At 41.7% G+C, this 115,343-nt stretch carries 88 protein-coding genes, 2 tRNA genes and 1 pseudogene (2 of these 91 running past the window's edge); 44 read left to right on the top strand and 47 right to left on the bottom strand.

All coding sequences use genetic code 11. The features are described from left to right. On the bottom strand, positions 1 to 444 hold the 5' portion of the coding sequence (locus GO009_RS01100; protein WP_163624300.1) for a M23 family metallopeptidase. 426 nt of this gene lie to the left of the window's left edge; 444 of the gene's 870 nt are visible here — the first part of the coding sequence; its start codon is at positions 442 to 444; the stop codon falls past the left edge of the window. A gap of 166 nt (positions 445 to 610) precedes the next feature. Between GO009_RS01100 and tatA the strand changes: the two genes are divergently transcribed. The 3 genes from tatA (at position 611) to GO009_RS17495 (ending at position 3,466) form a co-directional block, all read left to right on the top strand. Continuing rightward, a complete protein-coding gene (gene tatA / locus GO009_RS01105; RefSeq protein ID WP_163624301.1) occupies positions 611 to 808 on the top strand; it encodes a twin-arginine translocase TatA/TatE family subunit in 198 nt (65 codons plus the stop codon). A 217-nt stretch (positions 809 to 1,025) separates the two neighbouring features. Then, positions 1,026 to 3,047 (top strand): OmpA family protein, encoded by a 2,022-nt coding sequence (locus tag GO009_RS01110; RefSeq protein WP_163624302.1) that lies wholly within the window; start codon positions 1,026 to 1,028, stop codon positions 3,045 to 3,047. A gap of 248 nt (positions 3,048 to 3,295) precedes the next feature. Further along, the gene (locus tag GO009_RS17495; RefSeq protein ID WP_203532253.1) at positions 3,296 to 3,466 is read left to right on the top strand and encodes a DUF6747 family protein; all 171 of its coding nucleotides are present in this window, start codon (positions 3,296 to 3,298) and stop codon (positions 3,464 to 3,466) included. Between the two features lie 76 nt (positions 3,467 to 3,542). Here GO009_RS17495 and GO009_RS01115 read toward each other — a convergent pair whose 3' ends face one another. From GO009_RS01115 to pgk, 3 genes are all read right to left on the bottom strand, one after another. Beyond that, positions 3,543 to 4,544, bottom strand: coding sequence for a DUF4837 family protein (locus GO009_RS01115; RefSeq protein ID WP_163624303.1), 1,002 nt, complete (start codon positions 4,542 to 4,544; stop codon positions 3,543 to 3,545). Between the two features lie 12 nt (positions 4,545 to 4,556). Beyond that, the gene (locus GO009_RS01120) at positions 4,557 to 6,158 is read right to left on the bottom strand and encodes a LysM peptidoglycan-binding domain-containing protein (protein ID WP_163624304.1); all 1,602 of its coding nucleotides are present in this window, start codon (positions 6,156 to 6,158) and stop codon (positions 4,557 to 4,559) included. 118 nt (positions 6,159 to 6,276) lie between these two features. Continuing rightward, the gene (gene pgk, locus GO009_RS01125) at positions 6,277 to 7,467 is read right to left on the bottom strand and encodes a phosphoglycerate kinase (protein WP_163624305.1); all 1,191 of its coding nucleotides are present in this window, start codon (positions 7,465 to 7,467) and stop codon (positions 6,277 to 6,279) included. Between the two features lie 404 nt (positions 7,468 to 7,871). Between pgk and GO009_RS01130 the strand changes: the two genes are divergently transcribed. The 8 genes from GO009_RS01130 to GO009_RS01165 all read left to right on the top strand — a co-directional run bounded on the left by GO009_RS01130 (position 7,872) and on the right by GO009_RS01165 (position 12,927). Next, on the top strand, positions 7,872 to 8,825 hold the full coding sequence (locus GO009_RS01130) for a DUF4382 domain-containing protein (RefSeq protein ID WP_163624306.1): 954 nt from the start codon (positions 7,872 to 7,874) through the stop codon (positions 8,823 to 8,825). Between the two features lie 210 nt (positions 8,826 to 9,035). Further along, positions 9,036 to 10,187, top strand: coding sequence for an ATP-binding protein (locus GO009_RS01135; protein ID WP_163624307.1), 1,152 nt, complete (start codon positions 9,036 to 9,038; stop codon positions 10,185 to 10,187). A gap of 12 nt (positions 10,188 to 10,199) precedes the next feature. Beyond that, positions 10,200 to 10,595, top strand: coding sequence for a DoxX family protein (locus GO009_RS01140; protein ID WP_163624308.1), 396 nt, complete (start codon positions 10,200 to 10,202; stop codon positions 10,593 to 10,595). Positions 10,596 to 10,607: 12 nt separating this feature from the next. Then, entirely contained in the window at positions 10,608 to 11,063 is a 456-nt protein-coding gene (locus tag GO009_RS01145; RefSeq protein WP_239057359.1) for a hypothetical protein, read from the top strand. Between the two features lie 2 nt (positions 11,064 to 11,065). Next, positions 11,066 to 11,248: a hypothetical protein gene (locus tag GO009_RS01150; protein ID WP_163624309.1), complete on the top strand. Its 183-nt coding sequence runs from the start codon at positions 11,066 to 11,068 to the stop codon at positions 11,246 to 11,248. Between the two features lie 22 nt (positions 11,249 to 11,270). Then, positions 11,271 to 11,846, top strand: coding sequence for a hypothetical protein (locus tag GO009_RS01155; protein WP_163624310.1), 576 nt, complete (start codon positions 11,271 to 11,273; stop codon positions 11,844 to 11,846). Positions 11,847 to 11,858: 12 nt separating this feature from the next. After that, positions 11,859 to 12,425: a Crp/Fnr family transcriptional regulator gene (locus GO009_RS01160; protein ID WP_163624311.1), complete on the top strand. Its 567-nt coding sequence runs from the start codon at positions 11,859 to 11,861 to the stop codon at positions 12,423 to 12,425. A gap of 52 nt (positions 12,426 to 12,477) precedes the next feature. Continuing rightward, on the top strand, positions 12,478 to 12,927 hold the full coding sequence (locus GO009_RS01165) for a hypothetical protein (RefSeq protein ID WP_163624312.1): 450 nt from the start codon (positions 12,478 to 12,480) through the stop codon (positions 12,925 to 12,927). 54 nt (positions 12,928 to 12,981) lie between these two features. Here GO009_RS01165 and GO009_RS01170 read toward each other — a convergent pair whose 3' ends face one another. The 7 genes from GO009_RS01170 to GO009_RS01200 form a co-directional block, all read right to left on the bottom strand. After that, entirely contained in the window at positions 12,982 to 13,488 is a 507-nt protein-coding gene (locus GO009_RS01170) for an OmpH family outer membrane protein (RefSeq protein WP_163624313.1), read from the bottom strand. 257 nt (positions 13,489 to 13,745) lie between these two features. After that, the gene (locus GO009_RS01175; RefSeq protein ID WP_163624314.1) at positions 13,746 to 14,114 is read right to left on the bottom strand and encodes a type II toxin-antitoxin system HigA family antitoxin; all 369 of its coding nucleotides are present in this window, start codon (positions 14,112 to 14,114) and stop codon (positions 13,746 to 13,748) included. Positions 14,115 to 14,125: 11 nt separating this feature from the next. Next, positions 14,126 to 14,422 (bottom strand): type II toxin-antitoxin system HigB family toxin, encoded by a 297-nt coding sequence (locus tag GO009_RS01180; protein WP_163624315.1) that lies wholly within the window; start codon positions 14,420 to 14,422, stop codon positions 14,126 to 14,128. 276 nt (positions 14,423 to 14,698) lie between these two features. Next, positions 14,699 to 15,529, bottom strand: a complete 831-nt coding sequence (locus GO009_RS01185; RefSeq protein WP_163624316.1) for a bifunctional 2-polyprenyl-6-hydroxyphenol methylase/3-demethylubiquinol 3-O-methyltransferase UbiG — start codon at positions 15,527 to 15,529, stop codon at positions 14,699 to 14,701. A gap of 341 nt (positions 15,530 to 15,870) precedes the next feature. Next, positions 15,871 to 17,739 (bottom strand): tRNA uridine-5-carboxymethylaminomethyl(34) synthesis enzyme MnmG, encoded by a 1,869-nt coding sequence (gene mnmG, locus GO009_RS01190; protein ID WP_163624317.1) that lies wholly within the window; start codon positions 17,737 to 17,739, stop codon positions 15,871 to 15,873. Positions 17,740 to 17,741: 2 nt separating this feature from the next. Further along, complete coding sequence (gene ybeY / locus GO009_RS01195; RefSeq protein ID WP_163624318.1) at positions 17,742 to 18,161, bottom strand: rRNA maturation RNase YbeY; 420 nt, start codon at positions 18,159 to 18,161, stop codon at positions 17,742 to 17,744. Beyond that, the gene (locus GO009_RS01200) at positions 18,154 to 21,573 is read right to left on the bottom strand and encodes a hypothetical protein (protein WP_163624319.1); all 3,420 of its coding nucleotides are present in this window, start codon (positions 21,571 to 21,573) and stop codon (positions 18,154 to 18,156) included. The genes ybeY and GO009_RS01200 overlap by 8 nt, the downstream gene beginning before the upstream one ends. A gap of 165 nt (positions 21,574 to 21,738) precedes the next feature. On the opposite strand from GO009_RS01200, the gene gltX reads away from it, so the two are divergent. Both gltX and GO009_RS01210 read left to right on the top strand, forming a co-directional pair. Continuing rightward, complete coding sequence (gene gltX, locus GO009_RS01205; protein WP_163624320.1) at positions 21,739 to 23,235, top strand: glutamate--tRNA ligase; 1,497 nt, start codon at positions 21,739 to 21,741, stop codon at positions 23,233 to 23,235. A 93-nt stretch (positions 23,236 to 23,328) separates the two neighbouring features. Then, positions 23,329 to 24,264: an SPFH domain-containing protein gene (locus GO009_RS01210; protein WP_163624321.1), complete on the top strand. Its 936-nt coding sequence runs from the start codon at positions 23,329 to 23,331 to the stop codon at positions 24,262 to 24,264. A gap of 178 nt (positions 24,265 to 24,442) precedes the next feature. Here the strand turns inward: GO009_RS01210 and GO009_RS01215 are convergent, their stop codons facing one another. The 4 genes from GO009_RS01215 to GO009_RS01230 all read right to left on the bottom strand — a co-directional run bounded on the left by GO009_RS01215 (position 24,443) and on the right by GO009_RS01230 (position 27,340). Then, positions 24,443 to 24,658 carry a DUF6327 family protein gene (locus GO009_RS01215; protein ID WP_163624322.1) on the bottom strand — a complete coding sequence of 72 codons (216 nt, stop codon included), beginning with the start codon at positions 24,656 to 24,658 and terminating at the stop codon, positions 24,443 to 24,445. Further along, a complete protein-coding gene (locus GO009_RS01220; RefSeq protein ID WP_163624323.1) occupies positions 24,655 to 25,005 on the bottom strand; it encodes a hypothetical protein in 351 nt (116 codons plus the stop codon). Before GO009_RS01220 ends, GO009_RS01215 begins: the two co-directional genes overlap by 4 nt. A 3-nt stretch (positions 25,006 to 25,008) precedes the next feature. Continuing rightward, the gene (locus GO009_RS01225; protein WP_163624324.1) at positions 25,009 to 25,338 is read right to left on the bottom strand and encodes a YtxH domain-containing protein; all 330 of its coding nucleotides are present in this window, start codon (positions 25,336 to 25,338) and stop codon (positions 25,009 to 25,011) included. Positions 25,339 to 25,654: 316 nt separating this feature from the next. Continuing rightward, entirely contained in the window at positions 25,655 to 27,340 is a 1,686-nt protein-coding gene (locus GO009_RS01230; protein WP_163624325.1) for a glutamine--tRNA ligase/YqeY domain fusion protein, read from the bottom strand. 264 nt (positions 27,341 to 27,604) lie between these two features. Between GO009_RS01230 and GO009_RS01235 the strand changes: the two genes are divergently transcribed. The 6 genes from GO009_RS01235 (at position 27,605) to GO009_RS01260 (ending at position 47,696) form a co-directional block, all read left to right on the top strand. Then, positions 27,605 to 29,863: a gliding motility-associated C-terminal domain-containing protein gene (locus GO009_RS01235; RefSeq protein ID WP_163624326.1), complete on the top strand. Its 2,259-nt coding sequence runs from the start codon at positions 27,605 to 27,607 to the stop codon at positions 29,861 to 29,863. Between the two features lie 6 nt (positions 29,864 to 29,869). Continuing rightward, the gene (locus GO009_RS01240; protein ID WP_163624327.1) at positions 29,870 to 31,939 is read left to right on the top strand and encodes a PorP/SprF family type IX secretion system membrane protein; all 2,070 of its coding nucleotides are present in this window, start codon (positions 29,870 to 29,872) and stop codon (positions 31,937 to 31,939) included. A 13-nt stretch (positions 31,940 to 31,952) separates the two neighbouring features. Then, positions 31,953 to 46,181 (top strand): T9SS type B sorting domain-containing protein, encoded by a 14,229-nt coding sequence (locus GO009_RS01245; RefSeq protein WP_163624328.1) that lies wholly within the window; start codon positions 31,953 to 31,955, stop codon positions 46,179 to 46,181. 22 nt (positions 46,182 to 46,203) lie between these two features. Continuing rightward, on the top strand, positions 46,204 to 47,163 hold the full coding sequence (locus GO009_RS01250) for a type IX secretion system membrane protein PorP/SprF (protein WP_163624329.1): 960 nt from the start codon (positions 46,204 to 46,206) through the stop codon (positions 47,161 to 47,163). 45 nt (positions 47,164 to 47,208) lie between these two features. After that, positions 47,209 to 47,565, top strand: a complete 357-nt coding sequence (gene folB / locus GO009_RS01255; RefSeq protein ID WP_163624330.1) for a dihydroneopterin aldolase — start codon at positions 47,209 to 47,211, stop codon at positions 47,563 to 47,565. A 60-nt stretch (positions 47,566 to 47,625) separates the two neighbouring features. Next, positions 47,626 to 47,696, top strand: a tRNA-Cys gene (locus GO009_RS01260). Between the two features lie 33 nt (positions 47,697 to 47,729). Here GO009_RS01260 and GO009_RS01265 read toward each other — a convergent pair. Genes GO009_RS01265 through rnr form a run of 3 tightly spaced genes read right to left on the bottom strand, consistent with a single transcriptional unit; the run spans position 47,730 to position 51,312 of the window. Next, entirely contained in the window at positions 47,730 to 48,392 is a 663-nt protein-coding gene (locus tag GO009_RS01265) for a LysE family transporter (protein ID WP_163624331.1), read from the bottom strand. A gap of 3 nt (positions 48,393 to 48,395) precedes the next feature. Then, positions 48,396 to 49,076, bottom strand: coding sequence for a head GIN domain-containing protein (locus GO009_RS01270; protein ID WP_163624332.1), 681 nt, complete (start codon positions 49,074 to 49,076; stop codon positions 48,396 to 48,398). A 52-nt stretch (positions 49,077 to 49,128) separates the two neighbouring features. Next, entirely contained in the window at positions 49,129 to 51,312 is a 2,184-nt protein-coding gene (gene rnr / locus GO009_RS01275; RefSeq protein ID WP_163624333.1) for a ribonuclease R, read from the bottom strand. Between the two features lie 593 nt (positions 51,313 to 51,905). On the opposite strand from rnr, the gene rpiB reads away from it, so the two are divergent. From rpiB to GO009_RS01290, 3 genes are read left to right on the top strand one after another with little or no spacing between them, the layout of a single operon-like run. After that, positions 51,906 to 52,337 carry a ribose 5-phosphate isomerase B gene (gene rpiB, locus GO009_RS01280; RefSeq protein ID WP_014032637.1) on the top strand — a complete coding sequence of 144 codons (432 nt, stop codon included), beginning with the start codon at positions 51,906 to 51,908 and terminating at the stop codon, positions 52,335 to 52,337. Between the two features lie 5 nt (positions 52,338 to 52,342). Beyond that, the gene (locus GO009_RS01285) at positions 52,343 to 53,266 is read left to right on the top strand and encodes a cation diffusion facilitator family transporter (RefSeq protein ID WP_163624334.1); all 924 of its coding nucleotides are present in this window, start codon (positions 52,343 to 52,345) and stop codon (positions 53,264 to 53,266) included. Then, a complete protein-coding gene (locus GO009_RS01290; RefSeq protein ID WP_163624335.1) occupies positions 53,266 to 53,706 on the top strand; it encodes a GNAT family N-acetyltransferase in 441 nt (146 codons plus the stop codon). Before GO009_RS01285 ends, GO009_RS01290 begins: the two co-directional genes overlap by 1 nt. A gap of 81 nt (positions 53,707 to 53,787) precedes the next feature. Here GO009_RS01290 and GO009_RS01295 read toward each other — a convergent pair whose 3' ends face one another. The 11 genes from GO009_RS01295 to GO009_RS01345 form a co-directional block, all read right to left on the bottom strand. Next, on the bottom strand, positions 53,788 to 54,648 hold the full coding sequence (locus GO009_RS01295; RefSeq protein WP_239057360.1) for a hypothetical protein: 861 nt from the start codon (positions 54,646 to 54,648) through the stop codon (positions 53,788 to 53,790). A gap of 47 nt (positions 54,649 to 54,695) precedes the next feature. Continuing rightward, positions 54,696 to 55,304 (bottom strand): hypothetical protein, encoded by a 609-nt coding sequence (locus GO009_RS01300; RefSeq protein ID WP_163624336.1) that lies wholly within the window; start codon positions 55,302 to 55,304, stop codon positions 54,696 to 54,698. Next, positions 55,282 to 56,529 (bottom strand): DNA (cytosine-5-)-methyltransferase, encoded by a 1,248-nt coding sequence (gene dcm, locus GO009_RS01305; RefSeq protein ID WP_163624337.1) that lies wholly within the window; start codon positions 56,527 to 56,529, stop codon positions 55,282 to 55,284. The genes GO009_RS01300 and dcm overlap by 23 nt, the downstream gene beginning before the upstream one ends. 15 nt (positions 56,530 to 56,544) lie before the next feature. Next, complete coding sequence (locus GO009_RS01310; protein WP_163624338.1) at positions 56,545 to 57,033, bottom strand: GDYXXLXY domain-containing protein; 489 nt, start codon at positions 57,031 to 57,033, stop codon at positions 56,545 to 56,547. After that, positions 57,020 to 58,099, bottom strand: coding sequence for a DUF4401 domain-containing protein (locus GO009_RS01315; RefSeq protein ID WP_163624339.1), 1,080 nt, complete (start codon positions 58,097 to 58,099; stop codon positions 57,020 to 57,022). The genes GO009_RS01310 and GO009_RS01315 overlap by 14 nt, the downstream gene beginning before the upstream one ends. Then, positions 58,087 to 59,037 (bottom strand): DUF2157 domain-containing protein, encoded by a 951-nt coding sequence (locus GO009_RS01320; protein WP_163624340.1) that lies wholly within the window; start codon positions 59,035 to 59,037, stop codon positions 58,087 to 58,089. The genes GO009_RS01315 and GO009_RS01320 overlap by 13 nt, the downstream gene beginning before the upstream one ends. Before the next feature lie 150 nt (positions 59,038 to 59,187). Beyond that, entirely contained in the window at positions 59,188 to 60,813 is a 1,626-nt protein-coding gene (locus GO009_RS01325; RefSeq protein WP_163624341.1) for a S41 family peptidase, read from the bottom strand. Next, positions 60,797 to 61,603 carry a ribonuclease P protein component gene (gene rnpA / locus GO009_RS01330; RefSeq protein WP_163624342.1) on the bottom strand — a complete coding sequence of 269 codons (807 nt, stop codon included), beginning with the start codon at positions 61,601 to 61,603 and terminating at the stop codon, positions 60,797 to 60,799. Before rnpA ends, GO009_RS01325 begins: the two co-directional genes overlap by 17 nt. A 127-nt stretch (positions 61,604 to 61,730) precedes the next feature. Next, complete coding sequence (locus tag GO009_RS01335) at positions 61,731 to 63,581, bottom strand: M1 family metallopeptidase (protein ID WP_163624343.1); 1,851 nt, start codon at positions 63,579 to 63,581, stop codon at positions 61,731 to 61,733. Positions 63,582 to 63,584: 3 nt separating this feature from the next. Then, the gene (locus GO009_RS01340; RefSeq protein WP_163624344.1) at positions 63,585 to 65,234 is read right to left on the bottom strand and encodes a S8 family peptidase; all 1,650 of its coding nucleotides are present in this window, start codon (positions 65,232 to 65,234) and stop codon (positions 63,585 to 63,587) included. Between the two features lie 26 nt (positions 65,235 to 65,260). Continuing rightward, positions 65,261 to 66,127: an MBL fold metallo-hydrolase gene (locus tag GO009_RS01345; RefSeq protein ID WP_163624345.1), complete on the bottom strand. Its 867-nt coding sequence runs from the start codon at positions 66,125 to 66,127 to the stop codon at positions 65,261 to 65,263. A 211-nt stretch (positions 66,128 to 66,338) separates the two neighbouring features. On the opposite strand from GO009_RS01345, the gene GO009_RS01350 reads away from it, so the two are divergent. Together GO009_RS01350 and GO009_RS01355 are read left to right on the top strand one after the other, a co-directional pair. Continuing rightward, positions 66,339 to 68,192 (top strand): sodium:proton antiporter, encoded by a 1,854-nt coding sequence (locus tag GO009_RS01350; RefSeq protein ID WP_163624346.1) that lies wholly within the window; start codon positions 66,339 to 66,341, stop codon positions 68,190 to 68,192. A 120-nt stretch (positions 68,193 to 68,312) separates the two neighbouring features. After that, complete coding sequence (locus GO009_RS01355; RefSeq protein WP_163624347.1) at positions 68,313 to 70,079, top strand: SLC13 family permease; 1,767 nt, start codon at positions 68,313 to 68,315, stop codon at positions 70,077 to 70,079. A 94-nt stretch (positions 70,080 to 70,173) separates the two neighbouring features. Here GO009_RS01355 and lepA read toward each other — a convergent pair whose 3' ends face one another. Then, positions 70,174 to 71,970, bottom strand: coding sequence for a translation elongation factor 4 (lepA, locus tag GO009_RS01360; protein WP_163624457.1), 1,797 nt, complete (start codon positions 71,968 to 71,970; stop codon positions 70,174 to 70,176). Between the two features lie 150 nt (positions 71,971 to 72,120). On the opposite strand from lepA, the gene GO009_RS01365 reads away from it, so the two are divergent. Further along, positions 72,121 to 74,541, top strand: a complete 2,421-nt coding sequence (locus GO009_RS01365; protein ID WP_163624348.1) for an outer membrane beta-barrel family protein — start codon at positions 72,121 to 72,123, stop codon at positions 74,539 to 74,541. A gap of 52 nt (positions 74,542 to 74,593) precedes the next feature. Further along, on the top strand, positions 74,594 to 75,586 hold the full coding sequence (gene dusB / locus GO009_RS01370; protein ID WP_163624349.1) for a tRNA dihydrouridine synthase DusB: 993 nt from the start codon (positions 74,594 to 74,596) through the stop codon (positions 75,584 to 75,586). Here the strand turns inward: dusB and GO009_RS01375 are convergent. Continuing rightward, positions 75,583 to 76,788: an ABC transporter permease gene (locus GO009_RS01375; RefSeq protein ID WP_163624350.1), complete on the bottom strand. Its 1,206-nt coding sequence runs from the start codon at positions 76,786 to 76,788 to the stop codon at positions 75,583 to 75,585. The two genes, dusB and GO009_RS01375, sit on opposite strands and share 4 nt — an antisense overlap. Positions 76,789 to 76,790: 2 nt before the next feature. Continuing rightward, positions 76,791 to 77,186 carry a 30S ribosome-binding factor RbfA gene (gene rbfA / locus GO009_RS01380; RefSeq protein WP_163624351.1) on the bottom strand — a complete coding sequence of 132 codons (396 nt, stop codon included), beginning with the start codon at positions 77,184 to 77,186 and terminating at the stop codon, positions 76,791 to 76,793. A gap of 102 nt (positions 77,187 to 77,288) precedes the next feature. Between rbfA and mce the strand changes: the two genes are divergently transcribed. Continuing rightward, positions 77,289 to 77,696, top strand: a complete 408-nt coding sequence (gene mce, locus GO009_RS01385; RefSeq protein WP_163624352.1) for a methylmalonyl-CoA epimerase — start codon at positions 77,289 to 77,291, stop codon at positions 77,694 to 77,696. A gap of 59 nt (positions 77,697 to 77,755) precedes the next feature. Beyond that, positions 77,756 to 77,829 (top strand) — tRNA-Ile (locus GO009_RS01390). 311 nt (positions 77,830 to 78,140) lie between these two features. Here the strand turns inward: GO009_RS01390 and GO009_RS01395 are convergent. The 11 genes and pseudogenes from GO009_RS01395 to GO009_RS01440 all read right to left on the bottom strand — a co-directional run bounded on the left by GO009_RS01395 (position 78,141) and on the right by GO009_RS01440 (position 86,122). Continuing rightward, positions 78,141 to 78,602: a GyrI-like domain-containing protein gene (locus tag GO009_RS01395; protein ID WP_163624353.1), complete on the bottom strand. Its 462-nt coding sequence runs from the start codon at positions 78,600 to 78,602 to the stop codon at positions 78,141 to 78,143. A gap of 83 nt (positions 78,603 to 78,685) precedes the next feature. Further along, complete coding sequence (locus tag GO009_RS01400) at positions 78,686 to 79,579, bottom strand: sugar phosphate isomerase/epimerase (protein WP_203532261.1); 894 nt, start codon at positions 79,577 to 79,579, stop codon at positions 78,686 to 78,688. A 191-nt stretch (positions 79,580 to 79,770) separates the two neighbouring features. Beyond that, the gene (locus GO009_RS01405) at positions 79,771 to 80,505 is read right to left on the bottom strand and encodes a ThuA domain-containing protein (RefSeq protein WP_163624354.1); all 735 of its coding nucleotides are present in this window, start codon (positions 80,503 to 80,505) and stop codon (positions 79,771 to 79,773) included. A gap of 43 nt (positions 80,506 to 80,548) precedes the next feature. After that, the gene (locus GO009_RS17885) at positions 80,549 to 81,403 is read right to left on the bottom strand and encodes a helix-turn-helix domain-containing protein (protein WP_163624355.1); all 855 of its coding nucleotides are present in this window, start codon (positions 81,401 to 81,403) and stop codon (positions 80,549 to 80,551) included. Between the two features lie 32 nt (positions 81,404 to 81,435). Beyond that, a pseudogene (locus GO009_RS17970) lies at positions 81,436 to 81,534 on the bottom strand (DUF6088 family protein); the annotation flags it as partial. A 387-nt stretch (positions 81,535 to 81,921) separates the two neighbouring features. Beyond that, complete coding sequence (locus tag GO009_RS01415) at positions 81,922 to 82,563, bottom strand: collagen-like protein (protein WP_163624356.1); 642 nt, start codon at positions 82,561 to 82,563, stop codon at positions 81,922 to 81,924. A 41-nt stretch (positions 82,564 to 82,604) separates the two neighbouring features. Further along, positions 82,605 to 83,156 carry a hypothetical protein gene (locus GO009_RS01420; RefSeq protein ID WP_163624357.1) on the bottom strand — a complete coding sequence of 184 codons (552 nt, stop codon included), beginning with the start codon at positions 83,154 to 83,156 and terminating at the stop codon, positions 82,605 to 82,607. A 24-nt stretch (positions 83,157 to 83,180) separates the two neighbouring features. Continuing rightward, entirely contained in the window at positions 83,181 to 83,612 is a 432-nt protein-coding gene (locus tag GO009_RS01425) for a hypothetical protein (RefSeq protein WP_163624358.1), read from the bottom strand. A 34-nt stretch (positions 83,613 to 83,646) separates the two neighbouring features. Further along, positions 83,647 to 84,225, bottom strand: a complete 579-nt coding sequence (locus tag GO009_RS01430; RefSeq protein ID WP_163624359.1) for a hypothetical protein — start codon at positions 84,223 to 84,225, stop codon at positions 83,647 to 83,649. A 93-nt stretch (positions 84,226 to 84,318) separates the two neighbouring features. Continuing rightward, the gene (locus tag GO009_RS01435) at positions 84,319 to 85,512 is read right to left on the bottom strand and encodes a hypothetical protein (RefSeq protein WP_203532263.1); all 1,194 of its coding nucleotides are present in this window, start codon (positions 85,510 to 85,512) and stop codon (positions 84,319 to 84,321) included. Between the two features lie 106 nt (positions 85,513 to 85,618). Beyond that, positions 85,619 to 86,122, bottom strand: a complete 504-nt coding sequence (locus GO009_RS01440) for an outer membrane protein (RefSeq protein ID WP_163624360.1) — start codon at positions 86,120 to 86,122, stop codon at positions 85,619 to 85,621. A gap of 352 nt (positions 86,123 to 86,474) precedes the next feature. On the opposite strand from GO009_RS01440, the gene GO009_RS01445 reads away from it, so the two are divergent. Both GO009_RS01445 and GO009_RS01450 read left to right on the top strand, forming a co-directional pair. Continuing rightward, positions 86,475 to 87,026, top strand: a complete 552-nt coding sequence (locus GO009_RS01445) for an RNA polymerase sigma factor (RefSeq protein ID WP_163624361.1) — start codon at positions 86,475 to 86,477, stop codon at positions 87,024 to 87,026. Next, the gene (locus tag GO009_RS01450) at positions 87,013 to 87,723 is read left to right on the top strand and encodes a tol-pal system YbgF family protein (protein ID WP_163624362.1); all 711 of its coding nucleotides are present in this window, start codon (positions 87,013 to 87,015) and stop codon (positions 87,721 to 87,723) included. Before GO009_RS01445 ends, GO009_RS01450 begins: the two co-directional genes overlap by 14 nt. Here GO009_RS01450 and GO009_RS01455 read toward each other — a convergent pair. Beyond that, positions 87,706 to 90,684 carry a CHAT domain-containing protein gene (locus GO009_RS01455; RefSeq protein ID WP_163624459.1) on the bottom strand — a complete coding sequence of 993 codons (2,979 nt, stop codon included), beginning with the start codon at positions 90,682 to 90,684 and terminating at the stop codon, positions 87,706 to 87,708. The genes GO009_RS01450 and GO009_RS01455 overlap by 18 nt on opposite strands. 461 nt (positions 90,685 to 91,145) lie before the next feature. Here GO009_RS01455 and GO009_RS01460 point away from each other — a divergent pair, with 461 nt between their 5' ends. The 6 genes from GO009_RS01460 (at position 91,146) to GO009_RS01485 (ending at position 96,711) form a co-directional block, all read left to right on the top strand. Further along, complete coding sequence (locus GO009_RS01460; RefSeq protein WP_163624363.1) at positions 91,146 to 92,354, top strand: esterase; 1,209 nt, start codon at positions 91,146 to 91,148, stop codon at positions 92,352 to 92,354. Positions 92,355 to 92,512: 158 nt separating this feature from the next. Then, on the top strand, positions 92,513 to 93,604 hold the full coding sequence (locus GO009_RS01465; protein ID WP_163624364.1) for a sensor histidine kinase: 1,092 nt from the start codon (positions 92,513 to 92,515) through the stop codon (positions 93,602 to 93,604). A gap of 5 nt (positions 93,605 to 93,609) precedes the next feature. Further along, a complete protein-coding gene (locus GO009_RS01470) occupies positions 93,610 to 94,932 on the top strand; it encodes a sigma-54 dependent transcriptional regulator (protein WP_163624365.1) in 1,323 nt (440 codons plus the stop codon). 203 nt (positions 94,933 to 95,135) lie between these two features. Further along, positions 95,136 to 95,552 carry a GreA/GreB family elongation factor gene (locus GO009_RS01475; RefSeq protein ID WP_163624366.1) on the top strand — a complete coding sequence of 139 codons (417 nt, stop codon included), beginning with the start codon at positions 95,136 to 95,138 and terminating at the stop codon, positions 95,550 to 95,552. Positions 95,553 to 95,590: 38 nt separating this feature from the next. Beyond that, entirely contained in the window at positions 95,591 to 95,950 is a 360-nt protein-coding gene (locus GO009_RS01480) for a hypothetical protein (protein ID WP_163624367.1), read from the top strand. Between the two features lie 125 nt (positions 95,951 to 96,075). Continuing rightward, positions 96,076 to 96,711, top strand: a complete 636-nt coding sequence (locus GO009_RS01485; RefSeq protein ID WP_163624368.1) for an MCP four helix bundle domain-containing protein — start codon at positions 96,076 to 96,078, stop codon at positions 96,709 to 96,711. 12 nt (positions 96,712 to 96,723) lie between these two features. On the opposite strand, the gene GO009_RS01490 is transcribed toward GO009_RS01485, so the two are convergent. The 3 genes from GO009_RS01490 to GO009_RS01500 are packed head-to-tail and all read right to left on the bottom strand — an operon-like array spanning position 96,724 to position 99,891. After that, complete coding sequence (locus tag GO009_RS01490; RefSeq protein WP_163624369.1) at positions 96,724 to 97,167, bottom strand: 3-oxoacyl-ACP synthase; 444 nt, start codon at positions 97,165 to 97,167, stop codon at positions 96,724 to 96,726. Positions 97,168 to 97,174: 7 nt separating this feature from the next. After that, positions 97,175 to 98,527, bottom strand: a complete 1,353-nt coding sequence (locus tag GO009_RS01495) for a PAS domain-containing sensor histidine kinase (RefSeq protein WP_163624370.1) — start codon at positions 98,525 to 98,527, stop codon at positions 97,175 to 97,177. Further along, complete coding sequence (locus tag GO009_RS01500) at positions 98,527 to 99,891, bottom strand: sigma-54 dependent transcriptional regulator (RefSeq protein WP_163624371.1); 1,365 nt, start codon at positions 99,889 to 99,891, stop codon at positions 98,527 to 98,529. Before GO009_RS01500 ends, GO009_RS01495 begins: the two co-directional genes overlap by 1 nt. A 203-nt stretch (positions 99,892 to 100,094) precedes the next feature. On the opposite strand from GO009_RS01500, the gene GO009_RS01505 reads away from it, so the two are divergent. The 8 genes from GO009_RS01505 to GO009_RS01540 all read left to right on the top strand — a co-directional run. Continuing rightward, positions 100,095 to 101,429, top strand: a complete 1,335-nt coding sequence (locus GO009_RS01505) for a TolC family protein (protein ID WP_163624372.1) — start codon at positions 100,095 to 100,097, stop codon at positions 101,427 to 101,429. A gap of 8 nt (positions 101,430 to 101,437) precedes the next feature. After that, a complete protein-coding gene (locus tag GO009_RS01510) occupies positions 101,438 to 102,688 on the top strand; it encodes an efflux RND transporter periplasmic adaptor subunit (RefSeq protein WP_163624373.1) in 1,251 nt (416 codons plus the stop codon). A 68-nt stretch (positions 102,689 to 102,756) separates the two neighbouring features. Beyond that, positions 102,757 to 103,452 carry an ABC transporter ATP-binding protein gene (locus tag GO009_RS01515; protein ID WP_163624374.1) on the top strand — a complete coding sequence of 232 codons (696 nt, stop codon included), beginning with the start codon at positions 102,757 to 102,759 and terminating at the stop codon, positions 103,450 to 103,452. An 83-nt stretch (positions 103,453 to 103,535) separates the two neighbouring features. After that, on the top strand, positions 103,536 to 105,953 hold the full coding sequence (locus GO009_RS01520; RefSeq protein WP_163624375.1) for an ABC transporter permease: 2,418 nt from the start codon (positions 103,536 to 103,538) through the stop codon (positions 105,951 to 105,953). 20 nt (positions 105,954 to 105,973) lie between these two features. Then, entirely contained in the window at positions 105,974 to 108,373 is a 2,400-nt protein-coding gene (locus GO009_RS01525) for an ABC transporter permease (protein WP_163624376.1), read from the top strand. Between the two features lie 44 nt (positions 108,374 to 108,417). Then, positions 108,418 to 110,850 (top strand): ABC transporter permease, encoded by a 2,433-nt coding sequence (locus GO009_RS01530; protein ID WP_163624377.1) that lies wholly within the window; start codon positions 108,418 to 108,420, stop codon positions 110,848 to 110,850. 37 nt (positions 110,851 to 110,887) lie between these two features. After that, positions 110,888 to 113,302, top strand: coding sequence for an FtsX-like permease family protein (locus tag GO009_RS01535; protein WP_163624378.1), 2,415 nt, complete (start codon positions 110,888 to 110,890; stop codon positions 113,300 to 113,302). A gap of 23 nt (positions 113,303 to 113,325) precedes the next feature. Further along, positions 113,326 to 115,343: the 5' portion of an ABC transporter permease gene (locus GO009_RS01540; protein ID WP_163624379.1), read on the top strand. It continues 409 nt past the right edge of the window; 2,018 of the gene's 2,427 nt are visible here — the first part of the coding sequence; its start codon is at positions 113,326 to 113,328; the stop codon falls past the right edge of the window.

A 115,343-nucleotide genomic window follows, 5' to 3' on the forward strand; every position in this document is an offset into this window, starting at 1 on the left:
TTCCCTCAACAACAAATCTTGTTTGATCGGGGTAAGGTCCACGGAAGTTGGATCTAATTTATATTGTTCAAAAAGTGAGTCGCGATTTACTTGATTATTCTCGATATCTCCCCGCAGCACCTTTCTTACATTGTCTAAATACCGGTTGGTATAATTAAGTACGGTGACTAACGAGTCCGTTTTATAGGTAAGCTCGGTGGCCTGTCGTTTTAACCTTGTGGAAGAATAGCCTGGAATATATTCCCTTAGCGGGGTAAGGGCAATGATCAAGGTGGTGACCCCTATCAAGACAATAATAAACAAAGTTCCAGTAACAAAAACATTAAGCCTGTTGAGCTTAAAGGATATCTTTTCCTCAAAGGTACTTTCGTTAAGAATTACCAAGCGATACTTGTGCAGCAGCTTTCGCTTTATCTCTTTTCTTTTCTTTTTGTCCTTTGCCATGGTGAACAAAGATAGGCTTAGATTTTAATATGCATGTTAAGCTTTTTTAAAAAGCGTAGGGGATAAGTTCCTAAAAATCATTTTCAAATGCTAATTTTCGTTAATCGAATGTGCTCTTCAACATCTTTTTAGTACTTTTACATTTCTAATCAAAGCATTTGAAGATATGATTGCTCAAACTATATTTCTTGGTATGTTAGGTCCCTGGCAGATTGTTTTGATCGTTGCCGTGGTAGTTTTGCTTTTTGGAGGCAGAAAGATTCCAGAACTTATGAAGGGCCTTGGAAGCGGAATCAAAGAATTCAAAAACGCTACCAAGGAAGACGAAAAACTGGAAGGCGAAACAAACGAGTCGAAATCCTAAATTGATTCTTGTGGCCTGAAATGCACTGTGTTTTTAATGGTTTTCAACCATCAACAACATCTTTTCTGCATTCAACGCCGCATATTCCCCCTTTCACAACAAAAAATTATCACCCCACTTACCATATCCTATTTTAGCGGTTGAAAATAAACTGTTAAGCCCTCTATGCTTAACCTCCAAATGAACCCAATCGTTCATTTGTGCAGATGGAGTGGTAATGAAAAGACTTATCTTACTTTTATTCTTCCTATGCTCTTTTGGGGTGTTTTCCCAAGAGATTGCCCTGTCCGAAATTGATGGGTCGTCCTCCTCTTCCAATAGATTTGCCCCTTCAGAAAACAGCGACTCCAATTTAGCAAACCATCAAGGTGGTCTGGGTGATAAAGGAAAGACCGAAAAACTTATTGCCTTAGGCAACGATTACTTTGATAAAATGTGGTACGCCAGAGCAGCTCGCGTTTTCGACATTGTTCTTGAAAAAACAGAGACCGAGCACACCTCAGCTTTGCTGTGGAAAGCAGGTGATTCACATTACTACACAGGAAATCTTGAAAAGGCTTACGAATGGTACCACGAGCTTTATCGACAACATCAAGAGGAAATGCATGAGGATGCTTATTTAAAATATGCCCAAACTTTAAAGGGAACAGGAAAGTATCGTAGGGCTGCAACCCTAACAAAGATCTTGCGGCAAAAAAGGGACGAGCCCTTAAATGAGGTTAATAAAATAGACCCTCGTACATGGGAAGGCGCCTACACCGTTAAAATCAAAAATTTGGGCATTAACTCCCGATATTCTGATTTTTCTCCCATGTTCCACAACGGTTCCGATATTGTTTATGCCTCTGCAAAGGACACCTTGTTTTTGACAAGTCGGCGTTACCGTCGTACCAATCAACCTTTCCTCGACCTTTACGTTGCAAAAAGCAAGAACAAGGAAGGTGACCTTTCCTCCCCGCGAAAATTTTCAAAAAAAATAAATACCAAGTACCATGAGGCCTCCATGGCATTTTCTCCTGACCAAAAAACCATTTATTTTACAAGGAACAACTATGGCAAACGTTTAAAAAGGGGCAAAAACGGTATAAACCACCTAAAAATATATCGTTCTCAATTTACCAATGGTGAATGGGGCAAGGCAGAAGAGCTTCCCTTTAACAGCGAAGATTATTCTACAGGCCACCCGACCATTAGTCCAGATGGAACAAAAATGTATTTTGTTTCCGATAGGCCAGGTGGTTTTGGGGAAACAGATATTTATGTTGTTGATATTATTGAAAACGGGGGCTTTTCTGAGCCAAAAAACCTTGGAAGGACCATCAACACCGAAGACAAGGAAATGTTTCCATACGTTGTGGAAAATGCCCTTTATTTTTCTTCCAACAGACCCATGGGCTTTGGTGGTTTGGATGTGTACAGATCTGATGGGGCAAATGGGGACTTCGGCATAGGGGTCAACCTGGGCAAACCCATCAACAGTAACAAAGATGATTTCTCCTATATTGTTGATGCTACGGGCGAGCGAGGCTATTTTGCCTCCAATCGCAAAGGTGGCAAGGGTGATGACGATATTTACTCCTTTAAATACACACTCAACCTAAATGCCATTGTCGGCACCGTTGAAAACGAGTCAACAGGTGATGCTGTGAACAAAGCCAATATATCCTTGTACAGCTACGAAGGCAAGCTGATAAATGAAACCGTCTCGGACACAACTGGCAACTATTTGTTCAAAAACCTTGATTCAATAACAAACTACACCGTTGTGGCCAAGAAAAAAGGGTTTGTTAGGGACAGTATGACCGTGGAAACCAAGAAAAACGAAAATATTTCGGTAACCCAATACTTAAAGAAACTTGTTGAGGAAAAACCAATAGTTGATCTGTTTGAGCCCAGCGATGTATACTTTGATTTTGATAGTTTTAAAATCACCCCGCGTTCCGCTCAAGAATTGGATAAGCTCGTTGCCTTATTAAAAGAGAACGAAAACCTGTCCTTAAAAATCGCATCCCATACCGATGCCATTGGCCCAGAAGACTACAACAAATATCTATCCGACAAGCGCGCCAAATCTACTCGTGACTACCTAGTTTCTCAAGGAATCGACCCTTCAAGAATTATTAGCACCACAGGTTATGGTGAAGAGCGTTTGTTGAACAATTGTTCCAATGGAACACCCTGTGCTCCGGACCAACACCGTTTAAACAGAAGGTCTGAATTTATTCTGGTTTCTGAATAAACAGCCCAAACCATTTTAATCGGTACGTAGTTTTTCCTTTTTCCGCTTTAAAGTACAGTTTGTCGATATTTCTGTCCGACCAGCCGTTTGTGGCAATATGCAGTTTGTCGATTAAAATACTGCCCTTGCGGATTCTGAGCTCTAGCCCAAGACTTTTAACTTGTTTTTACTGCCTTTTGTCCGTTTGTTTTCGATTCTCTTCCGCTAAATCAAACCTTTGACCTGTCTTTAAACCTTAAATCATACTTATGAAAAAACTACTACTTGTCAAAGAAATTTATGTTGAAGGGTTCCGCAACTTGGGACACTTTTTAATTGAAAAATATTTTAAATTATTCGCCTGGTTTAGTTTTATCCTGTTCTTTATAGTGCTTTATGCCTTTATTTACAGGATATCCACAGGCTTTGCATTTGATTAACCCCCTAAGCTTTAAAGAACAAAAAAGGCCCGAACTTTAAAAGTTCGGGCCTTTTTGCTTTGTTAACTATGTTTTTCTAGTCAGCCGCAGGAGTAGCTGGCTCAAAGTCCACCGTTTTCAATATCGCCTCCAGCTCAAACATATAATCTCTTTTGGCTTCTGAAGGGGCAAAGGTAAACCCCTCGATAATCATTTTTCGATTGTTTTCCTCATCGTTAATAATGTATGTTAAAAATGGGCCTGCCATCGGATATCCATGGATTTCCCAAACCCCTTTTACCTCAGCAGCTTTTTTCCCTCCAATTTCTGCAGGGAACACATAAGGCGCAAAAGCTTTCTCAGTAATCATATAAGTGTTTTCATAAGGCCCAGGAATGTACTTTTCACCTATGGAATCCCTCATTTTCACAATGTCCTCAACAAAAGTGGAATCGTTGCTAAAGTAATCCCATGGCATTTCGTAAGCAATGATATTCATGGTGCCTTTCGGAATCTGAATATCCATCCAAACAAAGTTGTCCTCTCTTTTCCCAACCTTATAAAGTGACGGGACGTCGAGTTGAATTCCAAACTCTTCTTCCAACGCCTTGTCCTTGCTCAAGGAGCGTTCAAAACGCCTTTGCGCTTCGGCAATCTCGTTTGCCTTGAATTCTTTTATGGCCCTATCGGCCAAGGAATCCAAGTTTTTGATCATCACTTCCTCGGTTGGCCCGGTTACCACGGCTACTTTTTGTGGCTTTGCGTATGCATTGTCCTTTATGTGCGCCAAAGAAGTTGAATCTTGCTCTACATATAGAATGGACCTGGAATGTGTGGTTGTGCCCTTAAAAACTTGGGGGGGCACTTGGGTAAGGGTAAATTTGGGCTCTATTTGTGGCAAACCAACAATTTGTGCGGCAAATTCGTCCCTTATTTTTTCTCCTACGGGACCTCTCCAAAGCTCGGTGTCCATTATAACCATTAAGGAGTTGATGCCTCCTGTGGATGGCGGAAGAAATTTTTTCTTTGAACCTGAGTTCTTACAAGCTCCCAATGCCAACAAAGCTGTGGCAATCAATAGTATTCCTAATTTTTTCATCTTGTGTTAAATTTACGAAGAACAATCACACAATTTAAGTTTTGTGCCCGGTTTTAGGTTATTCCCACTAATACCGTTCCATTCTCGTAAATTCTCTATAGAAACTCCAGGATATTTTTTGGAAATCGTCCAAAGGGAATCTCCCGAGCGTACCGTATGAATTTTAGATCCGCTTACAACAGCTCCCGAAGACTTTGAGCTACTACTCTTTGAATCATTTTTGGCGATATACGGCTTTCTTGGATAAATGGTCAAACGTTGGCCAATACGAAGATTGTTGCTTCGCAATCCGTTCCATCTTTTAATTTGACTGACCCCGACGCCGTAACGCTCTGCTATCTTGCCCAAATAATCTCCGCTCTTCACCCGATAACGAATCTGGTCTTTGGCCGTAACCATATTGGGCAATGGTTTTTCCAAAGAGTCCAATTCCTTCTTCACATAGGCATAGATTTCTTCTTCATTGGATACAAACTTGCCGATTTTGGATTTTGGTAAGCGCAACGCATAATCTTTTCCCTCAACTTTTGGTATGATGTTGAGTTTGTACGCAGGATTCAACATTTCCAGTTCTTCAGTACTAATGTCCACCAGCTTTGAAATTTGATCAAAGGTGATCAAGTTTTTTACATGAACGGTATCTGTCTCAAAATAGGGGCGCTCCGCTTTTTTGTATTGCAACCCATGCTCCTCGGCATATTCAAAAATGTACATGGTGGCCAAAAAAGCTGGGAGATACCCTGCCGTTTCACGTGGAAGAAATGGCCTAATGTTCCAATAGTTTTCATATCCACCGGAACGGCGTATGGCCTTGTTTACATTTCCCGGGCCCGAGTTGTATGCTGCCAATGCCAAATCCCAGTCCCCAAAAATACCGTACAATCTGGAAAGGTATTTGCTCGCGGCTTTGGTGGCCATTATGGGGTCGTGTCTTTCGTCCACATAGCTGCTTACATCCAGTCCGTACATTTTGCCCGTGCTGTACATAAATTGCCAAAGCCCCTTGGCCCCCACTCTGGATCGCGCCTTTGGATTAAGGGCGGATTCCACGATTGCCAAGTATTTAATTTCCAAAGGAATGTTTTGGTTGTCTAGCTCCTGCTCGAACAATGGAAAGTAAAATTGAGAGGCCGTAATCATACGCTGCATCAAATCCCTTCTTCGTGTCAAAAAGGATTTGATCACACTCTCCAAGGATGAATTATAGGTAATGTTGAATGGGGTCTTCTCGTCCATTCGGGCCAAACGAGCCTTCAGGGTGTCCGTTGGCAAATCCACCACAAAAATGGAATCGTGTTCAGGGCCTTTCTGAATTTCCAACAACATATCGCTGAACAAATCCGCATTGCTGTGAAGCTCGTTCAACCAAAGGCTGTCGTATTTCCATGCCTCTTCTAGGTCATGCAACCTAAACTTTCCATCCTCGTGGGTTTCCAAGGCCATGAGCTGGCCATCAATTTTAATATGGGATACTTGAACAGCCGGATTTTCATCCTTTTGAAGTGCTGTGGAATCCTGCTCCGTTCCCGTGGTGTTCGCTTTTTGTTGCGCACTTAAAAATGGAGCTGCGGACATGATGGCCGCAAAAACAACTATTTTCAATTTCTGGCTCATTTGGACAAGGTTTGATTTTGGGACTAACGAAAATGGCTTTTTTTTCTGAAACAATAAAGTCCAGAGACAAAAATCCCTCGTCTTTTAACGTTTCCCCCAATAACTCACAACGTGAGACTTAGCCCAATATTGCAGCGATACCCGGCAAGGTTTTCCCTTCCAAGCTTTCCAACATGGCCCCACCCCCGGTGGATACGTAGCTTACTTTGTCCTCGAAACCAAACTGTTTCACGGCTGCAACGGAATCTCCGCCACCAACCAAGGAAAAGGCTCCACTTTGGGTGGCTTCATCAATATAGTTGCCCACGGCAATGGTTCCCTTGGCAAAGTTCTCCATTTCAAAAACACCTACGGGCCCGTTCCACAAGATTGTCTTGGAGGCCAAAATCACTTGTTTAAAGATTTCCAAGGTTTTTGGACCAGCGTCCAGTCCTTGCCATCCATCAGGGATTTTGTCTACGTCGACAAACTGCGTGTTGGCGCCATTGTCAAAGTCGTCGGCAGCCAAAACGTCTACAGGCAGGTATACTTTCACGTTTTTGGCCTTGGCTTGTTTAAGAATCTCCAAAGCCAATTCCATTTTATCATCCTCACAAATGGAATCCCCTACTTTGCCACCCTTTGCCTTCACAAAAGTGTAGGTCATACCGCCGCCAATGATAAGGTTGTCAACTTTGTCCAATATGTTTTCGATAATCGTGATTTTGGAGGATACTTTTGCTCCGCCCAAAATGGCGGTAACCGGTTTTTCTCCAGTTTCCATCACTTTGTCTATCGCTTTTATTTCTTTCGCCAGCAGATATCCGAAGCATTTGTTCTCTGGGAAAAATTTGGCCACAATGGTTGTTGAGGCATGTGCACGGTGGGCAGTCCCAAAGGCATCGTTCACATAAATATCCCCATGTTTGGACAAGGCTTCGGCAAAAGACTCGTCTCCTGCTTCCTCTTCGGCGTGAAAACGGAGGTTTTCCAACAAAAGCACCTCTCCGCTTTGCAATCCAGCGACGGCTTCATCTGCTTTTGTTCCAACGCAGTCTTCTGTAAATTTTACCTGTACCCCGATAATATCGGAAACTTTTTCTACAATGTGGGAAAGCGACATATCCGGGTTTACCTTTCCTTTTGGTCTTCCCATGTGGCTCATCAAAATGGCAGACCCGCCATCTTCCAAAACTTTGAGTATGCTGGGTTTTGCTGCATCAATACGGCTAGTGTCGGTTACATTAAAATCGCCATCCAACGGCACGTTGAAATCTACCCTGATCAATGCTTTTTTTCCTTCGAAATTAAAATCGTCTATCGTCTTCATCTAGTGTGGTCTTTTTTGAGAGTTTCAAATGTAAAGATTTCCTGCTTTTTCAATGGACAGACACGCCCCATAATTTTAAAGTTTCTCAATTTTTAACCAATTTAATTTGATATGTTAAGCAGGCACCTGCTTGTGCAGGGGTTCCTAACGGGATTCCTTGTTGTCCGTTTTGACCGATAACGATAGAAGGGTTTCGGTCCAAGTGTGGTCTTAAAAGCCAATTTACAAGGCCAAAGATATGGCAATGGAACCCACGGAGGAATCAAAACGCAAGCCATTTCCGTTTTATAGGAGCGAGGTTTTATTTGCGATATGTCTTGGAAGCTGTTCAATCCAAAGTAGGGTTATATCATTTTTAATTGTTATAAGGTAAAGTGATTATTAACCCCAAAACCTCAAATTTTATGCAACCTTTTTTGAAAAATGTAGGATTTGCTATTGGAATAGCTGTACTGGCGTTTTCTTGTAGCGATGATAATGGTAATGATAACGTAGAGAACGAATCGTATAACACGACCTTTAAAATCACAGATGCCCCGGTGGACAACGCAGAAATTGAATCCGTTTTTGTTACGGTCTCCGATGTAAAGGTCAATGGTACATCACTGGAAGGTTTTAACAAAACAACTTTTGACCTAGCTGCCCTTGTCAATGGTCAGACTAAAACCTTGGGCAACCTGCAATTGGAGGCTGGAGCATATTCCGACCTTGAACTGGTGCTGGACTACGAAACCGATATGGACGGAAATTCCCCGGGCTGTTACGTAGAAATGGCAGATGGTTCCAAGGACAAGATAACATCCTCTGCGAGCAGCATTGACATTGTGGATACTTTTGAGGTGTTTGCCTCGAATACCAATGAGGTCGTTATCGATTTTGATTTGCGAAAGACCATAAAGGAAAATCAAGGTACGTTGGAAACGGATTTTGATTTTGTGACGACGTCCGAACTCTCCGCAGGAATACGGGCCGTAAACAAAGAAACTACTGGAGAAATTGAAGGAACCATAAACGATGCAGAAAACACATCGGACAAAATTGTGGTATATGCCTATGAAAAAGGCACCTATAATGCAGAAGTTGAAACTCAGGGGCAAGGAGAAAGCAATGTGCGCTTTGCCAATGCCATTACAAGTGCCGAGGCCAGTGGGCTTAACAATTCCTTCAGCCTTAACTTTCTATCGGCTGGGGAATACGAATTGATTTTTGTGTCCTACGCCCAAGATGGCAATCAATTTTACTTTAATTCAACATTAGAGGTGGAATCAACCACTGGGCTCGACCTATCTGCTTTACAAATTACATCCGCTTTACAGTTAAGCGCCAATGTAACAGTGACCGGAACCACATCATCCTAAACAAATATATTGTTCTGTTGAGAAAAGCCCCGGTTCGGGGCTTTTTTTATGTACTTACTTTACTTTCCTCCTGGCCTGCAGGTCTGCCAAGCAGGTGGCGTCCAATTCAGGGATATTACCGCCACTGATTATATTGATCGGCAACCATAACACTCCTCTTTTAAATAAAACGGGTAAGGGGTTCAACACTTAAAAATGTATCTTTGGAACATGCTTTTTAAAAATGTTTTAGGACTCGAGCATATCAAAAACCATTTGGTGACCACTGCGGAAACCGGCAGGGTCGCACACGCACAACTTTTTGTTGGCCCCGAAGGTTCCGGGGTGCTGCCCATGGCACTGGCATATGCCCAATATTTACTCTGTGGCAATACAGGTGGAGAAAATGACGGGGAAAACACCGTATGCAATACTAAATGCAACTCATTGACACATCCCGACCTTCATTTTGCATTTCCTGTTTCCAATTCGGACAAGGTAAAGTCGCATGCCGTGAGCGATCATTATTTGGAAGAATGGCGACAGTTTGTAAAAGACCAGCCCTATGGCAATTTGTTTGATTGGTACCGCCACATCGGCATTGAAAAAAAGCAGGGCCAAATCGGGGTCGATGAGGCTCAGGACATGGTTAAAAAGCTTTCGTTAAAATCTTACGAAGGTGGATACAAGGTCCTTATTGTTTGGATGGCCGAAAAAATGAACGTTTCCGCGGCCAACAAACTTTTGAAGTTAATCGAGGAGCCCCCGAACAAGACCATATTACTCCTTTTGGCAGAAGATGAGGAACAAATCATCAACACCATTCGTTCCCGTTGCCAAATTTTAAATTTCCCTCCCTTGGCCGAACAAGTAATTACCGATGAACTTATACAGCGGGGAGTGGCACAAACCGAAGCACTTACCATTGCACTGGAAGCGAACGGTAATTTTAACAAGGCTCTTGATCTATTGAACAAAGACTCTGAAGATTTGGTGTTCGAACGTTGGTTTGTGCAATGGGTGCGGAGCGCCTTTAAAGCAAAGGGCAACAAAGGTGCCGTACAGGAACTGATTTTATGGAGCGAGGAGGTCGCCAAAACAGGGCGCGAAGTCCAAAAAAAATTCCTGAACTACTGCTTAACCATGATGCGGCAAGCGCTTATGCTCAACTACAAGGCAAACGAACTTGTTTATGCCAAAGTGCACATGGAGGGTTTTGACCTGAACAAGTTTGCCCCTTTTGTACATGAAAACAATATTTTGGATATTGTAAAGGAGTTGGAGCAGGCAATTTTTCACGTGGAACGCAACGGAAATTCCAAGTTGATTTTCACAGATCTCTCCATTAAACTTACTCGGCTTTTGCATGCAAAGGCCGCCTAAATAAAACCAATCATGGATGATTTATTTTCAAATGCCACAGAAATACTACTGCTGGTGTTCTTGACCATTACTTTTCTACAGAGCGGGATTGACAAACTTATGGATTGGAAAGGCAATCTGGGTTGGCTAACGGGCCATTTTTCCAAATCCATTTTTAAAGGAACGGTGCCCGTACTGCTAAGTATTGTTCTGGTATTCGAAATGTTTTCCGGAATACTTTGCGGCGTGGGTGTTTTTCAATTTGCCGTTGATGGAGAAAGTGTTTTTGGTTTTTATGGGGCCGTTCTTTCTGCCATAACTTTGTTGATGCTTTTGTTGGGGCAACGTGTTGCCAAAGATTATGTTGGGGCCCAAACCATTGTTGTGTACTTGATTCCCACGGTTTTTTTGGTGTATTTGATGCAATAATAAAGTTCTTCCATGATCATTGAACCCGTTCAAAGACCAAATCTATCGAAAAAGACCGAGGCATATTACGGGCAATTTGAACGTTTGATCGTCCAAATCAGGAAAAAGAAACTACCCGAAGAAATCATGTTGGTCATCAATAAGCAGATTACGGCACTGAACGCAGTAAAGGATTCCGATAAAATTCTAAGAAATGAAATCCGCAAAGTACAATCAAAAATTATAGGCACCCTGGCCCAAAAACTTAAAATTGTACCCATTAATTACTACCGAAAGACTTGGTTTGTTCTGGGTATGACTGTTTTTGGCCTGCCCATTGGAGCGGCCTTGGGCCTTAGTTTGGGGAATATGGCGTTTTTGGGCATTGGTCTGCCCGTGGGAATGTCGATCGGACTTGCCATGGGATCCCGAATGGACAACAAGGCAAAGGAAGAAGGCCGACAACTGGATATTGAAATAAAAATGTAACTATGTTCGGAAAAAAGGCAATCGGACCTTTGGTCATCATCTTGATTGGTTTAGCCCTGTTCATAATCAATCTATTTGAAATGCAGAAAGACAAGAGTACCATATGGGGGATGGTTTCCAATATTTTATTGATTGTGGCCATGGTCTTGGTTATGGTTAAAAACACGAAAAAATCAAAAGAATAACCCTACCTCATCGATCAAAGCAATGAAAGAACAATTAGAAAACACGGAGGGTGGTTCTGCCCATTCCATTTTAAACGCTCAAGCCGATTTGCGCAAAGGCTATGCGAATGGCTCTTTAGGGATTATAGCTTCTGGAACGGTATGGATGGTAGCGGCTTTAGTAGCTTTTTTGGTTTCTTCACAAACCGCTATTTGGACCTTGTTTTTTGGCGGTATGCTCATTCATCCCCTAGGATTGTTAATGGCCAAACTAATAGGGGTTCCCGGAAGCCATTCTAAACAAAACCCTTTGGGCAAGCTTATTATGGAAGGCACTATTTTTATGCTGATGTGCATTCCCTTGGCCCTGCTCGTCTCTCTACAGGACCATGCTTGGTTTTTTCAGGGCATGTTATTGATCATTGGGGGAAGATATTTAACGTTCACTACCCTTTATGGCATCAAAACGTATTGGATTTTGGGCGGTATATTGGGCGCAGCGTCCTTTGCGCTGTTTCTTTTGAAGGCTTCTCCTGCCATTTCTGCCCTTACAGGATCGATCATAGAAATTGGTTTGGGGGCTTTTATGTTTTTCTCGTACAAAAAGAGTCAACCCTAAAGTAAAGGCGGTTTGGAACAGATCAGGCACTATTTTGAATCGGAATATGGGATTTCATCAAACGATTGGAAGGTTTTTTCATCAAAATTAAGCCGACATGTATTCCCCAAAAAAAGTAAGCTGGTTGAAGCGGGCAAGGTGGAGAACCATCTGTCCTTTATAGAAAAAGGAATTGTTCGTCTCTATATTCCCAATGGAGATGGGGAACTCACTTTTGGTTTTGTTTTCAAGGGTGCATTTGTAAGTGCTTATGACTCTTTCCTGACCCAAAAACCATCCGAATATGTGGTAGAAACGATAACGGATACGGTACTTTGGCGCCTGGACCATAAAGAGCTTCAGGAGGTATATGCATCTTCCAAAATCGGAAACTTGATCGGGAGAAGGGCCAGCGAGGAGCTTTTCTTGAAAAAATCGAAAAGAGAGCTTTCCCTTTTACGTGATAGCGCGGAACAGCGATATCTCAATCTTTTTGATGAACGGCCGGAACTCATCCGTGAAATTCCCCTCAAATATATTGCCTCGTATATTGGTGTTACGCCGCAGGCCTTGAGCCGCATCCGAAAGCGTATTTCTTAACCTGGGTTCATTGCGTTGCATGTTTTTATGTTGGAGTTTTGCCATAAAAAGTATGAAACCCCTTGCTGTACTTGTTGTTTCCTTTGTTCTGTCCGTTTTGGTCTTAAAAATCCTTACAAAGGGTTTGGAATTTCAATTGGCAGGTAGAATTGCCATGGCCTGTATGCTGTTGTTCACCGCAATTGGGCATTTTGCGTTTTTGGATGGGATGTCGGCCATGGTTCCCTCGTTTGTTCCTTTTAAAAAAGAGGTTATGATAATTACAGGAATCATTGAAATTCTCTTTGCCGTTGCCCTTTTGTTTCCCCAATATCAGAAACAAACTGGTTGGCTATTGATTCTCTTTTTGGTCTTGGTCTTACCTGCCAACATCAAATCGGCACTACAAGAAATCAATTATCAAACTGGGCAAATGAACGGGCCCGGGGCGGACTACTTGTGGTTCCGTATTCCATTGCAGTTATGCTTTGTGCTTTGGGTCTATTTTACCTCCATTCGATAAACAAAAAGCCCACTCTAAAGAGTGGGCTTTCTCACTGTGTTGAATGTATTGAGTTTAATTCTCGTACTTATCGTTCAAGATCTTAAGAATGGCATCGGTTACATCTTTGGCTTCATCACCGTAAATTACCGAGCCTCCGTCGCCACCTCCCAAAATGTAGGTATATCCGTTGGCCTTGCCATATGCCCTAATTTCTTTTTTTACTTTTTTCACCAAGCTGTCCATTTCGGCCTGGCTTTTTTGTTGTAGCTGTTGTTCTTCTTGTTGCAACTGCTGACCTATTTGCTGACCTCTTTGCTGCAATTGGGAATATTCTTCTTGCGCATTTTTCTGGGACATGTTCTGCGCCTTGCTCTGAAATTGTTGCAGTTCCATTTGGAATGCTTGGGAAATACTGTCCCGTTTTTTGGTCAATGCCTCGGCCTTTGTTTGGAATCTGGCATCGACATCAACTTTCTCTTGATAATCGTCCATGATTCTTACACTGTCCACATAGGCAATCTTGTTTTGCTGACATGCCATGGTGGTGATGGCAATAGCAAGCACTACTAATTTTTTCATCATTTACTTTTTAGCGATGCGCAAAAATAGAAAAGCTTTTGGAATGCCAATCATTAAGTTTTTATAATCGGTTGTTTGGTTCAAAACATCATATAAGAAATTCTTATGGGGTCTTGAGTGATTAATTACTATTCTTTATTTTGATGGCCTTTAGAAACAGCTCGATTTAAGCACTTCTTTTTTGTTGGATACACTTCCCCGACAGACAAGGAACTCATACAATACCATCTACGGATACATTGTCCCTCTTTGCTTAATTATTTCGATAGTTTATAGTTATTTACCAAAACTGATGCCGAGATATGCAAAATTCGCTCTAGTTCCCTAATCATATCAACGGTCAGTCTTTTCTTTTTGTTAAGAATTTCAGAAACCCTGCTTTTTCCACCAATTATACCAACTAAATCCTTTTGTTTAAGATTCATTTCTTCCATTCGAATTTTTATGGCTTCGATTGGGTCTGGAGCTTCAATGGGATAATATTGGTTTTCATAGTTTTCAATTAATATTGATAATATCTCGGCTTCGTCACCTTCTTTCGTGCTTGCGGCTGAATCGAAAATCATTTCTAATCTTTCTAAAGCTCTTTTATAATCTTGCTCAGATTTTATGGGTTTTATTTTCATAATCTCATTAATTAAATTGTTTCAGCGTCTATTTTATCATATTCCGCATGTGTTCCCACAAATCGTATAAATGCCCATTGCCTATCAAAGTTAAATTTCACTATTAATCTATACGAATTTCCTTTAATGTTGAAAACAACTCGGCTGTTTTTTAAAATACTAGCGTTTATATAGGTTTGTTTAATCTCGTTAGGCGAAGTCCAATTGGAATTTTTGACCGTTTCATACCACGTTTTTAGGTATTGTTCAGAATCAGCGTGCTTTTCCCAAAATTCCCTCAGTGTTCTCTTTGCAATTATCCTTTTCATATTTTAAACGCTATTGCAAAGATAACCATAGTTCTCAAATAAAGAACATTTTTAAGTAAAGTGCATCTTCAAATCGCAGACCGATTGATTACAGTTTTCTAATCGATTGTTTGGCTCAAAACACCATATAAGTAATTCTTATGGGGTGTTGAGCGTTTAATTGTTATTCTTTATTCTGCAGACCTATAGAAACAGGTCGATTTGAGCACTTCTTTTTTGTTGAATACGATTCCGCATCCATCTCGTATTTTGGACAGCAGGGACCTTTAAAATGGCTTATTTCTCCTTTTTAAGGATGTAAATCAATGAAGAATGCTCTTTGGTGAAGATGGCGGTTATATTGGACCACAGCCCAACAAAAAATGCACTGATGAGGTACAGCTTGTTGCCTCGATACTTTTCCGAAAGCATGGAAACATAAAAAGCATCGAACCACATGGGCTTAATTTTGATGACTTTCAATTTGTGACGAGCAAAAAGTTTGGAGATGGATTTCTTTGAAAAATGCCAAAGGTGTCTTGGCACATCATAAGCTGCCCAATGTGTTTTATAATGTTTGGCATCAAATGATTTAAAATTGGGAACTGCAATAACCAAAACCCCGTCATCTTCCAAAAGGGAAGTCAATGATTTAATCTGTTCTTCCAAATTGGGCAAATGCTCCAAAACATGCCACAGCGTAATGGCTTGAAATTTTTGTCCCGACAGATTTTCTAAACTTTGATGAAGTTCAATTCCTTTTTCCTTGGCCAACTGCCTGGCTTTTTCGTTTGGCTCAACACCAATGGCCTTAAATCCTGATTTTTGGGCTGAAATCAAAAAATCGCCTGTACCAGCGCCTAAATCTAGCAGTGATTCAGGTTTATCTATTTGATTTTCAACAACTTGAATCTTGTTTTTGAGATTTTTACCCTTAACCAACTGGTATAGCCTATCTGTAAACGACGATTTGGAGTCTGTGTGCGAAATATAGTCCTCACTTTCGTAATACGGAGCTAGGTTTTTGGGTTGGGGTCGGGTCACCAGCATATCCAAATCCTTATCCCAATGTAGTTCGAATGATTCGCCCGAAACGGAAAAGTCCTTAGTCTTTAAAAACAACTTCATTGTAATTATCTGTATCCAAATATTCGCTTTTCAAATCCCGAAGATAGAATAAAACTCTATCTCTTTAAACCGAACTTGACAATAACCTTCTAAAACCAAAATCCTTTTGTTTGGATTCCCGTTTTCACAGGAATGATAGTTTTACCTGAACCTAAAACAAACCACTTTGGATTTGAAATCATTAGTTTTAAAGAAAAGAATGAAATTCTTTATTATTAATGGAAAACGGATGGTAAGATTTATGTTGTTTGCTCTGACAACCAATCAAAAAAATAAAAATTAGACCCTTTACGAATTCCTTGAAACAAAGAACACTGTTCCACGTGGAACAGTGTTCTGGATTATCTGCCCAAATACACTAACAACACACTAATATCTGCTGGTGATACACCGCTGATTCGTGATGCCTGGGATATAGTAACGGGCTGAATCGATTCTAACTTTTCTCGCGCTTCGTAGGATAGGGATTTTAGTTTGGAGTAATCAAAATTATCAGGAATTCGAACGTTTTCCAAACGCTGTAATTTATCTGCATTCGTTTTTTCCTTTGCTATATAACCTGAATATTTGACTTGTATTTCGGTTTGTTCCAACACCTCGGAATCCAATTCGTTTTCTTTCACAAATTCGGAGACTGTATCCAGTTGAAGCATGTGGTCCATAGTCACCTTTGGTCTGGAAAGTACCTTGAAAAGTTTATCCGATTGCTTTACCAAAGCCGAATCTAAAGACTCTAAAATTGGGTTTATTTCCTCCGTAGTGAAGCTTGTCTTTTTGAAGAAATTGACAAAGTTTTCGGACTTGTTCATCTTCTCCTCCATTCTTCGAAGGCGTTCTTCTTTAGCCAAGCCAATTTCATACCCCTTGGGTGTGAGTCTTAAATCGGCATTGTCTTGGCGAAGCAAGGTTCGATATTCTGCTCGTGAAGTAAACATTCGATAGGGTTCCTCAGTGCCTTTGGTAATCAAATCGTCCACCAATACTCCAATGTAAGCTTCGTCTCTTTTAAGAATAAACGGCTCCTTCCCATTTATTCTAAGGTGCGCATTAATGCCCGCCATTAAACCTTGGGAAGCTGCTTCTTCATACCCGGTGGTTCCGTTGATCTGACCAGCAAAATATAAATTCTTCACCAACTTGGTTTCGAGCGTATGTTTTAATTGTGTGGGAGGAAAATAGTCGTATTCAATGGCATAACCAGGTCTAAAAAATTTGACGTTTTCAAAGCCTTTTACAGATTTGAGCGCTTTGTACTGAACATCCTCTGGCAAGGAAGTTGAGAATCCATTCACATAAACCTCTACGGTATTCCACCCCTCTGGCTCCACAAATATTTGATGGGAATCTTTGTCCGCAAAACGATTGATCTTATCCTCAATCGAAGGGCAATATCTTGGACCTAAACTTTGAATTCTTCCATTGAACATAGGCGAACGATCAAACCCTTCCCGCAATAAATCATGTACCAATTTACTCGTATGGGTCATGTGGCAATTGCGCTGCGTTTTAAGAATTGGAGTGTTTAAATAAGAGAATTTTTCCGGCACATCGTCTCCTGGCTGAGGAATCATTTTGGAATAATCCAAGGATCTGCCATCTACTCGTGGAGGTGTTCCCGTTTTCATTCTTCCACTATCAAAACCGAGGTCAACCAATTGTTCTGTGATTCCGGTGGCGGCCTTTTCCCCTGCTCTTCCTCCTCCTAATTGCTTCTCCCCAATATGGATCAGTCCATTCAAAAAAGTACCGTTTGTAAGCACTACTGATTTGGCTCTAATCTCCAAACCAAGACTTGTTTTTACACCCACAACCTTATCCCCTTCTATCAACAAGCCATTGACCATTTCTTGATAGAAATCTGCATTTGGAGTGTTCTCCAAAGCCATCCTCCACTCCTCTGCAAATCGCATACGGTCGTTCTGAGCTCGGGGGCTCCACATGGCCGGTCCTTTGGATTTGTTGAGCATCTTAAACTGTATGGCAGATTTATCGGTAACAATTCCACTATACCCTCCCAGGGCGTCAATTTCTCGTACAATTTGCCCTTTAGCTATTCCTCCCATTGCGGGATTACATGACATCTGACCAATAGTTTGAAGATTCATGGTCACCAACAAAGTGCTTGAACCCATGTTGGCGGCAGCGGCCGTAGCCTCTGCACCAGCATGTCCTCCTCCTACAACAATAACATCATATTCCTTTTCAAACATACCTATGGTTCCACGTGGAACATTTTAATTTTTTCTTCTTCCTTTTCACGCATCATCAATTTCTCCTCTTTGGTCTTGTCCCCAAAACCGGCTAGATGAAGAATACCATGGCTCATTACCCTGCGAAGCTCATTTAAAAACTCAACATCAAACTTTACAGCGTTCTCTTGCACCCTGTCCGTGGATATAAAAATATCTCCCGAAAGCGTGTTTCCATCCTTATAATCGAAGGTGATGATGTCCGTATAAGTATCGTGGTCTAAATACTCTTTGTTGAGTTCCAAAAGATAATCATCGGTACAGAATATATAATCTATTTGACCAACCACAAACCCTTCGGAAATTATAACCCTATTTATCCAATCGATATACTTGGATTTGTTAGGGATTGTGAATTTACTTTTAAAATGAAACTCAATCATTATCGAAATAAACCTTTACCTTCTTCTCAAAATTTTGCCGCAAAGGTAAAGCTTGTCTGTTTAATATTTCAATGTTGTTCTGGTATTCTTGAAGTAACTCGGGTTTGGTAGTGATAGGATTAGTAAACTGATTCACATTTGTTTTGCTTTCACGCTCCTTCTTTTCCCCTTGTTCCATGGATGCGTTTTCCAGCTTCATCAATTGGTGTTGAATGTTGTTGGCCTTGTTTCGAGTCCTTTCAGTAATTCCATTCTCCAACAAATCATTCTCAAAATCTTCCATTTGTTGAATCAATTTTTCTGCCAGATTTTTGTCTGACTCGCGCATCATATCCTGCAATTGTTTTTCTAAGTTTTCTCTTAAAAACTGCTGCTCCTTATAAATCTGGTAAACTTCGTCAAGATTCATTTCTCCTAAACCATTTCCATTGGATTGGGAGCCATTTCCTTGCTCTTTGCCTTTGTTCCCTGCTTCTCCTTGCCCACCATCTTGTCCTTCCTTTCCTTGTTTTTGGCTGCCTTTATCCCCTTCTTGCTGTCCTCCATCGTTGTCACCTGGTCGTTCACCTTGACCTTCGGATTCATTACCCTCTTTTCCAGAGCCATTCATTTTCTCTTGGATGCCCTGTTGTCCTTTAATAATGTCGGGCAATTGAAAATCTTGCCCCTCTCCACTACCTTGACCTGGCATCATGTTCTGCTGCATGTTGTCCAAAATATTAGCTAAAAAATCAGCTAAAGCATTCGTGGCGTTTATTACATATTGCTGATACGATGCTCCCTGGTAAATTTGATTCTCGGCAATGCTTTCCAAAGACTTGTCAATGTTGTAATATACTTCGGTGATTTGCTCGTTCACAAATTCAGAAAGTTCAGCTCTTCGCAAAGAAAGTGCAAACAGGCTATCATCAACATGCTCGAACAATCTTTTTAGGTTTTGTTGGTCCTTGACAGTTGTGGAAAATTGGGACATATCAACATCAGCTCGCTGTATGTTGTCAAACAAGTTTTCCTGTTTGAAAGAAAAAGTGACCAAATTATCTAAAATCTGGCGTAACATTTCGGCATCCTCAGCATCGGAAGAACCCCCGCCCATTGAACTAGATTTCATGGATTGGCTCATTTCCCGCATCTTTTGTGCAGCTGATTTTTGCTTTTTGGAAGCCTTGTTACCTGCCTCTTGCTTTTCCTTGGATTGAGAAGATTCTTCGAGACCTTGGTGCTTATTGATTTCTTCAAGAGCATCTTTTTGATCCTGCTTTACGCCATCCGTCTTCTTCTTATCAGTGTCAAGTTGCAATGGCTTCTGGAGCTTCTCATTATCTTTCTCCAATTCGCGAATTTCTTTTTCCAACTCGTTGAACTGTTCATTTAACTTCTTCTGTTCTTTATCGCTAAAATCCTGTCCAAGTTTTAACTCGGACAATATCTCTTGTCTTTTGGCCAACTCCTCCAGTTCCTTAGAAATCTGGGAAGCTTTTTCAGTAACATAATACCGCTTCGTCAATTCCAAAATCTGTTCAAGGTTCCTCGTGTTCTTGCCCTGGTTCTTTCCTAATTCTTCCAATCGTTTTTGAAGGTCTTGCTTGTCAATTTTATCTGCAATCTTGTTGAGTTCCTCAAGCAATTCAGCATTCTTTCTTGCCTCGGCCTCTTGACGCTCCAAACGCTCTTGAAGCATCTTCTTCATCTCAGTATCTTCGGAATTATTATCAATGCTTTTATTTAAATCCTGACTAAACTTCTGCATCAGTTCTTCTTGCATTTGCTGCTGCTGCAAAAAGTTCTTTATCTGACTCTTTTCTTCAAAGCTAAGGGACTTTTCCTCTTTTTGTAGGTTGTTTATTTGTGAGAGCTTCTCTTCCTGATCCTTTAAATTATGTAAAGATTCACTCATCTTGTTCAAGGTGGAGTTCTGAAACTCCAACTCTCTGTTATTCAATTCATTATCATCATAAAGAGATGCGTCAAAAACAGCGCTTTTGGTAACTTTTCCACCTCTAATCCCATCATTATCAACTACTTCAAAATATAGCCTATATTCTTTACCTGGTTGAAGGGACAATCCTGAAGGAAACGTATAGTAAAACTGATACACATTGGTGTTGGGAGATTCGAGCGAAACCCTTTGAACATTGTCCATATCATCCGAAGGATAACAGACCAAACGGATTTCCTTTAAACCATGATCATCGGCAGCCTGCCCCGTATAATAGGATTGGTTTGGATGCAAAGAATCCAGCACTTGATTTACCTGAACGGTTGCCTTTTGATCCTTGATGATATTTAACCGATAAGCCAACTTTTCAAAATCCTGGACTCGTTTATTAGATGTGCTAAGTTCATAATCGAAATCGTTGAACAGACGCTTGGAGTTGGAAAACAAGTTCTCCTCTTTTTCAAACGTAAGAGTGGAGTCCTTTGTTATCATTCGTATATTATCCACATGGTTCCCTTGTATGTTCCAAGTAACTTTGGTTCCTTCGGGAACTTCGGCATTGCCTGTACCCGAAATTAACTCCGAGGGCAGGTTTAAATATTTGGGATAATCCAACTCCATGGCAAAATCAACCAAGGTCGGGGTACGATAACTTTTAATGGAATGACTTCTGGAATCCCATCCGTTGGCTGTGAGGTAAAAGTTGGTTTCGGGAACGGGTGCTTGAAATGTATACTGAAAAAACTCACCGTTTTTCTGCATGAGCAACTGTTCGCCATTTACAACCATTTGAACATTGTCTGGTCGAATTTCCCCAACTGTTTTAACTTGTATGGTCAATGATTGATTGTCCAATACTTCCAATTTATCGTTCATTAGCTGGAACGAAAATGGCGCAGGCTTTTCGTAGGCCAGATCGTAATGCATTACCCTTTGATGAGAGTTAAAGAAAGAAACGATATCACCCGTGACCCAGATAAAACAGAACAGGGCCAAAGGAATAAAAATGTACTTCGCGTACTTATAACTGTCCTTAAAATTGACCGCTTCGGTAAAAGGAACCGGACCCAAATTTTTAGCCCTTTGTTCAATGCTCGCCAGCAAAAGATCAGACTTATGCCGGTTCTCCGATAATTGGAGCAGATTGAGCAGCTTGTCATCCACATGAGGAAAATGTTTGCCAATCAATGAAGAGGCCTCCTCATTGCCAATACCCTGTTTAATCCTAAAAAGATATAACAAAGGCATCGCGATGTATCTATATAACAGGTAAAGTTCTACTACAACAAAAAGAAGGAACAAAGTAAGTCTCCACGACTCGTTCAGCCACAAAAAGTATTCGAAGTACGTAATGGCCATCCAAAACAGGGTTCCTAAAGTTAAAAACAAGAAGACTCCCTTTATCAATTGTTTGGTATAAAACCGCTTGATAAAGTCTTCCAGCTTAACGAGAATGTTCTGATATGCGCTCAAAACCGATACTAATTACAACCAAATTACCCGATCCTTGGTAAATCAAAAGAAAAAATTTGTTAAACCTTTATTTTGCAAGACCGCCAAAGTCAGAAAAAGACCGAATAAATTCACTTTCCCATTCATTGGCGGGAATGTATCTTTGCGACACAATCATACCTAATTATGAGTCAAAACGTACGTGTTCGATTTGCACCCAGCCCAACTGGGCCATTACATATTGGTGGGCTGCGCACCGCCTTGTTCAATTATTTATTTGCCAAAAAACATGGTGGCGATTTTGTGCTTCGTATTGAAGATACGGACCAAAACCGATTTGTTGAAGGCGCAGAGAAATATATTATCGAAGCCTTGAACTGGTGTGGAATTCCTTTTGATGAAGGTCCCGGCAAAGAAGGTGATTTTGGACCGTATCGACAAAGTGAGCGCAAGGACCTGTACAAAGCCTACGCTTTGGAGCTTGTTGAAAAAGGCAAGGCCTATTACGCTTTTGATACTGCTGAAACTTTGGACCACCATAGAAAGGACCATGAGGCGAAAGGAAAAACATTTATATACAATTGGCACAACCGCTTAAAGTTGACAAACTCACTTTCGCTATCCGAAGAAGAAGTGAAAGCTAAATTGGAGGCCGGTGAGGATTATGTAATCCGTTTTAAATCTCCAGAGAATGAAACGTTGTTTTTGAACGACATCATCCGAGGTGAAATTAAAATTGACACCAGCATTTTAGATGATAAGATTTTGTTCAAAAGCGATGGTATGCCAACCTACCATTTAGCCAACATTGTGGACGATCATTTAATGCAGATCACACACGTAATTCGTGGTGAAGAATGGTTGCCGTCCTTGGCACTTCACACCCTTTTGTACGATGCCCTTGGATGGGAGGCTCCAAAATTTGCACACCTGCCCTTGATTATGAAGCCTGTTGGAAAAGGAAAATTGAGCAAACGTGATGGCGAAAAAGGAGGCTTCCCCGTTTTTCCGCTCACATGGAACCAATCGGAAGGATACCGCGAAGCAGGCTTTTTCCCTGAAGCAGTGGTCAACTTCTTGGCTCTGTTGGGCTGGAATCCCGGCACCGAGCAAGAAATTTTTAGTTTGGAAGAACTAATAGACACCTTTACCTTGGAGCGTGTAAATAAGTCAGGAGCCCGGTTCGATCCAGAAAAAAACAATTGGTATAATCAGCAGTGGTTACAAAGGAAGACCGATAAAGAACTGGCCGAACTTTTCGCTGCTGAACTGGCCAAAAAACAAATTTCATCGGAACAGGATTACGTTCAAAAAGTAGTATCCTTGATTAAGGAACGCGCAAGTTTTGTAAAGGATTTTTGGGAACTGGGAGACTATTTTTTTGAAGCACCGTCCTCATACAACGAGAAAGCCGTCAAAAAACAATGGAAGGAAGGTACTCCCGAATTGATGGAACAAGTGGCATCGGTCCTGAATAAGCTTCAAAATTTTGAATCTTCCACAATAGAGGAAAAAGTGAAAGGATGTATATCCGACAACGATCTTTCCTTTGGAAAAGTAATGCCTCCCCTCCGCTTGATTATCGTTGGGGACATGAAAGGCCCTCATTTGTTCGATATAATGGAGCTTATTGGCAAAGAGGAAAGTATAAACCGTATTAAAACCGCGATTGCCCAACTCTAGAATTGATGGATGTGTAACATTATTTGACGAATGGCTACCAATACTATGGCCAAGTTTCGTAATTTCCATTTCTAACATAAAATCATAAACACTATGGGCAACTATCTTTTTATACCTATTGCTTTTGTAGCGCTTGTCATCCTGTTCAAGTTCTTTTTTATTGTAAAACAACAAACGGCCGTGGCCGTGGAACGTTTTGGAAAATTCCATAGCATACGGAATTCCGGGCTTCAATTGAAAATTCCGATCATTGACCGTATTGCCGGTCGCTTAAGTTTAAAAATTCAACAGCTCGATGTAATTGTCGAGACCAAAACCTTGGACGATGTTTTTGTAAAATTGAAAGTTTCCGTTCAATACGTCGTTATCCGCGATAAAGTTTATGAAGCATTTTACCAATTGGAATATCCACATGATCAAATTACCTCTTATGTTTTTGATGTAGTACGTGCCGAGGTTCCAAAAATGAAACTGGATGATGTCTTTGTAAAAAAAGATGATATCGCCAATGCCGTTAAATCCGAATTGCAAGATGCCATGTTCGATTATGGTTTTGATATCATAAAGACCTTGGTTACCGATATTGACCCGGATGCCCAGGTAAAAGCGGCCATGAACCGAATCAATGCATCGGAACGTGAAAAAATAGCGGCCCAATTTGAAGGTGATGCCCAACGCATTCTTATTGTTGAGAAAGCGAAAGCCGAAGCAGAGAGCAAAAGATTACAGGGACAAGGTATTGCCGATCAACGTAGGGAAATTGCCCGTGGACTCGAAGAATCCGTGGAGGTTTTGAACAAAGTGGGCATCAATTCACAGGAGGCATCTGCCCTTATTGTGGTTACCCAACATTATGATACCCTACAGGCCATTGGTGAAGAAACGGACACTAATTTGATTTTGTTACCCAATTCTCCGCAGGCAGGTAGCGATATGCTGAACAACATGGTGGCTTCTTTTACGGCTAGTAACCAAATTGGCGAAGCCATGAAGCGCAAACAAATCGAAAAAGATTCGTCTGACTCTTAAATGTTATTTTAATAAAAAAGAAGAGGTCTAAAAAGCTAGTTATCTGTCAGTTCGAGCGCAGTCGAGAACCTAAAGTATGTTGGTAATCAATGGGTTTCGACTGCGCTCAACCTGACAAATTCAAACTTTTGTTGCTTTTTAGACCTCTTTCTTCTATACAAAGTTTAAGGACGATATACTAATCAAATTTTTTAAGCAGTTTTTTCGCGATAAAGGATATCGCAATTTTTTGTAGTAAGGGTGCCATTCCACCAAGAATATTGGTTGGGTAAAGTTCTTTTTTGGTGTTTTGGACCGCAAGCTTCACTTTTTCCTCCTCAATCTGTCTTTGTAACCGTAAGATTTTAAGGTCATGGTCAATTTCTTCGAAGGATGTGTATTGTGTCTGAATCATAATTCATCAAAATAAAATTTAGAAAACTCTTTTAAAAGCGGCTTCTCGATTTTGCTTCTCAACAGGAACACGATTATACCTATCAGCACATAAAATCCACCCACTATTAAAAAGCCCTCTGCTGTATTGCCCAGCATATTGCCGAACCAAAATGCCGCGCTTAATGAAAGAAACAGTAGGGCAATAGAACCTATTCCGCCAATTAACAGCATCTTGGTGGCCATCGTAATGCCCTTCATCATGGACCGAAAGCTTTGAAGTCGGTAAAAATCCAGGCTGTTCTTTACGTAAGACCTAACGCCATCTTCTACATGATCTATCTGTTCTTTAATATCTTCGAATGCCATATATTACTTCTGTAGTTGGGCGTTCTTTTCTCTTAAGTCTTCCAATTTTTTCTCCAATGCTACGAGAATATCGTCTGCTTTATAGCTCATGTTGGAAAGTGTGTCTTCTAGCTTTTCTTCAAACTCTACCTTTTTGGCATCGGCTGTCTTGCTGAATTCCTCTTTGGCATGTGTTATACTTTGGGCAATATCATCTTTTGCCTTTACCGCACTTTTCTTAATTTTTTTTCTGGTCTTTTTTCCTTTGTCAGGTGCATACAAAATTCCTATTCCGGCTCCAACAACAGCTCCTGTTAATAATGCGGTTAATACGTTTCCAGTGTTATTTGACATAATATTGTAACTTTTTAATTAAACTTCAGTGAAAAACCATCAGGTCTATTCAAAAAGGTGAAATATTGTTGACCCAATCGATTTATGCTAAAATTAAGTTACATCCCAAACAGAAATTGATTCAATCGCTGCAAACCTTGACGCGTTAGCTAAATTTTGAAGAAAAATTGAGAATAAGGCCCTTTCTGCGCAGATTACTGCCCCATCCAAGCAATTAGCCTTGACAATAAAAAAATGCAGGCATACCTCTCCTGAAGAAGCTGTTTTTAATAAGAATCTTCAATAGACAGGTTGATTAAAATAAAGAAAAGTTATGCTAGCCTTTTTGCTCCAATTTGGCCCAAGTATCCCTTAAGGTTACCGTTCTGTTAAAGACCAAATGCTCTGGAGTGGAATCTTTGTCCACATTAAAATAACCCAAACGTTGAAACTGTACTTGATCGCCGATTTTTAAATTCCTTAGGCTTGGTTCCAAATAGCCGGTTACTTTCTTTAAAGAATCCGGATTAACAAAATCCATAAAATCTTTATCCTTATGGCTATCGGGCGTTGGGTCGGAGAACAAACGATCGTACAACCTAACTTCGGCGGTTATGGCATGTGGTATGGAAACCCAATGCAAGGTTCCTTTTACCTTTCGCAAGCTCTCCTCGGTTCCGGAACCACTTTTACTTTTTGGATCGTAAGTACACTGCACCTCTATAATGTTGCCATCTTCATCCTTGGTACAGCTTTCAGCTTTGATGATGTATCCATTTTTTAAACGGACCTCACCCCCAAGCTTTAGTCTAAAAAACTTACGGTTCGCTTCTTCCCTAAAATCTTCTTTTTCTATATACAATTCCCTAGAAAATGGTACTTTTCTGCTACCTGCCGATGGATCCTCTGGATTGTTTTCCGCGTCCAACCATTCCTCTTCTCCCTCCTTATAATTGGTAAGTACCACCTTTAATGGGTTGAGTACCCCCATTACACGGGGAGCTATTTTATTGAGATGCTCCCTTACATGAAAATCAAGTAGGGCAACATCAACAACATTGTCCCGCTTGGCAATGCCAATCGTATCCGCAAAATTTCTAATGGACTCCGGAGTAAAGCCCCTTCTTCGCAAACCGGAAATTGTGGGCATTCTGGGATCATCCCATCCTGTTACAACGCCCTTTTCCACCAATTGCAACAGTTTTCGCTTGCTTACAACGGTATGGCTAAGGTTCCTACGGGCAAATTCTCTTTGTTTGGGACGTAACTTATCAGAAGATACCACTTGGTCTAAAAACCAATCGTACAACTCTCTGTGTGGTAAAAACTCCAATGTACACAGGGAGTGTGAGACCTGTTCAATATAATCGCTTTCACCATGCGTCCAATCGTACATCGGGTAAATACACCAATCGGTATTTGTGCGATGGTGCGCCTTATGCAAGATTCGGTACATTACGGGATCACGCATCAACATATTGGAAGAGGCCATATTGATTTTGGCACGCAGAACGTGCTCTCCATCCTTGAACTCCCCTTCTTTCATCCCCTTGAAGAGCTTTAAATTCTCTTCAACAGAACGATTTCTATAAGGGCTTTCCTTTCCAGGTTCGGTCGGCGTCCCTTTTTGGCTGGCAATCTCTTCCGAAGATTGGCTATCAACGTAGGCCTTGCCATCCTTGATCAACTTTACGGCCCAATCATACAACTGCTGAAAATAATCGGAGGCATAACATTCCGTGGCCCATTCAAAACCCAGCCAACTTACGTCCTTTTTAATGGCCTCTACATACTCCTTCTCTTCCTTTGCCGGGTTGGTATCATCAAAACGTAGGTTTACAGGTGCATTATAACGCAATCCCAAGCCAAAATTGAGGCAAATGGAACTTGCATGCCCAATGTGTAAATATCCATTGGGTTCGGGAGGAAAACGAAATCTCAAGTCTTCCTGTGTGTAACCCTTTGTAAGGTCCTCCTCAACAATGTGTTCTATAAAATTGAGCGATCGAGCTTCTTCTGCCATACCAATAATTTGATGCGCAAATGTAGTAAAATCCCGTATTGATAGCTATTATTCGTTCATCTGTGTATACAAAATAGGCGATTTCACAACACTTTGGGTATAGCCTACAACAATATCTTTCCTTTCGTCGAAATTAGAGACATATTTGTTATTGAATACTATATGAAAAAGGGACGCCTGAACAACGTCTTTTTGAACGAATTACAATTAAGGGGCACAAACTAACAGGGCTTATGGCCCATAACCTCTTAAATACTAACGGTGATGAAAAAAAGTAATTCAACGTATAGCATTCTTGTTCTGGCCTTGGCTTTTATGCTGCTTGGTGCTTTTGGTGCGCAAGCTCAAATACTCTACAAACCCGAGCCAGCAGCCAACCCCAACCTTGGGGGAAATACAGCATGGACAGCTGTTTGCGCTTCCAATGGTTTCAATGAATACTTTGTAAGTTTTAATTGGGACCCACCTATGGTGGATAGCAACAACGAGTTTGTGCTAGAGCTATCGGATGCCGACGGATACTTTTCTTCACCCATTGAACTGGCCCGAGTTAGCGACAAGAACACAATTTTCGATTTTGAATTCAAGTTTGCCCTTCCTACTGATATGAGGGGGGATAACTTTAAAATGAGAGTACGGAGTACCTCTCCCGCAAAAACAAGCCCGGCTTCTGAGGCCTTTTCCATGTACTATATCGACTACAATTCACCGTTATTGATCAGTCAAAATGGAAGTGGAAACATTCCTTCAGGAGGCCTTATTCAATTATGCGGCGGAGGTTCCGTAACCTTAAAGCCACATAACATCCCCAATGCCGCGAACTACATTTACAATTGGTACCGTAGTGGTACGTTGCTTGCGGAAAAATCAGAAAGCATCACCGTTTCTGAACCGGGCATATATTATGTGGAACTGGATTATGGTGATTGCTCGGGCACGGCCAACACCTTATCCAACACCATTGAAATTTCTACAGGAACAAGTTCCGGTTTGGCCATAAATGGTGAAAGCAATGTGCAAATATGTCCTGGGGAAACACATATACTGGAGTCCAGCATAAGTGGAGAAGGACTTACCTATACTTGGTACAAAGACGGAAGCATTGTAAGCGGACCAACCGTAGATGCCAGTACATTTACTGTTGATGCGGGAATTAGCGGTTTTGAAGGTTCTTATGAGGTGGAAGTATCCGGTTACGGGATTTGTACAGAACTATCCGACCCTGTAACTATTTCGGGCACAGGTTCTTTTGATATTACCCTGAACAATGAAGAAAACATTGTGCTGCTTCCTTCGCAGACCAAAACATTGTCCGTTAGCACTACGGCATCAAGTGCAACATTCCAATGGTTCAAGAATGGTACTGCCATCTCGGAGGCGACGAGTAACGAATTGACTATTAATGAAATAGGGGAATACCACGTAGAGGTTACGGAAAATGGCGGTTCTTGTAGCCCTGCTCCTGTTGCTTCAACAAAAATTACAATTGTATCGCCCGACGCTTTTGAGTTTGTGGTAGACTATATTGGAACATATTCCTCTTGCGAAAATACCGATGCTACTTTAAGCCTTACTGCTATTAATGCTGTAAGTGATAACGGCACCACTACCAATGTGACCGCAGATTTACAAAATTCATTCAACTATCAATGGAAGTTGAACGGTATCGATATTTCTGGTGAAACATCAAAAACCATCACCATATCCAACCAAGAGGACAATGGCGAATACACTTTGTTTGGTTCTATTGATGCTTTTGAGGCATTGTCCAACAGCCTACAGGTAAAGTTGGCATCCAACGAAACACTCCAAATAACGGCCAATGGCACTGTGCTGTGTGAAGGAGGCGAAGCCATAGTACTTGAGAGCACTTCAGACCTAACCAATGAATCCTTTAAATGGAAGAAAGATGGTAATACAATTGATTCATCTTCCCAGAGTTTAACCGTTACGGAAACAGGTGTTTACCAACTTGTTATTACTTCCAACGAATGTGCATTGATATCCAACGAAGTAACCATTAGTGCCTTTGATGAATCACTATTGGTTTTGGATAAATCCAAAGACCTCATCATTATTGAGGGAGAGACCCAAACTCTTACCGCAAGCGGTGCAGATTCCTATGAATGGTATGATGCCGGTAACAACCTAATTTCTTCGAGCAGTTATTATGACTTTACCGAAGAAGGGGAGTACCTGTTGATTGCCAGCTTCGGAACGTGTACCATAAGCAAAGTGATTACTGTGACCTACAGGGATATGTTCGCCATACCCAATGTTATTACCACCAATGGCGATGGTATTAACGATTTATGGGTGTTGCCCAACTCATATTCCAGAGACCCCAACGTTCTTGTCACCATTTTTAATGAGCGGGGAGAACAGGTATTTAGCCAATCTGGCTATGAAAACAATTGGCCACAATCCACCACATCGTTCAACAAACAAAGCATGATTTTCTATTACAAGATTACACGTGGTGGCAAAAGCCTTAAACAAGGAACTATCACTGTTATTAAATAAGCAGCAATGCAAACCAAGAAACCTCTACTAATACTTGCCATCTTGCTACTTGCCTTCTCTGGAATGAGAGGACAGGAAGAAGGAAACTATGTGCCTTATAACGTCCCTTCCCAAAACCTTTTAAAGTTTAATAGGTTCTTATTGAACCCAACTTTTTCCACGGTTAGGGAGGACAAATCGTACATCAACCTTTTCCACAGAAACCAGTCGGTATCTTTTAAAGACAATAACCAAGTGTACTTCTTGAGCTATAGTGGTAGAGTGAGTGATAGAAGTGGTGTTGGTGTTAGCTTATTTACCAACCGAGAAGGCCTTTTTAACAACTTTGGTGTACACGCCAATTATGCCTACGGAGTTCGCCTGAGCCAAAAGAGCACATTTACCTTCGGGGCCAATGTAAGCTACTATCAAAGTGCCTTTAATCAAGACAGGGCCAATTATGCTGATGTTGATCCTGTGTTGAACGATTTGGAAAGCAGTTCCTTGGTGAGCTTTCAACCTGGATTCAACTTTTCCATAGGAAAGTTCGATATCGGTGGTTTTGCAGAAAACCTGTTCGATTACAACTTAAAAACAAGTGAATCTGTAACCGACTTTAACGAGAAAACATACTCCGGACACCTACAATATACCCATCAGTTTGAAAACGGAAGGGGTATTATGGAAAGTGCCCGTTTAATGCCCTTGGCCAGAGTGCGCAAAGTAGGTGAAGAAAACATCACGTTAGGTGGAAACTTAATTCTTGACCTACCTAAATTAGGCTGGGTGCAAGCAGGGTACGACGACTTTTATGGGGCATCGGCAGGACTTGGTTTTAATCTTACCAAAAACATCTCTCTGGGTTATACCGTAGAAAAAGGCCTCTCCAACGAATTTGAAAACTTTGGTGTTACCCACGAAATCTCATTGGCATACTCCTTTACGCCCAACCTTACCGAAGATCGTGTAATGCTCGAAGCAGATGGGGAAGAATTGGTTTCCAATGATGAAGAAGTACCACAAGACAGTCTTAATATTACCGATAAGGACCTTGAAATTGCCCAGTTAAAAGACAAACTGGCCGAAAACGACGCCATACTGGATGAATTGTTGATGCGCCAAGATTCCATAGAGTCTACTCGTAAAAAGGATTTGGAAAGACGTTTTGAGACCGTTATGAAAATGGTTCAACGCGAAACCCGAGGTCAAAACCCCGCCTTGGAAGAAAAAGCCAAGGAAGTATACTTCGCCAATATGGACAGTGCCGATATCGTAACCAAAAGAAAACGGCCCTTGGCCAATCATGGTCTGTCCAACAACACCTCAACAAAAAAGGTCATCAAGATCAACGAGGCCAAGGATAATACCGCAGCAACCTATGCTTCAAATGCAAAGGCGGAAAAAGATAATACGTACAGGCCAGCAAAGAGTAAAAGGACAAAATTCAAGTCCCATGCCGTACCCAATGTGGAAAGCGGTCATTATTTGATTGCCAATGTTTTTAGAGACCCCAACAACGTAAATGCTTTTATTGAAAAACTTAGGGCTCAAGGAATTGAGGCAGATTATTTCCAAAACCCGCAAAACGGTCTTAACTACGTGTACATTGGTGATTTTGGCAACAAAAAAGAGGCTTTGGAAGCCTACCACACCAAAATGAACGGCACATACCAAGGCGATGCTTGGGTAATGAACGTAAACGATGGTGATTCTCAAATAGCAGGATATTCTGGAGACGTCAACAAGCGTAGCTCCAAATACGAAAACAATCTATTGTCCAAAAATGTGGCCAACAGTTCCAAAGGAAAACGCAATGTTGTGATCAGATCCCAATCCGTTGACGGACTGCCAGAAGGCTTTTACATCATTGCCAATGTTTTTGAAAGTTCATCAAGCGCCAAAGAGTTTGTAAAGGAACTGAATGCAAGAGGGTTACATGCAAGCTATTTTATAAGCCCAGAGGATAAGCACAGATACGTGTATTTGAAAAAGCACGAAACATGGAACAACGCCTTAACATCTTACTATACCAAACTTAACGCTTCGTATAACGACGATATGTGGATTATGCGAATCAAGTCAAACACAACCATTTAAAAACCACCATCCTATGAAAAAATCACTACTCAGGTGGGGCACATTAATCTGTATACTCTTGTTTTCGTATACAGGTATTTCACAAATTAAAAACACCTTTGATGTTCGTTATGAAAACAGACTCAAAGGTGACATAACGTTTATTGCGAACAATATTGTCAACAGGGAAACCTCGTCAGAAAGCCCTGAAGACCCTTATAACCTTACAGGGACCAGTTCCGAGTACAACGATAGGTTGAACATGCAGTACATTGATGTTGACGGTGATCCTTCAACATTCAGCTCCAGTAGTGCAACATTGGCCGTACCAGACCCCAGCTGTTCACAAATCAGGTATGCCGGGCTGTATTGGTCTGCCGTTTATACTGATAGTGACCGTAGTGATTTAAACCAAGTAAAATTTAGGGTTCCAGGCGGTTCCTATGTTGATTTGACCGCGGACGAAATCCTATTTGATGGTTATAATGATGGCGATTTTGGGTACTATGCCCCTTACGCCTGTTATAAGGATGTGACTTCCATTGTTACTGGACTCACCAATCCGGAAGGCGATTATTTTGTGGGCAACGTAAGGGCCAGTTCCGGCAGCTCCATCCAAGGAGGTGTTTCTGGAGGATGGACCATGGTCGTCGTCTATGAAAACCCGACCTATCCAGGTAAATTCATCACTACTTTTGATGGTTATGCGGGTGTTAAGTCCGGAGAAACCGTGGACATTCCCTTTAGTGGGTTTACCACCCTGCCCCCTCCTTTTCCTGTGCGTGCAAAATTGGGCGTGGCAACCTTGGAGGGCGACAATAGAATTACAGGAGATCAACTCGCCTTTAAGGCGGATAGCAATGGTTCTTTTACAACATTGTCCAACAGCGCAAACCCTTCCAATAACTTTTTCAATAGTAATATTACCAACGAAGGTAGTATTGTAACCACCCGAAATCCCAATAGTGAAAACACTTTAGGATGGGATGTGGATATGTTTACCATTCCCAACCCGAGCAATTCCGTTATTCCCAATGATGAAACGGGAGCCACATTTAGGGCTTCGTCCACGCAAGATAAATACGACATTTTCTTCACCTCAATGGATGTAGAAATTATAGAGCCCAAGATCAACTTGGCCAAAACGGTCGAGGATATTGCAGGGAACGATATTACAGGACAAGGCGTACATTTAGGACAATACTTGGACTATGTCCTCACTTTTGAAAACGTGGGCAACGATGATGCAATAGGCTATACCATCAGGGACGTACTGCCTATCAATGTAACCCTCGACGAGTCCAGTATAACCATGCCAACAGGTACAACCTATACTTTTGACCCCGCAACCCGGACCATTGTTTTTACTATCCCCGATAATTACGTGGAAGAATATGATGGACCTTATAGTATTAGAATGCGGGTACAAGTAGCTGAAAACTGTTTTGACTTCATCGATGCCTGTACCGATATTATCGAAAATCTTGCTTATTCAACTTATAGTGGTGAAATAAATACCGCTCCCATAACCGACGACCCCAGTGTGTACGATTTTGACGGCTGTGGTTTTCCCTATCCCGGAGCCACCAATTTCCTTTTGGATGACCTTAGTGCCTGTAACTTTACACGAACCGTTCAGCTCTGCGGTGAAAATGTGCTTTTAGATGCCGGTGACAATTTCGACAACTATATCTGGTACCGCGACGAAAACGGGAACAACACTATTGATGTTGGCACCGATACGGTGATTACGGACAGTGATTCAGACAACGACCCAAGTACCATATTGGTTGATGAAACCGGAACTTACATTGTGGATAAGCAAGTTGCCGACCCCTGTAAGGATTTTGCTGAAATAATCGTTGTTGAACTTTTTGGTGAAACACAGAGCAATCCCATTACGGCTTTGATCAACGATACCTCCAATACCATAGACGGAGATATTCTGGTATGTCCCAACGATGGTAGCGAACTGCCGGAAATTTTCTTGTGCGGATTAAATGACACCGAACTCATTCAAATCAACATTCCAGATGCCCAGAGCATTGTTTGGGAAAAGTTGGATGAAACCAGCTGTGCGGAAGCTACCGATGGATGTGCCAACACCAATGCCAGTTGTACTTGGAACACGGTTGACACGGGGAATGACTTTTTAGCCTCGGATTCCGGTCAGTACCGATTGGTCATCAATTATCAGAACGGATGTTTTAGTCGATTCTATTTCAATATCTACAAAAACCCGCTAGACCCACAATACACATCCAGAGATATTATTTGCAATACTCCCGGAAACATTACGGTAACCAATATGCCTTTGAGCTATGAGTACCAACTTGTAGACCAAGCCACGGGCAATGTATTGGTTCCCTACGGACCAAGCCCAAGCTTCGATATTACAACAAATGGAGCTTACATGGTAGAAATGAGACAAGAGGGCGTAACCGATGGCTGTGTGTTTGTATTGGACAACATTGGCATTCTCGAAAGGAATTTTCAAGTGGACATTACCGCCCAAAATACAAGTTGTAACGATTTGGGTGCAATTTCCATTTCCGTTTTGGATGTGGAACCACAATACTATTACACCATCTCCCAAGGTGGCGTTGAGGTGGATACCCATGGTCCCTCAACAGACAATAATTATACCTTTGACAACCTTAACCCCGGAGTATATGACGTTGCCGTATCAACAGACGATGGATGTGCCTATACGGAACAGGTCACCATTCTTGATGAATCAAACCTGGAACTGACCGCAAGGGTTTCACAGCACATTACCTGTAAAGAAGGAAATATATTAATGTCCTCTACTGGTGGTAAAACACCTCACCTTTATGCAATATGGTCCTTTGTGGACAAAAACGGGGTCACACAAATTTCATACCCCTCTGTAGCAGATATACCCGCCTCGGAATTCCAGACCGAACAAATTTTTGACGTAGTTGGCGCTGCGGGAGCCGGTACATATACCTACGTGGTCGTGGACAGGAACAACTGTTACGACATCTCCAATCCCGTTACCATAGAGTTTAGACCCGCTGCAGAGTATAATGCAACATCAGTAACAGATGTATCATGTTACGGAGAGTCTACAGGTACAATTTCCTTTAATTTGGTAGACGATAATGGGTACCAGCTTACTTATTATTTGTTCGACGCTACAGGTTTTGACGAAGAAAACTACGACTTTACCAATGCCTTGGCCACCAACTCATCAGGAAACTTTCCTGGCTTGTCCAGTGGCGATTACGTAGTGGTCATTAACCAACGAAAAGGTAGTGCCGCTTGTGATTATTATGAATATCACAGTATCGACGCACCAACAACTGCCTTGGATTTAGATGCCGTTATAGTACAAGAGTACAGTTGTTTGCAAGACGGTATTATCGAAGCCCAAAATGTAACAGGTGGTACCGCCCCCTACGAATACAGCATAGACGGGGTGACTTTTGACAGTTCGCCTACTTTCTCCAATCTAACAGATGGCACCTATACCGTAACTGTTAGGGATGACAATGGTTGTACATTTTCAGATTCGATTACAATAGCCCCATTGGATCCCCCAACAGACTTGGTCTTCAATTCCACGGTTCCAGGATGTCCCGATCAAACTTCGGATGTAACAGTATCCGTTGCAGGAGGAACAGCTGCCTTTGTTTACGAAATTATTGCACCTTCTCCCATAGCCCCAAATACCACTTCTGGAGATACCGCCACTTTTAACGGACTAAATCCAGACACCTATACTTTTAGGGTTACGGATGCTACCGGATGTGTTTACACGGAAAGCTATACCATTGCCCCCACAACGCCAATAGGTGTTGTGGGTCAAGCAGTGGCCAACATAAGCTGTATTGATGCTGAAGATGGAGAAGCCCTTTTCACGGTTTCCGGATTTAATACTTCTTATGATTATACCATTACAGGACCTTCGGCATATTCCAATACCGGATTTGCCCAAACGGATGGTACCATTTCAATAAATAATTTGGAAGCTGGCACTTACAACATTGCAGTAACAGACAATGAAACCAATTGTACCGATACAGCAACCGTAACTATTGACGCTCCACCATCACCCATTGACGCAACACTAACAATTGAACAGCCCACTTGTATAGTAGATGGATCGGTGAATATTACGGCCACAGGCGGATGGGGAAGCTATACTTACGAAATTATTTCCGGCCCTACTGGTTATACTCCTCCGGCACCACAATCCAACGGCTTGTTCGGTAATTTGACCATTGGGGGCGACTATACCTTTAAAGTTACGGACACGAACGGTTGTGAATTCACGGATATATTCACCATTAATGAGGCTGTTGAACCCGTTCTAGAAATTGTCCCCAACGATATTTGTTATGACGATGCGACAGGTTTGACTTTAACTGCCAATGTAACTGATGGTGGCGACGGAAATTTTGAATACAGCTTAAACGGAGGGCCCTTTGGAACGAACAATGTGTTCACTGGGCTTGCACCAGGAGATTACACGATTGAGGTTAGGGACGGTAACGATTGTACCGATACCGCTTCCATAACCATAGATCCGGAACTTAGTGTTGTAGCTTCAGCTCCAAACATTACTGCTTGTGGAACGGATACCGATGTAACCATTACCGCTGCCGGTGGAGATGGAAATTATGTGTATGCCTTGGTAGCCGCCGGAGCAACGCCAGCCGATACGGACTTTGCCCCAACAAACCCGATTACAGGTGTTGTTGCAGGCGATTATGATGTCTATGTAAGGGACAATGCTGGTGGAACAGATTATTGTGAAGCTGTTTATCCCATTACCATTGTCCAAGATGATCCGTTGGCCATTTCAGTGACCAATACCGATATTCTTTGTAGTGGTGAGTCACAAGCACAAATTACCATAACAGCAAGTGGTGGAGAAGCACCATACACTTACAGTATCGACAATGGTGCTACATATCAAACCTCCAATACATTTTATAATCAACCAGCTGGTAGTTACAATATTCGCGTAAGGGATGCCAACAATTGTGAAATAACCCAAATATATTCCATTACAGAGCCTATTACCCTTTCTGCTTCTGCTGCAGTTACTGCCTTGGCAGAATGTAACCCTGGTATGGGAGCTGAGGTAAGAATTACCAATGCCATTGGAGGAACAGCTCCATACGAATATAGTTTTGATGGAGGCTCAACATACGATACAACTTCAATTGGTTACTTGCTTCCGGGAACACACACCCTTTATATAAGGGATGCCAACATGTGTACATATCCAATGACGGTTACTATAGACCCAGAACCAACTCCGCCCAATGCAACCGCATCCGTGGATTATGAATGCGATGGAGAAGGAACAATTACAGTAACACCTGACAGTTCGGACTTTGACTACACCTATGAAATTGATGGAATTGCGAACACACCAAGTACGTCCAATACATTTAGCGATGTAGCTGTGGGAAGCCACACCATTACCGTAAACTATGTAAGCAATTCGGCACCAAGTCCAAGTATTTTGCTTTCCGAAAACTTTGGGGTAGGACCAAATACAAGTATATCCGAGATTGACCCTGCGTATTGTTACGAGCCTCAAGATGGTAGCACAAGCCTATGCGGTTTTGGAACGGATACCCATATTCAAGATGGAGAGTATTCCGTTACTCAAAATATTGTAAACCCCTATAGTTCTTGGTTAAGCCCTAACGACCATACTGGCATCGCCAATGGCAGATTCTTGGCCATCAATGTAGGTGGAGTTGCCGGGGTTGGTGGTATTGTTTACCAAAAAACAGGTGTAGAGGTAATTCCAAACAGAGATATTACCGTGTCTCTTCATGCTTTCAACTTATTAAGAAGTGGAACCGGAGGAGGAGACCCTTCTATCGAAATCCAATTGGTCGATGCAGGAGGTAATATTATTGCCAACACTACAACAGGAAGCGTACCTAAAAATACAGGAGCAAATGATTGGCATAATTATTCTGTTGACCTGAACCCTGGGGCAGAAACAAACCTGGACATTGTTATCAGAACAAACTCAGCTGTAATCAATGGCAACGACATCGCCATAGACGACATTGAGGCATATCAAGTTCCAGAAGTTTGTGGTGGATCTATCACATTGGATGTCAATGTTGAGGATGGCCATGCTTTTGATGCCGCCATTACCGCCCACACGGACATTACTTGTAACGGCGATGCCGATGGTACTATCACTTTTGAAGCCGAAAACTTTGATTCAGGTCTTGGTTTTGAATATGAAATTGACAATAGTGGTGTGTTTACCACTTCTACCACAAGTCCAATAACCATTACTGGATTAGCAGCAGGAACACATACCATCAACATAAGAGATTTAAGAGACCCTACATGTTCCGTTGTCCTGACCCAAGATCTTACACAACCCGATGTGGTTGATGTTTCTGCCTCGGTTACTACAGAGTTAACCTGTACCAATGGTGGGGCAACCATAACCCCCACTGCTACGGGAGGTACACCGGCCTATCAATATCAATTGGAAGATACGAGTGGTACGCCTATCGTAACCTACCAATCTTCCAATGAGTTCCCTGGACTTGCCGCAGGCGATTATGTGGTAAGGGTACAGGATGCCAATATGTGTGAGGATGTAACCGGAACCATAACCGTAGTACCCCCCGCCGATATTACGTTTGATGTAACACCAACCTTATGTTATAGTGGCAACAACGATGGCAGCATCCAAGTAGATGTAACCAGCGGTAACGGAAACTATCAGTTTAGTATAAATGGTGGCGCTTGGATGACACCTTCTACTCCAACCGATACAACCTATACTTTTGAGAACTTAACAGCAGGAACTTACACCATTGATGTTCGTGATGGGTATGGGTGTGATGAGCAGGCTACAGCAACAATCAACCCTGCCTTGACTGCCTCGGCCTTCCTCGACAGCGATTTGACTTGTTTGGACGATGCAACTATTACCATAACTGCAAATGGAGGTGCAACTCCTTACTCTTATCAATGGTCCAACGATGGCGGAACTACCTATAATTCAACTGGATTTACTGGCAACGTGTTCAACACAAATACAGATGGAACCTATACGTTCCTTGTAACCGATTCTGCTGGTTGTACAACAACGACCAACAGTATTGTGGTAACACCTGCCTCCCAACCTGTGATAAGCAGTGTTACGCCAACCGACATATTGTGTAATGGGGAAAGTACCGGTGCTTTGGATATTGTTATTGACACCTCCGTGGGGGTTCCGCCTTATACAATCAATGTCGTAGAAACCATTAGTGGTGCAGTTTACGGCACCCAGACTACAGGATTACCTGCCGGTTCTTACGAAGTAACTGTAACCGATGCCAAAGGTTGTGTGTCAGATCCATTCCCAGTAGTTATTTCTGAGCCGACAGCCATCATTCCAAACACAACACATACAAATTTAACCTGTGCGGCAAGTGGTACAGAACTAGGAACCATTACAGTAAATGCCTCGGGAGGATCACCAACTTATATATACGAGGTATTTAACAATGATTATAATGTAAATCTAACCTATGATACATCTACTGGTACCAATGACCACACATTCACTGGATTGGATTTTGGTGATTATACTGTTGTAGTTACTGACTCCAATGGATGTCAAAATATCTCAACGGTGACCATAACCACTGGCCCCGATGTGTTGATAACCACACAAGGCACTGCTGGTTGTACTCCTGGTAGTGGTGAAATGTTAGTTGAGGCAGATGCTTTAAATGGAACACTTGGAACAGGGACTTTTTATTTTGCCCTATATCCAGCTCCTACATTTAACGCATCGGATCCTGCGTGGTTTCCTGAGGATGTATCCCCTGCACCTGATAACTCCCATTTGTTCACTGGTTTAACACCCGGAGTTACCTATACATTTATCGTTTATGATGAGGATACGGAATGTGAATACCTTCAAGAAGCCACTGTTCCTGTTTCAACAACTTCTAGCTTAGATTCATCAATTGACACTGCTACTGATATTACTTGTACTGGTGCAGCCGATGGTAGTGTCGAATTTACTGTTTGGGATTATGTTGGAACCAATGTGAACTATGAAATTTTCTATGCTACAACCAACATTGCTACTGGAATCACAGGATCGATTTCTGGAGCTGTTGGTGGTCCAGAAACCGATACGGCAACAGGATTAAGTCCAGGTGAATATTATATTCTTTATGAAGATGAGAATGGTTGTGTTTCAGCATCTGACTCCTTTGTAATACAACAATCACCAACATTGCTTGAGGTAATCGCTGAATCTCCAACCAATGACAATTGTACCCCAAATGCTGGGGTAATAACAGCAAATGCTCAATTTGGTACAGCTCCCTATGAATTCCAATATATTTTGGCTTCTTCAGGGTTTGTACCAACGGCTGCTGACAGTGGCTGGACAAGCAGTACAACCATAAATGTTGAGGCGGGAGATTACATTGTTTACGTAAAAGATGCCAACGATTGTATACAGAGCGATCCTGTAACTGTTCTTCTCGACCCAAGCCCGGAAATATCCATTGCAGTAGTGGATGAATGTGTGGATGAAGGTTTATTTGAAGTAATGGTTACTTTGGACAATCCAGCTGATGCCATGGCTCCTTTCCAAATCAGTGTAAATGGTGCTGCCTTCCAGAACTTTACTTTTGATGGAAGCAACCAATATCTGATTTCCGGATTGAGTTCAGGCGATAACCAGACTATCGAGGTAAGAGACTTAAACGGTTGTATTGATTCCGAAACATTCGACATCCATCCACCACTTGAATTCAACGTAATTCAAACCGTGGCTTTGGATTGCGAGTCTGGCACCAATGCTTATGCAGAATTGGAAATCGAAGTGATTTCTGGATCAGGAAATTATGAATTTATCATAGATGGACCGGGAACGGCATACGATATGCCCCAAAGCACCTTGACCCTTGACGCTTCCAACAAGTTTGTTTGGGACGGTGCAGGAGCTGCCGGAAGTTATGACGTTATCGTCTTTGATATGGGCACAGCACCGCCAAACTGTCCAAAAACAGTTACCATAGATGTGCCCGAAGCCCCCTATCCATCATTTACTTATACTTATACAGATGTTAGTTGTAATGGTGCCGATGATGGAACCATTTCCGTACAGGCTGTGGACAACGGTATTGGACCTTATACTTTCGAAATCATTGCAGCTTCAGATGGCTCTATCAGTACTCCGATTGCTCCTACTAGTTCAACGGCCACAACAGCTATCTTTGAAAATCTACCTGGTTCCGTAGCAGGAATTGCCTATGATATTCAGGTTACCGCAGCAAATAATTGTGCCGATACTGAAACGGTAACCATTACCGAACCAGACCCAATTGCTTTGACTGCCGACGTAGTGGAATTCGTATGTACTACGGGTAATAACGATAACAATGCCAGTATTACTGTGGATATAGCATCCATAACAGGAGGTAGTGGCAACTATGTCCGCTATGAGTTCATCAATACAGATACTGGAACTACAGTTCAAGACAATAACAATAACGTATATATTGAAACTGATACAGCTGGAGGGAACTACACCATAAATGTTTATGATGACAATGGTTGTCTAGGAACAACAACAGCGGTTATTGCTCCATATGATCAAATAACCGATACCGTAGCTGCAATTACAAACCCATTAAGCTGTACACCAGGTATGGATGGGGAAATTACCATTACGGTAACATCGACCTTAGGCGACACATCCCGTTTTGAATACAGTGACGACAACGGTGCCAACTGGCAAGATGAAAACTATTTTACTGGTTTGATAGCAGGAACCCACAATTTCTTGGTACGCCATAAGGATACAGGTTGTATGGTTTCAACTTCCGAAACCATTACCGACCCCAATACATTCGATATAGATCTAAATGTGGTAAGCAATGTCATCTGTTATGGCACAGCTACCGGCGAAGTAACCTTTGAACTTGTGGATGCCACATACACGGGCGGATTTAACTGGACTATTTACAACACCAATGGAACGCCTGTGGATCCTTCGGATGATGTGTACGTCCATTCAGACAATTCAGCGACCACTGGCCCTGAAACATATAGTGGCTTGCCAACAGGCAGTTACCGCTTGGTCATTTCACAAGATGCATTCCCAGAATGTACCAATGAGGAAGCCTTCAACATTGCAGGACCTAATGCGGCAATTACAGGAAATAGGGTTGTAACTCCGATAACCTGTAATCCTGGAAACGATGGTATTATTGAAATAACAGCTTCTGGTGGATGGGGAGGATACTCCTATTATGTAGGTGTTTCTTCTCCAACAGGACCTACAGATTATGACTCTAATCCTAAGATTGAAAACCTTACGGCAGGTACTTATGAGGTTTGGATCATAGATCAAGAAGGATGTGCTACACAGTTACCCGATGTTGACTTGAGCGTTCCAGACCCTATTACGGCCACACTGCAAGTCAACCAGTCCAATTGTGTTGATTTACAAGGAGAAATCCAAGTAGTGGGTACTACTGGTGGACAAGGAAGCAACTATAGCTACCAATTGATCAAGGATGGAAGCAACTTTGGGTCTCCACAATCAAGTACCATTTTCTCTGGATTGGGCGCAGGCTCTTATAAGGTTGAAATTACCGATCAATGGGGCTGTTCCGTAATACTTTCAGGTACCGTGGAACTGACCAATGCCATGACAGCCAATGCTACCGTGGTTAAACCTATTGATTGTACAATGAATCCAGGTGGACAAATCACCATTAATGTAACAGGTGGCTCCTCTAACTTGGAATACACTGCCACTCATTCTGTTTTAGGGTTTATAGCTACCAATAATGATGGAATTTTCACCAATCTGACTAATCCGGGTGAATATATTTTCACAGTCACCGATTTGGATACTTCCGAACCTTGTACCTATGAAGTACGCCAAACATTGGATGATAAGGTTGATCCCGTTCTAGAGGATGCAACTATTGTAGATGTAAGTTGTGCTGGAGGCAGTGATGGCAGTATCTTGGTCAATCTAGATCCAGCCACTGCACTGAATCCACCATACCAATACGAATTGATTGGCTTGAGTCCTGGTGCACCGAACAGACCCCTTCAAGATGAACCATTGTTCGAAAATCTACCAGAAGGAGATTACCAAGTGCGCGTTGTTTCTGAAAGGGAGTGTGAGGCTGTCAAAACCGAAACCGTTGGGGAACCTGATCCATTGACCGCTACGGCTACAACTACTCAATTAGCTTGTGATACCAATAATGGAACGCAACAGGCCGAAATAGAAGTAACCATTGACCCAACTAGTGGTACGCCAAACTACTTCTACAGTGTAAATGGTGGTGCCTTTATGCCAACCGGCGGAAATGTCTTCACTTATTACACCTCCGTGGCCGATGATTATGATATAGTTATAAGGGACAGCAATGGATGTACCTATGCATTGCCTACTCAAACAATAGATCCATTACCTCAAATGGATTTGGACATAACCAATGTGGTTGATATAACTTGTGCAAATAGTGGAGAAGAAATCACGGTAATAGCCAGTGGTCAATCATCCCCTAATGATTTAACATTTGAGGTTTTGGAAACTGGGGATAGACAACCAAATGTAGCTGCTGACAGGGCCACTTTTACACTCCCTAACCATGGAAACTATACCATTCAGGTAACGGATAATGGTACTGGATGCTACGAGTTTATCACCCATACCGTCGAACCTTATGACCTTATAGATGTAACGGCCACCGCCACATCACCGGCAGTTTGTTTTGATGATGCCGGAGAATTGACAATTGATGTAACGGGCTATACAGGAGTTTACAATTATGAAGTGTTCAGAAATGATGGTACCCTAATTGTATCAGATAATGCAAACACATCAACAGGATCATTGGCAATAACCCATCCTGATTTGGTAGGTGGTAACTATTATGTTGAAGTAGAAGCTACCGATGCGCCATTCTGTGATGCTAAATCTGGTTCCGTTACCATTATATCACCAAACAGTGAATTGGCGGTTGTCCCAGAGCAGGTGGCCAGCGTTACCTGTACAGGTGATATGGGTGAAGTACTCATTGCTCCGACAGGTGGTTATGCTCCTTACGATATAGTATTGACCAATATTACCACAACACAATCCTACACCATGAACGATGTACATAGTTATGTGTTCACTGGTCTTTCCGCTGGTTCTTATGAAGTAAGGGTAACCGATAGTGAAGGTTGTGAAATTATTGATAATACTTCTTTAACCTTAAATCCTGTAGATCCAATTACTGCAGACATTGATGCTGCTCCAATTGACCTATTGTGCTTTGGAGATGAAAGTGCATCCGTATGGGCGTACAATGTTGCTGGGGGTGAAGGTTCTTACAACTACCTGTTGAACTATTATGATGAAACCGGAACAAACATTGTGTTTACTTCTGGTGAACAAGGAAACCCAAGATTCAATAATCTGGGTGCCGGAACCTACAGCATCACCATTACCGATGGTTGGAACTGTAGTTTTACAACAGATCCAGTAACCATAACTGAACCATCCGAAGTAATGGCTTCTTTGGTACAATTGAGCGGAATGACCTGTAACGATGATGCTCAACTGGAATTAACGGCATCAGGAGGTACTGCACCTTATTTTTATAGTACCGATGGTGTTACCTTTAACCCAATGAGCGGTGGGGACACCCATACATTCAATGTTGGTGCAGGTACTTATCAATATTATGTGCGTGATGCCAATGGTTGTGATGCCATGATATCAAACCAAATAACTGTTGACGAAGTTCCGGAATTGATGCTGGAAATCGACGAGTCTGCGGCCATTATCAACTGTATGGGAGAAGCATCCGCTACCATTATTGCACAAGCAACAGGTGGTTTGGGCAATTACAGATATGAGTTGTTCGCCGATGCTGCCTTGACCAACTTGGTAGATGGACCGCAAACCAATGGAACATTCAACGAATTGACCGCTGGTGAATACTACATAAGGGTAACCAGTGAGGACTGTGTTGAGGTATCTTCTATAATTACTATAGTTGATCCAGCACCACTACAGATAGATAGAGAAGAATTTACCAATATTACATGTTCAGGAATGAATGACGGTACAATTACTGTTGAAGTGTCGGGGGGAACAGGTGAAATCCAATACGCTATTTCACCTAATCTAGATCAGTTTGATACGACGAACACATTTACTGATCTAGAACCCGGCATCTATGATGTAATCGCTCAGGATGCGAACGGATGTTTCATTACCTTCCAGTTTGAGATTACACAACCAGAACCTGTCGTGGCCGAAGCCATCAACATTATGGATGAGGTATGTTTTGAAAGTGGAGATGGTTCATTCGAAATTCAAATATCCGGAGGTACTGCTCCTTACCAAACAAGCCTGAATTCCAGTGCCGATGCAAACTTTGTTCAAGATCAAGTCTTGTTCCAAGATTTGCCCGCAGGAACGCATGTAGTATTTGTAAGGGATGCCCAAGGTTGTGAAACCAACGTAATTGTAGAAATTGATCCAGGAGTAAACTTGGCAGCTACCGTAACGCCTGTTTACGAGTGTACCGAAAATATTCCTGATAATTACTTGGACATCGTACTAGAAGATGAATCCATTGCAGGGGACCTAATGTATGCCCTGGATTCGACAGATCCAGCAGATATGCGACTATCCGCTGATTTTACCAACATGACACCGGGCGACCATTACATTACCATTGCACATACCAATGGATGTATGACCACTTATGACTTTACCATTGAAACATTCGAACCACTTGTCCTAAGCTTGGAGAACAGCACCATTAACCAAATTACAGCAATTGCAGAAGGTGGTGTGGAGGATTATACCTTCTACTTCAATGGCATTGATAACGGAACCGATAATACGTTCTATATCAACAGAACCGATACCTATACCGTTACTGTGGTAGATCAGAACGGTTGTGAAGCCACTGCTGAAATTTTTATGGAATTCATAGATATCGAGTTCCCTAACTTCTTCACCCCAGATGGCGATGGCCGTAATGATATATGGATACCCGATAATCTTGAAGGCTTCCCAGATGTACTAATTAAGATTTACGATCGTTATGGTAGAGTAGTGGAAGAGATGACCCGAAACGTTAAAGGTTGGGACGGTAATTACGACGGAAAACCATTGCCTACCGGAGATTACTGGTATGTTGTTAAACTTGAAGGAGAACAAGACTTCAGAGAGTTTGTAGGCCACTTTACATTATACAGAGAATAACATAACCTACTACTTAGACCCCATGCTAAAAAAAGTATATTCAACTATTTTATTTGTTTCCTTGGCACTTTGTGCCAAGGGACAAGAGTTGACCGTACCCCAATTATCTCAATACATCGCGGACAATCCCTTTTTAATGTCCCCGACATATGCAGGTATAGGAGATCATATAAAAGTGCGTTTAAACGGCTTAACGCAATGGGTAGGCATCGAAGACGCCCCGGATACCCAGACCTTGGCCGCTGACGCCAGAATTGGAAACAGGTCTGGAATAGGAATGATGCTCTATAACGATAGTAATGGATATACCAGACAAAGAGGTGCCAAAGTAGCCTTTGCCCACCACTTAACGTTGGACAGGTACGACGATATTTTCCTTTCCTTTGGTATCTCCTATAACTTTAACCAGTTTAGGGTAGATGTTGAACAGTTTGAAGAAAACAACAATGAATTGCCCGCTGATGACAAAGCCACCACCAACCATAACTTTGATTTGGGCGTACTTTACAGGTACGACAAGTTCTTTTTTAGTTTGAATGCAGGAAACGTCCTTAACAAAGATCTATCCAATTTTAATACCGATATCATCCGTATTGAACCCAACAAACTAAGAAATTATTATGCTTATACGGGCTACAGTTTTTCCAAGAGCAAAAACAGCAAATTGGAAATAGAACCTTCCGTTTTCTTTCAATGGTTCGAGAGTGATGGCCGTTCCGTTACCGATCTGAACACCAAGTTCCGTTTTCGCGACTTTGAAGATTACTATTACGTAGGCCTTACCTATCGTTTTTTGAACGACCAATTGGGAGAACCTTTATACATAGCTCCTATTGCAGGTTTTAAAAAGAGTAACTTCTATTTTGGGTATTCCTATCAGGTAATTACCAACGAAATTTTGGGATACAGTGCAGGAACACACGTGCTTACGGTGGGAATGGATCTCTTTCAGGGTATAAGTAACTGTCGATGTATGTATTGATTTTATACGTTTTGCCCTATTTTTGCCCTTTCGTAATTCACAGCTTTGGGAAAAATCAGGTTAAAAAACGTTAGAATACATTCCAATCATGGATGTTTAAAGGAAGAAATGCTCATTGGAAGCGATTACAGGGTAGACCTTGAAATTACTGCCGACCTTTCACAACCTGCCGCTTCCGATCAACTTAACGAAACGGTGGACTATGTCCATCTCAACAACATCATAAAAGAAGAAATGACGGTACGTTCCAATTTATTGGAACATGTGGCCAAAAGAATTATTGATCGTATATTCGGAGAAATTAAAGAAGTAACCGAGGTGGAAGTCGAAGTTTCCAAAATAAACCCGCCCATTGGTGGCGATGTAGAGAGTGTTTCGGTGATACTTACATCCAAGCGATAAGTTATTTAAAAGATTACAGGATAAAAATTCGCAAAATATTTTTAGCTTTGCGATCCAATTGGCATCGTGGCCGAGTGGCTAGGCAGAGCTCTGCAAAAGCTTGTACAGCGGTTCGAATCCGCTCGATGCCTCAAAAACCCAGTACTTTGTGCTGGGTTTTTTGTTTACAAATCTTCAAGTTTCTCTATTTTTTCTTGGATATCAAACTTATCCTTGGGCAAAAAACCTTTGGTAATCAATATAATCCCGCAAATAATCAAAATTATGCCCAATCCTTTTTTTATGAGCACGATACGCTCTTGGGTCAAATAACGCTTTAATTGTTTGGCCAAAAGTATTTTAATTAAATCCGTTGTAAAGTAAACGATCAATACGGTACTGAAGAATACCATCATCCTATTGGGATTGTTTTCCAAACTAGGTCCAACAACAATAATCAAACCTAACCAAAAAGCCAGTACGCCTATGTTGATGAAGTTTAACAGAAAACCTTTTACCAATAAACCAAGATATGTTCCTTTTGATGCCTTTACATTGGATTTTTTCTTTGCCTTCTTCACAAATAAAAATATCCCGTAAACCAACAAAATCATTCCCCCGAATACAAAAAGACCCGGTTCGTTGCTCAGGTTCTCCAACAACTGAAAACTACTGAAATAGGCAATCAACAAAAAAACTATGTCGGCGAAAATCACTCCAATATCCAAACTTACTCCAGCCCTAAAGCCTTTGGTGGCACTTGTTTCCAACAAAACAAAGAAAACAGGTCCAATCATAAAGCTCAATAAAAATCCCAAAGGGATTGCAGCTTGAATATCGTCAATCATTTTTTAGTTTACTCTTTTTATTTTTCCACCAAAAAGGGTGTGTTCGTCCATAGTTTTGGGGTCTCCATATACTAAAACCTCGCCGCCGGCCTTTACATTGGCCTTAACATAATCCGTTGCATGGATTTCGGCATTTCCTCCTGCGTTTACACTTATGGTTGTAAATTTTGTTTTAAATGTTCTTCCGTTATATGCCCCTCCCGTATTTATAATCACATCTTGGGTATTGGAAAACCCGCCTGCAAATATTTTTCCGCCGGAAACCGCCTTTATCAACAACTGGTCTACCTCGCAATTTATCTCCAGTTCACCACCTTCCTGTGCCTTAAGTTCCAAAATATCTTGTACATAGGTATCATCGGATGATATTCGGGCATCCTCATTAACATCTATAACCACTAATTTTTCAGAGTGATATAAATCTACATACGTTCTGTAGCCACTGAATATTTTGACGATTTCCATCCGGATTTTCAATACCCCATCATTATTGACAATGGCAACATTTGTGGTATTCGCCCCGGTGATCACCGCTTTGTTTTCGTTGGATTTGATAAGATTGATGGCAATACCATCAAATCCCTTTACTTCGGTGAACTTTTGTAGGTCTTGGGTTACGGTTGCATCCTGGGCCTCAAGTAATTGAAGCGATAGGAACATAAGAACAATCGTAATTACTTTCATGTTATAAAAATTTGGTTCTCAATAGGATAACAAATTTTATTCCAAAATAGTATTATTTCTTTTTACCGATCAGCGAAAAGTCCAAATGGCGTTTGATCAAATCAGTGCTCTTCACCATTACATAAACTTCATCGCCCAATTGGTACATCCGTTTTGTTCTTTCCCCTACAATGGCATACTGGCGTTCATCAAACACATAGTAGTCATCTTTAATGTCGCGGATACGAACCATGCCCTCACATTTGTTCTCGATAATTTCTACATAAATGCCCCATTCGGTGACCCCGGAAATCACGCCCAAGAATTCTTGGTCCTTGTGGTCTTCCATAAATTTTATCTGCATGTATTTAATGGAATCACGTTCTGCATTGGCCGCCAATAGTTCCATATCCGAAGAATGTTTGCACTTTTCCTCGTACAAGGTAGCTTTTGGTGTTTTTTCCTTATCCAAATAATGCTGCAGCAATCGGTGCACCATCACATCGGGATAACGACGAATAGGAGAGGTAAAATGTGTGTAATATTCAAATCCCAATCCGTAGTGACCTATGTTCTCCGTGGTATAAATAGCCTTACTCATACTTCGTATGGCCAGGGTATCCACCAAATTCTGTTCTTTTTTGCCCTTTACATCTTCCAACAACTTGTTTAGGGACTGGTTGATGGACTTTGGATCCTTAAGATTAATGCTATGTCCAAATCTGGAAATAACGCCGTTCAAGGCCATCAATTTATCCTCATCGGGCTTATCGTGTACACGGTATACAAATGTTTTCTTCTGTTTGCCGATAAACTCTGCCACTTTTCTATTGGCCAAGAGCATAAACTCCTCGATCAGCTTATTGGCGTCCTTGGCTTCTTTAAAAAAAACGCCAACAGGTTCATTATTTTCGGACAGGTGAAATTTCACCTCAATTTTATCAAAAGAGATGGCCCCGGCATCCATACGGGCCTGTCGCATAATTTTGGCCAATCTATCAAAAGTGAGCACGGCTTCTACCACATCATCCGAAACGGAATACGCTTCTTCCCTGATGGATATTTCCTTCGGAATTTTGTTTTGTTCGGTCTCAATAATGTGTTGTGCCTCTTCGTAAGCAAATCGCTCGTTGGAATTAATGGCGGTTCTACCAAACCATTGTTTTACCAACTTGGCGTTATCATCCATTTCAAATACGGCGGAAAAGGTATATTTTTCTTCATTTGGGCGCAGCGAACACGCTTTATTGGACAGTACTTCGGGCAACATGGGAACCACACGGTCCACCAAATACACCGAAGTGGCCCTATTATAAGCTTCTTCTTCCAGAATGCTATCGGGTTGCACATAATGCGAAACATCCGCTATATGAATACCTATTTCATAGTTGCCATTCTCCAATTTTTGGAAGGAAAGCGCATCATCAAAATCCTTGGCATCTTTTGGGTCTATGGTAAAAGTAAGCACATCGCGCATATCCCTGCGCTTCGCAATTTCCGATTCCTTTATACTGGTATCCAAGGTTTTGGCAAACTGTTCCACTTCATAGGGGAATTCATGCGGCAATCCGTATTCGGCCAATATGGCGTGTATTTCGGTATGGTGTTCACCTGGTCTCCCCAGTACCTCGATCACTTCACCATAGGGAGAATCGGCATCGCCCGGCCAATCTCCAAGGCTAACCAATACTTTATCACCATCATTCGCTTTTTTAAGCTTTTCCAAGGGAACAAAAATATCGGTGTACATTCTCGAATCCGTAGGCCGAACAAATGCAAACCGAGCTTGCTTGTCCACAATGCCCACATAAGATGTTTTTTTACGTTCGAGTACCTTGGAAACCTCACCCTCCATTTTTTTGCTCTTACGCCTTGGTTTGATAAATACTTCGACCGTATCGCCATGGAAGGCCCTGTTCAAATTATTGCTCTGAACAAAAATGTCATCTTCCAACTCATCCACCACAATATAGGCATTGCCACTTGTGGTAAGATCTACCCTACCTATAAAATATGTATGCAGTGATGGTTTCTTTTGATACTTGCCCCTTTCTGGCTCTACAATTCGTTCGCTGGCCTTTAACTGCCCCAAACGCTTGATCAAAAGGTTTCTATCTTGGGTATCGGAAATACCTAATTTTGAAGCTATTTGCTTGTAATTGAAGGTTTTTGATGGCTCTTTTTCAAGTACGGTAAAAATGCCCTTCGTAATTTCATTCTTTCGCTGACTCCCAGCTCTCTTCTTTTTCTTTGACATTAACGTCCTTATTTTTTTGAAAAATACGAATTATAATCCTTGACCAACAAGGAAAGGAAGAGTATTCCAAAACAAAGTCAACTTTATCAACAATTATCAATATTATATTTTTTCTTCTTTTTTAAATTTAATTAAAATGATGATGATGATTGATCGTTGAAATGTGGAATAAAATTTTAGGGAAAAAGTTGCTTTGAACAATCAAAATATGTTGTTCACAATTTGTCAGAACATAATAAAATTAAAAATCAATGGATTAGATTTTTTATCCACGGTTTTTAATAACCCTTATCAACATCAATTTATTGAAAAGTTAATGTGTTTTTAATGTTAACTACCCACAAAAAAAGGTTTATATCGGTTGATTAATTTTTAATGGAATATTACCTCAACATTAAATAATTATTCTTACTGATCAATTTTATTGAAAAACAAAATTTCGTTACCAATAGTTTTTTGCAAATAGTTAACAAAACGGGGTTATTGTTAATTGATTGTATGTGAACCCAATGAAAATATCTCCTCAATTTTATGAACAGAACAACATTAAAAGATATTGTACCTTTGTTACGTACCCATTTTAATACAAAACCATGAAAATTGCCATAGGAAACGACCACGCAGGAACCGATTATAAACTTGCTATTATAGGTCTTTTAAAGTCAAAAGGAATAGAAATTATAAATTACGGCACTGACGGCACCGATAGTGTAGATTATCCAGATTTCACACATCCCGTAGCCACCGACGTGGCCGAAGGAAAAGTAGATTTTGGTATAGTGCTTTGTGGTAGTGGCAATGGTGCCACCATGACCATTAACAAACACAAAAATATTCGTGGCGCACTTTGCTGGAACAAAGAAATAACCCAATTGGCCAGAGAACACAACGACGCCAATATTTTGAGCTTGCCAGCGCGATTTATATCGCTTCCCCAAGCTTTGGATATGGTAGAAACCTTTTTAAACACAGAGTTTCAGGGCGGAAGGCACGAACGTAGAATCGAAAAAATTCCTTGTAGATAAACCCTATGGGTCACCACCATCACCACCATCATGGAAATTCGCATGCGCATCCCGACCTAAAAGGGAGAAACTTGCTCATATCCATCGTCCTTAACATAGGTATTACATTGGCCCAAATTATTGGGGGATTGCTCTCGGGGAGTTTGGCACTCTTGTCCGATGCACTTCACAACTTTAGCGATGTACTCTCTTTAATGATTAGTTATGGTGCACAAAGGTTGGGAAAAAGACAAGCATCCAGCCATAAAACCTTTGGGTATAAACGAGCCGAAATTTTGGCGGCCTTTATTAATGCGGCAACCCTAGTGGTCGTAGCCATTATTTTAATAAAAGAAGCTGTTGAACGGTTGATGGAGCCACAAGAAATAGAATCCAACTTAGTAATTTGGTTGGCACTTATTGCCATTTTGGGCAACGGCTTTAGCGTGTTGTTATTGAAAAGGGATTCCGAGCACAACATGAACATGAAATCCGCCTACTTGCATTTACTTACGGATATGATGGCATCCGTAGCCGTATTGATCGGCGGTATTTTGATGAAATATTTTCAGATTTATTGGGTAGATGCCATATTGACCATGATTATTGGTGTTTATTTGATCTATATGGGGTATGACCTTTTGAAGGAATCGACCAAGGTATTGATGCTTTTTACCCCAAAATCGGTGGTCATACAAGATATTGTGGAATCCATTTGTACCATAGAACCGGTAAAAAACGTGCACCATGTGCACATTTGGCAACTCAATGAAGACGAAGTCCACATGGAGGCCCACATCGATTTTAAGGACGATATTCGCCTTTCCGAGTTCGATGTAATTTTAGAAAAAATAGAGGAGCACGTCTATCACAAACACGGTATCAACCATGTAAATATTCAACCCGAGTTTGATAAGTGTGATTCCAAAAACGTAATAGTTCAGGATTAATGGAAGTATTGGTAAAAACCTTTGAAGAACTCTCCACCAAAGAACTCTATCAAATTTTACGCCTTCGCAGTGAGGTTTTTGTGGTGGAGCAGGACTGTGTGTACCAAGATGTGGACAACAAAGACCAAAAAGCCCTACATGTTATAGGCATTAAAAATGATGAAGTAGTGGCTTACACACGAATTTTTAAACCTGGTGATTATTTTGATAATGTAAGCATTGGCAGGGTAGTGGTAAGCCAAGACCAACGTAAATATGGACTGGGCAAACAGATAATGCAAGCCACCTTGGCAGCTATTGATCAAAGATTCCCGGATAAAGCGATAGAAATTTCCGCGCAATCCTATCTATTAAAATTCTACACGGAATTAGGTTTTAATGCCCTCGGCGAGGAATACTTGGAAGACGGTATTCCGCATAGGAGGATGTTGAAAAAGTAGTGTTATGATGTCATGCCGCACCTGATGTGGCATATATCATCTAACAAAGGTGTATTGTTACTTCTTCATAAATCATTTTAATTACTTTGAACCAGTATTTAGGTTAATAACATCAACCAATTCCAAAATTGTTCTGCTTCCATCAATATTTTGATAATCCAAGCGGACGAAACCAAATTTTTTATGGAAATAGGATGTTAATTTTGTTTCGCCCAATCTACTGGTTGCTTTTGATTGGATTACGAAACAATTTAAATTTCCTAGAGCAGTTTTTAGTTTAGACTTTTCAATAATTTCATACACATAGCTGTTTTCTACAAGACCATTCCAAGCCAACCATCTTGGGTCTGACCAAAAATCGCCTATTGATAATAACCACGTCCATGTGTTTCCGACCTTGTACGGTGCTTTTATGTATGGAAAAGGATTTAATTCCAATATTTTAAAGTATTTGTCCCGGGGGGGGTGCATCCAAACATTTTTTTCATTTTCAATTACACCAGATGTGCTGCCATAGGGAGCAAAGTCATTATGGGTTAGATATGAATAAGATAAAACGGTTTGGTTATAATCTGGTATGCCTCTTGACATTTGACCTAAACCTTTGGTTACCGTAATGCTTACTTTTTCAAAGAGACCATCTTTTTTATTGGAATAAGGGACAAATTTCCAATCGGAAATACTATCAATATATTTAAAAGAAAGTCTTTGATTGTCTTTAGTGAAGTGTTTAAAGGAATAGATAAATGATGTATTCTCCTTAAAAATAATGTTGTTAAGGTTATACCTACTAGTATCTAAATTAGTACTATCAAATTGCTCAACCCATATTTCATCATCATCGAGTACCAAAGAATACTCATTTTGAATCATAGATTTACAAGAGAATAAAACAAGGAAAACAAGTAGCGTACAAATGATAAATGAATGTAAACCTCTCATGTTTTGAAAGATAATAATAAAATAAAAGATGATTCTTATTTAAAATATCAAACCAACCTTTTCGCCACCCCGATCAGTTCCAAATAATCCAACTTAAGAATAAGGTTTACAGGTTTTTCCGCTTTGTTTTTAGTGGAAAAGAACAAATAGCCTTCAGTTTTGGCATCAAGTTGATTAACATTTATTTTGCCATGCTTGCCGCGATTTTCAAAAATGAGTTGCTCTAGATGTTTTCGCGATAAACCTATTTCTTCCAAACGCAGAATCAATTTTTCCCGATTCACAAAAGTGATGTTGCAAGAGGTAAAAACACCATCTTCATCCGAATAAATACTAGTGATCAACGCATAAAATTGTGTTTTTTTGGAAGCATCGAACAACCATCCCTGTTTTTGAATCCCATTCTTTTGATAAAACAACTCAAAGGCAAATGTGGGCAAGCTTTCATTTACATAATCCAGTTGCGCCTTTTCATCCACTATAAATTGCTTATCTGACTGCTTATCCTTTAGGATAAGGTCTATGCCCTGCAATTGTTTTTTAAGATGGGAAACGCGCTCAAAACCGTAATGCTTCAAGCGTTTTTGGTAATATGAATCCAGTAAAGGGGTCAATTGTTTTTCTTTGGATAGATCAGCTTTGAACTTGCTTTTCAAATTCAGATATTTTCCGGAACAGCGAAGCACCAAGTTGTTCCACAATGCCCACCACAAGAGCGTTGCCCATAAAAAAGGCACGTTTGGCATCCGAAATGCCATGTAATTGGGTGTGATTATCCGGAAACATGTTCAACCGTTCCAATTCAACAGGTAAAAGTCTTCGCAGTCCCTTGGAGGTTTGGACCACGTGCTTAAACCGGGAAGGGGATTTACCGCCCTCGCCGGTTATTATGGTTCTGGAAGGTTGATCGAGCGCATCGGGAAAAACCATGCTTCCCTCGCTGTAATTGTATTCAAAACCTGCTTTGGTCTTGCGTATTTCTTTTTTGCCGCCCTTTAAATATTCCCACTTGGGCAAATCGGCAGCATCAATATAATATTCCGAAGGAATGGAGCCCTTTTCCAAAATATCGGAGAGCACCGTTCTTTTTGCATCGTAAGAAGGAATTGTTTTTAGGGTAGATACTTTACCATTAACACAAACCCCGGAGTTTAAAAATGGGGAAAGTCCTTTTTCTGTGTTGAAATTATTGGACAAAGCCACAAGATCTTCCTCCAAATCAAAGGAAACCAAATTTTGTGCTGTTTGGTCGACCGGAAAAGCAGCAGAAATAGTTCCTTCTTTCAAAATCCAATCTTTTGGATGGGACTTTAGGAGCTTTTTAAAAATAGGAGTGCCCTTAAAATACGCCATAAAAAAAACGCGCCTTCGGCGCTGTGGCATTCCATATTCCGCCGCATTTATTACGCGCCATTCCACAGCATAGCCCAAATCCGACAAACTACGGAGCATCACGGCAAAATCTCGACCCCTTTGGGAAGAAGGGGATTTTAAAAGACGATCCACATTTTCCAAAAAAAGATATTTTGGTTTGTTCTTTTTCTCGGACAAAATTCGATGGATGGACCACCACAGCACACCCTTTTTACCAATAAGGCCTTTGGAGTTTTTCAAAGATGTGGCCACGGAATAATCTTGACAGGGAAACCCGCCTACGAGTATATCGTGGTCGGGAATTTCGGAAGTTTCTACATTTTCAATATTGGTGTTGGAGTGATTCTCTGTTCCAAACCGTGCTTCATAAACCAACGAAGCATGCTGCATTTTGGTAGAGGGCTCCCATTGATTGCTCCACACTACTTTGTAGTGCCCTGTATTTTCCAATCCCAACCGAAAACCGCCAACTCCGGCAAAAAGTTCACACGCTTTGAGTTTTTGCATGCCCAAAAATAGAATTTATTCTATCTTTTTTAATGTATCGTCATATAAACCTATCAAGATGCTGTTTCCTTCAGCATCTATCTTCAGGCAGCCGTATTTGGCGTTTTCATACTTTTCCGCTTCCCCTTCTTGAAAAAAATAGGATTCTGCACCAATGCGTATGCCCCACCATTTTTTTGCGGAGTATTTAACGATGTGTTCATTTGTACCAATGGAATCGTTATTGTGCAAAACCCTGATTTTTTGTGCTACCCCGTCAGCATTGGGCTCAATGGCACACAAACCACGTGGTGGAATACTGTCGTGGACCATTTCGCTTGCCAATTTATACTGCAGGCGCATGTAATCCCCTTGAATCAAAGACCTGGGATCGACCGGGGCCAGTTCCATGAGCACCAATGTTCCATTGTCCAATAGCTTTTCCTTTTTGAAGATGGAATAATTGAAAAATCCCAAAAAAAGAAAAAGGTTTAGGAGTATAATGATCCAGCTATACTTTTTCATGGGTTTTGGTTTTTTTGGTGAAGAACAGATAAAAAACAAGGAACACCACTCCTGATGAAAACAGAACAATGGATTTTGTCAATAAACTTAGGTTAAGGTCATAATAATACTGCGACACAAAGTAAACCAAGGCTACGATTCCTACCCCCAAACCTGTTTTATGGTTTATCAAAAAGCTTAAAAGAACAATAAGTATGGCCCCGGAAATAGCGGGAGCAAAAAGTGTGGGCAAGAGGGTAAGAAAGCACAGTACATAAGCAACCCATTTGTTCTTTGTTGACCGTACTTGAAGTGTTTTTAGAACGTGGGAGGCCAAGTATAAAATAAAGAAAAAAGAAGCAATGGAAGACATCCAAATCAAGTTTTTGGATATGGGAACAAGCCCGTTCTTGCCAATGGCAACGAGGCCAAAAAGCAAAGAAAAAATAAGCCCAATGCGCAAAGGGCCATATAATTTTGCCAATTTGGGATGAGCAGTCAAAAGGGAGGCCTCGTTCAAAAAACAATACGAAAGGGCAATCGTGTAAAACAGCACATAGCCGTGTATGGCATCGGGAATGTTGTATGAAATGATCAAGAACAAAAAAGCAGCACCAATAGCGAGCACGGAAATAAAAGAGATAACATAGTTTTGGGTAAAGAACAGGCTGCTCAGGGCAATTAGAACGATTAAAAACGCAACATGTTCTTCCTGCACGTTATGATGCATTGCCATGCCCAAAATAAAAAGGACAAACCCGAGCACATAAATGGATACGCTAAACGTATCAATAATCAATGTTTCATATTTTTTGTTGATGCCAATGGCTGTTCCAATAAGCACGATACCCAAGACCACGGAGCTCCATTCAGAATCCAAAACATCAAGAAGGAACAAAACCACGATAAAAGCAGCAGAGGCCAAAATACCTCCAAGAACCGAAAGGATTTTTATGGCCAAACTGGCTTTCTCCCCTTTATTACTCTGATAATTGGCAAGGATTTTACGTTCATCACAAGTAAATCCGCTTCCTTCGGAGGAACGTATGGTATTCAACAAATTTTTTATGTTTTCTATCCTGTCCATTTTTTTTGAAGGTTCACTAAGGTTTTTATCAATAAGGATATGCTGGCAATAATGAACAGACCAATGACAAATAGCATGCCCGCATCTTCAGAAATATTGAGGAGAAAAGCACAAAAAACAATGATGGCCCCGAAGGGAATGACGGACAGATAGAACAGGTTTCGCGTTATTTTCCCATACCACAGCCCTGAGCAAAAAAATAAAAAAACAAAGACCAACAGCACATAAAAAGAAGCATCTTTCTTATCCATGATACCGCCAGATACTCCAATTGTGCCAATGGTTGTTGCCGCCAAAATCAAAATATTGGTAAACCAAGTCGGATACGCTTTTAGTCTTGTTAATTTGGGCAGTGCAATAAAAAGTATAGAAAACAGGGTGTTCACGCCAAAAAGCAAGATACTGAGAAACATGGCATCCCAAGTAAGGGACACCTGTTCGGCATAAAGCACAATAGTTATGTTGATGAGCGCAATATAAACCAACCATAACAGGGAAAAATTGGAAATAACCGCCCAAACAGTAATGAACAAGGTCCAAACAAGAAAAAGATCGTATGCATTGGCCCCCGTTTGGTATACCTGTCCAAAAACAGCGTAAAGAACACCAACAAGAACCGAGGCCACGGTAAGCAATGATTTTTTGATAAAAGGCTTTGCCCTAAAAAAATAGATGGACAAAAAAACCAAAACAATAAGCGCTTCAACGAGGCCAAGTTTAAAAAACTTGTGCATCTGCGACCAGTTAAAGGCGAAGAAGAAAATAATACCGGCAATACAAAAGGAAAGGCCCATGCCCAGGAACAGCAGCGATAAAAAACGTTGCCAAGCAGTCTTATCGGGATAAATATGGTGGAGCAAGGTCTTAGAGACCCCACTTTTTGACCAATTACTGTGCTGGCTTATGGTCTGTATATCTTCCCGTTCAATTTTTGCCATAGGCATTATTTGCTAAAAATAAGCTGTAACAGCTATTCAAAGGAAAATTAGTGAATATCGGACGATTAATGTGGGGACATTTGATAATTGCCGTATTTGGTTTGATGAATGCGGTATATGGATTGAAAGACGAACCGAAGAAACAACACCCTACTTTAAAATTGCAGCGTATTTGGAACTATCGGCCAACAATTCTTTTGCGGTCAATATGGCATCGTCGTGGGTCAAATAGTATTTGTAAAGCCCATCCCGGTAAAAATATCGGGCTATGATCTCATCTTCCAACTTCTTTTGGATTTCCTTTTTAAAGGTGTCCAAAGCGGTTATTTTACCTCTATTCACGGCCAAAAGAAGGTCTTTGTACTTTTCTTGGACATCACCTCCCAATAAAGTGTCATCACCGTTCATGGATTCTTCCAAAAGCTTTTCCGTTTTGGTCTGATAGGAGAAGTTCTGCTCTTGGGCATAGGTTTTAAATGCGTTATAATCACCATCGGAAAAATTAAAATTTTCCACCGAATCAAAATTGTGGTCGTAGAAATAATCCGTGGCAAAATCAAAAACGATATTGTTTTCCTCCAACGCATCAATAAGGGAGTTGGTTTTTAAAGATTCAATGGTAATGTCTGGCATTACTCCTCCACCATCCCATACTTTTCGCCCGTTTCTGGTGGTGAATTCTTTAAAATCAGTGTTTCGAACGGCATTGCCCTGTGCATCGCGGTTCCAATAGTCCAACGACTGGATGCATCTACCTGAGGGGGTGTAATATCTTGATATGGTTACTTTTAACTGTGTTCCGTAAGTAAGTTTTAAGGGGCGTTGTACCAAACCTTTACCAAAACTTCGGGCCCCAACAATTACGGCACGGTCCAAATCCTGAAGTCCGCCCGAAACAATTTCACTGGCCGAAGCACTTTTTCCATCGATCAGGACAACAAGGGGAATGGCTTCATCCTCTGGCTTGTTTTTGGTTCTGTATTCCTGATTGAACTTTTTTACCTTGGATTTCGTGGTCACGATCAACTCTCCCTTGGGCACAAAAAGGTTGGTTACATTGATGGCTTCGGATAGCAACCCTCCGGGGTTTCCCCTAAGGTCCAAGACCAATCTTTCTGCACCCTGGCCTTTAAGGTCCTGCATGGCCAATTGGGTTTGTTTGGAAGCTTTTCTGTTGAATCGCGACAATACGATATACCCCGTTTTGTCATCGATCATATCGTAAAAGGGAACAGCGTCTACCTCTACACCTTCGCGGGTAATGGTTGCGGTCTTGGTTTCTCCTTGTCTTAAAAAGGTGACATCAACCGAGGAGTTGTTGGCCCCTTTTAGGAGTTCTCCGGCATTATCATCGAAATCGGCAACCAAGGTTTCTCCAATTTTAATAATTTCATCTCCGGCCTTTAGGCCTGCTTTGTCGGCGGCATACCCTTGATAGGGCTCAACCACCACCAATTTATTTTCATAAGAGCGAACAAGGGCACCAATGCCCGAATACTCGCCCGAATTATTGATTTTGTATGATTCAACATCCTGCTCGTTCAAAAACTGGGTATAGGGATCCAGTTCACTCAACATGTTTTTTATGGCGGAATCCATCAGCTCTGCCGGATTGGTTTCGTCCACATAATTCATGTTGAGTTCTTTAAAGAGCGTAGTAAAGATTTCTATTTGTTTGGCAATCTCAAAAAAGTCACTTTTAAAACTGCTGGCACCAACCAAAACCGCGAGTGCCAAAACGGGAATCAAAACCTGTTTTTTAATCAATCTTTTCATGGAATTCTTTTTTTATAAAGGCCTCTAACAGCTTTTTCATGGCTGCATCAACTTCATTAAAACTTGGGGTCTTCTTGCCAAGGTATAAAAATATGAACGCAAAATTTCCCTCAATGTTGTTAAAAATGAGGGGTTTGTTGTGTCTGTAAGCCTCCCTTAAAAGCCGCTTGATGCGGTTACGGTCTACTGCAGATTTGAATTGTCTTTTTGGGGCGACCACAGCAACTTTTACAGGCACCTCATCCTTAAAATTGGTGTTGAGGTAAATCAGCTTTAAAGGGAATTCACGCAGATTTTTACCTTCCGCAAAAAGCGTTTCGAAGATTTTTTTGTTGGTGAGCTTTTCTTTTTTGGGAAAGGATAAATCAAAATTGTCCCCTTGAGGGGACCTTAGGGGTGTTTTTTCTTTTTTTGAATAAGGTTTTTCACTTTGCATATCAGATACGACTTCTTGTAAGGTCATCAAAACACTAAACATATTGTTTTTAACCTCACTATCCTGTAAGCGAACCAAATGTACACCTACTTTTTCTAGTTGTTGCTCTCTTTGTGCATCCTTATCATACTTAAACTCATGGGATACTCCATCAATTTCAATAGCGAGTAGCAATTCGTGGCAATAAAAATCCACAATATACTCAAGCAATGGAACTTGCCGATGGAATTGTACACCCAAAGCTCGCTGCTTTATCTTTTGCCATAGCAGAACTTCAGAAAGTGTGCTGTCTTTCCGTAGTTGTTTTGCAAACGCTTTCAACTTTGGATTGTATGGAATAATCTTGTTTTTCAAAGTGATTAAAACCTAAATATATCAAGAATATTTGACGGAGAACACCCCTAAGGTCCCCTCAAGGGGACAATAAAGAAAGGGCGACACAATCGGCCACCCTTAATTATGTTTAATATGAAAGAGGGACTTATTCCTCTGCCTGATATACGTTGTTTTCCCCATTTACATCCGCCATCAATTGCGATGGGTCTATCATAATGGCTTGAACATTGTCCAAAGGCATATCCAACGTAAACTCGTAAGTTGGGTAAGCCCAGGGCCAATCCTCCAAAACAGTGCGATTTAGATTAGGGTAAGGGTTATCTTTTTCCCCATACATCATGCGCAATGGCACATAGTACGTTTCTTGTATTCCATCGGCACCTACAACTAAAATATCCAAAGGCATGGGCATTTCACCAATGCGTTCCATGGTTACCTTGGTCTTGTCTCCATCAGCCTCAACACTTTTAATACCGTAATCAATGGTATTGGTTGTCTGTGTCCAATCGGTCAAGTACCAATCAAGTTCCATTCCCGATACTTTTTCTGCGGTTCTTTTGATGTCGTTGGGCACGGGGTGCTTAAACTTGAAGTCTTCGAAATATTTTTGAATGGTTTCCATCAGTTTATCTTGACCAATTATGTACCCCAGTTGAGAAAGGAATATGGATCCTTTGCTGTAAGCTGAAACACCATAAGCAAAATTCGTAGGGTATCTATCGGCATGGGTGGACTGTGGCATTTCCAAACCGGAGTTGACCAGGGCATAATAGCCCCTATACGATCCCTCGAAAGGGTTTTGCTTGTTCTGTTCCATAATTTGATTCATGCACAGGCTACTGATAAAGGAAGTGAAACCCTCGTCCATCCACTCGTGTTTGGACTCGTTGGTTGCCAGTACATGTTGGAACCATGAGTGCGCCATTTCGTGCACCATTACCCCGACCAAACTACCAAATTCGCGTTCGCCAGTGATTAAAGTGCTCATGGCATACTCCATTCCGCCATCGCCTCCTTGAATTACTGAATATTGTTCGTAAGGGTATTTCCCTATGTTTTTGCTAAAAAAGGTCATCGCTTCGGCCGTTTTGGGCTGAAGTTTTTTCCAGTTTTCATTGAATTCTGGGTTGTCTTTGTACAGGAAATGAAGCGTTGGCCCATCTTCCATTTTATAAGTATCGTGAATATATTCCGGGTCGGCCGCCCACATAAAATCGTGTACTTTGGGTGCTTTAAAGTGCCAAGTCAATGTTTTGCCTTTGGTTTTTACTTTGGTGCCGGGCGTTTCATATCCATGTCCAATTTCTTGCGGGTTTTGAAGATATCCAGAACCTCCGACCGTGTAATCTTTGTCCAAAGTGATTTTCACATCAAAATCGCCCCACACGCCATGGAATTCACGGGCTATATAAGGATTTGGGTGCCACCCTTCAAAATCGTATTCCGAAAGTTTGGGGTACCATTGGCTCATGGAAAGGGCAACACCTTCTTTACTGTTTCTTCCCGAACGTCTTATTTGAAGGGGAACTTGACCTTCAAAAGACATTTCCAAGGTCGTTTTTCCTCCTGGGGGAATAGGTTTCACCAAATCCACCACAAGAATGGTTCCTTCTTCGGTAAAAGTAACGGGTTGACCGTCCTGCGCTAGGGATTTGGCATGCAAATACCCCATTTCACTTTCCGAAAGCGATGCGATCCTGCTTTTCCCGTCTTCCATCATCCTTTTATCCGGGTCTTTGATGTTTTGGAGCCTGATATCCATTTCACTACCGGGCTGAAAGGCATTGTAGTACAAATGATAAAAAACACGGCTCAATTCATCCGGAGAATTGTTGGTATAGACCAATTTTTGGGTGCCGGTGTACTGGTATGTTTTCACATCCATTTGTACATCCATGGTATAGTCCACGTGCTGTTGCCAGTCACTTGATTGCGCACTTAAAAAAAGAGTGGCCCCGAAAAAGGCTGTAAAAAAGAGGGATTGTAAACGCTTCATATATTATTTTGAATTACTTTCCAAGGTCATTTTACCTTTTGAGATATTGTTTGCCAAAATTAAGGCATTATAGGCATTGACCATTTTGCCGGATTTAGAAATTTTATCGAAAGTGGTGGCTTTGGTCTCGTCACCCGCTACAATAACCGATCTTTTAGTTCTAAGACCGGACTGCATGATGATGCTTTTTACTTGTGACGCGGATAAATCTGGGTGAAAAGAGCGGATCAGTGCGGCAACACCAGCAACTGCCGGGGCAGCCATTGAAGTTCCGCCTTGAAATTCATATTCACTATTGGGCATGGTAGAGTAAATCTCGGCACCGGGAGCAAAAACATCAACACGTTGGTTTCCATAATTGGAAAAAGAGGCCACCATCTCAGACCCATAGCTACTGGAAAGGGCCCCAACAGTAATCATATTGTCCACAAACTCTTGGTCGCTTTCCATATCGTCATTTGGGTAGTTCCTGTTTTCTGGGATTTCCAAGTCTTCACCGTCGTTACCTGCGGCGTGAACAATTAAAACATCTTTGGAAGCCGCATATTTTATGGCATCGTAAACCCATTCCGCTTTAGGGGAAAAGGACTTCCCAAAGCTACAGTTGATGATGGACGCACCGTTGTCCACAGCGTAGCGAATACCAAGAGCGATATCTTTATCGTATTCATCACCATTGGGAACGGCCCTGATGCTCATGATTTCCACATTCTGGGCCACACCGTCCATCCCAATACCGTTGTTGCGCTTGGCAGCGATAATTCCAGCTACGTGGGTTCCGTGGCTTTCGGTGTCCACAATGTTTTTTGGGTTGCCATTGCCGTAGGGAATGTCGGTAATATCATAAGGATCATCGCCCACAGGGGCTCTACCATTAAAATCTTTGTTGAGGTTGTAATTGGCTTGTTCAGAAAAGTATTTAATGCCTTCTTGGAGTTCGTCCAATACTTCAGGAATACTATCGCCATAGGTGAACATTTGGGTCAACACCGCAACACTCTGTTCCATTTGCGTGGTTTTGGGCTCAATGGAAAGCAAATCCTCTTTGGTGTAGTCTTCTTTGCCCAATTCGGTTTTAACCAATTGGTCAGCTCCTTTTACCACTTGGAATATTTGCTCATATTGCTGTTTGTTCTGAACAGCTTCAGGGTATTCTTTATCAAGCAAAAGCCTTGCTTCGGCCCTTTCAGAAGCATCTCCGATGCCCAAACGAAGCATTCGAACGTATTCCAATTGCTCGTTGTAGGAATCTCCTAAAAAGTTATAGCCATGTATATCGTCCACATAACCATTTCCATCATCATCTTTACCGTTATTGGGGATTTCATCGGTATTGGTCCAAAGTACTCCTTGTAAATCTTCGTGCTCCAAATCCATGCCCGAATCTAAAACGGCCACTACAACGGTTTTCCCCTTTTTGTTCTTTATGACTTCATTGTAAGCTTTGTCTACGCTCATGCCGGGAATGGTGTCCGCAATAAGGTCGAGGTGGCCCCAATTTTTTTTCTCAGCATCGGTAAGCTCAGAAATTTTTAAGGGAACGGCATCAATGTTCTCCACAGGGGTAGAGACCAAGGCGGTGGACCCGCAACCCATTAAAAATAGGGCGGCAGATAGGGATAAAAATGATAGTTTGCTATATGTGCGATTCATAGAATGTATTTGTAAAAAGTGTAAGGTTATTGTATTTTGAATAGTTCGTTATAGGAAAACAACTGATCCAAACGAGCTCCTTTTTCGGTTTGCTTAAGAGAACATATTTGGTTGTGGGCATCGTGCTCAAACAGCAAGAGCCAATCGTTTTCAACGGCAGCATTTAAAAAATCTGATTTTTCTTTTAAGGTCAGTAAAGGGCGGGTATCGTACCCCATTACATAAGGTAGGGGAATATGGCCCACGGTCGGAATTAGATCGGCCACAAAAACCAAGGATTTGCCCTTATAGTTTATGTGAGGGAGCATTTGCTTATCGGTATGACCATCCACAAAGTGGATGCCGAAACCGAGTTCGGACTTTTCCACAAAGGAACCATCTTTTCTGTCCACAAAATGAAGCTGTCCGCTTTCCTGCATGGGCAATAGGTTCTCTTTTAAAAATGAAGCTTTTTCCCGGGCATTGGGTTTGGTGGCCCATTCCCAGTGGTCCTTGTTGGTCCAAAAACGGGCATTTTTAAAGGCCGGTTCATACCCGGTGCGGTCTTTGTTCCATTGGATGCTGCCTCCACAATGATCAAAATGCAGATGAGTCAAAAAGACATCGGTAACATCATCACGATGAAACCCGACATTTTTTAAGGATTTGTCCAAGGAGTGATCGCCCCAGAGGTAGTAATAGCTAAAAAACTTTTCGGATTGTTTGTTGCCCAGACCATTATCAATCAAAATAAGCCTGTCGCCATCTTCGATCAAAAGGCAACGGGCTGCAAGATCGATCATATTATTGCCGTCTGCAGGGTTGGTTCTGTTCCAAATAGATTTGGGAACCACGCCGAACATTGCACCTCCATCTAATTTAAAATTACCGGTCTCTATGGGATAAATTGTCATTTAGAAAATAAAATGGGGTGCAAAATAATAAAAGCACAGTCCAAATGCCGAAAAATTAAGGACATATTGGCCGTATTTTAACAAAATATGGGATGAGTGCTGTTAAATCTGGGAAGGTTTTCTCCCCAAAAGCTTCTATAATGTAGTTGGCGACCCAGGCCAAGAACGATTATCTAAAAGAAAAACATTAAATTTCCACAAAACTTAGACTATGCTCGAACTTGCGGGAATTATAATTCTTGGCATTATTGCACAGTGGGTGGCTTGGCGATTTAAATTGCCGGCCATTTTACCTTTAATTTTGATCGGTTTATTGGTGGGCCCCATCGCAACCTTATATACAGATGATGGATCAAAACTAATAGAGCCCATCTGGAACGGCGAAAAAGGGCTGTTCCCGGGAGAGGGGCTTTATTATTTTGTGTCCTTGGCCATTAGCGTTATTCTTTTTGAAGGCGGCCTTACCCTTAAACGGGCAGAAATATCCAACGTGGGACCTGTAATCACCAAGTTGATTACCATTGGGACGATCGTAACGTTTTTTGGGGCCGGTGTTGCGGCGCACTATATTTTTGGGCTGTCGTGGCAAATTTCATTTTTGTTCTCTGGGCTGATTATAGTTACCGGACCTACGGTTATTACACCTATTTTGAGAAACATTCCCCTCAAAAAAGACGTGTCGGCCGTTTTAAAGTGGGAAGGAATCCTGATCGATCCCATCGGAGCACTGGTTGCCGTATTGGTTTTTGAATTCATCAGTGTTGGGGAAGGACAGGCGTTTACACAAACAGCACTCATTGAGTTTGGCAAAATTATTCTGTTCGGGACCACTTTTGGTTTTACGTTCGCTCACGCACTGGCTTTTGCCATAAAAAAGAACTTTATTCCACATTATTTGTTGAACGTGGTTTCCTTATCCACCGTACTCCTTGTTTATGTGGAGTCGGACCTGTTTGCCCACGAATCCGGTCTTTTGGCCGTTGTGGTCATGGGTATGGTCATGGGAAATATGAACCTTCCCAATCTCAAAGAACTGCTTTATTTTAAGGAATCCCTTAGTGTGTTGTTGATTTCGATTCTATTTATCCTGTTGGCGGCCAACATCAATATTAGCGACATGGAGCTGATCTACAACTGGAACACGGTCGCTCTTTTTGCAGTAATCGTATTTATAATACGGCCCTTGGGGGTGTTTTTAAGTTCGCAGGGATCCAACTTAAAACTCAACGAGAAACTTTTTATTGGCTGGGTCGGTCCACGAGGGATCGTTGCTGCGGGTATCGCTTCGCTTTTTGGCTCTAAATTGATGTTAAGGGGAGAGCCGGGGGCCGAATACATTACCCCTTTGGTTTTTATGATTGTTTTGGGCACGGTATTATTAAATGCTACCACGGCACGTTTGTTTGCCAAGCTAGTTGGTGTGTTCTTGAAAAAATCCGAAGGCATTTTAATTATTGGTGCATCCAAACTATCCCGGCTCATCGGTAATTATTTGAGGAAAAACAATAGGCACGTAGTACTGATAGACAATAACCAAAACAATGTTGATAAAGCAAAAAAATTAGGTTTGGAGGCCCTTTCGGCCAATATTTTTTCCGATACGCTTGTAGACAATATTGAGTTGAACGACATGGGGTATTTAATGGCGCTTACAGGAAACTCCGACATCAACAAGTTTGCGATCAACAAATTCCAAAAACAATTTGGTGAAAACGGAGCCTTCCGTTTGGTAAACACCGAAGAGGTTAATGATCCGGAGAACAATCCAAAAGAAGGACTCTTTTCCCATACGGATGATTTTATCCAACTAATGGACACTGTACGAAAGCATCCGGTCATCCACGAAATTGAATTGGAGGATAAGGAACACTACGATAAGTTGATCGACATTACCTACGAAGAACGTGACATTGTTCCATTGTTCACAAAATCGCCCGATGGAAGCATTGAAATCATTCCAGCAAACAGCAAGGACTTTACTCCAAAGGGTGAAGGCTACAAGCTGGTTTATTTAGGTAAAGAGATAGAAGTGGCAAAAAAGGAAGAGAATTCCAAAACGGATTAAGATAGTTTTCTGTAGAAGAGGCGAAAATGGTTCAGTTTACGGTTTTACTCATCATTGACCGAATCGGGACAGAAAAAAGGGTGACCAAAACAACGAACAGAAATGTAAATTAGGGACACCATGGACAGCGATTTGATTATTACCATCGTCATCATCTGCATAGGTATTGTCCTTTTTATAAGGGACTATTTTTCTATAGATACCACATCCATCATTATTATGGCCCTGTTCATAGTGGCGGGCGTTCTTAGTCCAAAAGAAGGTTTTTCGGGCTTTAACCATCCGGCCACCTTAACACTTGGGTGCATGTTCGTGGTAAGTGCCGGTGTGTTCAACTCTGGAATTTTGGACGGTCTTAGCCATAGAATCATAAAGCTGGCCAAAATACATTACAGTATTGCCCTGATCACATTTTGCCTTATTGCGGGTATGTTTTCCGCTTTTGTGAACGATTCCGCGGTAGTGGCACTACTTTTGCCCATTGCGCTTACGGTGTGCAGGGAGACCAAAATTTCCCCGGGGATGCTGTTGATACCCATATCATTTTCAGCACTTTTTGGGGGCACCTGTACCTTAATCGGCACTTCGACCAATATTTTGGTGAGCAGTTATGCCGAAGAATATGGACTGGAGGGTTTTGGGATGTTCGAATTTAGTTTGGCGGCACTTTGTTTGGCCATCATTGGCTTTGCCTACATCTTTTTTGTGGCACCCCTTCTGTTGCCCAAGGCAAAAAAGGAGCAGAAAGCACTTTCCAAAGAAGCTGAAAAGTACATAACCGAATTACTGGTGGAAAAGGATTGCCCCGACAGCAAAAAACCGTTGCATATGTCCAAATTGGTCAATGATCACAATGTGCAGGTATTGACTATATTGAGAGAGGGGTCGCACAAGCAAAGTATCGGCCCTGAAACATTTATATTGGAAGGGGATGTAATGAAAGTTATGATTCCCCCGAAAGCACTCAACGGCATCCGAAGCCTTAAAGGATATAAAATCACAGGGGACAGACAGTTGGACGAAGCAGAACTTGAGAAACACATTTATGAAGTCATTATTCCCTTTGGTTCCAAACTAACGGAGGGGTCCCTTCGCTCCCTTAATTTTAGGAGGCAATACAATGGCTCGGTCCTGGCCATAAGACAACGTGGCGAGATTTTATATGAAAAGCTCGCTGATGTAAAGTTGACAGAAGGAGACATGTTACTGATTTTGGGCACCGAGGCCGATGTGGATGCATTGGTTGACCAGAACTTGGTGGTGGCCCTTTCCGAGCACAAGCATGGGAAAGTCAATTTAAAAAAAGCCATTCCTGCCCTTGTTATTGCCGTGGGGGTAGTGCTTGCGGCTTCACTAAACCTCACCTCTATTTTGATCAGCAGCATGGTTGGGGCTCTGTTATTGGTGGCCACGTCCACGTTAAAACCAAAGGAAGCTTACGAAGCAGTGGAATGGAAGGTTATTTTTATGATGGCAGGTGTGCTTTCCATGGGAACGGCCCTTGAAAAAACCGGAGGGGCCGAAAAAATAGCCCTTTTTATAGAACAGACCTTAGGAAGTTATGATGCCCAAGTTACCTTGAGCATTTTGTACTTGGTCACTTTTTTGAGCACCAATGTGCTCTCCAGCAAGGCCACAGCGGCCCTTATGACTCCGATAGTAATTAGTCTTGCCGCGGCAATGGAGGTGAGTGAACGACCTTTTTTGGTGGCGGTGATGTTTGCTTGCTCCCTTACTTTTATGACACCTGTGAGTTACCCCACCAATACCATGGTCTATGCGCCGGGAAGCTACAAGTTCAACGATTTTTTAAAGGTGGGGACACCGCTTAATATCATTATTTGGATTGCCGCCACTTTTGTAATCCCCTTTTTCTTTCCCTTTTAGATAATTAAGAAAGTATTTTGTTAATCAGCTTGTTTACCGCTTTAACATCGTGAATAGCCCGTAACAAATAAAGGGTAGTGTATAATCTCTTTTTTTAATCATTCAATTTAAGAACGGCCATAAACGCCTGCTGCGGAATTTCCACATTACCCACTTGTCGCATCCGCTTTTTACCCTTTTTCTGCTTTTCCAACAATTTACGCTTACGTGAAATATCCCCACCATAACATTTGGCGGTAACGTCTTTCCGAAGCGCTTTTATGGTTTCCCTGGAAATAATTTTGGAACCAATAGCGGCCTGGATCGGAATATCGAACTGCTGTCTTGGGATAAGCTCTTTTAGCTTTTCACACATTTTTTTACCGATATGGTAAGCATTGTCAAAGTGTACCAGGGCAGAAAGTGCATCAACAGGCTGGGCATTTAAAAGGATGTCCACACGAACCAGTTTTGAGGTGCGCATTCCTATTGGGGAATAATCAAAAGAGGCGTACCCTTTGGAAACGGTTTTTAAACGATCGTAAAAGTCAAAAACAATTTCCGCCAAAGGCATATCAAAAACCAGCTCCACCCGCTCCGTGGTCAAATACGTCTGGTTTACGATTTGCCCACGCTTTTCAATACAGAGCGACATTACGTTGCCCACAAAATCTGCTTTTGTGATGATTGTCGCCTTAATATAAGGTTCCTCAACCCGGTCTATAGTGGAAGGATCTGGTAAATCCGTTGGATTATTGACAATTATAGGGTCTGGGTCGCCTTTGGTAGTATATGCGTGGTAACTCACGTTGGGCACCGTGGTGATCACGGTCATGTCAAACTCACGCTCCAAGCGTTCTTGGATGATTTCCATGTGCAGCATTCCCAAGAAACCACATCGAAACCCAAAGCCCAATGCAGCACTGCTTTCTGGCGTAAATACCAAGGAAGCATCGTTGAGTTGCAATTTTTCCATCGAAGAACGTAAATCCTCAAAATCTTCCGTGTCAACAGGGTAAATACCTGCAAAAACCATAGGTTTTACATCCTCGAAACCGCCAATGGGATTTTTGGTCGGGTTTGCAGAATCTGTGATGGTATCCCCTACTTTTACCTCACGGGCGTCTTTTATTCCGGTGATCAAATAGCCCACATCGCCCGTAGAAATCTTGTTTTTAGGGAACTGGGTCAATTTTAAGGTGCCAATTTCATCTGCATAGTAAGACTTTCCTGTGGCCACAAATTTTATTTTTTGCCCTTTTTTGATTTCTCCATTTACCACCCTAAAATAAGTTTCAACACCTCTAAACGGATTGTAAACGGAATCAAATACAAGAGCTTGGAGAGACTCATTGGGGTTCCCTTTGGGAGGAGGTATACGTTCAATAATCGCTGTAAGAATCTCTTCGATACCAATTCCTGTTTTAGCACTTGCCGGGATTACCTCTTCCGGTTTACAGCCCAATAGGTCCACAATATCATCGGTAACCTCTTCTGGGTTTGCACTGGGAAGGTCCACTTTGTTGAGCACGGGAATAATTTCCAAATCGTTTTCCAAGGCCAAATACAAGTTGGATATAGTCTGCGCCTGAATGCTTTGTGCGGCATCAACAACCAATAGGGCGCCTTCGCAGGCGGCAATGGAACGCGATACTTCGTATGAAAAATCAACGTGTCCGGGAGTATCAATCAGGTTGAGCACATACTTTTCGCCATTGTGGACATAGTCCATTTGAATGGCATGGCTCTTAATGGTAATGCCCCGTTCACGCTCCAAGTCCATATTGTCCAGCAACTGATCCTGCTTTTCGCGCTCGGTAACCGAGCCGGTAAAGTCCAACAAACGGTCTGCCAAGGTGCTTTTACCGTGGTCTATATGTGCAATGATGCAAAAATTCCTGATCTTCTCCATATCAACAATAACATACCCTAAAAAAGGGACATAATCAACTGCAAATATAATTGTTTTAAATACCTGCCAACGGTTTTTATCAATAAGAAAATTACCGCCCATCCCGCTCAAAAATTATTTCATAGATTTGACAATCAACCCAAACCTCTAATGAAGAACTACACCGCTACTTTTTTATTGGTGTTTTTTGCAGTATGCGACGCATATGGGCAAACCTATACAATTTCTGGTAAGGTGGTGGACGAACAGAATCAGGTTATTCCCTACGCCAACATTTTGCTGCTTCAGGCTACAGATTCCACATTTGTTCAAGGGACATCTGCCAACGAGAAAGGCTTTTTTGTCCTGTCAGAAGTGGAACCAGACCTCTATTTGTTACAGGCAAGCTATGTGGGCAGGGGCTCCGAGCCCAGACCCTTGGACATTGCCAAGGATGTTTCCTTGGGCGCTTTGATCATCCCTTTAGAAAACAACGAACTGGATGAGGTAGTGGTATCGGCACAACGCCCTAAATTGGAAAGACTACCAGACAGACTGGTCTTTTCAGTAGAAAATACAGTGGTTTCCCAAGGAACCTCATGGGATATTCTAAAAAACACCCCTGGTGTAATCGTAAACCAAGATGATTTAATGATTCGTGGTCAAAATGCGACTGTTTACCTTAATGATAGGAAAGTGCAACTTTCAGGGCAAGAGGTTCAGGATTTGCTTCAGGGACTTTCGGGAAACAATATAAAATCAGTGGAAGTAATCGCGAACCCTCCCGCAAGTTATGATGCTGAAGGAGGTCCTATTCTGAACATTGTTACCAGTAAGAACATTGTGCCCGGTTATAAAGGGAGCGTCAACGGAACCATCACTCAGGCTGTTTTTCCAAAATTCAGTATAGGAACCAGTCATTATTACAAAACGGACAAGCTCAACCTGTTTGCCAACTATACCATCAATCCTAAAAAGGAAATTAACAAAACCAGAAAGGGCATCAATTTTATGGATGAATCCAATGATGTTTTTTCCATTTGGGATACCGATTATAATCAAACGGATAGGTCGCAGTCGCAAAATGCAAGTTTTATTCTAGATTATGATTTTGATGACAAAAACAGTTTGAACGTTACCTCCAACCTGCTTTTTAATGTAAATCAAGAGCAACAAACATTGCTCAGTAACGAAATGAGGAATGCCCAAGCCCAGTTGGATTCCACCTTTACCACCCAGAACAACGCCAATATGGACAACACCAACTTGGCGTTCGACCTCACCTATGTTCACAAATTGAAAAAGGAAGGGGCACAGATACGGGCCAATGGGCATTACACCTATTTTAACGGGGAGACGTTCCAACGCCTTGCATCCAATTATTTTGATGCCGATGGCACTTTTTTGCGGGACTTTGGTTTTGATACCGATTCGGATCAAGAAATCAAGATTTTTACGGGACAACTGGACTATTCCACTCCAATTGGGAGCGCTTCTTTTGAATCCGGGGCCAAGATTTCAACGATTACCTCGGAAAATACGATGAACTTTTTCAATTTTAATGGATCTAGCAATACGGTCGACGCATCACAGTCGGACAGGTATATTTACGATGAAGATGTATATGCCGCTTATATGAGCTTTGTGAAAAACTGGGAAAAATGGTCCATGAAACTGGGTGTCCGAGGGGAATTGACCAAGGCCGAAGGGAATTCCATCACGTTGGGAGAGACAAACACCCAGGACTTTTTTGAATCCTTTCCGTCCGTATACTTGCTCTACTCGCCATCGGATAAGCATAGCTTTTCTTTTGATTACGGGCGAAATATCAACAGGCCAAAATATAACGACCTGAACCCCTTCCGCTTTTTTTACAACGAAAACGATTATGAGGAAGGAAACCCTCGGTTGCGACCAAGTTTCAGCAACAATTTCAATTTCAACTATACCCTCAACAGCGAATATTTCTTTGATGTCTATTATCGTGACAATGGCAGCAACATTGCCTATTTGGTGTTTCAGGACAATGACAATCAAACCTTGGTGGAGCTTAAGCAGAATGTGTTGGAGAGTCAATCCTACGGCTTGGATTTTACCTTGAGCAAATCCATTGCCCCCGCATGGTTTATGTATGCCTACACCTCCTTGTTCCACGAAGAAGAGACCTTTTTGGCCGAAGAGAGTGGCAATGTGCCCTATACGAACGAAGTAAATGGGGTTTATGCCTATTTGGGGAACTATTTGACCTTGTCCAGTGACGGAACCTTTACTGGAGAGGTTGCAGGAACTTATATCTCCAAATTTCTTTTTGGATCGTATGTGTCCGACGAGCAGTTTAATTTAACGATCGGGCTCCGAAAAACCCTTTTTGATAATAAAATAACCCTATCGCTGGCAGCAGAGGATATTTTGGAGCAATATGTGCCCACCTACCGTTCGCAGTACCTTAATCAAGACAACTTTTACCGAAGACGTCCCGAAACACAGTTTATTCGCTTTGGTTTCACCTATAATTTTGGGAATTTTAGATTGGAGGATAACCAAAGGGGCATCGACAAAAATGAGCGAGACAGACTAGAATCGCAAAACTAGCTTTTTGATTCTAAGCTATTTTGTACTTTTGCAGTCCAAAAAACTGTAGGATTTGCCAAAAATTGGAAACATAGAACTCCCTGATTTTCCGCTTCTTCTAGCTCCAATGGAAGATGTGAGCGACCCTCCTTTCCGTAAATTGTGCAAGGAGCAGGGCGCCGATGTGGTGTATACCGAGTTTATTTCTTCCGAAGGATTGATTAGAGATGCCGCCAAAAGTGTCATCAAACTGGACATTTATGAAAAAGAGCGTCCCGTAGGCATCCAAATTTTCGGTGCCGAACTGGATTCTATGTTACAGGCGGTGGATATTGTGGAAAAATCCAATCCTGATATCATCGACATCAATTTTGGCTGTCCCGTAAAAAAGGTGGTCTGCAAAAACGCCGGGGCAGGTATTTTGCGGGATATTCCTTTGATGGTCAAGTTGACGGAAGAAATCGTAAAACGCACCAAATTGCCCGTAACAGTGAAGACCCGATTGGGGTGGGACCAAAGCACCATAAAGATTGTTGAGGTGGCCGAAAGGCTGCAAGATGTTGGTATCGAAGCTATTTCCATTCATGGTCGTACACGTGTACAGATGTACAAAGGCGAAGCTGACTGGAGGCCCATTGCCGAGGTAAAGAACAACCAACGGATGCACATTCCAGTATTTGGTAACGGCGATGTGGATACGCCCGAAGCTGCCGTAAAAATGCGAGACGAATATGGATTGGACGGAGCTATGATCGGAAGGGCAAGCATTGGATACCCTTGGTTTTTTAAAGAGGTGAAACACTATTTTAAAACAGGCGAACATTCAGCGCCACCCACCATGCAAGAACGCGTGGAGGCTGCCCGCAGACACCTACAGATGGCCATTGATTGGAAAGGTGAAAAACTGGGGGTTTTTGAGACCAGAAGACACTACACCAACTATTTTAAAGGTATTCCACACTTTAAGGAGTACCGGATGAAAATGGTGACCAGTGATGATGCTGCGGATGTTTTTGCCGCTTTTGATGAAGTAGAGGAAAAATTTGGGGATTACCAGTTTGCTTAAGCGGAAATCAATTTTTTGGTGATTCGGCTGCTCGCAATTTTTGAAGAAATAACCCCCAGAACCACGATGGTTCCGATTACAATCAGCAAGTTGATGATATTGAATTCCACGGGATAGGCCAGAGATGGCGTGATTTTTAACCATCCGAAGGCAAGTTGGGAACCGATTAATAAAGACCCTATCAGTACACCTATCAACCCGCCAAAAGAGGTGACCAATAAGCCTTGGATAAAATAGATGCGACGCAATTCCTTGATTGTTGTACCTAGACTGAACAATGTTTTTGAGTTCTGTTGTTTGTCCAAGATCATCATAATAATTGCCCCGACAACGTTAAATAGGGCAATGATCAATACCAAAGTAAAAATCAAATAGGTCGCTAAGTTTTCGGTATTCAACATGCGGTAGAGCGAGGTATTTTGTTCCCTACGAGTTAAAACCGATACTTTATCCCCCAAAAGATTTGAAATAGACGCCTTGACCTCATCGGGAGAGGTGTTTTCTGTCAGTTTAAAATTGATGCCTGAGACTTGGGTACTATCTTTTTGCAATAACTCTTGAACCAACGGAAGACGAGCAAACACGTATTTTTTGTCCAAACTTTCTTCAACGGCATAAACGCCGCTTACCACCAAAGCGAGTTCATCATAGGGTTTGGCATTAAATCCCTGTTGCGAAAAAGAGCCCTCACCAGGTTTGGGCACCAAAACCTCCATGGCCGTCCTATTGTTCATGGGCACTCCAAGCAAATTGTAAATCCCGATACCAATTACTCCATTGTAAACATCCGAGCCCCAATTTCCAAAAATTAGGGTACTGTCCACCCCTGTAACGGCTCGGTAGTTTTCATCTACACCTTTTATATAGGCAATGGTGCTTTTTTCTTTATAGGTAAGATAGGCACGCTCTTCCAATTCCTTGGAAAAACTGGCCAGTCCCTCAATTTGACTAAGCTCCAATTCTTCATCTGGAGAGATGGTAAAATGTTTGCCAATTGAGGGTGAAGCCTTCAAATCGGGATCAAATGTATTGGAAAAGGAAAGGCTGAACGTCTTTAGACCAGCAAAAGCGGAAAGCACGATAAAAAGAGCCGCAGAACCTATCACAATCACCAAAAAAGTAATGAAATTGATGATATTTACCGCATTTTGGCTGCTTTTGGACCGCAGGTAACGCTTTGCGATATAAAGGGGAAAGTTCAAAATCAGGATTTCTTACGTTTGTCGAGCAAGTCCCTGTTTTCAATAGGGTTTTCTTCTCTTTTTAATGATTTTTCTATCCCTTCGATGTACTCCAAGGAATCATCCAGATAAAAATTGAGCTCGGGCACTCGCCTTAATTGGTGTTTGGTACGCTGTGCCAATTCATACCGAATGGCCACTTGGTTTTCCTTGATGCCATCCAACAGTTCTTTGGCACCTTTGTTCGGAAAAATGCTCACATACACCTTGGCCAATGATAGATCTACGGTTACGGAAACCTTGGACACAGAGATCAAAGTTCCCTTAAGGCCACCATCGGTAGCGGCACGTTGTAAGATATCGGCCAGATCTTTTTGAATGATTCCCGCTATTTTTTTCTGTCTTTGTGTTTCCTCCATATTGCAAAAATAAGTGAATTAATGACTAACCTCACACTATTAACCATTTACAGTGCGTAATTTTGAAAAAAGATGAACATTTTAACGCATATTACATCTCCTATGGATAAAATTGAACACATTGGAATCGCGGTAAAAAATTTGGAGGCGTCCAATGCCTTGTTTGAGAAGCTGTTGGGCGTGCGGCACTATAAAGTCGAGGAAGTGGCCTCGGAAGGGGTAAAGACATCGTTCTTTAAATCGGGCCCCAATAAAATTGAATTATTGGAAGCGACAAATCCGGACAGTGCCATCGCCAAATATTTAGAAAAGAAGGGAGAGGGCATCCATCACGTGGCCTTTGCGGTGGAGGATATTGTTTCTGAAATTGAACGATTGAAAGACGAGGGCTTTATCGTTTTGAACGAAACACCCAAAAAAGGAGCGGACAACAAATTGGTGGCATTTTTGCATCCAAAGGGCACCAATGGCGTACTGGTGGAGCTTTGCCAAGAAATAAAAGAAGGGTAGAGGCGTTAAAACCTTGCGCTGAAGAAAAATAAACACTAATATTGCATCCGCAAAATGCGGGTCCTATAGCTCAGCTGGTTAGAGCACCTGACTCATAATCAGGGGGTCCCTGGTTCGAGCCCAGGTGGGACCACCTCAACAAAGATAAACCTTTCAAGCAATTGGAAGGTTTTTCTTTTTTATGCGGGTACAACGTTCTCCAATAGAGATACACAGAGCCCGGTTTATACCTTCGCAACCGATACACTTAACGCATTGGCTTTTAAATAAAGAAACATATGATTTCCAAATATTGTTAATGTTCTTAGTTGCGCTAGCCACTCTTTTAACAGTTTTGGTTAATATCAAAATTCAATTCGAGACCCTTATACCATCCACAGGTCGTTGAGTGGCATCATTGGTATCGATATCGGATTATTGGAAAAATCTATTCAAGATTCATTTTTAGGCTATTGAAACATAAATATCAACCATGGCATCATCCCAATTCTTACTTCTTTCATCGTATACCTCAAAATCAAAATCAAACTTTCGTTCTATGTCGGCGTTCCATATTTTATTCCAAGCATCGGTAATACAAGCTGTCATTATTCCTCTGGCCGTAACTTTTTGATATTTTTGTGAAGGGATTTTCAATGAAGTTAAATTTTTGGGAGCATCTGCACTTACGTCTACCCTACATCCTATAAAATAGGAAAAAGAGGCAGCTTCATCTTCTTCATAGTCAAAGTAAACAGCGTATATTTCGTTGCTCAATTTATTTGGGATCAAGTCTATAATGTTTTCCTTTTCAAATTTTTGCCATAGATTTCCACAGTCTAGATTTGATTGATTGTTTTTGTTGCTGGTTTTCTGTTCCAACTGTAAACCCACTAATTTGAAGCCAGTCTTACTTAATTTTTCCATAAACTTTTGTATTGTAGATATTTGCTTTAACCAATAATGCTTTTTGGCGTTTTATTATTCTTTCATTCAGGGGGCAATTCCAATTACAGATATGCTTGTAACTTCTTTTTAAAGAAAGTGGCACTATCAGCAACGCTTTTCATGGGACTATGGGCATAATTGCCACCTTGTTCCAAATAGTAAAATTCGAGCCCAGATTCTTTTGGATCTGGAAGTATTTGAGAGTAATCAATGGAACCATTGCCCAACTCAGTATAATCCTTGGTGACTTTATCCATGTCTTTTATATGCCACATTACATATCGCCCAGGTTGATTGTTGACCAGCTCTTTTGGAGTATACTTGGAGGATCGGACCACCCAATACATGTCCATTTCGAGTTTAACAAGTGATGGCTCCGTTTCGTTGAGTATAATGTCGAAACCGTTTTCACCATTGTGGTCCATAAACTCAAAACCATGATTGTGGTATGCGAACCCAAGCCCGGCCGAAGTGACCCATTCGGCTATCACATTAAGTTTTTTGGCCAATAATTTGAAATGGTCGATCGATCTTTGATCAGGATTCAGCCATGGCCATGTTATATACTTCATGCCTAATGTGTGGGCTCCATCTATACACTGGTCAACAAACCTTTTCAGTTTGTCTTCAGATTGGTTGAGATATGGGGAAAACCCGAAGTGCCCACTAGAGGCGGTAAGTTGAAGATTGTCCATTATTTTCCGGAATTCCGAAGACTTATATCCATAAAACGTTCCTTTCTCATGGTCGAACCCAAAGGTTTCAAAGTCTTGATAGCCCATCTTTTTGACGGCGGCCAATGTAGCGATGGTATCTTTCACCATAGCATCATGGATGGTATAGAGTTGCAGCCCCATTTTATATTTGGCCGCACCAATCATTGAAAAAGCCGACACGGGGAATATGGTTGTTGTACTGAGGGCTGCTGCCGACTTTATAAAATTTCTTCGTTCCATATTTGCTTTGTGTTTAGTAATATATAAGTTATTTTGAAATATTCGATTTTGTAGCTTTTGTAGTGCGATTCGTTTTTTTCCACTCGTTGGCCAATACAGGTATTTTTATCATTGCTGTACGATTCTTCATTTAAAACAAAAACAGTTCAAGGGCTTTTAAAAAAAATCATTTGATTTGACTGTCTACAACATCAATCCAATTGCCCCGTTAACCATTTTACCCCATTGGTAAAAAGGGATTTGAACCCTTCGTTTTTTTGTGAGTATTCGCCGTGGCCCAATGTTAGGCACATTACTTTGCCCTTGCCCCAATTGCGTGTCCACATTATGGGATGATATTCAGCTCTTGCAATAACTTCTAGGGAATCCGTGTTGAACTGTACCAAGTATAGCTCGTCCAAGGTTTTAAAATCTCCCAATTCCTTTACAATCGGATGTTTGTATCCGTTATCTTCATTTTCCCATCCATACCAATAATCCGAAGTATTGACAGTAAAGGTCTTAATGTCATCATGGTTGATGAACTTGCCTCCCATCATTTTGAGGTAGTTGTCCGAATTCAAGAAGGAAACCAAACCGGCATGAATGGCAAAATAGCTTTTCCCCGATTCTATAAACTTATAAAAAGCATTAAATTGTTCTTCTGTAGGTTCATGAAAAAGCGAATTATTGATTATTACATCATAATGCTCCAAATTCTTTTTGTTCAGCTCGGATAGGTCCTTGGTGATTCTTACTTGGGCAAAATCACTGAGGTAGTCCACAAGGAGGTCATTATAATGGTGGTGGGACCAATCGCTGTACATGTGGTCCGAACCTGTTATTCCTACCCCAGTAATCAATAGGATGTTTAAATTTTTAGAATTCTGCCCTAAGCAGTTAATGCTGATGGAGACAAACAAAAGCAAGACCAATGCGTTTCTCATAACACAACGTATTTAAATTAAAAAATTGAGTTGTAAAACTACCTCAGTCGGAAAACAATGGATTGTAAAAAAACGAACGCCCTTTGTGGTCAATAAAATATTTATTCATCGGGCGGTTCTCTTGAAAAAAGAGAGAGGGCGTTGTATTGGTAAAATGCTTGAAATCTTTTATGAAATGTGCTTGGTCAAAATACCCGAACTTATGTGCCGTTTCTGTAAAGTTGATATATGGGGTTTGACTAAAATGTTTTAGAACTTTTTGAAACCTGACCACCCTTTGATAAAACTTGGGGCTAAACCCAACTTTTTCCATAAATATTTTTTGGAGGTACCTATGGCTAATTCCACATTGGTTTACCAATTCATCCCAATTGGGGTCAACATGGTTTTTTAAGACGAATTTGACCGCATGCTCCGAAACGTCATCTTTTAAACCAAAATCATTTTCAAATAGCTTTGATGTCAGAAAAGCGTCCACGCCTTCAATTAAACGTTGAATTTTACCATAGATTAGACAATCTCCTACGAATTCGTTAAAATCTTTTGCGAACAAATGATCAGAGGATAAGGTTAGGTCGTTCAGTTCGTTAAGCGGAATGCTCGAAAATCTTGAAAAACCGTGGGCATAGAACCGTATACAAAATGTTTTGCCCATACCATCGACTTTAAGCCTGTAGGGTTTGGTCATTTGCCCGATAACCTCGGTCCATGGTTCTTTGTTCAACGCACCGTCAGTTCCAATTCTATTAACATTTAATTCAACACTGAATACAACTTTTACACACCCATTGGGGTAAAACTCGTCCACTATCGGTTCTTGGTAAGTATCATCGAGATACCAATAACATTGTACGTAGTTCCTTAATGTTTTGGATGGTGCATATTCAATAAATGCCACTGGTTAAAACAAGGTTTTTGGTGTGGTTTTTTTTAACTGGATACTACGTTTTCTATAGTTATTTTTCGCGGTGATCCATCTGTCAAGTATACCAATTTTAAAGGAAACTGTGTGGATAACCTCAAAATATTCTGCGCATATGCCCAGAGCCAATGTTTTCAGAACACCTTTTTTAATGATATGGAGTAAAGCTACTGCAACCGCTCTAGAACCTCCAAGTGATTGAAAGTCCGCCGTGAAAACTTTTGATTCAGGATGTAACCCTTTTTATTTTTTGTTATACCCACTCATCTGTGCTTGATATGAAGTAAAGATAGTTGTTTTGTAATCTATTTATTTTATGAAAATCACAAATAATTGAATTACTGGTTTATAGGCTCACAACACTTATACCATGGACCAAATATCTTAGCGTTGTTCCACAAAACCAAACCCATAGGCATTTTGCCTATGGGTTTGGCTACAAAAATATCTCTCTACCACTTACAAACTTATGCTCCCAATAAACCTAAAGGATGCTATTCCCCGAACCCAAAAAGTGCGGCAGCCTCATCAAAAGTTTCTGGGATATTTTCATTGTCCAGATTGAAAGCCTGTACTGTATTTGCCGGCACCAATACATACCTAAAGGTTAGGTTGGGTATATTCTCAAGAGATGATACATCGGGCCCCTCAACCTGGATTGCCAAACCCAATTCAGATTCAAAATTTCGAAAACCGCTAATAAAGGTTAGACTTCCATAAGTAGTGGGAGTCGATAAAATGATATAATCGGTTTCCTCAGGGGGGCCTTCAAATATTTTGGCATAGACCAGGAGAGCACCTCCCTCTTCCACAAAACTTTCTAGATCCAATTCAGGAATGTCGTCATTTTGTATAATCATTGCGCCCCATGTCGGTGGATTGGCTCCGCTCAAATCGTCATATCGCAATTGAAACCAGTCCGAAGCTATTACATTGGCATTGCCATCTTGACCATCTTGACCGTCTTCGCCATCTTGGCCGTTTTGACCATCCTGGCCGGCTGGTCCAGCAGGACCCTGTGGCCCCATGGCCCCATCCAGACCATCTTCTCCTGAACAACTCACGTTCAGGGCAACCACTGCGCAAAGTGTAGCATGTACAATGGTTTTCAATAAATGTTTTGCTTTATTTTTCATTTTAATGTGGTTTGTATCTTATTTGTATCGTGATATTAACCTTAAGGGGCAGCAACCACCAATTCGCCGGTCACGCTCACCTCTTCACCATCGGTTCCCAATTTGAATGTGCCATTAAAAGTTAAGGTGTACGACGCCACGGTTGCTTCTTCCCCATATAAGGAGATGGTGTGCTCCTCATAGTTTTCCAATGTCATACCAACGCTGCCTACGGGACCATATTTATCCTCGGCACCCCACTCACCAAATGTCAGTCCAGGGCCGCTTCCTTGAAGGCTTGGGTTGTTGTCGGCATCCAGTGCAACTCCAACCCCAAATTGGAATTTCCCTGTATCCATTAACACTCCTGTCAGTATTTTACCTTGTATTTCCTCGCTCTGCTCAACATAGGAAATTGGATAATATACACCTCCCGTTGTCTTTGGCACACTGCCTTGATACGTTTTTCCGTTTGCTATCTCTATGTGATAGATGTGCTCGTTGCTCTTGTTGTTGGATTCGCCCGACCCATTCCCGTCACTCCGGGTACAGGCAGAAATAAGGACTGCACCAGATATACATAGTGCAAAAAGATATAATTGAAATTGCTTCATTGCTTTTTGTTTTTTAATGGATTATTACTGTCGCTTGTTATAGGCCACATACATTTTGTGTTCTGAGTTTGGACGGATTTGGATTCCAACTTTCAATTGGTCATCTTCCAAGCTCAATATGTGCCAAGTGATGTTCCTTTCCTCTCTTGAGAGCATCAATGCTGAGCCTTTCAATTTCCATTGGAAAGGTTGCTCGATGGGCTCACAATCCGCACTGTATTTTACTTCTTTACCGGTGCCATCCGGAAAAAATGCAGTATGGTCCTTGCCACAATCGGGTGTAGAATGCTTATGTGGCATCACCCAACCTTCGCCATTACTCCCCATAATGGTCCCCGCGGTTTCCCAAGTGCCGATAATGGCATCTTTTTCCATGTTTTGTGCAAAAACGGTATGGCCGCCAAACCATGTACAAATGGCCAATAGTATGGCGCTATGTAATGTGTTCGATTTCATGTCATTGTATGTTTTAGTTTTTTTGTCCAGCAAATCACCATGCATATTTTGGTGCTGCAAATTGACCTTTGGTCACCGTTATCTTTTGTCCATCGGACGAGTAGGCTTCAAAACTGAATGTTCCCTTTACGGTATCATCGGTGTTGCTCACTATTTTTAGCGTGCCGTTCACGGCACCGTTGTTCCCTCCAAAAGTGGTCCCTGCTTCAGTCATTACATCGGTCCATACCGAGATGGTAGCATTAAAAGATGTTAGATCATTGGTGTTTGCCAAACCTTGAACGATTGGATATTCTCCTGGTTCGGGCAAAGCGATGGATTCACTCGAATTCTGTTCAAACCGGATATGCCATATCCCACTATCCTGTGAAATCCCCCCATCATCGGATATTTGGAAGTATTTGATGTCGTAAATGTTATTCAGGTAATAGACCACATCACCCTCCATGGATGCTTCTTCGTAGCCTGAAACCTCAAAGGCAATACGGCCATCGGCTATGGTTACGGAAGAATCGGCACCTGTGTTCCCATCATCGTCCTTGTTACAGGAAAATAGAAGAAGACAAGTAGCAATCAATTTGGCATACAAACTGACTTGTTTAAAAAATTTCATAGAAAATTCAATAAGAGGTTATTAAACAACGAAAGGCAAGCCGGGGGAACGGTCCAAAAGGGGATGCTTGCCGTTAGTATGTATTCTGCTTGATTATGGAGCGCAATATTCTGAACCTACGTTGTCAAAAATGAGGTTACTGACCGTTAGGTTTTCAAACGGATCGGTGCCATAACCATAGAAAGCACAATTTTGCAGGTTTCTAAAAATTGTATTCTCCATGGTCAACATTGGTCGTGCATGCATGTATATCGCCCCGGTATTTTCATGGTTTCCGATCGGGAAATCACCTTTGGCGTTTTCAATGATGGCATACGAAATGACATTGGCCTCCTGCGTAAAGCCGAACAACAGACCTCCCCACGAAACACCGTCATGTGCCTTTAATAGGACAGGTTCATCCGCTGTGCCCTGAATTTTCAGGCTAAGTTCATTTCCAGCATCGGTCGAACCGTCGTAAGGCTGTAAGTAGGCTTCGGGCTTAAACTGTATTTCCGCTCCTGCTTCAATGGTCAAATGGCCATTATGCTTGATGTGCACCCTGCCGTCAACCAGATAGGGAACGTCCAATTTTTGCCAGCTTACGGTTTGCTCCACTATTTCATAGTGTGATGTGGTAATGTTGAAAAAATCGAGGGCATTTCCTGAATAGGAAGATGTATTGTCAAAAACATGGGCCATTTCCGCAGATATTTTTACCGGTACACCTTCATTTCCAGAAATGGTAAGGTTTGAAGCGGATACAGTGGCGTTTTTTTCAATACGGTGAAAGTCAAGGCCCACACTACCTCCATTGCTTATCTCCACATGGTTTAGGGAAAGTGCCTGCGGGGTAGTTCCCGAAACTCCCCGTAGTGCCAAAGTACCTTCATACACCGGGGAAGACGAAGTAAGGTCTTGCGAACCTGCATATTCTATTTTGGTATGCTCGATCAGGTTGTTTGGGTTGTGCGCCTCAGCAAAGAAAATACCCCTCCAATACCCTTTCTGCTTGGAAGTGCCCGATAAAACAATGGGTTCCTCCTCAGTTCCTTTGATTTCAAGAGCCTTGTTGCCAAGATTGACATAAAGTCCCGCATGGTTTTCAAACTCAATGACCACTCCCGGTTCTATTTTCAAACTTCCCTGAACATTGGCCCAGCAACCTATTGTATAATCCACTGGGCGCAGAGTATCGTTCTGCATGACGCGGTCTTCGGTAAAATAATCGCAATCCAGAGCAATTGGGGGCAATAATTCCTCCATCGGTGGTTTGCTTTCCACTCCATCGTCCTTGGAACAGGACATTATTAACACCAAGCAAAAAATAAGCAGACCTGAATATGATATGGTTTTATAATATGATTTCATTTTGTAAGGTTTCAATTAGTATTTATTTGATAAGGAACAATTACTACAGATTGAATTTCACTCCTGCTCCGGCCACCAATTGCCCACCATCAATAATGACATATTTTAGTTCCGCAAAAGGGGTAATACTGCCTCCAATGTTAAAATTGGCCCCAGCACCGAGGTTAAGGCCAAACTCCCCGTCTGAAGCTGAAGAGCTTCCACCGAACCCCAAACTCTCATCGTAGGACACTTTTATACTGCTGTAATTGAGGCCACCAAGTGCATAAACACCAATATTGTCCTCGTTCACGAAATAGTAATTGGCATTTCCGTTCACTTCAAACCAACTCCATTTGATTCCAAATTCTTCCTTGGGGAAATAATAGATGAGCGATGGGGAAATGGTAAGGTTCTCCGCAATGGGAAATTCGGCATTGGCCCCAATACCAATATTTTCAATTTCGCTTCCGTAGGCAACAAAAGTGCCAATTTTGGTTTCCTCTTGGGCCCAGACAGAGGTCAATACCCCTGCCATAAAGGCAATAAACAATGCTGTTTTCTTCATTTTGAATTAAGTTTATATTAAGATTTCACCTATTAATACCGCGAGAAACAAAAAGTAAACACCCGAGCCAAAAAAAATCTTGGAATGTTCCAAATGGCACACAAAATCAAGTGTTGACTTCGTCATTCGCGCAGAATCTTGAAGAAAGATCATTGTGGGAACCAGGATGGCAGGAACTGTTCCCATTTCTATGGTATATTTGTAAGGTACTTTGTACATGGGCCACGGAGATTTGTATTGCCGCACGTAAACTCCATGGCCCGCTATTTTTGACCCAAGAAAGTCCAGATCACTTTCTTTACAAAAGAGTTTACATGTAATGGATGTTGACTTTTTTCTTAATTGCGTATAAATGATAAAAGATCAATATTTAGTCGATAGGCTGAAACGGAACGACTTAAAAACTTTGGACAAAGTCTATCTCACTTATAAAAAGGAATTTTTTTTGTTTGCCCGTACACTAAATGCCCAAGAAGAGGATATTGCGGATATTTATCAGGAAACCATAATCAGTTTATACGAAAACGTACAAAATGGAAAGCTCAAAAAGTTGACCAGCACCCTAAAAAGCTATGTGTTTGCCATTGGTAAGTTTAAAATCTACAAGCACATGGACAAAACGAGAAAGCTATATCACGAAGGGCAGGTCATACACATCTCTGAAGAAATGCAGTTGTTTGAAACCGAAGCATTGGAAGAACAACGGCAGGTCTTGAGGAAGTCATGGAAACAACTGGGCAACAAGTGCCAACAGATTTTGGAACTGTTTTATTACAAAGGAATGACCTTGGACGAAATTCAGGAAGTTTTGCAATATGCTTCAAAAGATGTATTGAAAAGCCAAAAGCACAGGTGCATGGCCCAGTTGAAAGAATTAGCGAGAGAACGGTATGAAAAAGCATGAACTCACAGAAAAATATTTTGGCAACAAGCTCTCAGACGAAGAATTTGGGAGGTTGGAGCAACTTTTGGAACAGGATGACCAGCTAAGGGATGGGTTTTACCATGAATTGGAGGTAAGGCGTGCCATTGCGCATGAAAAACACAGCACCTTGAAAAAAAGGTTCCAAGAATTGGATCGCAACACCAAAAAGAAGACCCGTTGGATCCCTTATGCTGCGGCCATTGCCCTTTTGATCAGTATCGGCTCCATTATTTATGGGTCTGGTCCCAATTATGGAGGTTTATATACTGACAATTTTGAGGTTTACCCCAATGTAATAAACCTTGTGACACGCGGAGGGGACGAAACTGAAAACAGTGAAACAACAGCCTTTGAATTTTATGAAGCGGGAAATTATGACAAAGCCACGAAGGCATTTGACAGTCTTTACAAAAAACAGCCCAAAGACTATTTGCTTTTTTATAAGGGTGTGAGCCTTTTGGCCCAAAACCGAACAGAAGAAGGCATCCGGGCATTGGAAAGTTATGGTTGGGACCTAAACGGGAGTGATTTCGCCATTGCCTCAAATTGGTATTTGGGCCTGGCCCATCTAAAACAGAAAGAAGTGGACCAAGCCAAAACTTTTTTGAAAAAGGTAGCTACCTCAGAAAGCAATTTGAACGATCAAGCCCGGAAATTACTAAAACAATTGGACTGATCCCTTTCTTCTGAAACGTATAAAGTAAAAAATTCCGCCAATCATAAGGACTCCGGCAACAATGTACCATGACCAATTTTTTGGGGAAGTGGCAATTGGTGCCGTATCGCCATTGACTATAAATCCGGCCCAATAATAAGGGTGCAATCTTAACGGATTGTTTTCAATAAAATCCTGTTTTGCCTTGGCCAATGCGGTTGCTTTATTTTTGCCCTCGTCCAAATAGTGGTAAAAGGAAACCATTATTTCGGACGTTTCCTTATCGGGCACTTCCCATAAACTATACACACTGGACCGCACTCCGGAATAGGTCAATGCCCTTGATAGGCTTAAAAAACCTTCGCCTGCTGCCAATTTTCCCACACCGGTATTGCAAGCACTCAACACAACCAGTTCTGCGGGCAGATACATGCCATATAAGGAGGAAAAATCAAAAAAATCGTTGTTTTGGAAAATCAGGCTCGATCGGGTATGCTCTTCCTCATCTAAAACCGCATGCATTGCCAAGTGGTAAATTTTATACTTATTTGCATGATCCATAAAGTTTTTAACGGAAGCTTCATCGTCCAAAAACAAATCGCCATCAAGAGCCGCAGAAATCTTCTCAGCCTCCTTTTTGGCTCCTTTTATATCTCTGAAGCGAACGCCCCTCATTGTCATGCCATCGTCGCCAGTTTCGTATTGAGGAGCAAAAGCTGCCAACAGATCCTGATGCTCCTTGGGTCGATGGGGGTTTTCTTTTAAAAAATACCATAACGCCAACGAATTAGCATATTGGATGCCATACGAATTTACCAGGGGTTCTTCCCCATTTTCAAGTACTTCGAATGGTAAATAGTGCAAAAAATCATCGGGAATAATGGTCAGGTTCCTGTACTTGCCCAATTCATCTTGAAAGGGTTCCACCAACTCTTGGTACAGTTCCTGTGCCAATGGCCGGGTGTTTTTCTGTGGATTTTGCAGATTTTGGTAAAATGCCGTCAACTTGGTTTTTAATGAATCGGTTTGCGCCAAGCGGTACAACTGAAGACTGTCTTGTGAAATGGTCATGGCAAAAATGCGTTCATTTCCCAAAAAATATTTTACCAGTAGTTCATTCCCTGTTAAGTGGCCCTGGATATCTTGAAGGCTAATCTGTTTGTTGTAAAAGGATTGCAGCAAAGGGTCTTTGTCGTAGATCTCAGCATCCAATTTTGATATGGCCTCCCGTAACTCCTTTCGGGCTTCATTATCCTGCCCAGTGTTTTTTAACTGGAATTGCAGAAGGTTTCGCCTATCCAGCATACTTTCTTCCACAGAAAGAAACCGAAAGTATTTGCGTTCAAATTCATTGCGCAATACCTGCGAATTATTGGCTTCCATTTTTGCCAGTATTGTAGGGGACAATGGGATGGACAATGTAGTGTGCACCTCATAAATCCCTTCATTGATCTCTTTGTTCAGGTCATTCAAACTGGCATTGTATTCCCCGTTCTGATAGTAGAGCCCAAAAACCTCCGCTGCCATTACATACAAATATTTGGCATGTTGGGCATCCGTTCTGTCCTGGGTCCGAAGGAACGTTTCCTTGTAAAAGCCTGCCACATCTTTGAGTGCCATGACAAAATAAGAACTATGCCTTTGCTCAAAAATATCCATGGTGACCTCTTCCGGAGAGTCGGCCTCACCTTCGGTCAAAACAGACAAAGCCCTTTCAATGGTACTTTGTGCTTCCAAAACATGGTTCAGTTTACTTTGCAATGTCCCTTTTTTGATCAAAATATTGACCACGTTCACCTGGCCTATCGGTTCTTGGTCATTTATGGCCAAAGCTTCGTCCAAAAAATCGATTGCCCGTGCATATTCCTTTTCAAGGGTAGCCAGTTTGGTTTGTTTGGTATAGGCCAGCATTTCATAGTACGGTTGTTGATAAGTTTTGGCAATGTCCAGGGTTTGGATTAGGGTTTGCGAGGCCCTATCGTCCCATCCGTTTTGAATGGCATGATCTGCGTAGTCAAGCAATGCTGCCAAATAGTAGTGGCTGTTCTGTTCTTTTTCTTTTTGGTTCGATGTGGCAAAAAGAGCACTGAATCCATCCAATTGTTTTTTTGCTTTTACGGACTGCCCAGAAAAAGTACAATACATCATATTCAGCCTTGATTTATTGAAGACATCACTGGTTTGAAGGGCATCATCAGGTACTTTGTTCAAGGCGTCGAACAGTTTTTCGGCCTTGGCCGTGTCCCCATATTCGATATATAATTTCATCATATTTCCATAAAGGGTAATGAGGTAAGTAGGGTCAATGCCGCTGTCTCTTTCCCAATGTATTTTTGCCTGTTCAAAACTTTTCAACCGTTCGGAGAAAAAGCCGATCCGCCTATAAACGGTAGCCAAATTGTTATAGGCCAGGCCCAAATCGAAATCCTTGCTTTCTTCAAAGGTCTTGTACAGCTCAATGGATTGTTGGTACAACTCAATGGCTTCCGTGAAATTGTCAAGTCGGTCATTGATATATCCCAGATCATAGATATAATCGGCCCTACTTTTTTTCTCTATGGTGGAATCCATCAGGGTCAGACCCTCGGTGCCTTTTTCCAGTGCCGCTTGCCAATCGCCGGAATACGCCAATGAATGGTACAGCCCGTTATAAATATTCAATCGGTACTGGTTATCTTTTGGAGCGGTGTCCCTGTCGATCAGTTGAAGTGCGTTTTGATATTTTTCGATCGCACTTTTATAATTGCCATCGGCTTGAAATAAACTTGCTTCACAAAACAGCAATTTGCTCCTATAGGTATGGTATTCTACTTTGTTTTGGGTAGTTAGACCAACTATTTCCTTCCAATGGTCCTTTGAAAGTTGGTAGGCTTGCTCTTTTAATAGACTGTCGGCTTCCTGAATCTTTTCTGATAAATCGTTTTGGAAAGCGAAAGCGCACTCTGCAAAAATGCACATAAGCAGTAATAGAGGTTTTTTCATGTATGGCAATTAAATACTTTGCTAAAATAAGGTTTCATATTTGGATGGTGGCCTCCTCCCATATATAGGGGCCTGTCATAACCAGAGAATCGGGGCTGTAAACAATAGGGTTTAAGTAATTTGTGATGGCCTTAAAGTTGGAGACGCACTTTTTAAAGTGAAGCCGTTAAATGTATTTGATGACAGAGGTTATAGATCGGCTTACTACTCTTTTCTCTTTCACTTAACCCATTCCTTAATAATGCAATTACTGGCCGCACTTAAGAAACGGCTTTATTTTTTATCTCAAATCTTTATTGTTACATTTTGTAACAATAAAGAAAAATATCATATCTTAGTTCTCATATCCATAGTGATAATTTGATTTTCTCAAGGGTTAACCATAACGTATGTAAGGTTTCAAGGTCATTGAGAATCAACTTGTTGACAGTAATGCATAAAAACAACTAAACAGAATCAGAATGAAAAAAACACTAAACAAACTGAGTAGATTCAGCATTCAATTGATGCTGGTGGCCCTAACCTTGCCTTTGGCGGCCATCGGCCAAGAAGTGGGTTCAATGGAGCGACTGGTCTCTCCTGAAGTTGCCGATGACAACACGGTAACCTTTAGAATCAAGGCGCCAAAGGCGGAGAATGTGGTCTTATCGGGCAATTGGATGCCAATGATAGGTGAGGGAATGGCGATGACTCGAAAAACCGTAACACTGACCAAGGACGAAAACGGTATTTGGTCCACCACGGTTGGTCCATTAGAACCAGAGCTTTACGGGTACAGTTTTGTGGTAGACGGAGTTAACACCTTGGACACCGCCAATTTATTGGTTGCACGCGACGGAGCATTTAGAACAGAAAGTGTGCTGTACATTCCTGGGAAGGCCTCCGAACTCTATTGGGCCAAAACAGGACCAAAAGGCTCAGTTCACAAAATTTGGTACGAGTCCCCAACCCTGGACTTAACCCGTAGAATGTACGTTTACACCCCACCAGGCTATGCCGATAGCAGTGAAGACTATCCTGTTCTGTACCTATTGCACGGAGGAGGCGGAGACGAAGAGGCATGGCCAACCCTAGGCGTTGCAAACCATATCTTAGACAATCTTATCAATTCAGGAAAAGCCAAACCCATGATTGTGGTGATGACCAATGGTAATCCGGGCCAAGCCGCCGCTTTGACGGTAAGTCCAAAATTGGAACCTTCAACACAACCTGCGGGAGGCATGGCAAATATGTTGTTTGAAAAAAGTTTGGTCAATGACGTAATCCCTTATATTGAATCACACTTTCGAGTGAAAGCCAACAAAGAAAATCGTGCTTTGACCGGCTTGAGCATGGGCGGCCTGCAGACCATGAACACCTCTTTTGAAAACCCCGAGCTGTTCGATTATATAGGTGTGATGAGCATGGGCTTTGCCGATCTCAGTCGTTTTGGAATTGAGGTGGACCATTCTAAAAGAGGTGAGCAAATAGAAGCCTTAAAAGCTGCCGACCCTGAACTTTATTGGATTGCTTGCGGAACGGACGATTTCTTGTACCAAAGTGTAGTTGATATGCGAAATGAGCTGGACAAACATGATTTTGACTACACCTATCGCGAAAGCACCGGCGGACATACATGGTCCAATTGGAGAATCTATCTATCGGAATTCGCACCGATGTTGTTTAAATAATAAGGTAAAAGGTATCTTGAATTCCCACTAAATCAAAATATAGATCTTTTTACTATTTAAACCCTTTCAAGTCCTAGATTTGGAAGGGTTTTTTGTAGACGGCTTCGTATGACAGACTTGTTCCAAGAATTCACTAATTTGCTACAAAGGAGAACAACATGCTCACCGCCGAACAAAAACTCAAGGAACGCATAAAGGAACTTACCTGTCTGTACGAGGTAACTTCACTCATCGTCAACTGTGATTACGATGATATGGAAACCGCATTGCTCGGCATTGTGCAATGTTTGGAGCGCGCCTGGCAGTTCGATAAGGAAACCTATGTGGAGCTTTCCACTCCTGAGCATTTGATCAAAACCGAAGAAAAAGGAGATACCTACGTTTTTTTAATATCGGCCATAACCGTGTTCAATAAACCAAAGGGCGAGATAAAAGTCGGATACCCTTCCCCAAAATATCAGCTCAAGGATTTTTTGGAAGAGGAACAGCAACTCTTGGACAATGTCTGCCTAAAAGTGGGCAATTTGTTGGAACGCAAGGAAATCAAAGAAAAGGAAGAACATATCCGAAGACAGGTGGAGCAATCCGACAGGCTACGCATTTTGGGAGAAATTACTGCGGGTATCGCCCACGAGCTCAACACCCCACTGGCTAATATTTTGGGCTTTACCGAGCTTTTAAAAGAGCGAATAAGTAATGATGAACAGGCGCTCAAAGATTTGGACAAAATTATTACCAACACCATATTTTCAAGGGAGGTGGTCAAAAAACTGATGTTCTTTGCCTGCGAAATGCCCGAAACACGAGAAGTTATCAATGTAGTTGAGGTTATGGAAGAAGCTATCAATATGTTGCGAACCACTTTGCGCCAAAATGATGTTTCTTGCAAATTTGAACATTCCGAGGACACCATCGAGTTGCGCATCGATAAAATCCAGTTGACCCAAGTAATTTTCAACCTGATTGTAAATGCTATTTATTTTGCACCGCCCAAAAGCACCATTTTTGTTTTCCTTGGAATCGAAAAAGAAAATGTTGTCCTAAAAATTGCAGATCAAGGCCCAGGCATCCCCGAAGAATCCATGGCGCACATTTTCGACCCTTTTTTTACGACCAAACCCGTTGGCGAGGGATCAGGATTGGGACTTAGCGTGGTGCACGGCATAGTACAAAGCCATAAAGGAAGCATTGCGGTTACACCAAATATGCCAACAGGCACTATCTTTACAATACAATTCCCAAAAAAGTAAACACTTTGTTGAAAAAGGAAAACATATTGTTGGTTGATGACGACATCGATATTCTTGAACTTTTGCAACGGCATTTAAAGTCGATGGACTACCATACCTACAAAGCCGTTTCTGTAAAAGAGGCACTTTACATTTTAAAAGATACCGAGATAGATTTATTGGTAACGGATATCAATATGCCGGAAATTGATGGGTTGGAACTAGTAAAATATGTAGCGGAACATTACCCCAATATGCCCAAATTGGTGGTAACGGGCTTTCCATCGGTCGAAGATGCATCAAAAGTTATTCAGCACGGTGTAACGGACTACCTTACCAAACCTTTTACCAAAGCTGAGCTGGAAGACGCTGTAAAAAAAGCCTTTGCCAGCAAAGATGCCAAGAAGACGGCCAAAACACCACCCAAAGAAAATATTGCCAAGGGCTATGCGGACATGATAGGAACCTCCGAAGCGTTCCAAAAGGTCACGGAAATTATAGATAGGGTAAAAGATAACCGGGCCACAGTTTTGGTTCGTGGAGAAAGTGGAACGGGAAAGGAACTGGTGGCACGGGCCATACATTATTCTGGAAAGTTTGACAGGGCGCCCTTTATCGCGGTAAACTGTGGTGCCATTCCAGAAAACCTTTTGGAAGCAGAACTTTTCGGTTACACCAAAGGTGCGTTTACGGGTGCCAACGAAAATCGTAACGGTTTTTTTCAGGCAGCGCACAAGGGAACTATTTTTTTGGATGAAATAGGAAACGCCACCCTGCCCGTTCAAAATAGATTGCTGCGGGTGCTTCAGGAGAAAGAAGTGACCAAAATAGGCTCGCAAAAGGCCGAAAAATTGGACGTAAGGGTTATTGCGGCGACCAATAGTGATTTGGAAGAACTTATTCAAAAAAAAACATTCAGGGAAGACCTTTATTACCGCCTTTCCGTGGTTACGATTGATGTGCCACCTCTGAGGGAACGTTCCTCCGACATTCCTTTGTTGGTCGACAAGTTTATGCAGAAGTATGGCATTGAGTACAAAGATCGCTTTGTCCGTATTGCTAATGATGCCCTTGACGTATTGGAACGCTATTCTTGGCCTGGCAATATCCGAGAACTGGAAAACGTGGTGCAGCGCGCCGTAATTATGTGCGATGGTAAAATTACTTTGGAACACTTGCCCAATGAATTAAAGTATAAAATTGACTTCCCCAAAAAAGGCTTTAAAACGCTTCAAGAAAAGGAAAAAGAGTATATTCAAGAAGTACTCCTGTCCACCCAAGGAAACAAAACCAAAGCAGCTGAAATTTTAGGCATCAACCGGAAAACACTTCGCGAAAAACTGAAATGACCACTGGGGCATTTTGCCCCGACTGGGTAAAGATTACCCGACCTTGTTTTTCTTTCACGCAACTAAAACAAAGTTAAACGTCTAAAAATCAGTTTTTTATAATTTTTGAGAAACCTGTATTACTGTAAATGGCACAAGGATTGCCTTTGTATGCACAAAATGCTGGGATACTGTTGTAGTGCCCCGTCCGTTAAGAACTGGAAATGAAATACGGAAGCCTGATTATGGAAAAAAAGGATTATGTAACGCTTAAACGAATACTGAACTTTCATAGGTACTATGAGGATTATGCCCATAAGGATGCCTTGGAACAGTTGAGCGACAGAATTGACAAGGCTTTGGTAGAGGATGAGTTGGATATTCCTGACGATGTGGTTCGGTTAAACTCAAAAGTTACGGTCGAGTTTGTAAATGGAACACGTGAAACGTTTCAATTGATTCCATCTACTCGTAGGGATCTTGAAAAGAACATGGTCTCTGTGGTCAGTACCCTTGGGGCGAGCTTGGTAGGACTTGCGGTGGATGATCACATCCAGCTCGGATTTCCATCGGATGTTCAATCTTTTAAGATAACCGGTGTGGAACAGTCCCCCCAATTATCAACCAGTTTTGATTTTTAGAAAAAGAAAACAATTATAAACCCTAAATATATACAGTTATGAGAATAATAGTTTTAGCAATTCTGTTCGTGGTAGCAACCACAAATATCAACGCACAAAATGTAATCCCTCAAGAAGTAAAAGTTGGCGATATATTGGAGATTGGCCGTCCCGATGCACCCCAGTACAAGCACATTGATTTTCCCCGTGCCAACTTCATTATTAAAAAAGGAGGCATTGCCAATTATAAAAGAGTTGAGGGCAACAAAGTGGTGGTAACCGCCATAAAGGAGAAAAAGGACGGTACCGTTGAGGTTAAAATTAAAAAAACAGACGGTAAAAGATTCTTTAACAGCCATCCTGTAGTTAAGGCTGATTTGAAAAATGCACTTGAGTCGGGAGAATTAAGTGCACTGTAGTTGATTGATGATTTCCGCTCAGCCCAAAGCATTTAGGTTTGCTCAATTAGATGGTTAGCTAATGGCTGGGCGGATTTATTCAAAATAAATCCAAGTTCGATTCGATAGAAACAAAAAAACAAAGAATGCCAAAAAAAATGTCCATAAAACAGCGAATAAATGCAGGTTTCATACTAGCTGCGGCATTTTTATTGGTGCTTGCTTCCAACCGATTGAACCAACGTAATTTTTCTACTGTAGAGCAAAGTGTAAACTCAGTTTTTGAAGATCGTTTGGTGGTCCAGGAATACATTTATAGGCTCAACAACCTATTTCATAAGAAAGAACTGGCCTTGGCCAAAAATGAGTTAAGCACAAACATGCTTACGGAATCTTCCAATATAGAAAAAATACTTTCAGATTTCGCAAAAACAGAATTAACGGTCAAGGAATCGAGGTATTTATCGGACTTGAGGAGCAGCTATTCCGAGCTTCAGGAGATGGAGAAAAACCTATCGGTCAAGAATGCATCCGGAAGCGCAGAAATGAAGCGTGATATTTCATCAAAGCTCACCAGAATAAACAATGACCTTGATGAACTTTCCGAGGTCCAACTTTCAGAAGGAAGACAATTGACCCAACGTTCCCAAAGGTCTCTTGGCATGAACCAACTATTATCACGTTTGGAGATAGTGTTCTTGGTCATTATCGGAATACTTTTTCTTCTTATTGTATTCCATCGCGAAAGGCCTAGCATGAAAATGGTGGAGGAAGATTCTTAAGTATTTCCCTTATTAATCGACATCTAATATGGATTGTTCGTTTCCATTGAACACAAAACGTTCACCTTTTTCCTTTCCTAGCAACAATCTGGCTATGGGAGCATTGGCCGAAATGCAGTAAACAACACCATCATTATGCTTAAAAGCACCTGCGGAGATGGCTATGAAATAATCGGCCACGCTCGTTTTTACCAGAGAACCCAAACATATTTTAGCTGAGGGTGTATCAATATTGATTTTATTCAAGATGCTTTGGGTTGCATCGAGTTCCAGCAATTGTTGACCCAGTTTTTCCTGTTCCAATTGCACCATGGCCCTTCCTGTTTCGTGCTTGTCTCCTGCCGAACTTTTGGTTTCGGAACCCAAGGATTCCCGGAGTTCTTCGCCCTGTTTTTTTAGACGGGCGGTTCGCTCGTCCAAATGGCTCCAGCAGAAGTCTAAAAGTGCTTTTTTCATAGTTTGATTAAGCAAAGGTAAGTCGGAAAACAGTTTCCGTATGTGGAATGGAGCGTACTTGAATACCTCCTCCGTGAAGCTGCATCACCCTTTTGGAAAGACTTAGGCCAATACCCGTGCCTTCGCTTTTGGTGGTAAAAAAGGGAACAAATATTTCGTCCATTACCTCGGGGGGAATACCCGGGCCGTTGTCCCTAACCTCAATGTACTTTGATCCATTGTCATCGACCCCGGCCATTATGAGCACCTTTCCATTTTCGGTGGACTCAACTGATTGTAGCCCGTTTTTGGCCAAATTGATCAACACTTGGGAAATTTGCTTTTCATCAATATAAAACTCCAGATTCTCGGGACGGCAAAGTATATTGAACTCGCTCTCCCCATCAATCAGCCGGGCAGACATGAGCACATCTATCTTTTCCAGTAAGTCCTTTCCTTTTACAAGGGTTTTGTTAGGGTCCGGTACGTGCAACAGGCTTCGGTAAGATTGCACAAAATCCATAAGGTCGCCACCTTGTTCTTTGATGACCTCCAATCCTTTCAATGTATTTTTTATCTGGCTTTCCTCCAACTCTTCCATGGGGGTTATTTTGTCCCCTTTGCGATAATATTTAATAATGGAATCGGAAATGGAGGCAATCGGGGTAATGGTATTCATAATTTCATGCGTAAGTACACGGATGAGGCGCACCCAAGACTCGGTTTCTTTTTCGTCCAGTTCTTTATGGATATCTTGGACCACCACCAGTTGTAACGACTGGCCATCCAATGTCAAAGGAGTGGACTTAATTGCTAATTGTGTTTGTTCGCGCTCATTGGATAATTGGAACAGCTTACGCTGAAAAGGCTTAAAATTTTTAAAGATTTGGTACAGGCTTTCATCAACCTGTTTTAATTGTTTGATGTGGTTCAAAGGAGTGTAGTCCAGTAATCGTTCCAGGGTAGGATTAGCAAATAAGATATGTCCTTTTTCATTATATGTCATGATGCCGATGCTGGCCTGTTTCAAAATTTCCTGGTAGTACTGCTCCCGTATCTGGAGTTGCATGTGGACTTCTTGGATAAGCCCATTGACTCGATTAAGGCTTCGGTTGAGTTCTTGGAACGAATCAATAGTGACCCCCTCTGGAAAACGGAGCGTAAAATCCTCGTTCTTGATGGCATCAAAAAAATAAGCGATTTTTCTGTTGGTACTGTTTATAAAACTTATCAGTGAAAATACTTGGACAACTAAAAGAACAGCACAGAGTCCCGAGGTAAAATACCACTTATAGGCTAATGAAAAGGCCAAGGTAACGGCAGTTAGGGTGAGGAAAACCACCCGAACAATAAGCTGAATATAAAAGTTTCTGCTTGCCATCAGTCGTTCTTTTTCTTCAACTTGTTATAAAGCGTTTGTCGGGAAATGCCCAATTGTTCGGCCGCGGCACTGTAGTTGCCCTCATTTTGTTCCAAGGCCCTAAAGATCATTTGCTGTTCCATTTCGTTGAGCGTCATGGGCTCACTGTCCATGGACTGTAAGGGTTTGGCATGCAACAAAAAATCAGAGGGCTTCAATACATTGCCATCGGAGAGGATTACCGCTCGTTCCATGGTATGCTGCAACTCACGAATATTGCCGGGCCAAGGGTATTCCATCAGTTTTTCTTGGGCCATTTGATTGATGCGCAACCCGCTTTTATCATATTTATGGGCGAACTTTTTCAGGAAGAAATCCGCAAGCACCAGAATATCACCATCACGTTCCCGAAGCGGAGGCACTTCAATATGTATGGTGTTGATGCGGTACAGTAAATCTTCACGGAACAAACCATCGGCGACCATTTGCTCCAGATTGCAATTGGTGGCACAGATCAATCGGATGTCCACATCAATGGGTTTGTTGGAACCCACTCGAACCACCGATTTATTTTGGATGGAAGACAATAACTTGGCCTGCATTTGCAGTGAAAGGTTCCCTATTTCGTCCAAAAACAGACTTCCTTGGTGTGCGGCTTCAAATTTTCCTGCTCTATCGTCTTTGGCATCGGTAAAGGAGCCTTTGGTGTGGCCAAAAAGTTCACTTTCGAACAAATTTTCGGCGATGGAACCCATATCCACACCTATAAAAACTTCATTTTTTCGGTTCGATAGTCTGTGTAGTTCACGCGCAATCAATTCTTTTCCCGTCCCATTTTCCCCTGTAATAAGTACATTAACGTCCGTTTTGGCCACTTTGGCCACAAGGTTCAAAACAGCGGTGAGTGCTTTCGATTGGCCGATGATATAATTCCGCCCCTCATTGATCAATTGCTTTAAATTGTTCTGCTTTTTCTGGAGATTGTGAATTTCTTGCTTTGACTTTCTCAGCTCGTAGGCAGATTTTACGGTAGTCATTAAACGCTCATTGTTCCAAGGCTTCAGCACAAAATCGGAAGCACCTTGTTTGAGTGCCCTAACGGCCAAGTCCACTGCACCATATGCCGTCATCATAATAACGGATGTGTTGGGCGACCTTTTTTTGATTTCGTTGAGCCAATACAATCCCTCGTTTCCCGTGTTCACGCCAGCGGAAAAGTTCATGTCCAAGAGCACAATGTCGATATCCTCCAAATTCGGAAAAGAAGAAATCTGGTTGGGATTAAAAATGGTCTGGACGCTTTTGTACTCAAACTGCAAAAGAATTTCCAAGGCACTCAGTACGCTCTTGTTATCATCGACCACTAAAATTTTGGCATCAACCATAAGGCTCAGGTTTCAAATAGTACGCTAAAACTAGCAATTGCTTCGATATGTTCTATCTTACTGTAAAATATTTGGACATTTTTTGTACAAAATTTTTACACACAACAAGCAGGTATTGTAATTTACTCGTTGTAACTATCTGATAATCAACATAAAATTATTTTGGCACAAGAATAGACAGTAATTTGGCACAGGATAAAACTATGAATCTAAAAATATACATAACAGCCTTATTGGTATTGAGTTGCTTCATCGGGATTTCCCAAGAAGTTTGGACGCTGGAAGAATGTGTGGATTATGCCATTGAACATAATCTTCAGGTAAAGAATACGTCCTACAATAATGAATCCAGCCGAGAATCTTATAGACAGTCCATCAGAGATTTGTTGCCCTCCGTAAGCGGGTCCACCGATTATACCATTAGATATGGTAGGTCCGCCGACCCTCAGACCAACGATTATGTGAACACAGAGTTCTTTAGCAACAACTATTCGCTCAACGCCAGTTTGGATTTGTTCCGGGGTTTTCAAAAACTGAATACGATAAGGGCGTCCAAATTCATCTACAAGGCCACCCAAGAAGACATTTTACAGGAAAAGTTTTTGTTGGCCTTTAGGGTGATGAGCGCTTTTTACGACATTAAATTTTACGAAGGACTGGTGGCCAATACCTTGGAACAGCTCGAAATTTCGCAAGCCAACTATGATTTGGTCGAAAAACAAGTGGAGTTGGGGTTAATGGCCGGTGCGGACCTGTACGAGGCTGAATCCAATCTTTTGGGCGACAAATTCTTGTTGACCCAAAACCGTAACCAACTGGCCAATGCCAAGCTGGTGCTTTTGCAAGAAATGAATTTGACCGAAGCATCGGACATTAATATTCAAGAAACCTTGGAAGAAGCCTCCGTAAATGAAGACGTTACTTTGGATTCCTTGTATCAAAAAGCAAGGGGGTTTGTACCCTTGGTCAAATCACAAGAATATCGGGTAACCGCGGCAAAAAAACAATTGCAAGCCACAAGGGGAGGGTTATTCCCATCGTTGGCCCTATTTGCAGGTTACGGAACAAGCTATTTTGAGACCAATGTGGATGAAAACGGCAATGTGATACCCTTTAGGACACAGTTCAATGATAACCAATCCAAGTTTGTAGGGGCGCAATTGAACATCCCCATTAGCAATGGATGGGCGAACCACTCTCAGGTAAAGCAGCAAAAAATTGCCTATTTGCAGGCCAAGAACAACTTGGAGATCCAGGAGCAAGAATTGTTTCAGTTATTGCAACAGTTGGTCCAGGACAATCAGGCCCTCATAGCAGAATACGAACAGAGTACAAAACAGGTAGAATCGCAGCAGCTCGCTTTTACGATTGCCCAAAAGCGTTACGAGAAAGGACTGATCAATGCGCTGGAACTCTTTCAGGCCAAGAACCTGTATGGAGTCGCGCAAAATCAAAACTTACAAGTGGGCCTTAGGTTGAAAGTCAACCAGAGCACTATTGATTTTTATAGCGGACTGCCCATTTTTAATATCAACTAAAAAGAAACATGGATATACAATTAGAAAAAAAGAGAGGACTTAAACCCAAGCATTACGGATATATCGCATTGGGCATACTGCTTTTGGTCGTTGGCTATAAATTGATTTTTTCCAGTTCGCTGTCCACCTTTAGGACGGAAAAAGAGCGATTGTCTATCTCCGCCGTGACCGACGGCAAGTTTGATGACTATATAACCATCAACGGGAATGTGGCACCAATAGCCACTATTTATATGGATGCCTACGAAGGCGGACGAGTTTCCGAAAAGTTGATAGAGGAAGGTTCCATGGTCAAAAAAGGGGATATCATATTGAAACTGGAAAACATGGCCCTTTACGAACAGATCTTGGCCAGTGAAAGCAACTTGGCACTTAAGCAGAACGATTTGCGTTCCACCAAGCTCACTTTCGATTCCAGACAGGTCGAAGGAAGAAAATCGTTGGCAACTGCACAGTACGATCTGCAACGTTTGAAACGTGCCTATGAGCAGAATACGGAATTGTACGAAGAGGAATTGATTTCCAAGGAAACCTACCTAAAGTCCAAAGAAGATTTCGAATTGGCCCAAAAACAATACGAAATCGTAAAACTACAAACGGAACAGGATGACGAATTGCGCGAAACATCCCTAAAAGGATTGGACGCCGACCTTGAACGAATGCAAAAAACGCTATCCATGGTCTACGAACGTTTGGACCACCTCAATGTTAGGGCACCCGCAGATGGCCAATTGGGGTTTTTGGATGCAGAAATAGGTCAGAATATCCAAAAAGGACAACGAATAGGGCAAATAAACGTGCTTACCGATTTTAAGATAGAAGCCGATATCGATGAACATTATATTGATAGAGTAAAAAGAGATCTATCCGCCACTTTGGAACGAAATGGAAATGAGTACAAACTACGCTTGCGCAAGGTTTATCCAGAAGTAAGAAACGGTAGGTTTAGGGTTGATTTGGTTTTTGTGGACGAAAAACCCGAGACCATCCGAGCGGGACAGAGTTACAACATACGATTGCAATTGGGAGAATCCAACGATGCCTTGTTGCTTCCTAAAGGCGGGTTTTTCCAGAGTACAGGCGGTCAGTGGGTATTTGTAGTAGGCCCAGATGGCAACGAAGCGATCAAACGCAATGTACGATTGGGAAAACAAAACTCAAGATACTATGAGGTCCTCGAGGGGCTTCAACCAGGAGAACAGGTCATTACCAGTAACTACGATAGTTTTGGCGATGCGGAACGGATTGTGTTAAAGTAATCCGTGGAAATGTAACAATCATCAAAAACGAACAGTCTTTATAATAAAACAAAAAACAACCATCAAAAATGATAAAGATAACAGACCTTAAAAAAAGCTTCCGAACAGAGGAAGTGGAAACCTTGGCCTTGAACGGGGTAAACCTAAAAGTGGAAGAGGGCGAATTTGTGGCCATTATGGGACCCTCGGGATGTGGAAAATCCACTTTGCTGAACATCATCGGGATGTTGGACAACCCTACCGAAGGCAGCTACAACTTTGCAGGACACGAAGTGGGCGGACTAAAGGAAAGTCAACGCACCCAGCTAAGGAAAGGGAACCTTGGTTTTGTATTCCAAAGTTTCAACCTGATCGACGAACTCACAGTGTTTGAAAATGTGGAACTTCCCTTGATCTACCTTAAAATGAACAAGGCGGAGCGCAAAGAAAAAGTGCTAAAAGTGTTGGAGCGCATGAAGATTGCGCACCGGGAAAAGCACTTTCCACAGCAACTATCGGGAGGTCAGCAGCAGCGGGTGGCCATTGCTCGGGCCGTAGTGACCAATCCAAAATTGATCTTGGCGGATGAGCCAACGGGTAATCTGGATTCCAAAAACGGTATCGAGGTCATGAACCTGTTGACGGAACTCAACCAAGAGGGCACCACCATTGTTATGGTAACGCACTCCGATCGTGATTCGCACTATGCCCACAGGGTCATTAATCTATTCGATGGTCAAATTGTGACCGAGAGCCAAAACAAGCCCATGAAAAGCATGGTATAGGAGTTTGTTCACTTGCCCTGAGCGAGTTTATGCTGAGCGTAGTCGAAGCAATGGGTCAATCAAAAAACAATCAAATCAATCACATGTTCAAAAATCACTTAAATATTGCCTGGAGGACCATCAAAAAGGATAAGCTCTTTACGTTTATCAAAATTGGTGGTTTTGCCGTAGGTATTGCCGCTTGCCTTTTAATTGCGCTTTTTATCCGTAACGAAGTTAGTTATGACCAGCACTATGCCAAGAAAAATCAAATTTACAGAGTAGTTTTTCAGGGAGAGATCCAAGGGGAGGTCATGAAAAGCACGCATTTTCAGCTGCCTTTTGCCGATGCGCTTCAATCCGATTTTCCCGAAATAATCAAAGCGGGAAAAGTAAACACCATAGAGATATTTGGTGCCGGCAAACGCGGGTTTAGGTTAACAGGAAAAAAGGAGAACACCTTTGAGGAGAACTTTATTCTTGCCGATCAAGAAGCATTCGATATTTTGGAAATACAATTGGAGCAGGGCGACCCTGCAACAGCTTTAACGGAACCCAAAAGCATTGTTATTTCCAAATCCAAGGCCGAAAAGTACTTTCCTAATGGCAATGTTTTGGAGCAAACCATATTTTTGGACAACGACACCTCAACCCCGTATACCGTAACAGGGGTAATGGAGGATGTACCCGAGAGCTCCCATCTTGATTTCGATTTCCTTCTTCCCATTGAAGATACCAACCAGAGCTGGACCAATCAGAATTATTTTACCTACGTCTTGGTAAATCCCAATACCAATATTCAAGAGTTGGAGCAAAAAATGACTTTGATCGTTGAAAAATATATCATCCCGGCACAAATAAAACGGGGGCGATCGGCCAGTTTTATAGACGTATTGCGAACAGCGGAATACAAATTGCAGCCCGTAACGGACATCTATTTAAAATCGGACCTAAAAATGCAGGATGGACTCAAGCATGGCGATGTTAAGTTTGTTTGGCTTTTTGCTGCCATTGCCATTTTTGTACTGCTCTTGGCCATTATCAATTTTATCAATCTTTCCACGGCTAAATCGGCCAATAGGGCCAAAGAGGTTGGGCTTAGAAAAACCATTGGGGCATTTAGGAACAATCTGGTAAACCAATTCCTAACAGAATCAGTGGTTTTTAGCGTTATCTCCTTTGTTCTGGGAGTTGTACTAGCTTGGGTGTTGTTACCTACTTTTAATGAAATTGCTTCCAAAAACATGGAGCTTCCCTGGTCCGCATGGTGGTTTGCCCCTATGTTGTTGGTGTCAGCTTTACTGGTCGGAGTTTTGGCAGGGTTATATCCAGCGTTCTATTTATCAGCTTTTAGACCTGCGAATGTCTTAAAAGGAAAGTTGAGTGTAGGAAGTAAAAGCGGAAGGTTAAGGAGCGGCTTGGTGGTTTTTCAATTCACAACTTCGGTGATTTTGATTATCGGGACTTTGATCATTTACCGTCAGATGGATTTTATCGTAAGCAAGGAATTGGGGTATGACAAAGAACGTGTTGTAGTGCTTGAAGGAACCAATATTCTGGGAAACAAAATAGAATCTTTTAAAGAACAGCTCGCGTCATTATCACAAGTAAAGAGTGTTACATCCACCAATTATTTGCCCATAAATGGTGGAAGCAGAAACGGAAACACCTTTAATGTAGATGGGCAAGATGATGGCGGAAGGGGTATTCCCGCCCAAATTTGGAGGGTGGATTACGATTATATGGAAACCTTGGGTATTCGATTGGAAAAAGGAAGAGGTTTCTCCAAAGAGTTTGCCTACGACTCTATCAACTCCATTGTGATCAACTCCAAAATGGCCTCGGAATTGGGCCTGCAGGACCCGATTGGCAAAAAATTGGATAATAGTGGTCAAGTTTTTGAAATCATCGGGGTTATAGAGAATTTCCATTTCAAATCCCTGAAAGAGGATATCTCTTCACTTTCGTTGGTCATAGGAGAGGATGTCGGTGCCGTTTCGGTAAAACTGGAAAAGGGAGACCCAACGGAAGCATTGGCCTCCATTGAACAAGTTTGGAACAGAAATGTACCGAATCAAGCACTCAATTATTCTTTTCTGGAACAGGAGTTTGCCCAAATGCACGAAGATGTTCAACGCATGGGTAAAATATTCAACAGTTTTGCACTTTTTGCCATTCTCGTGGCCTGCTTGGGTCTTTTTGCACTATCAGCTTTTATGGTGGAACAACGAAGAAAGGAAATAAGCATCAGGCGGGTTCTGGGCGCTCCTTTCAAAAACATTTACAAACTACTCACACTCGACTTTTTAAAATTGATCATCATTTCTATATGTATTGCCATCCCCATAGGTTGGTATTTGATGAATAGGTGGTTGGAAGGCTTTGCTTACCGCATCAACATTGGGTGGGAAATATTTTTGACGGCAGGGCTCATAGCGCTCGGCATTGCGATAGTTACCATCAGTTATCAATCTATTGGAGCAGCCTTGTTAAAACCTACCAAAGGCTTACGCACGGAATAATCAATCAAAAATCATCAATCATGATAAAGAATTATCTAAAAATAGCATGGAGGAACCTTATCAAGAACAAGGCCTATACCATTATCAATGTAGGGGGACTTGCCCTAGGTATGGCCGTAGCCCTTATCATTGGGTTGTGGATTACGGACGAACTGAGCCATAACAGCTATTTTGTCAATAAAGAGCGAATAGCACAGGTTTTTCAATCGCAGACCATGAATGGGGAAACAGGGACCGGACCCGCTATTCCCCGCCCGTTGGAAAAAGCTTTCAGGGATGGGTATATGGACAATTTCAAGCATTTGGTAATGTCCTCATGGAACACTTCGCAATATCTTAAATACAAGGAGACCAGTATATCGAGGAGCGGGAATTTTATGCAGCGTGAGGCCCCCGAGATGTTGGAAATCAATATCCTAAAAGGAGAAAAGGACGGGATTCGGGAAATCAATTCCATTATGTTGAACGAATCGACAGCCAATGCCCTTTTTGGCGGTGAAGACCCTATTGGAAAGACCATAGAGGTCAATAGTCAATACGACATGATGGTATCAGCAGTTTATGAGGACATACCCTTCAACAATTCGTTCAACGATACTGAGTTTATTATGCCTTGGGATAAATATGTTTCCATAAATGAATGGATTAAAAATGCTGAAGATCAGTGGGGTAATAACTCCTTTCAAATGTTTGTACAAATAGCGGACAACACAACCATGGAATCCGTTACCTCAAAAATCATAAAGGTAAAACAAGAGCTTAACGAAAACTCAAGAGAGTTCAACACGGAATTGTTCTTGTTGCCGATGGAAGATTGGCATTTACGATCGCGCTTTGAAAACGGTAAACAGGTGGGCGGTAGAATCAAATACGTATGGCTATTTGGGATTATCGGGGCTTTTGTACTGTTGCTGGCCTGTATAAACTTTATGAACTTGAGCACGGCCCGTTCCGAAAAGAGGGCAAAAGAAGTTGGTATTAGAAAGTCCATTGGTTCGCAACGCGGCCAACTCATCAACCAGTTTTTGGGAGAATCCTTTTTAGTGGTTTTGTTTGCCTATGCGCTTGCCATTTTTATTGTGATGCTATCCTTGAGCGGGTTCAACGACCTCGCCAGAAAAGAAATCGATTTTCCTTGGACTTCCCTTGGGTTTTGGGCAGCCTCTTTGGCGTTTATTTTGTTTACGGCCCTGTTAGCGGGAAGCTATCCGGCACTTTATCTTTCCTCATTTAAACCTGTGGATGTACTGAAGGGAACCTTTAAAGCAGGAAAACACTCAGGATTGCCCCGAAAGATTTTGGTTGTGGTTCAGTTTACCGTTTCGGTGGCATTTATTATAGGAACCGTCATCGTGATGCAACAAATCAACCATGCCAAAAACAGACCTGTAGGTTATGACAAGGAAGGCTTGGTGCAAGTGCCGACCATGAGTCAAGATTTTAACGGAAAGTTTGAATTGATGCGGGAAGAATTTATCAATTCGGGAGCGGTCATCGAAATGTCGACCTCCAGCAGCCCAACAACAAATATATGGTCCAACCGTAGTGGTTGGACATGGGAAGGCAAACCCGAAGGTTTTCAAGAAGACCTGGCCTGGACCGAAGTATCCCCGGAATATGCCAAAAGTCTCAATTTAAAGATTGTGACCGGAAGAAATTTTTCACGGGACTTTGCTTCCGATTCAACGGCCGTACTTCTTAATGAAACAGCCGTAAAATATATGGGACTCAAAGACCCCATTGGGAAACTCCTTATAGATGAGGATGCTGAAAATCCAAGTGATCCCTTGAAAATCATTGGAGTGGTTCAGGATATGATTGCCCAATCTCCATATGAGCCCGTTAAACAAGGCATGTATGTATTCGACAGATATGGTAACGGCTCCTATTACAACATGAGATTGAACCCAGAGCAAAGTGCGAGCCAGAATATCGCTGTCATCGAAAGAGTTTTCAAAGAGCATTTTCCAAGCATTCCTTTTCAATACGACTTTGTGGACGATGAATATGGTGAAAAATTTGCGGCCGAAGAACGTATTGGTCGATTGTCGGGAATTTTTACGGCACTGGCCATTCTAATCAGTTGTTTGGGATTGTTTGGCTTGACTTCCTTTGTGGCGGAACAGCGAACCAAGGAAATAGGGGTGCGTAAGGTTTTAGGGGCTTCGGTGTTCAATGTATGGAATATGTTGTCCAAGGATTTTTTGAAACTGGTCATTATCTCTTGCTTCATTGCAGTGCCCATCGCCTATTATGTGATGAACGGTTGGTTACAGGAGTATCCGTACCGTGTGATTTTGAAATGGTGGATTTTTGCCCTGGCTATGATTGGGGCTATGGCAGTGACCATTTTGACAGTTAGTTTTCAGGCAATTAGAGCTGCCAAATCCAACCCTGCACGAAGTTTGAGAACGGAATAGATCAACCTGTACTGAACTCGTTTCAGTATCAAAAAACAACAATCATGTTTAAGAACAATATTAAAATAGCCTGGAGAAGCCTTAAAAAACAGCCGTTCTTTACCTTCCTTAACATATTTGGATTAGCTATAGGAATGGCTGGTGGGCTTTTGCTGGGTCTTTACATTTATGACGAGTTGAGCTATGACAAAATGTTTGCGGATGTTGATAGAATTCATCGTATAAACGCCGATATAAAATTTGGTGGTGAGTTAAATACCCAGCCCGAAGTGTCCGCACCTATGGCCGAAGCCGTTTTGAATGACATTTCACAGGTTGAGGAAGTTACCCGATTTAGAAATACAGGGGCTGTACTGATCAAAAAGAACGGAGATGTCAATAGCTTTAAAGAGCCGCGGACAGCGTATGCAGAGACGAGCATGTTTAGTTTGTTGGGGTTAAAGTTATTGTATGGCGATACCTCTACAGCTTTGGACGAACCTAATACTGCAGTGATTTCCAAGAGCCTTGCCCAAAAACTTTTTTCTACCGAAAACGCCATTGGCCAAGTCATTGATGTAGAAGTTTATGGCAAGTATACAGTGTCCGGGGTGATTGAGGATCTTCCCAAAAATTCTTTTTTACAAAATAGAAACCTTTTTCTGTCCATGGTTGGATACCCAGATGCAAGTGCTGGTGCCTGGGGCAGCCATAATTATTACACTCTTGTTAAACTTAGGGAAGGTGCACAGCCCAATGATATTCACCAAGGCCTAAACGCTATGGTGGGGAAATATGTAATTCCCTATGTGCAACGCTATTTTCCAGGTATCACCTTAAAAGAATTTGAGGAAAGCGGCAACTATATAAAATATAGTACCATACCCTTGACAGATATTCATTTATATTCAGATCGCAGTCCGGAGTTCAGTCCAAACGGTACAATTCAGAATATTTATGTTTTGGGGGCCATAGGAGTATTCTTGCTTGTTTTGGCCAGCATCAATTTTATGAACCTGTCCACGGCCCAATCTTTGAAAAGGGCGAAAGAAGTAGGGGTTAGAAAAACTTTGGGTTCGGATAGGTCTAGTCTCATCTGCCAATTTTTAACGGAATCGGGACTTATTTCATTTGGGTCTTTGGTGTTGGCTGTAGGCATCGCCTTTGCAGTTTTGCCTTTGTTTAATCAACTATCCGGAAAATCAATGGTGATTCCGTTTACCAATCCCGTCTTCTTGGTTATTTTGGTTGTAGCGACCGTTTTTTTAGGATTTTTTTCAGGGAGTTATCCAGCCCTTTTTATGTCGCGCTTTGTGCCTGTAAAAGTACTTAAGGGAGGCAGCGTACAAAGTTTGGGTGGGGGCAAGACCCGTAGTATTTTGGTCATCTTCCAGTTTGCTGTTTCGGTCTTGTTGATTATTTCCACCCTAGTAGTGTATCAACAAATAAGTTATATAAAAAGCAAGGACCTTGGTTACGCCAAGGACCAAGTTCTTGTAGTGGAGGATGTTTATCTTTTAGGGAATAAAAGGAAGGTCTTCAAGGAACAGGTGAAAGCCATACCCCAAACTAAACAAGCTACATTGAGTAGTTTTCTGCCCACCCCGTCCAGCCGGAATGACAATTCATTTTTATTGAACGAGAACCGAAGCCAAGAAAGAGCCGTCCAAATGCAGGAGTGGCAGGCAGATTTTGACTATGTCAATACGATGGGACTGGAACTGGTCGCAGGAAGGGATTTTGACTCTCGTTACGGTACGGACTCCATGGCAATCATTGTAAACGAAACTACTGTGAAAAAGATGAACAGTACCTTAAATGAGGTGTTGGGTAAAAAGCTGGTGGATATCAACCAAGGCAATGGAGAACTAATTTACACAATCATAGGTGTTGTTAAAGACTTTAATTTTGAGACCCTTCATAGCGAAGTTGCAGCTTTGGGGATATTTCCCAGTGATAATGCGGGAAGAATGGCAGTTAAAATGGGCAATGGAAATCTGGATGGTACGTTAGCGCAAATTGAACAGCTTTGGAAGCAAATGGCGCCAGGTAAACCTTTTTCGTATTATTTTATGGACGACTCCTTTAATCAAAGCTACGATGCCGAACAGCGTTTGGGGCAAATCTTTATGATTTTCACCCTGCTTTCCATTTGTATTGCCTGTTTGGGCCTTTTTGGATTGGCAGCATTTAATGCCCAAAAAAGGGTTAAGGAGATTGGAGTACGAAAGGTTTTGGGGGCCAGTGTGAGCCAAATTACCTACCGTTTGTCGATGGATTTCTTAAAACTGGTTTTTATTTCCATTGGTGTTGCGTTGCCCTTGGGCTGGTTTGTTATGAACAGGTGGTTGGAGGATTTTGCTTATAGGATTGATATTCCTTGGTGGTCCTTTCCACTAGCGGCCTTGATAGCCGTGATCATTGCAGTGCTTACGGTAAGTTATCAAAGTATAAAAGCTGCCATAGTAAATCCGGTGAAGAGTCTAAGAACAGAGTAGATCAACTTTACGCCACACAATCAAAAAAAGAAAGACCATGTTCAAGAACTATTTAAAAATTGCTTGGAGAAACCTAGTCAAGAACAAAGTATTCACGGCAGCCAATATTGTGGGGCTTAGCAGCGCTTTTGCCATTGCCATTCTTTTGGTAATGACAGCTTTGTTTGAGCTCTCGTTCGATCAATTCCACGACAATAAGAATACCACATACCAACTTTATTTATCCAATCAAACCCCAAGAGGTCCGGAAATCAGTACATCAAACCCAGTGCCCTTGGCCCCTGCCCTTAAAGATGAGGTAACGGGCATAAAAAACATTGCCCGTGCCATAAGCGACGATGCATTGGTACTGTACAAGGAAAAGGTTTTGGATTTGGACGCCGAATATGTGGATGCCAGTTATTTTGACATTTTTACTTTTCCCGCAGTTTCTGGAAATATCAAAAACCCAATTCCGGACAAAACCTCGGTGGCCATTACAGTGGCAACAGCAAAAAAGCTATTTGGTGATGATACGGAGGTGATAGGAAAAACCATTTCCATTCAAATGAACGGGGAGGAAAAGCCCTTTGCCATAGCGTCCGTACTTGAGGACACTCCGGACAATAGCAGCATTGATTTTGAAATTGTGATTCCTTTTGAGAACTATCCGGAATACCTCCAGAACAAAGATAGGTGGGATGCTCAGTTTCACCCCGTGTACCTACAGTTGGAAGATGGAATGTCCGCAGTCGAATTTGAGGAAAACACCAGAAGTTTTGTTAATCTGCACTATAGGGAAAGTATTGAGAGTGATAAAAGGGATGGCGCCACGGCAGATGCCAATGGTCAGTTCAAGCAGCTTCATATACTGCCTATCACCGATATGCGATTTACCTCTTTTAAAAGTGGGATAGCTGAAACAAAACGCATTTTTCCCAACATCATATTGGGGATTGCCCTGGTCATTATATTTATTGTAAGCGCCAATTTCATTAACATGAACATTGCCCTGAGCGAAAAAAGATTAAAAGAAATAGGAATGCGGAAAACCCTTGGTGCAATCAAGAAACAACTGTTCGTACAATTTTGGTTGGAAAGTCTGTTGATTTTTGTCGTGTCGCTATTCTTGGGGCTTATGGTGAGCAACCTACTTTTGAATCCTTTTACCTCTCTTTTTAAAACAAAGGCTTCTTTTGCCAATATAGCACAGCCCAGTACCATTGTCCTTTTTGCCCTGGCCATTTTTTGCATTACCCTTATTGCCGGGGGCTATCCTGCCTTGGTAATGAGTAAGATAGGCACGTTGAGGGCCCTAAAAGGAAAGTTGAATTTGGGCAAGAACCGTTTACGGAACGGTTTGATCGTGCTTCAGTTTTCCATAGCCATCATCTTGATCAGTGGCACTTTGGTACTGCATGGTCAAATTGAATATATGAGGAACAAAGACTTGGGATACAATAAAGAACAAGTGGTTTCCATTCCCCTAAACGGCAAAAAGGACAGCTATCGAGTGGTGGAACTGCTTCGCAACGAACTAAAGAACAATCCCGATATCTTAAACGTTACGGGAGCTGATAACAATTTGGGACTTGGACGGGACGGGAGCCTTTCCAGTAGTAGAATGGGCTTTGATTATAAAGGAAGGGGTGTAATTACCCACACCTTGACCGTGGACCACGATTATGCCAAAACCTTGGATTTGGAATTGGTAAAGGGCCGTATGTTTAATAGGGATTTTAAGGCAGACAGCCTTAGTTTGGTAATCAACGAGTCGATGGCCGAACAGTTTGGAGAGAAAGACCCGCTCTCGATTCGTATTCCCATGGATGATTCTATTACGTACTCTGTAATCGGAGTGGTAAAGGACTATAATTTTCAGGAAATCAGCAAGACTGTTGAACCTCTTACTCTTTTTATGAACCAAGGTGGGGATTTATACTATGCTTATGTAAAGATTGCGCCAAACAACATTGCCAAATCCTTTGATGCTATTAAGGGTGCTTGGACAAAAATTGAACCTCAGGCCGAATTTCTGGGTTCTTTTTTGGATGAAAATGTAGATCGAACCTTTAGACGGGAAAAGACCTTGGCAACGATTATTACAAGCGGAAGCATTTTGGGCATACTGCTGAGCTGTATCGGCCTGTTTGCCATATCTATGTTGGTGGTGGCCCAAAGGACCAAGGAAATAGGGGTTCGCAAAGTTATTGGTGCCAGTGTTTCATCTGTGGCCTTCCTGCTGACCAAAGACTTTTTAAGATTGGTGGGCATTGCTTTTATTATAGCTACACCCATTTCTTGGTATATTTTGGACGGATGGTTACAGAACTATGCCTCCCGTGTTACTTTGAGCCCGTTATTTTTTGTTGGGGCGGGACTGCTGGCAACGCTCATTGCCTTTGTTACGATATGTGCACGAACAGTAAAAGCGGCATCGGCCAATCCTGTGAAAAGTTTACGAACGGAGTAATTCCTCACTGAAACAGTTAAGCTATGTTTAAAAACTATCTAAAAATCGCTCTAAGGTACTTGCTGAAGAACAAGTTGTATTCCATCACCAACATTTTTGGTCTTGCTCTGGGAGTGGCCTCATTTGTCCTTATAATGCTCTATGTTAATTATGAAAAGAGCTATGATACATTTGAAGGTTCTGAAAATGTGTATAGAACATACATGGATTACCTCGAAGGGGACACTTATGTGGCGGGTGATGCAGCAACATACAATGCCTCTGGCCCCGCCTTAAAGGAAAAGTTTCCAGAAATAGTGGACTATGTACGTTTTTATTATTTTGAAAAATTAGCCTTTAAAGTTGGAGAAAAAATTTTGGAGCAGCCATTGGGGTCATTGGCAGACCCTTCCTACTTCAATATTTTCAATCAACCTTTGATTAAGGGAGATGCTGAAACCGCTCTAGCAGAACCTAATTCGATTGTACTTTCAAAATCTTTTGCTGAAAAACTTTTTGGGCAGGAGAACCCTATGAGAAAATCAATTTCAGTATTTGAAGATGGCAAGGAGACCCAACTTACAGTGACGGGTATTATGGAAGATGTTCCAAAAAACACCCATTATAGAAATTCGTTTCTAATCTCGTTTGAGACGGAAAAAACTTTGACGGATTTCGGGCCTACAGCCCATGAGCTAAATTGGAACATGAACAATTATTATACCTATTTAAAGTTGGCTCCAGACACCAATATTGATGCTCTACGACAAAAAATAATTGACAGCGATATTGAAAAAAGTAAAACCGAAAGGCATAACATAGAACCTATTGAGGATATTCATTTATATTCCGATAAGCCTTATGAAGTCACGGTCAACGGTAGTATTTTGAGAATAAAATTCTTAACGGCCATCGCTTTCATAATACTTGTTCTCTCTTGGTTGAACTATGTAAACCTTTCGACGACAAAGTCGATGGAGCGGGCGAAAGAAGCGGGCATAAGAAAAGTTGCTGGAGCAAAAAGATCACAGCTCATAGTCCAATCTTTAATGGAGTCCGTATTGCTCAACTTTATTGCCATTGCCATAGCACTGTCGATGGTTTTTGGAGCAATGCCTCTTTACAACAACATCACTGGAAATGACCTCAATCTTGATTGGGAGGTCATGGTAAGTTTTATCCCGTATTTTATTTTTATAATAGGAGGTGTTATTTTGGCGGGGCTTTATCCCGCTTTCTTGCTCAGCAGATATTCACCGGCCAAAGCATTAAAAGGAAAGGTAAGGACTTCTACGGAAGGCATCGGGCTTCGAAAAGGACTTATTGTAACGCAGTTTTTTGCTACAATAGTCCTTTTAACGGGGACGTTCGTTATCTCCAAACAAATCAACTTTTTGGATAATCAACCTATTGGCGCCAATGTTGATCAAATTATTGCCCTGCACGGAACAGTGGTTTCGACCCAATCGGATTCTTTGGTAAACAATGATTTTAGGGTGTTAAAAGAACAATTGGAGGACCTCCCTTTTATTGAGAAGACAGCCATTGCCCAAACGTATCCAGGCGACAGTTTTGATAATTTGTCCTCTTCCCGTGGAATTTGGTTGCCCGACGGGAGAAGTGACAAAGCCAATATTTTCTATACCTATCATGCCCAACCGGATTATTTTGATTTGATGGACATTGAATTTTTGGCAGGCGGGACTTTTATTTTGAATTCCAAGTTTGAAGGGAATCAAATTGTGGTGAACGAGACATTTTTAAAAACAGTGGGAATCTCCTCTCCCGAGGAAGTGTTGAACAAAACGGTAACTTTCTGGGGAAACAATGAATGGAAAGTTATGGGCATCATTAAGGATTATTATCATTTCGGACTAAAAACACCTGTTTTGCCAATGGTTATTAGATATGAAAACAATATGAGCAACCTGTTGGTAAAAATCGATAAATCTTCCACCTCAATTGCAGGGATTGAAACCGTGCTAAGCCAAGTTGAAAACAAATGGCATGAAGTTTTCCCTCAAAGTACATTCAATTATACCTTTTTAGATGAAAAATTTGA

Source organism: Allomuricauda sp. TY007, assembly GCF_010468565.1.
Classification (GTDB): domain Bacteria; phylum Bacteroidota; class Bacteroidia; order Flavobacteriales; family Flavobacteriaceae; genus Flagellimonas.

What these genes read in the sequence shown, in the direction of transcription:
- tatA (WP_163624301.1), top strand. Translation starts at nt 611, where the DNA reads ATGATTGCTCAAACTATATTTCTTGGTATGTTAGGTCCCTGGCAGATT.
- GO009_RS01110 (WP_163624302.1), top strand. Translation starts at nt 1,026, where the DNA reads ATGAAAAGACTTATCTTACTTTTATTCTTCCTATGCTCTTTTGGGGTG.
- GO009_RS17495 (WP_203532253.1), top strand. Translation starts at nt 3,296, where the DNA reads ATGAAAAAACTACTACTTGTCAAAGAAATTTATGTTGAAGGGTTCCGC.
- GO009_RS01115 (WP_163624303.1), bottom strand. Translation starts at nt 4,544, where the DNA reads ATGAAAAAATTAGGAATACTATTGATTGCCACAGCTTTGTTGGCATTG.
- GO009_RS01120 (WP_163624304.1), bottom strand. Translation starts at nt 6,158, where the DNA reads ATGAGCCAGAAATTGAAAATAGTTGTTTTTGCGGCCATCATGTCCGCA.
- pgk (WP_163624305.1), bottom strand. Translation starts at nt 7,467, where the DNA reads ATGAAGACGATAGACGATTTTAATTTCGAAGGAAAAAAAGCATTGATC.
- GO009_RS01130 (WP_163624306.1), top strand. Translation starts at nt 7,872, where the DNA reads ATGCAACCTTTTTTGAAAAATGTAGGATTTGCTATTGGAATAGCTGTA.
- GO009_RS01135 (WP_163624307.1), top strand. Translation starts at nt 9,036, where the DNA reads ATGCTTTTTAAAAATGTTTTAGGACTCGAGCATATCAAAAACCATTTG.
- GO009_RS01140 (WP_163624308.1), top strand. Translation starts at nt 10,200, where the DNA reads ATGGATGATTTATTTTCAAATGCCACAGAAATACTACTGCTGGTGTTC.
- GO009_RS01145 (WP_239057359.1), top strand. Translation starts at nt 10,608, where the DNA reads ATGATCATTGAACCCGTTCAAAGACCAAATCTATCGAAAAAGACCGAG.
- GO009_RS01150 (WP_163624309.1), top strand. Translation starts at nt 11,066, where the DNA reads ATGTTCGGAAAAAAGGCAATCGGACCTTTGGTCATCATCTTGATTGGT.
- GO009_RS01155 (WP_163624310.1), top strand. Translation starts at nt 11,271, where the DNA reads ATGAAAGAACAATTAGAAAACACGGAGGGTGGTTCTGCCCATTCCATT.
- GO009_RS01165 (WP_163624312.1), top strand. Translation starts at nt 12,478, where the DNA reads ATGAAACCCCTTGCTGTACTTGTTGTTTCCTTTGTTCTGTCCGTTTTG.
- GO009_RS01170 (WP_163624313.1), bottom strand. Translation starts at nt 13,488, where the DNA reads ATGAAAAAATTAGTAGTGCTTGCTATTGCCATCACCACCATGGCATGT.
- GO009_RS01175 (WP_163624314.1), bottom strand. Translation starts at nt 14,114, where the DNA reads ATGAAAATAAAACCCATAAAATCTGAGCAAGATTATAAAAGAGCTTTA.
- GO009_RS01180 (WP_163624315.1), bottom strand. Translation starts at nt 14,422, where the DNA reads ATGAAAAGGATAATTGCAAAGAGAACACTGAGGGAATTTTGGGAAAAG.
- GO009_RS01185 (WP_163624316.1), bottom strand. Translation starts at nt 15,529, where the DNA reads ATGAAGTTGTTTTTAAAGACTAAGGACTTTTCCGTTTCGGGCGAATCA.
- mnmG (WP_163624317.1), bottom strand. Translation starts at nt 17,739, where the DNA reads ATGTTTGAAAAGGAATATGATGTTATTGTTGTAGGAGGAGGACATGCT.
- ybeY (WP_163624318.1), bottom strand. Translation starts at nt 18,161, where the DNA reads ATGATTGAGTTTCATTTTAAAAGTAAATTCACAATCCCTAACAAATCC.
- gltX (WP_163624320.1), top strand. Translation starts at nt 21,739, where the DNA reads ATGAGTCAAAACGTACGTGTTCGATTTGCACCCAGCCCAACTGGGCCA.
- GO009_RS01210 (WP_163624321.1), top strand. Translation starts at nt 23,329, where the DNA reads ATGGGCAACTATCTTTTTATACCTATTGCTTTTGTAGCGCTTGTCATC.
- GO009_RS01215 (WP_163624322.1), bottom strand. Translation starts at nt 24,658, where the DNA reads ATGATTCAGACACAATACACATCCTTCGAAGAAATTGACCATGACCTT.
- GO009_RS01220 (WP_163624323.1), bottom strand. Translation starts at nt 25,005, where the DNA reads ATGGCATTCGAAGATATTAAAGAACAGATAGATCATGTAGAAGATGGC.
- GO009_RS01225 (WP_163624324.1), bottom strand. Translation starts at nt 25,338, where the DNA reads ATGTCAAATAACACTGGAAACGTATTAACCGCATTATTAACAGGAGCT.
- GO009_RS01230 (WP_163624325.1), bottom strand. Translation starts at nt 27,340, where the DNA reads ATGGCAGAAGAAGCTCGATCGCTCAATTTTATAGAACACATTGTTGAG.
- GO009_RS01235 (WP_163624326.1), top strand. Translation starts at nt 27,605, where the DNA reads ATGAAAAAAAGTAATTCAACGTATAGCATTCTTGTTCTGGCCTTGGCT.
- GO009_RS01240 (WP_163624327.1), top strand. Translation starts at nt 29,870, where the DNA reads ATGCAAACCAAGAAACCTCTACTAATACTTGCCATCTTGCTACTTGCC.
- GO009_RS01245 (WP_163624328.1), top strand. Translation starts at nt 31,953, where the DNA reads ATGAAAAAATCACTACTCAGGTGGGGCACATTAATCTGTATACTCTTG.
- GO009_RS01250 (WP_163624329.1), top strand. Translation starts at nt 46,204, where the DNA reads ATGCTAAAAAAAGTATATTCAACTATTTTATTTGTTTCCTTGGCACTT.
- GO009_RS01265 (WP_163624331.1), bottom strand. Translation starts at nt 48,392, where the DNA reads ATGATTGACGATATTCAAGCTGCAATCCCTTTGGGATTTTTATTGAGC.
- GO009_RS01270 (WP_163624332.1), bottom strand. Translation starts at nt 49,076, where the DNA reads ATGAAAGTAATTACGATTGTTCTTATGTTCCTATCGCTTCAATTACTT.
- rnr (WP_163624333.1), bottom strand. Translation starts at nt 51,312, where the DNA reads ATGTCAAAGAAAAAGAAGAGAGCTGGGAGTCAGCGAAAGAATGAAATT.
- rpiB (WP_014032637.1), top strand. Translation starts at nt 51,906, where the DNA reads ATGAAAATTGCCATAGGAAACGACCACGCAGGAACCGATTATAAACTT.
- GO009_RS01285 (WP_163624334.1), top strand. Translation starts at nt 52,343, where the DNA reads ATGGGTCACCACCATCACCACCATCATGGAAATTCGCATGCGCATCCC.
- GO009_RS01290 (WP_163624335.1), top strand. Translation starts at nt 53,266, where the DNA reads ATGGAAGTATTGGTAAAAACCTTTGAAGAACTCTCCACCAAAGAACTC.
- GO009_RS01295 (WP_239057360.1), bottom strand. Translation starts at nt 54,648, where the DNA reads ATGAGAGGTTTACATTCATTTATCATTTGTACGCTACTTGTTTTCCTT.
- dcm (WP_163624337.1), bottom strand. Translation starts at nt 56,529, where the DNA reads ATGCAAAAACTCAAAGCGTGTGAACTTTTTGCCGGAGTTGGCGGTTTT.
- GO009_RS01310 (WP_163624338.1), bottom strand. Translation starts at nt 57,033, where the DNA reads ATGAAAAAGTATAGCTGGATCATTATACTCCTAAACCTTTTTCTTTTT.
- GO009_RS01315 (WP_163624339.1), bottom strand. Translation starts at nt 58,099, where the DNA reads ATGGACAGGATAGAAAACATAAAAAATTTGTTGAATACCATACGTTCC.
- GO009_RS01320 (WP_163624340.1), bottom strand. Translation starts at nt 59,037, where the DNA reads ATGGCAAAAATTGAACGGGAAGATATACAGACCATAAGCCAGCACAGT.
- GO009_RS01325 (WP_163624341.1), bottom strand. Translation starts at nt 60,813, where the DNA reads ATGAAAAGATTGATTAAAAAACAGGTTTTGATTCCCGTTTTGGCACTC.
- GO009_RS01335 (WP_163624343.1), bottom strand. Translation starts at nt 63,581, where the DNA reads ATGAAGCGTTTACAATCCCTCTTTTTTACAGCCTTTTTCGGGGCCACT.
- GO009_RS01340 (WP_163624344.1), bottom strand. Translation starts at nt 65,234, where the DNA reads ATGAATCGCACATATAGCAAACTATCATTTTTATCCCTATCTGCCGCC.
- GO009_RS01345 (WP_163624345.1), bottom strand. Translation starts at nt 66,127, where the DNA reads ATGACAATTTATCCCATAGAGACCGGTAATTTTAAATTAGATGGAGGT.
- GO009_RS01350 (WP_163624346.1), top strand. Translation starts at nt 66,339, where the DNA reads ATGCTCGAACTTGCGGGAATTATAATTCTTGGCATTATTGCACAGTGG.
- GO009_RS01355 (WP_163624347.1), top strand. Translation starts at nt 68,313, where the DNA reads ATGGACAGCGATTTGATTATTACCATCGTCATCATCTGCATAGGTATT.
- lepA (WP_163624457.1), bottom strand. Translation starts at nt 71,970, where the DNA reads ATGGAGAAGATCAGGAATTTTTGCATCATTGCACATATAGACCACGGT.
- GO009_RS01365 (WP_163624348.1), top strand. Translation starts at nt 72,121, where the DNA reads ATGAAGAACTACACCGCTACTTTTTTATTGGTGTTTTTTGCAGTATGC.
- rbfA (WP_163624351.1), bottom strand. Translation starts at nt 77,186, where the DNA reads ATGGAGGAAACACAAAGACAGAAAAAAATAGCGGGAATCATTCAAAAA.
- mce (WP_163624352.1), top strand. Translation starts at nt 77,289, where the DNA reads ATGGATAAAATTGAACACATTGGAATCGCGGTAAAAAATTTGGAGGCG.
- GO009_RS01395 (WP_163624353.1), bottom strand. Translation starts at nt 78,602, where the DNA reads ATGGAAAAATTAAGTAAGACTGGCTTCAAATTAGTGGGTTTACAGTTG.
- GO009_RS01400 (WP_203532261.1), bottom strand. Translation starts at nt 79,579, where the DNA reads ATGGAACGAAGAAATTTTATAAAGTCGGCAGCAGCCCTCAGTACAACA.
- GO009_RS01405 (WP_163624354.1), bottom strand. Translation starts at nt 80,505, where the DNA reads ATGAGAAACGCATTGGTCTTGCTTTTGTTTGTCTCCATCAGCATTAAC.
- GO009_RS01415 (WP_163624356.1), bottom strand. Translation starts at nt 82,563, where the DNA reads ATGAAAAATAAAGCAAAACATTTATTGAAAACCATTGTACATGCTACA.
- GO009_RS01420 (WP_163624357.1), bottom strand. Translation starts at nt 83,156, where the DNA reads ATGAAGCAATTTCAATTATATCTTTTTGCACTATGTATATCTGGTGCA.
- GO009_RS01425 (WP_163624358.1), bottom strand. Translation starts at nt 83,612, where the DNA reads ATGAAATCGAACACATTACATAGCGCCATACTATTGGCCATTTGTACA.
- GO009_RS01430 (WP_163624359.1), bottom strand. Translation starts at nt 84,225, where the DNA reads ATGAAATTTTTTAAACAAGTCAGTTTGTATGCCAAATTGATTGCTACT.
- GO009_RS01435 (WP_203532263.1), bottom strand. Translation starts at nt 85,512, where the DNA reads ATGTCCTGTTCCAAGGACGATGGAGTGGAAAGCAAACCACCGATGGAG.
- GO009_RS01440 (WP_163624360.1), bottom strand. Translation starts at nt 86,122, where the DNA reads ATGAAGAAAACAGCATTGTTTATTGCCTTTATGGCAGGGGTATTGACC.
- GO009_RS01445 (WP_163624361.1), top strand. Translation starts at nt 86,475, where the DNA reads ATGATAAAAGATCAATATTTAGTCGATAGGCTGAAACGGAACGACTTA.
- GO009_RS01450 (WP_163624362.1), top strand. Translation starts at nt 87,013, where the DNA reads ATGAAAAAGCATGAACTCACAGAAAAATATTTTGGCAACAAGCTCTCA.
- GO009_RS01455 (WP_163624459.1), bottom strand. Translation starts at nt 90,684, where the DNA reads ATGAAAAAACCTCTATTACTGCTTATGTGCATTTTTGCAGAGTGCGCT.
- GO009_RS01460 (WP_163624363.1), top strand. Translation starts at nt 91,146, where the DNA reads ATGAAAAAAACACTAAACAAACTGAGTAGATTCAGCATTCAATTGATG.
- GO009_RS01465 (WP_163624364.1), top strand. Translation starts at nt 92,513, where the DNA reads ATGCTCACCGCCGAACAAAAACTCAAGGAACGCATAAAGGAACTTACC.
- GO009_RS01475 (WP_163624366.1), top strand. Translation starts at nt 95,136, where the DNA reads ATGAAATACGGAAGCCTGATTATGGAAAAAAAGGATTATGTAACGCTT.
- GO009_RS01480 (WP_163624367.1), top strand. Translation starts at nt 95,591, where the DNA reads ATGAGAATAATAGTTTTAGCAATTCTGTTCGTGGTAGCAACCACAAAT.
- GO009_RS01485 (WP_163624368.1), top strand. Translation starts at nt 96,076, where the DNA reads ATGCCAAAAAAAATGTCCATAAAACAGCGAATAAATGCAGGTTTCATA.
- GO009_RS01490 (WP_163624369.1), bottom strand. Translation starts at nt 97,167, where the DNA reads ATGAAAAAAGCACTTTTAGACTTCTGCTGGAGCCATTTGGACGAGCGA.
- GO009_RS01495 (WP_163624370.1), bottom strand. Translation starts at nt 98,527, where the DNA reads ATGGCAAGCAGAAACTTTTATATTCAGCTTATTGTTCGGGTGGTTTTC.
- GO009_RS01500 (WP_163624371.1), bottom strand. Translation starts at nt 99,891, where the DNA reads ATGGTTGATGCCAAAATTTTAGTGGTCGATGATAACAAGAGCGTACTG.
- GO009_RS01505 (WP_163624372.1), top strand. Translation starts at nt 100,095, where the DNA reads ATGAATCTAAAAATATACATAACAGCCTTATTGGTATTGAGTTGCTTC.
- GO009_RS01510 (WP_163624373.1), top strand. Translation starts at nt 101,438, where the DNA reads ATGGATATACAATTAGAAAAAAAGAGAGGACTTAAACCCAAGCATTAC.
- GO009_RS01515 (WP_163624374.1), top strand. Translation starts at nt 102,757, where the DNA reads ATGATAAAGATAACAGACCTTAAAAAAAGCTTCCGAACAGAGGAAGTG.
- GO009_RS01520 (WP_163624375.1), top strand. Translation starts at nt 103,536, where the DNA reads ATGTTCAAAAATCACTTAAATATTGCCTGGAGGACCATCAAAAAGGAT.
- GO009_RS01525 (WP_163624376.1), top strand. Translation starts at nt 105,974, where the DNA reads ATGATAAAGAATTATCTAAAAATAGCATGGAGGAACCTTATCAAGAAC.
- GO009_RS01530 (WP_163624377.1), top strand. Translation starts at nt 108,418, where the DNA reads ATGTTTAAGAACAATATTAAAATAGCCTGGAGAAGCCTTAAAAAACAG.
- GO009_RS01535 (WP_163624378.1), top strand. Translation starts at nt 110,888, where the DNA reads ATGTTCAAGAACTATTTAAAAATTGCTTGGAGAAACCTAGTCAAGAAC.